Below are 81,391 nucleotides of genomic sequence, written 5' to 3'. Positions count from 1 at the left end.
CCGGTAAGGAGAGAATCATGTACGGAACCGCAAGCCAGCTGTGTAACGACCTGAAAATTCAGTTTGAGGGCGACAAGAAGATCACGCTGATTATCTGGCGTAAAGAAGACGTGATACGGGTTATGGGGGAGGAGCACGTAACGGCAGAAACCGCCGCTGAAATCGTCTGCGACCTCGCCACGTGGGACAGGGATGCGCAGCACGAAGCGGGCGTGGGAGCCGAAACTCTCCGCGTACTGGCTGATAACATCCGCCACGCCGCCGGACAGCGTAACCGGCCCGTGACCCTGTCAGCGGGCGATCTGGAAATACTGGTGCAGGCAGCGGGCAGGCTGCCGGATGCAGGCGCAGGCAGACAAACGGACGCGATTCAGGCGGCACTCAGGCGCGCATACTTCGCCATTAACCAGTAACAAGGGGGCCGGGCAGGGGCATGGAAGCCCGCCACCACCCTCCTGATGCGCAAAACCCCTTGCGCCTGCGGCGCGAAAGCGGCAGGGCACGCGCCTGACGGCGCGGTCCCTGTCCCCTCTGGTACGATGCAGCGGAAAAGAAGGCTGCAATCAACACCTGTCAGAAGCGACTTCAATTCATGACAGAAAGGGTGAGGTGAATAAAAATACGGCTTTAAAGTGTGACTTAGTGTCACTTTGTGGTATTCTATGTGTTACTTAGTCACACACAGGAGGATGTATGGCATCTACAAGACTTCGACAGCAGGGCGGAGCCGTCGTGCTGACTATTCCCAGCGATATTGCTGCAAGAGCGGGCTGGACCGTCGGCATTGAGCTGGACGTAACCGCTGAAGGCGAATCCGTGAACATCGTACCGGTTGCACGCGTACCACGTGGCAGGCGCACCGTAGCACAGCTGCTGGCCGGTATTGATCAGCAGCAAATCCAGGACTACAACGAAGAAACCGCAGACGGACAGAATGACAGACCGCAGGGCAGGGAGCTTATCTGATGGTATCAAGGAGAGTACCGCAGAAGGGTGAAATATGGCACGTGAACGGCGATCCGGTTGAAGGCCGGGAGTTTAAGGGGCCGCACTACTACCTGGTGATTTCGCAGCGCGAGCTGGTTGCAGCGCTGGGAACAGCGGTCTGCGTGCCGGTGACGAGCGGCGGGGGGGCGTCACGCTCGCAGGGCGTGACCGTGTATCTGGACGGCAACAGCACGGACACCGGCAGAGTGACAGGCGTGGCGCTGTGCTATCAGCTGCGCTCGCTTGACCTGGCGGCACGCAGAGCAAACTATGCCGCTACCGTAGAGCCGCACATCATGGATGAGATTTTATCTCTGGTTGTTGATCTTATCGATCCGCGATGAATCTGAAGAGCTGCATAGATTGCGTCTGGCATGGAGCCGGGGCATTAACACAGGGTGTGCTGATATGAAAATATTAATAATTAGTCGAGAGAAATCATGGAGATAATCCAAGCTGTAATGCACATTTTCGTATTTATATTGTGTACCTGTGGTGGCGGATTTGCAGGGGCTGCTTTGGTGAAAACACGGAAAGGATTTATCACGGGTTGTCTGATTGGCGTGCTGGCAGGAACGGCAACTGTATGGGGGAGCCATCAGGACAGAACAGCACAATGCGACAGAATGGATGATGGTCTGATTCAGTCTTCTGTATGTGTAAATTAACCTGGCGGATAGAGGTATCCCGGCCAGTCCGCTGATATTAACCGGGCAGGTATAACAGGATACTGGCCCATACACTCCGGTTCTCAGGTTACGCCTGATTCTCCTGCCAGCAGTCCTGCGGTTCACTCTTCATACATAATTTTTCAGCGAGCATGTGTTTCCTTCATCGGCTTTAAATCTGGCTGCTCACTGAATTTATGTCTTATCAAAACCCTAATAGTAGCCCATCTCAGACCCGAAATGCCTTCTGTCGCCGGCAGAATGCTGTCCCACCGGGCGTCCGGGCGCGCTGTCATGCTGCGCACAGAGCCGGCAGGCCGTCTCTGCCCTGCGGGTTTCCATCGCTGACGCAACCCCTGCAACCGGCTTGCGCCGGTGCGTTCACTGGCCACGAAAATCCGTGGCCGCTGAGGACCGGACCGGCATAGCCGTCCGGGGTGTGTTCATGCCGTTTTCGCGCGCGGCGGGCCTGTTCCGGTCAGTCCAGGCGCGGAGGGCTGGTCGTAGCACCGTCATTCGTCAGCTGCAAGGGTGAAATGCACGCCTGCGGCGCCCCTGCATCTGCCGCCTGCCGTTGCTCCTTTGCCCTCTGCCGCGACTGGATCGACCGAAACATGACAACCCACCTGAGCAGGAGAAATGCCATGAACACACAGAACGTCAACGTCAAAACCGCCACGCCAGAATCTCCCAAAACATGCGCTGAAAAGCAGGGCGGGGCGCTCAGTCCGGCGCAGTTTCGCGATCTGTACGATCACCTGCACAGGCACGGCGTGTTCACCGGCATCAGCGGGGTTAATGGTGCGCAGCTGGCTGAGCTCGATGCGCTGGAGGAGCCCACGGAGGAGCCTGAAGCGGCGATCGTTTACCTGCACAACGGCTGGCCGCTGGCGCTGTATGAGTACGACACCGGTTACCTGATATTCCGCGAAGCGCTGGCCGCTTTATAAACCGTTTTTTATTTCACTGCTGACACTCAGATTTAAGAGGTAATTAATTATGGTCCGTTTTGCTTCCCGCTATGCCGCCCCGACCGCTATCCGTAAAAACAGCCCGCTGAATAACGACGAGCTGATGCGCATTGTTCCGAGCGCGTTTTCTGCAGAAAAGCATGATTCGCGTTCTGAGCGTTATACCTATATTCCGACCATTACCCTGCTGGATAAACTGCGTGAAGAAGGATTTGAGCCCTTTTTTGCCAGCCAGTCGCGCGTGCGCGATCCGGAGCGCCGTGAATTTACCAAACACATGATCCGCCTGCGCCGTGGAAATAACAACGGCGGCGAAGAGGTGCCGGAAATTGTATTGCTTAACAGTCATGACGGCTCCAGCAGTTATAAGATGATCCCCGGTATTTTCCGGCAGGTCTGCACGAATGGCCTGGTGTGCTGGAAATCATTTGGTGAAATCAGCGTGCCGCACAAAGGTGATATTGTGTCGCCGGTTATTGAAGGCGCTTATGAGGTGCTGGGCGTGTTCGATAAGGTTGAAAATAATATCGGCATGATGAAAGGTATTCAGGTTAACAGCGAAGAACGCCGCCTGCTGGGGCAGCTGGCGCTGGAATATAAATATGACGGAAAAGAGCCGCCGGTATCCGCTGAGCGTATTATTCAGCCGCGTGCCTGGTATGACAAAAGCACCGACCTGTGGACCGCGTTTAATATCGTGCAGGAGAATCTGATTAAGGGGGGTGTGCCCGGCAGAACGGCGAAGGGAAAAAGAACCACCACCCGTCCGGTAACCGGCATCGACGGCGATATAAAGCTGAATCAGGCGCTGTGGAAAATGGCGGAGGAGTTCGCAAAACTCAAATCATGAAAATAACCCCGGCGCGCCGGGGTTATTTTTTGTCAGGTATCACGTCCGCAGCCAGAAACGTTTCCGGCGCGGGCGCATTTTTATTCCGCTGCGCCATTGCAGTATAAACCTCATCCCGTGCAATCAGCACGCGGTAAATACTTTTGATAATGGCCGCATATTCACGACGCTGTCTGATCAGCTTCGGGTTCGGGCCGGTGTTGTACATCCCGACGCTGTCCCAGTTCCTGCCGTACTGCCTGAAGTTTCTCGCCTCGATCCATGCACCGGTATAAATGCAGATGCACGGATCTTTCAGCAGCCTTTCCCGCGTAATATCGAATTTCTTCAGCTGGTTAAAGTGAGAGCTGTTTATCTGCATATTGCAGACGTCATGCGTGCCGCCGCTGCTTTTAGTATTCAGTGCGTTGTTACGCATGCGTGATTCCTGAATGGAATGCGCCATCAGCAGACGCGGATCAATACCGAAATCCTGACCAGCCTTTGTGAAACACATTTCCGGCGCGGCCTGCGCGCTGAATACAGCGGCAAGCCCGAAGATAGCTGACCATTTCATTCTGATAATCTCACGTGCGTGCGCGTAATGCGCCAGGCGGGTTCGGGTGAAAAATACGCGCTCAGATCATCACTTGCAAGATAATTCGTTACAGACGCGCACAGTGCGCTGACGGGCATGTGACGAACTTCGGCCGGGATATAAAGAATTCGGTAAGACAGGGTTAATTAACAAGCCGCTCTTCAGAGGTAAAATTTCATCACACCCCACGCAAGATGTAATCTTGCAGTTTAGTTGTTTAAAAACATAGGATTAACTTTAATTTTTTGCCGTTTTTTAGCTGTATGATAAAAATTGTGTGTTAATTAACACACTTTGCAGTGCCTGATTGTGTGTTACTGAGGTGCCTGATTGTGTGTTAATCCGGCACTGCAAACGGCACTGTGGTGTGTGCTGATTGTGGCTATTGATTAAAAACAGTGTGTTATACATGGTATGTCCGTGTGCAGTGCCGGATTAACACACATGAAAAAGGCCTGTAGTGCCGGATTGACACACATCAAAAGCCGGTACAGTGCCGGATTGACACACATCGTTCACAGACTGAAGTCGCGATTTTCGTATGAAAATTGTGCAAAGTGCCGGATTGACACACACAGAAGTGAGGTGGAGTGCCTGATTAACACACCACCCGGATTAAATGAACGGTGCCGGATTGACACACACTGAAACCGGGGTAAATAATACAGGAAGGGCAATCTTATCCGAATGCGGCAGTCACGCTGGTGCCGTGCAGGAAATATTTTTTAAATAAATCAAAAAGGCAGGGTAAAATATACCCTGTCTTACAGGGAATACGGAAATGGCGCGCAGAAACATTTACTTCAAAGAAAAAAACGAAAGAGAAGTCCAGGAGCTGGTGCAGATAGAGCTGCAGAACGGGGCAACCCACGGTGAGGTAAACTTCTCCTCCGTGGTGAATGAACTGGTGGGAATCGGTCTGATGGTCAAGAAACATCAGGGTGAAGGAAATAAGTTTGATACAGAGGAATTTAACCGCGACTTAATACGTCGCGTTGCAGGCACGCGCGAAGGAACAAGCATCATGATGGCCATGCTGACGGAAATGTATCTGCATATCCGCGGTGAGTCCGGGCCGCAGGCGCTTGAGGAGATGATTGACCAGAACCTGACGGGAATGAGTACCGCAGAGGATAAAGCGGAGAGTAAACATTTTATTAAGGAAGAACAGAATTAACTGACCCGTTACATTACCGGTAATAAATCACTACTGAGTAATTTATTGCCGGCGTCACTTCAGCCTCAGCACCAGCCCCCTGTCAGTGTCACGTCCGGTTTATTCTTTCTTGTGACGTTACTCAGTCCGCTGAATTTACACAGAGTAATATCTCATCCTGTCTGTTATTCACGCCTTAAGCTGTCGTTGTGGATGTGATATCACCAGCTGAGCAGCGCATAACAGCAGAGGCTGCACCGCGGCAGTTATATTGCAATTTGTGCGGGACCGGAGGTTCTTTTTCAGAATAACTTTCATGCGTGAACCGAACAATTCTGCTGGCTCGTTTATTTATATATATGTTTTATTCATTTTTTTTCAGGGCAGGTTTCGCCAGCGCTGTACGGGCCGGCTGACCCGTACAGCTGTAACGATACGCGAACCTTTGCTGTGAGGTGAAAAAGAAGTGCTATCTGAAACTGTTTTTATAATCGGGCGAGGGGTCTGGTAACTGACTCACGTCTCCGGTTTTTTATCTGACAATGGGTTTTCTGCCACAACAACTTTTTCCAGTGTGAACTCGTCAAATAATATCGCCAGCTCCCGCAGTCGCCTGACCTCTTCATTTTCCGGCAGCTGCTGCTCCGTTAAATAATTCAGTGAGTCCAGCAGGCGTTCCTGTATTTCCATATTCATGCTCCGGCGGTTAAACCGGGCGCTGATTTCCATATCCCGTCGCAGATTTTCAGGAAAGCTGCTGCTGAATGCGCGATTCTTTCCCGGAACGAACGGTTTCTTTTCCGCACGCACCGACTCATCCGGCTGATATTCTTCACGCATAATATCCAGCCTGGACTGAATAAACTCGTCGAACATCCTCGCCAGCGCAACCAGTCGCTGACCCTCATCCGTTTTTATAATGTGCCTGCGTGGCGAGAAGTGCATCGACGCAATAAGCCGGCTGATAATTTCATCGTTGGTGGTATATCGCCTGACGCGTGCAGCCACGCGCAGCTCCATCAGGAGATTTTCCGGCAGCCATAATTTCCTGTACTGCATTTCTCCTCTGGCATATTTCCTCGGACGGCCGCGACCGTCGCCCATATTCTCTTTCACTTTCATGCTTCAGAACCGCCTTCAGGAGTTCAACCGGACAGGCAGCAAGCGTACGCCACCGCATTTAAGGATTAATCCTAAAAAAATGCATGAGGGTCCTTAAAAATGTGACATACGTCACAGATTTTTTTTTTTTGAGAAAATGTACACTTACGGCGCGTTACGTCTGTTTACGCACACTGACATTTCTTTAACTCAAATTGAGGGTTTTACACATGAAAGTTGTCACGTCACACCCTGCACTGGTGCAGGGGTCTGCGGAAGCCTGCCCGCCGCGCAGCGGAACGGCGGCACAGGGACTTATCGGCATCGCACGACGCGCCTTTACCCTGATTCACCGTTACCGCACGAACGTTATGCTGGCCTGCCTTGCCATTGCCGTCTTTGCGCTGCCGCATTTTGCAGGAGCTACTGACCTGCTGGCCACGCAGAAGCAGGATGCCAAAGACACGTTCGGTCATGGCAGTACCGTTGAGTGGGGGTTTTACATCGGCGAAATCATCATCTCGATTGGCGCATATATTAAAACGCGCAACCCGATGCTGTTCGTCGGCGGTCTGGCTTTCCTCATCGTTATCACCCGCACCTTCTTCTCCCTGGCCGGTTAATCCCGCATGAACGGGGAATCGCTTCAGTACCAGTTCCCGGAAACCCTCAATCAGCAGAAACGCCTCGGCGGACTCCCTACAGAGGAGGCCGTGCTCATCCTTGCGTGCGCGGGCAACGTCATCGCGCGTGCGGGCGACAGAGTTAATCCGCTGGATAGAATTGCCTTCAGCGAGACGCTGTACTTCGTGGACGGTGATAATCCGCAGCAGATGGCGTGGCTGAAGCCGCAGCTCGCGGGGCAGCAGAACTTTAAGGTCATCCTGGTAAAGGGCAACGTGCACGACAGCAGCATCGCGCTGGATGAGCCGGTTTACTTCGACCAGTACGGTACGTTAACAACAAAAATCGGCTTTGAGCACACGCCGGTGCGCATCTCGCGCGCGGACAGGATGCTCCGGGTAGAGGAGGTGGCACTGAAATGAGTCACAGCACACAGGGGCAGACCGCGCCTCATAAAGTAAAGCGTCATAACGCCCAGGTGCGCCTGGACGATGACGACAAAGCCGGGCTTCGCCGCATGACCGCCGAGTTTCCGCTTTATTCAGAGTCGGTGATCCTGCGCGCCGCGCTGCAGACGCTGATGGCGTGCAGCGGAGAGGTCCGGTCGGAAATCCTGCTGGCTTCCCTGACGGATAAGGACGTGGGTGAGATTATGCGACGCCACGGCATGCAGCCGGCACCTGAAGGGGAGGGCGCACATGCAGGCTGATTCTGTAAAGCATCCGGTGAGTAACGGGGCGTTCTCTGCTGAACCGGTCGTGGCGTCGTCTGTTCAGTCTCACGCTGAGCCAGTAATGCAGACAGAATGGGCGGTGCAAGCCCCACCTTTATGTCGTGCCGAATTCTCACTGGCGCCGGAAAGCATCCGTGCGTTTACGGGACAGTTGCCAGCCGTGGGTGGTTGCATCGTTCTGATAGCGATGGCTATTGTCATCGTCAGGGCCGGAAGGCGAATGATTCCGGCGAGGCCGGATACGATGCGCGTGGCTTTTGTCTCATCATCTCCGGCACCGTTTGGCAGTCGCGAGATGGCAAAACTGGCAGCTGCTGAGGCGAACAGCCATTACTGGCAGTGCATGCTGGCAGCATTTAGCGGCGCGCTGGAGGCGGAAGGCTTTGCGCTTCGCACCGGGCCGCGGTCAAAGGTTGCGTTGCCTTATGCTGTACGGGCTCGTGTGGGTATCGCCATCGTAAAGGCGCGTTCCCGCTATCTGAACCCGCGCCAGAGTGACGACGCTGCGGAGGCAATGCTGCGGGATGCCGAACAGAATGACTACACCGGCAGCTGGACCGACTGCTGTCTGCGAGGAGCGGAGGCGGCCGGCTGGTACATTGTCAGGCGCGACCACGGTCCTGAGTCGACAGAATAACGACACGCGGGATGCAGTACCTCGGTGCCGTGGCTCACAACGGCTGGTCTATAATTCTGCGCGTGAATACTCACACAAAGGAATACAGGCAATGAAAAAATTGACATTCGGCCTTTTACTGCTGGCGGCCGGCCATGTTGCAGCCGCTTCGTCATTTACACAGGAGTGGCCGTCATGCGACATAAAGGCTCAGCATGACGTAAAGGGGGAAACTGGCGGAAGTATTAAAGACCCGCTTCAGGCGCACATATCGGTACGCGTTAACGTGCTGCAGGCCGATATCGGTAACGCCCGCAAGGCGCGTCACCTGACCGAAGCGCAGTCTGAGCAGCTGTGGCAGCAGGCCGGCCGGGTCAGAAAAGATGCTGACGGCTACGTAAAGCAGCAGGGCTTTCTCAGTGCGGCCGAGCGTGCCAGCTATGACCGTGAACTCGACGATATCGCCGGCAGGCTGTGCCGCGCGGTGAAGTAAATCCTCCCCGGGTGGCTGCGGCCACCTGAATCCTTTTTTCTGCCCGCAGTGCGCAGGCTGTTCGTTCCTCGCGCTGCTGCGGTACGCCTCAGCCTGCACCCCGCAGGCAGGCCCGTTTAACGTCTGACCCCGGCAGTTCCGCTGCCGTCTTTACGGAATCTCACCCTATGACACACCCTGCTGAAATATCGGCTCAGCCGGTCGTGCGCGATCGCTGGGGCGGCTGGACGCATCCTGAATTTTTCGTGCCCGCTGACGGCAATGAATATCCGCAGCCCGGCGAGTTTGAGGCCTGGCTTACCGCACATAACCTGGCGGCCGCCTTCACCTGGATGGAAAACGACGCTCCGGACTGGATGATGCAGGCCTTCCGGAGGACCGGTGACTGCAGCCGCTGGGAGCCGTCCGGGCCCGCGGACGACGGCTGGTTTACCGGCAGCATTCACGACACGGACGACAGCCCGGTATGCGTCTGGCTCCGCAGTAAAACAGAGGTCAGAGGCTCATGAAACGTTTCCTCCTTATAATCTGCCTGCTCACGGCAGGTGTCATGGCGAAGCCTGTCATGGCAGCGACCAGCAACGCCGGCGACGGGCGCTGGGTAAACCGGGCAGGTGGTGATGGCCAGTCAGCGGTACCTGCACGTCACCGGCGTTGACTAGGCAAACGGCAACATCACCCTGAAGGATGAAGCGGGGCGCACGCAGTTCTGGTCGCCGCAGGAACTCAACGCCACTGAAATTGAGGTTTTTGAGACCCGCTCTATTGAGCTTCGCACGGGTGACAGCGTCCGCCTGAGTAAAACCCAGAAGCAGGCCGGTCACGCTGCACACGAACAGTATCGCGTTGAAGAGCTGCGCGACAACGGTGAGATTGTGCTGCGCAATGATGGCGGGCTGAAGGTTATCGATCCGGCAGCCACGTTCGCTGACCGGCACGTTGACTACAGCTGGGCGGTCACCGGCTACGGCAAAGGGTCGGCGGACTCAAAAGTTATCGTGACCGAGTTTTTCGATTACGAATGCATCGCCTGCAGCATGATGGCGCCGGTGATGGAAAAGGTGATGTCTGCAAACGCCGGTGTTCGCTTTGCGTTCCGGGACTGGACCATTTTTGCCGCCCGCTATCCGGGATCAGAGCAGGCTTCACGCCGCGGACTGGGTATTTACCGGAAGCAGGGGGCAGATGCGTACTTGGCATTCCATAATGGCATTTACCGGACCGGGCATAACGAAGGGAAGCTGACGGCAGAAGACATTGAGAAGGTGGCTGCCGCCGCCGGTGCAGGTGCGGCTTCAGACGAAGATAAAGCCGTGTCTGACCGTGTTACGGAGAACAACGCGGCTCTGGCTGAGATGCTGGGGCTGACGGGAACGCCGGGCATTATCGTGATGCCGGCCGAGAATGCCACGGCAGACAACACAACGGCCCGGGGGTGGTCAGCGAACAGGTCATGCAGCAGGCCATAGCACGTGCAGAAAAAAGCTAAAAAAAACCCGGCTTCAGGGGATCAGGGCCGGGTACATCACTCCAGAAAGGAAAAAGACCGCCTGAAGCAATCGCAATACTACTGACGGTATGAGTGAGTATCGGCCAGTCTGTAAAAATCTTTATCGCGTGTGGCCATAGTAAATCCCGGCACTGGGCCGGGACGATGAAGCCTGTCAGTCTGCCCTTTAGCGCCAGCCAGCGGGCATTCTCCGGGGTATCGGCTATTCCGCCAGAACCTTTACCCCATGACGGCCATGCCACTCAGGCTGTTCGTTCCTCGCGGTGCTGCGGTACGCCTCAGCCTGACCGCCCTGCCCGTCGTAAGTTAAAAGCGATTGTCGACGACCCCACCACAGTCGGCTGCCTGAATATCAGTAAATACCTCTCTCAGAAATCCTCCGAAAATCACCGTCCCGCCAGGCGCGTGATTTGGATTAAGTCAGCCCGCAGATGTGAACCCGGTCACGGTAAAGTTTATCGGTGAACTTTTTTTATCCATACGATTCGTGCTATGAGCAAACTGTGCTGGATTTAAGCGGGTGAGATGGGTATTCTTTTCAGAATTCGCCGGGCGGCGATCCTTTTTAGATCCTTGTCAGATACTGTGGTGGTTGACGATGAGGGTTTGCAGTAAACCTGTGGCCGATCATGCGCGGCGCGGGAATGAACTAACCGGATAGGACGTATCCGCAAAAACGTCCAGGGTATGGAGTCCGCGTTTCATCGGGTTCTGAATGCAAAAACCCCCTGAAATCTGTCTCAACTTGGCGGAAGACGGCAGAAATCAGGGGGTCCAAAAGCAGGCGCAGCGCCTGTGAAGGATTATAACGCATGCTATTCATAAGACAACCCCTGTCCGCCATAAGTACGGGACAGGGTGAATGACCAGATTTTAATCGGGTTAAACCGCCCGACTTCAGAAAGTGACAGACGTCGCCGCGGCGATCATGATGTCACCTGCAAATGTCCTGATCCGCAGTGGTTCGCACCTGACGGCTATCGCCCGCTTCCGGGTGAATTTGGCCATGCCATGCGTCGTCTGGTCGTCAAAGAGAAGGCCAGCGGTAAGTGGAAGCTGCGTTTCCGGCCGTCACTCCATCCTTACTTCACCCAGTACCGTAAAGCTGCGGGTCGTGATCGGCACTTCCGGCCGGAACGGCGTGCGCTTATCGATGCAATATTTCCTCTGCTTGTTCAGCGTGCCGACATGGCCACCTGGGTTGTGACCGTTAACGTCAGCCGGCTGGCCAGTGAACTCAGCCCGAAAGACAGTGATGGCCATGTCATCCCCGAAACCCGGGTAGAAGCCTGCCGACTGTCGCGGCTGTTCCCGGAGCTGACCCGGTTTGGCCTGATTGAAATGCCACACCTGGAATGGGACCCGATCGAACAGTACTGGATGCCCCGGCATATTATTCTCACGGAACGTTTCTGGCAGCTGTGCGGCGTTAACATGGATAAGCTGCTGTTACAGCGAAACCAGCGCATCGAAGCTGAAGAAGAAGGGATTCTTGAACCCGGTACGCGTGATTCCGTTCGTGCTGCCCGCCGGCGCTGGTATGAAAAAGCCCGTATAGCGACATTGCTCAGCCGGCGTGAGAAGGCCGTACGGGAGAAGCGTCGTAATAAGCTGGGCAGACTTCCTCTCGACGAACGGCGCAGCACGATGGCCAGCTGGCTCATCCGCACGCGGCCGAACCACGAACTGATTAACCTCGATGCCGAAAGCTTTGATCGCCTGGTGTGGCAGCATCTTAACCAGCTGGAGCTGGGACTCGGCTACGAGCCCGCGCATCCCGACGTCGTTCACTGACGTCTCCCCGTTTGATTTTAACCGCCCTGACTGGCGGTAAAGTCGTTTGTGCCGCCTGCAGAACACCCTGGTTTTGCTCCTGCCGGCATGAACTTCTGGCACGCTGAACCACATAAATTCAGCCGTTTCGTGTGCTGATTTTTTTTATCCACATTTACCCGCAAATGGAAAGCTAGCCTTACCTGCAAGCGAGTCTGACGTTACCCGCAAGACATTCCTGACCTTTGGTCAATAAAGAAATAATCAAAAAGAAAATAAGGTTTTCAGTCAGGCTATTCTGAGGGATTAATGAAGCCTTCGCTTGCAGCGGCCGCAGGCGTCCGCGCCGCTCAGAATCTGAAGTAACTTCTGCCTGCGGCGGGCGTGGTGCCGTTAATAGTTACAACACTCAAAAGGAGTTCATAAACTGCATCAGAGCCGACCTGAAACTTCCAGCCCCTCTCAGCCAGAACCGGAGTCGACCTGAAACTCCGAGTGCCCATTGACAGGCCGCCCCGGCCCCGGCCCATCGGGCCGGAACAGGAGTGGCTTTAATGGATGGTGTAACTAATCCTCTAAGTTTTACTGTTCATAGTGAACAGTAAAACCAAGACCCCGGAAATCACGCCCTGTACGTCGCTCTGCGCCGTACAGCCCGCTCACCGGGGCTTCGGGATTAGACTGGCTTAGTCATCGCTTTGAGGCCGTCTGGCTTAGCAGGAAGGGGTTGGGTAGCGCAATATGTCAGGCAGTAACCGGCTGCGCCGGGCGTACGGCGCCGTCTGACCACTGTACACTGCTGTAAGAACATCTGGCGCCTCCATGTCGCTGACGCGGCATTCAGGAACTGCTTGTGAATTGCTTACCAACCTCGTTCGCAGCATAAAGGCCGGGAAATAACCGGGCTTAATGTCCGCTTTGTGCCAGAAGCGGAGCCTGCTTTCTTTCTCAGCATCAAGATAAGCTACCTAACCAGCGTAAATAAAGGGTCACTTGTTAGCCGAGAATGTCGTGTAATTCTCAGGCGTGATAAGATGATAAGGCACCCAGTTAAGCGTCTGAACCTTCTGTTTATTCAGCAGCGCTTTGGTGACCTCTACCGCGCCGGTGGCCTGCCCTCTGGCGTCCTGAAAGATGGTCAGCGCCATTCTGCCATTTTTAATGAACTGCTGTCCGTCCGGTGTTCCGTCGATACCGGCGACAAGAATTTTGTCGTTCTTCGCCTGGTTCAACGCCATGATGGCACCGATTGCCATCTCATCATTGTTTGCAGCGATGGCATCAATCGGGCGCTGATTCAGCAGCCAGCCTGAAACCACATCTACCGCTTCATTGCGCTGCCATTTCGCTGTCTGTTTTTCGATGACCTTCATGTTTTTATATTTGCCGATGACGGCTTCCACCGCGCGGGTACGCTCACGTGCTTCTTCGTTCGAAAGCGCGCCCATAAGAATGGCCACATTGCCTTTGTAGTTCATTTTTTTGGCCAGCGCTTCCATCTGCATTTCGCCGCCCAGCGCCGAATCAGAACCCACATACGCCATACCTTCGGCCAGTTTCACTTCCGGTTTTCGGTTTACAAAAACCAGCGGAATACCGGCTTGTTTTGCCGCATTGATCATCGGTAAAACGCCCTGGGTATCGACAGGATTAAGAATAATGGCGTCCACGCCCTGGTTGATAAAGTCATCCACCTGCTGCACCTGCAGCGCAACATCGCCCTTCGCATCAACAAACTGGCTTTTGAGCTGGCTGGCATTCAGCTCTTTTTGCATCTGAGTGCGAAGGATTGAGACAAAGTTCAGGTCGAAGTTAGCCAGCGCTACGCCAACGGTGAAGGTTTTGGCGCTGCAACCTGCGCTGAACAGCAGCAAGCAAAGCCACATAACAAGATTTCTGATATTCATGGTGTGTTCCTGTAGGGTTGAGATTGTTATTGTTTTTACTGACTTAATTTGCGTCAGGTAACAGGCAAACACCCGACGCACTGCACTTACAACGTAAAGTGTTCGCGGAACTGCTGAATAGCCGCCGTGCTATCGCCGCTGGCCCAGCCCTCCATGGCGACGGTGCCGCAGTAATCCATCTCCTGCAGCGTTCGTGCGATAGCACGGTAATTGATTTCTCCGGTGCCCGGCTGCTGGCGACCCGGTACATCGGCAACCTGAATTTCCCCGATAGCTGAACCGCAGCGCCGCAACAGCTCAATCAGATTGCCTTCACCAATTTGTGCATGATAGAGATCCAGATTCATCTTCAGGGCCGGGCTGTTGACCGCTTCAACCAGTGCCAGCGTCTCAGATGCCAGGGCAAAGGGCGTACCCGGATGATCGACCGGCAGGTTGAGGTTCTCGAGGGTGAAAACCCGTCCGGCACGTTCGCCCAGAAGCGCAATCTGCCGCAGCGTATCGGCGGCTTTCAGCCACATTGCGCCCGTTACCGTTGTCACGGGCTTTACCGGCAGGCCGCGATCGTCAAGCCCGGTGCCATGCAGATTCAGTACCGGACAGTCGAGACGTTCAGCCACCGCCAGCGACGCTTCAGCACTCTGTAGCAGCAACCGGATATCCTCCTCATCCGTCAGATTGCCACTCAGATAACCGGTCATAGAGGTAAAGCGCGCACCGGTCGCCACCAGTTCATCAATATCTTTGCTGGCCCATCCCCAGATTTCGACGCCAAAACCCAGTTCGTGAATGCGTTTTACGCGCTCAACAAACGGCAGCTCCAGAAAAACCATTTCAGCGCATACGGAAAGTTGATATCCGGCCATCAGCGAACTCCCAGCTTAACGGGCAGATTGCGTTGCACAGATTCGATACAGGCCAGCGCAATTTCCAGCGCGTTACGCGCATCCTCCCCGGTGGCGCGGGGCGTTTCACCGCTGCGGATACAACGGGCAAACTCCGTCATCTCTGCCACATAGGCCTCGCGCAGCAGATCTGAATCCAGCCGGGACGTATCGACCGCTATGCCGCTGGCGGTGTAACGTACGCAGTGATTGGCGTTGATGTGGCCCGCCTGAAGCATGCCCTTACTGCCAAAAACCTCGCCACGCACATCGTAGCCATACACCGCCTGAAAGTTCGCCTCAGCAATCGCAATGGCACCGTTGTCGAAGCGAATAGTGACAACTGAGGTATCCAGCAACCCTTTATCTTTGAAGTCTGGGCGAACCAGTGCATCAGCCAGCGCATAGACTTCAACCGGCTTTGCGCCATGGTTGAAGTGCAGTAGCGTGTCAAAATCGTGAATGAGCGTTTCAAGGAAGATTGTCCACTGCGGAATTGGAGCGGGATCGTTCAGGCCAGGGTCACGCGTCACAGATCGGCTAAGCTGCGTCGTGCCATTCTCACCGTTTTTTACCGCCGCAATCGCTGCCGCAAAGCCCGAATCAAAGCGCCGATTAAAGCCCACCTGCAATACGACGCCAGCCTGTTTTGCCGCTGCGATGGCGCGGTCAGCCTCTTCCAGCGTAACAGCCATAGGCTTTTCACAGAACACATGTTTGCCGGCATTAGCCGCGGCAATCACCCACTCAGCATGGGTCCTGGCCGGAGCAGCTATCGCAATAGCGTCGATTTCATCGTCCTGCAGCAGCGCATGCAGATCGCTGTACGCTTTGCTGACTCCAAGCCGGCTGGCGAGCTTTTCCGCCGCGCCAGGAAAGGGATCTGCCACGGCCGCCAGCGTGGCGCCAGGCACACGCCAGGCCAGATTTTCCGCATGGAAGCTGCCCATGCGACCGGCGCCAATTAAACCCACGCGCACTGTTTGATGGTTCATAAAAACTCCTTGTTATTTCGCTTTAGCCCAGGCGGGCGAGGAAGGGTTTTGATCAGGTCGCTGCGCATCAGCGGCGAAGCGACGGGATTTAGAGAGCATCAGCGGTTCAATTTGCTCAAGCGAAACGCCCCGGGTTTCCGGTAAGAATCGGCGGACAAACCAAAACGCGATAAGCGATCCCACCGCACACAACATCAGCGGGAAGGCACCATGAAAGTGTTCCATCAGCACCCGACTGCGGTTCATCATCGGGAAGCTTTGGGTAACGATAAAATTCGCCACGTACATTGAGGCAAACGCAAAGCCCATCGCCACGGCGCGAATACGATTAGGGAAGATTTCAGAGATCAGCAGCCAGGCACCCAGGCTCCATGAGAGGCCAAATATCAGCACGAAGGCCAACAGTCCTGTCACCGGCAGTATCCCGCCAGCATCGGCAATAAAAGCCCAGGCGGTGAACGCCATACAGATCGCACATCCCAGTGCTCCCCAGCGCAGCAGCGGCGTCCGGCCCAGACGATCGATAGTACTCAGACAAACAGCCACGCCAGCCAGCAGCGCAAGGCCAAGGAAAATGCTGTGGAACAGGGAAGCCTGAGTACTGGCAGTGACGTTTTGCAGCAGTGACGGCGCGTAATAGAGCAGGATGTTGATACCGGAAATCTGCTGCAAAATAGCAATGGCACAACCAATCATCAGGATATAGCGGGCCCGCGCATCCCGCAGGATGCCGCGCTGACTGGTCCGGATGCTGTCATCCTGATTTGACGTCAGAATCTCCTGTAACAGTCGCTCGGCGTGCCGGGCATTTGAAAGGCGGGTAAGCACGGCAAGGGCGCGCTCTTTTTTGCCGTTCAGCGCCAGCCAGCGCGGTGACTCTGGCATAAACGGCACAAGCAGCAGGAATAGCGCACAGGGCACCACGCCGGAGGCCAGCATCCAGCGCCAGCCTTCACTGACAATCCACTGATGCGGCATACCGCGTGCAATCAGGTAATTCACGATATACACCGTCACCTGTCCGCCGACCATCAGCATCTGCTGCAGGCCGAGCATCCGTCCGCGCCAGTCTTTCGGCGAAATCTCCGCGATATAAAGCGGCGTAATCGCAGAAGCCATTCCGACCGCCAGCCCGCCTGTCAGTCGCCAGAGAACAAAATCTGTCAGAGAACTCGCCAGCGCAGAGCCCACCGCGGAGAGCACAAACAGTATGGCGGTGACGATGAGTGTCGATTTACGGCCGATACGATCCGATATAAAGCCAACGCCCCATGCACCGACGATGCAGCCAAGAATGACATTTGACACCGCCCAGCCACTTTCCCAGGGGGTTAAGTTCAGATGTTCTGTCAGCGGATCGATGACACCTGAAATCACTGAAGCGTCATAACCCAGGATCACACCACTCAGTGAAGCAATGGCACAGATAAACAGAATCAGTCGTAAATTATGTTTGCGCATAATCACTTATTTCCCTTCGCTTGCTGGATTCACATCACTGCAACCCCTTTTGCAAAGATGATGCCAACCAAATCCCGGGAAAATTTGTGAGCGATGACACAGCCTTGCGTCACAAAATGGAAACAAAGTTTACATGTAAACTTAACATGTCAATAAAATGGACATTTATTCCTGAGGGAGTCGGCGGTGAATCAGCAATTGTTATTACGCGATGAGAGTGATGCGATTTTCAGCCTGCCGGACAGGCAAGAAGCTGATAGCTGGGACGCGCTGTTGTGGAAAAGCTGGCAGAGCTTTATACAGGGCGAACAGCCACCAGCAGTGCGGCATACCATCCTGCAGTCATGGCAGCGTTCGCAGCAGCATGGAATCAATCCGCATCGCTTTATCTACACCGCACCGCCGGCCAGTGAACTCACGGCCATTCTTGAGAGCAATGCCGAACTGATTCTGGTGGCGCGCAGCATTATGGAAAATTTGCTCGCCTATAACCCGGATGGTCACATTAACCTCACCGATGCGCAGGGCGTTACGCTGCATTTTTGCGGTGCCGACCTGACGCCCGTTGGCAGCATTCTGCGTGAAGAGGTTCTGGGAACAAACTGTACTGCACGCTGCCTGATTGAACAGCGGCTGGTGTACGTGCTGAGCGGAGAGAACTGGAAGTTTGATCTGCGTAAACGCCGCCGACAGTGCGCTGCGGCACCGGTCCGCGATGCCGGTGGCCAGTTGATTGGTGTGCTGACCCTGACCGCCACGCCGGATAGTTTTAACGCCCACACTCTCGGGACGGTTCAGGCGGCAGCGGAAGCGATCGGACAGCAACTGACGCTACGACGCCTGCTGGCTGAACAGCAGTCCATTCTGGAGACGCTGAATGAGGGCGTCATTGTCTGTGATAAACAGGGCCGCATCAAAACGCTCAACCGTTATGCGCGCCAGATTTTCAGCGGACTTGACCCAGGCGACGCCCCCATTGATGCGCTGCTGAAACCGCAGGGCGGTTCGCTGCTGTCCATGGCTTTCTGTAATGACCTTGAGCTGCAGTTCAGGCCGGAAGGCCTCGCTCCTCTTTCCTGCCTGATATCGTTAATGCCCGCACCGGATGGCGGGCGGGTTCTGTCACTGCGTGAAAATCAGCGTATCCGCGCCATTACGCGACGGGTAATGGGTGTGAACGCCAGTTACACGTTTGAGATGATTCGGGGCCATTCGCCGCGCCTGCAACAGGCGATCCACAAGGCACGCATCAGCAGCCGCACTGACAGCACAGTGCTGCTCAGCGGTGAAAGCGGCACCGGCAAAGAGTTGTTTGCTCAGGCCATTCATAATGCGAGCCCCCGTCAGCAGGAAGCGTTTATCGCCCTGAACTGTGGCGCATTACCGCGCGATCTGGTGCAAAGCGAGCTGTTTGGCTATGCCGATGGCGCCTTCACTGGTGCACGTCGAGGCGGTTCCGCAGGCAAATTTGAACTGGCTGACGGCGGAACCCTGTTTCTGGATGAGATAGGTGAGATGCCACTTGAAGCGCAAACCAGCTTATTGCGCGTTTTGCAGGAGGGCGAAGTGCTGCGTATCGGCGCAGCGCAGCCAGTGAAAGTGAATGTGCGCATTATCGTGGCAACTCACTGCAACTTAGCTGAAGCCGTGGAGAGAAACGCATTCCGGCGCGATCTCTTTTACCGACTGAATGTAATTTCACTGGAAATTCCGCCGCTGCGTGATCGTCGCGAAGACATTCCGGAACTGGTGAACAACTTCATTCAGGCACTCTGCACGCGTCTGAAGCGCATTCCGCCTGCGGTCACGCCACAGGCTATGGCGTGCTTACAGGCCTGGGCATGGCCGGGCAACGTCCGCGAGTTGGAAAATGTGATCGAGCGCGTCGTCAACCTGTGTGAAGGGCTGCAAATTAGCAATGCAGACCTTCCTGAATCAATGCAGGCGTCACAAGCTACGCATGTCCATCTGGATGAGGATGCCCCATCCTCTCTTCAACATATGGAACATGCCTTTATCATGCAGGTCATTGATGAACATAAGGGAAACCTGCGCCGGTCTGCACAACAGCTGGGGATCTCCCGCACAGCGCTTTATAACAAGCTCAATGCTTGGAATGTGGATTATCGCGTCTTAAGAAAAACGATTCGCTGACAACTGACTGCTGACAGAGCAGAATTTCAGTCTGTCCAATTCTTCTGTCGGCACACGCTCGTTTCGCTACGAGTACCGTAGATTACAGGCTCAATGCATTACTTGGGGGAAATGTCTGTTTTACGTTAGTCGCCATTCCCGTTTGTTTGAAAGAATCATCTGCCTGATACATTCAGCAGGAAGTAAAAAGCAAGGCTACCAAGCGCTCGCCATGCCTTGTTGAGGGCGGTAGCGTGATACACGCAGGCTGGTATGCTGTAAAAAAAGGCGGGTTATGCAGGAAGAAATCTTTTAGCCTTCGCTCGTGCGCATACGCTTTTCCCCTCTCAGCATCGAAAACAGGTCGGGCTCAATAGCCAGGAAAGATACATAAGTCCGTTTACGGCTTGATTAAATCGGATCGATAGTCGTCCGCTCCTCGCTCATAGCGGTCATCCGCCCCTTTCAGCAGGCAGCTTTGTGCCAGAAGCGGACCTTTTAAACGACTTCTATGTTGAATATCGGAAGCTGCCATCGATGAGATCTTATGGTAAATCGAGTGTTGTCATGTGCTTGGCGGGTTGTTTATCAAAAATGACTAAGAGAGTCTCTTTGGTAATAACAATCAGGGAGACGACTGTGAAGATAACGAAGATTGACCACATACACGTATACGTCGAGAACATTGAACTGGCAGAACGCTGGTACCAGGAGGTTTTTGGCTTTTCCCGCGACGACTCGCTGTACTTCTGGTTTGAGCAGGGAGGGCCGCTAGTTATCAGAAATAACGGCGCATCACTTTCCCTGTTTCTCAGGAAAAATAAGCATCCCCCGGCCATACGGTGGCTTTCGCTGTAGAAGCGGCTGCGTTTCTCAGTCTTGTGCCTGCTCTCAACGCTAAAGGCATCCCGTTTACCGTATGCGATCACGATATATCTATGTCTGTGTACTTTAACGATCTTAGCGATAATAAGATTGAGCTGACCAGCTATGAATATCTTCAGGCAAAGCAGCTTTTGGAGAGCGTTGTATAGCTTTCTTCCTTAACTGAAGTCGGAGCGCAACAGGGATGTTTGACCTGCCCCCAGGATTAAATACAAAACTCAGTTAGTAATGTCGGATCCTTCACTCTCAGAATTACCCTTTCTCCGGCTCGCTGCAAATTCAGACGGCGTCTGATAATTCAGCGTGGAGTGCGGGCGACATTCGTTATAATCCTGACGCCATTCGCTGATGGTTTTCCTGGCATGACTGACGTCGCTGAACCCGTGTTCATTCAGGCATTCATTGCGAAAGCGTCCATTAAAACTCTCAATAAATCCGTTCTGTGTCGGCTTGCCGGGCTGGATAAGCCGCAGCTCCACGCCATGCTCAAAGGCCCACTGATCGAGCGCGCGACAGGTAAACTCCGGGCCCTGATCAGTAATGCGCCCTGATAAATAGGCATCAGCCGCCGGACGCTGAGCGTCATAGCGGCAGGTCGACAGGGACAAACCAGTCAGCCTGCAGGCTCGACGTTGCGACAGACCGGTCGCATCACACATCAACACCACGGCTTCGCGCTTCTTGTCTGTCGTCAGTACTTTCGCCCAGGAGCCACCTGAAGCGCCTCCTTATCCAGCATGGCCCCGGCGAGCAGCTTCCTGAGTCTGACGTTCTCTTCCTCAGGCGACTTCAGGCGCTTAACCTCAGACACCTCCATGCCGCCATACTTCTTACGCCAGGTATAAAACGTGGCGTCGGAAAAATGCTTCTTCATGGGGCTTATAAAGACATTACTGACATCGCGGTGTATTAATCAACGGGTAGCAGGTCATGACTGACTGAATTTGACAATCAATAGCCTCATGAATCTCTGAATAATTTGACGGCGGAGCATATCGGCCGATGGCTAAAAACGCGGAACTCTTAAAAGAGTGTGGAACTAAAACAGGTGTGAATACAATAGCCGAGTTGCAAGACGCCATCTGAATTTTTAGCGAGCTGGAGAAGTAAAAAATCAGAAGGTAATCAAACCGACATTACTAACCGATTTGTTTATGATCCAGGGGAAGTCAACTCAGCTTTAGTGTACCTTAAGAAAAGACAAAGCAATCCGATTCGATTGAAACTTAATTAAGAATACACCGTCTGAGATGCCTGGTTTTTTTGCATATAAAGATTGATTCGTGCAACATGACTAAAATTTTTAGCTGCATGTTTGCCCGCCGCGAGCGTTTTTTTTCTAAACTAAATCATTCACCTTACAAATCTCCACATGTATCCCGGCACGCGGTCGAAGAGCTGACCTGCAGCCAGCTCTGCCTTACGGTGGTCGTATGCCTGAGTTATTAATAATTCGTGATCAGGATCAGCAGTATAAGTTAGATGCTCGTAAACCTTTTCAAGCGTATCCAGTGTTCTACAGCGACGGAACTTTAACAGCCATTGATATCGGGTCATGATTATTTCCTTCAGAACGGTAAGTAGCTTAAAATTTATTGATGAAAAGATGGCTGACTAAATTCCCAGAACACTAATTGTCAGTAATGCTGACATGTCCGAGTAACAGCAAATATAATTCCAGTAAAAAATAGATAACGCGAGGCAAATTTGTATTTGGCATCAATTGTGAAAATTTTTTCTGCAAGGTTGATATCAATACGATCTTTTTTCATAAAAGTAAAGAATACGGTGGTGCCGGGTGCCTCCCGGTAAGAATTTTTATATTTCCGTGACAGAATCATCATCCCCCTCAGAATTATAATTTTTTGTCACCCCTCCGCTGAGGAGAGATTCACCGCCGCCTTCTGACTACTCAGTTATGAAACTACTATAAGTCTGGCGCATTAACGATCATTTCATATGGATTTAAATTATCAATGGGATAGCATCTGAAAAGATTAATGTTAAAGAATTCTTTTCGGCCCGCCAGCTCAGTAATGATTCTACTGCTGTAGAACGAGCAATAAATACTCATAATTCAACATCACTTCAAATTAATAAATTTATAGCAAATTCGTCAAGCTCCCTGTAATGAAAAGCGCCATCTGCAACACTCAGGAAACGCTGCAGCTTAACGAATACTTATTGTTATCACATATCCGAAAAGCGTGCGGCCAAAAGATGTTGGGGTGTGCCTGCATCAGCAGGCGTGATTCCTGGGCCGTAATGATATTAGCCTGCAACGCTTAGACCCGCATGTAAATATCAACTTCCCGAAGGTTTTTCCTCAGGTAACCTGTTTCATCCTGACTATATGCTTCACCTCAACGTCGCTCGAAGGGTAAGCCGTTTTCTCGGCAGTTGTACCTGCCATTTACACACACTCATCAGCCACTAGCAAAGAGACTCCTGTAATGAAAGATTTCAAATATGTACGTCTTTTTTTGCAATTAATGACATTGCCTGAACTTATTATAGGTCAAATTACCAGAAAAATGGCTATGTCAGGATCTGGCATCAATTAACAGCGAGAGTGCAACTATCCAAAAAAACAACCATGAAGAGACCAACTTTTTAAGTAAATTAATCAGGAAAACATTGACTTACAATAATTATTAACTATCTGCGGAATCGGTTTTAGCACCCAATTATAAGCACTGAAGAATGCAGTCTGATACAATAATTTGTTATATATATTAATGATTTCTGAAGTAATCTCAGACATGCAGGCATGTAATTCATAATTATTATTAATCTTTTTCAAGAGGGTCTGCTCGTTATTTTTTATTTTTTATTTGAAAATAATATATTTTTCATATACATATTTGGATTGTACGGCCGGTTTTTATTGGCTTATAAAAAATATTTCTTTAATTGGTTTTTCTGAAAGATTCCCTGCCTTTGTTAGTAAATCTAATAACACTTTAGAAATTAAAAAAACTATTATTTTTGGTCCTTTAAGCCTGAAGTTTATCTACATACATGCCGTTAAAAAAGTTGATGCCAGATATTCCTATACCCTAACAATGAGAAAACATATGAAAATATCTACTCGGCTTGCGTCAGGCTTTGGCCTGATTATTCTACTTTTTATAATCTGTACTGCCGTTGCACTTAGCGCACTCCATAAGGCCAGCGACGGCATGGACGACGTTGTCAACGTCAAAATGAAAAAGTATCAGTTGATACTGGACATGCGCGGCGGCCTGAGAGATATGGGTATCGCGGTTCGTAACATTGCCCTGCTTACCACTCCTGAGACCATGAAACCTGAATGGGATCGCCTGCAGAAGCAGAAAACGCTCTATGTCGAAAATCGACAGACTCTTGGTAATTTTATGAAAATTGACTCAACGCCACAGGGTCGTAAGCTATTCAGCCAGATAGTTGAAGCTGAGGGCCCGACGCTGGCTGCGCTGGAGCAGGCTGGTCGTCTGGGGCTGGCTAACCAGAACCAGGAAGCAATCACTTACCTCATGAACATTACGCGTCCGGCGCAGAGCATCCTGCTGAAAGCCCTGAACGACATGACGCAGGTTCAGATGAAAAACTCCCAGTCCGCCGTTGAACACAACGATCAATTAGTTCAACGTGCAACACTGATACTTATGGTAATTGCGGGCATATCGGTGCTTATATCGTTTGGAACATGCTTATTTATTATAAGGATACTGATGCGTCAGCTGGGCGGAGAACCCGCGCAGGCACAGGCGCTTGCAGCTACAATCGCATCAGGAGACCTGACGACGGCGGTCATGCTGCGCCGTAACGACACGAGCAGCCTGCTGGCGTCACTTGACCGCATGCAGGCCAATCTTCGGGGGCTGGTATCGCAGATTAAAGAATCATCCACCTCAGTGGCGTTGGCCGCTGATGAAATATCTAAGGGCAATACTGAGCTTTCATCCCGCACGGAACAGCAGGCGGCTGCACTTCAGGAAACGGCGGCCAGCATGGAACAGCTTACCGCCACGGTTAAAAGCAACACGGCGGGCGCGCAGCAGACTGCAGAGTCAGCCCGTGAAGCCGCGTCACTCGCCCGCACGGGCGAAGCGGATGTACAGCGTATGTCGGAAACCATGAACGCCATCTCGCTGAGCGCGGGAAAGGTACGGGATATTACCGCCGTTATTGAAAGTATCGCTTTCCAGACCAATATTCTTGCACTTAATGCGGCGGTGGAGGCTGCGCGGGCAGGCGAAGAAGGGCGGGGTTTTGCTGTGGTAGCCGGGGAGGTAAGGACGCTTGCGCAGCGCAGCGCTACAGCCGCGCGGGATATCAAGCAGCTGATTGAGCAGGCCGTTCAACAGGTAGACGGCGGCGTGGAGGTCGCTGCAGGTACTGGGCAGAGTATTCTCAAAATCGTCGGTATGGTGGGTGAACTGGCAGAGGCCATGGACAACATTTCACTGGCCTCATCCGAGCAGATGCAGGGCATTTCCCAGATCAGCGTGGCGGTTAGTCAGATGGACGGAGTGACGCAGAATAACGCCGCGCTGGTTGAGGAATCATCTTCGGCGTCACAGTCGCTTTCAGAGCAGGCACATGCGCTGCGTGGAATGGTTGAGACTTTCAGAGTGTAAGACTACTGATAAGACGGCCACACTGAATCCAGCATCATGTCCGTCTTTTAATCTTTGTGAGTTCAACCGATGGATGTAACACACTTATTGAACCGTTCTGCGGGTGATTCATAGTCAAGCGTTTTTCTCGGTCTTTCGTTGAGCTGTCTGGCAAAGCTGTTTAGTTTTTGCTGGCTGTGAACCGATAAGTCAGTTCCCTTTGGAAAATATTGTCTGAGCAACCTGTTCGTATTTTCATTTGAGCCACGTTGCTAGGGAGATTGAGGATCACAGAAGTAAATCTGGATGTCTATTGCTACAGTAAACCGGGTGTGGCTGGTCATTTCAGCACCCCGGTCCCATGTTAATGTTTTATAAAGCTCAGCAGGTTATTCCCGTGCTTGTTTGATAAGTGCAGATATGACCGTTATGGTCTTGTTGTCCCTGATTTTGGCCAATGTAACAAAGCGGGAATGACGTTCTGCGAGGGTGACGATACAGGAGTTTTTCGAGCCCTGGATCAGGTCACCTTCCCAGTGACCCGGTATGGCTCTGTCTGCGGCTTCAGGTGGCCTTTCGCTTATCGGTATCGCATACGGGATTGATCCTAACCCTTTCCCTTTAAGCGATGATGTTCTGGATCTACGCACGACTCTTCCGCTTCTGAGGCATTGCTGCAGCTCTTTTTAATGCACCCCGGGTTTGTATAAAAAGCGTTTTATAAATCGTTTCGTATGACACATGCATTTCCTGATTATCCGGATAACAGCGTTTCAGCCAACCGGCGATTTGTTCCGGCGACCAGTCCTGATGCATCTTCTCTGCAATGATTTTACACAATGTGGGGCTTTCAATTAGCTTGCAGGGTTTTAGTCTCAGAGCTCGTTCCCAGGCAGCTGCATCGGCTTTTGCTGCACGGTATTCTTTTGCACCACCGTGCCTCCTGACCTCGCGGCTAATCGTTGAGGGTGCTCTTGATAATTTGGCAGCTATGTCCCTGATACTAAGCTTTGCTACCAGTTCTCTGGATATCTCCTCTCTTTCATCAAGCGAGTAACGCCGGAAGCTCGTGCCGCCGATGGCAATAACGTGTACGTTATCGTCCTCGGGTACCCTGCCGATGAGGCTCCGGTAGAAGGCTTCGATGAGTATGAACTCAGCATCACCCTCCACCAGAATTACCTTCTGCGACAGGGCGAACTCCAGTACGTTGTTATCCGGTGCCTTCATGAAAAAATGCGCGGTTTCAACGGACAGGTGCTCTAGCATAACGGGACGGTTATCTCCGAGCAGTATGGCGTTACGGAGATCCAGGCGCGATGAAATATGGCTGCTGTGCGTGGCCACGAAGAGCTGGGTCTGCCGCTCTGCGGCAAGCTGACTCACGAGCTTTTTCATGTTCACATGGCTGAGATGATTTTCCGGTTCTTCAAGCAGCAGCGCGTGAAGCTCGCCCCGCTTCTCCCGACGGCGTAGCGCAAATTCGGTTTTGATAAAGCACTGCCTGCCTTTTCCGCGGCTGCGGATAGAGATCCCCTCCTCTGTAATATCTAGGTTTGCTTCCAGACCCGCTTTTCCACCATACCTGACGCTGAACTGGTAAGTATCCAGCTCGCCGTTAATAGATGCGAGATGCTGCTCCCGAAAGTGGTTTTTCTGCTGGCGCCAGGTGTTTTCCAGACGGTAGCGATCGGCCAGAGAGACGCTGACGCCGAATACCGCACGGGTATATTCCTGCGCCGCATGATCACTGTCTATGCGTGCGCTGTCGAGCAGCATGTGCCGCAGATATCGCCTGTAGCCCGCGCAGGGGCCGCCTGAAAACGTGCTGAATTTTACGGCGTAATATTCATAGGGAAAATTCTGCGTGTCCTGATCCAGTGCGTAACGGATATCCTGACCGTACTCATCCAGCATTGGCGCTATGCACATTCTGAGACCATCAGCGTCCCTGTCTGCAAGATTCTGACGGCCGTTAAGGTCAGGATCCCGGCCGGGACTAAAAAATACATCAGCAATAAGTTCAGGCAAAAGCTCGGCACGGCGCTCTCCTGCCTGAAAAGCGGTCACGGCATGCTGTGAAAGAAGCGATTCAAGGCCCAGTGCTTCCACCCGATGGCGACTGTTGCTCAGCACAAGGTCCAGCGCGAGCAGAATGCTGCTTTTCCCGGACTCATTGTCGCCGATAAGCACGTTCCTGCCCGGCTGAAAGTTAAGTGTAAGGGAATCAAATTTTTTAAAGTTTCGGAGCATCAGGCTGGTGATGACAGGCATGATTTCTTCCAGAGTCAGGATCGCCGGAAGCTTGCTTCTCAGCCGATCGGTTCCATTTCCCGGGCAGCGTGACAATGCGTACACCAGAATCTGCCACCATGGATGCTCCCCGGTCGTCACGGGGTTAACTACATGCTCTCAGGATAATGTCATGTAATCAGACGCAATTACGTGAACAGGCGCATTTTCCAATCAGTTGGTTCCGTCAAAGCCCTCTACAGCTTAACTTCCGTTGGTCCTGCGTCCGAAGTAACCATATGTGCATTGCAGGGCGTGACTTTCATGCAGCCTTACGTAATACCTGCCTGAACTACCCATACTGCATGTGTGCTGGAGGGAACTGATAAAGTTAATTCTGTGTGCTGGCGGGAAGAAATGTCCTGAGAAGACATGCAGGCTGGCCGGAACGTCCGGACTGTAAACCGGTTAAGTGTGCGCTGACGGGAAACAGGGGGGTAACAAAAGCTACGGATGTGCGCTGACGGGATAACCCATATTGAAGACGAAGATACATAACGCCTGGGGGCCAAAAGGCCTGAATGGAAAGGATTTGCAGGACGAGGCAAGCTAAAGAGGTTGGATCCGTGTGCGCTTTAGGGACAGAGTTTCCCGCCAGTACACATTTTGCAAACGCCAGACACTAACACTGCAAGTTAATGCCCGTCAGCGCACATCATAAAGGCACAGGTCTCTCTTAAACCCGCCAGCACACATCATAAAGTGCAGAGCACTCTTTATCCCACCAACAAATTTATACGTCAGCAGGCTTTAGCTTTGGATTACGCTTATGAATTATAAGGTAATTTTCACGTTCCTTTCGTACAAGAGAAAATTCCAGATAACCAATTTTCTTCAGCTGCTCCAGTGCTTTTTTGATAGTGCGGTTTTGTTCACTGACGGAACTATTGAGTGAAAGACGTTCGCGAAGCCGTGAAAACCCAACGGGCACAGGGTTTGCCGGAAGACTTTCGATGAAGGTGTAAATTGCCTGCGCCGCTTCCTTCTTGGGAAGAGCTTTTATCGCATGCTGCTGCAGCAAAACACGATAATCCAGCTGGAACAGTTCCCAGAGTTTTTCATCGGCTTCAAGCTGAACAATATCTTTATCCGCGTCAAAATAGCCCGTTTTCAGAAGGCCGGTCTGATAGCTTCCACGTACATCCTTACCACGTTTGAAGGAGATAGACTTATTACGAAGCTTACCCAGTGATTCATGAATCGCATTACGTAAACGGCCGTCTATGCGCTTTGATGAAAATCCACAACCCTTAGCAAATTCTGAGAATTTCAGCTCTATGGTATTTGAATGAAGGCCATACTTGCTGAAGGCATAGATGACACCGATCCAGACCTTAAAGTCACAATCCATATCAAGCCGGGGTCCGGCTATATTAATATTGTCATACCCTTCAGCCCGGGCTATCTCCAGCTGAGAAAACAGCTCAGAGGCGTCGACGACGTTATTTTCACCCTGAGATTTCGTGGGCTTAGGAACGAACACGCCCAGCCGCATAAGTGCAACAGGCTGAACAGTATTGTTGGAATTAACTGTGAGCTGTTTTTCCTTACTGACCATATCACTATACAGCGAATCGCCTATAAATGATTCATTTTTCATGGTCTTATATGAATCTCCCTCACGTGTCAGGCTGTTGTGAATGTTTTATACTGCCATCCCGCCAGCACACACAATACATCCCTCCAGCACACATTACCACCCTACCAGCACACATCGTATTCCCGTCAGCACACATAAATATCCCGTCAGCACACATCGGTATTGCCAGTTTCGTCAGGCACAGCAGGGCCTGTGAGGATCCGGGATCTATTTGGTACTATAAGGATCTAACTGGATACTATATTGGATCGGACCTGTGTATTTGTGGATAAAACAGATTAATCCTGATCTACTGGCCTAACGCGCCTTCGGCTTTTTCAACCGGTGCGCAGTCCACAAAAAATTTGTGAACTGCGCACCGGTTAAAGTTGAACAACTGTGTTTATTCAAATGATTGTTCTGATCGCTGTGGAACATCACACCTGAGGGCTTACCGCGAGTTACCCATGCCATTTTCAGCGCTTTTATGGTAAATCTGCTGGCTGAATAAGGCTGCCAGTACGGCCTCAGCGCAAAGCAAGTCTGCCTCTGGCACTCCTGCACCGGCTTGCTCTCTGAGCAGAACGACCTGTTCCGGCTGACTTACGTCTTGTAGGCCGCTAAAAACGCGTATAGGACTTTCTGGCTGCTCGCCGACTGGGAGTGGACCAGGCAATATGCTTTCACGCTCAACCCGATCGTGAACAGCACTACCTCTCCCGAACCTGTCTGGACGGCGCGCCTGTCCGGGCGAATTTGAGCTGAGGCTGAGGATGTTATTAAATGTGCAGGCCGACCTGTTCATTACGGAGCGGTGGGGCAGTGAGGCTCTGGTCGGCTGTGCCTGGCAGTTCCGAACGTAACCCGGAATCGTAGAAGATCAATCAGTGACAAATTAGTGCTAGGTCATCTTCAGTCAGTCAGATCATCTGGATGACAGTGCTACGATCGATACCATTCTGCAGCATGTGGGCAATTTTCAGGGTCGCTTCGCGCCCACCTTCAGAACGTCCTGTCTCTATGCCGCGCTGTTCACCCCGTTGTTCACCAAGCTGAATACCCTTCTCGAGACCTTTCTGTTCCAGCTTTTGTGCGATACTCATAAAAACTGCCTCATGTTGCGGTGACCGTCGGGCCAGTTCTTCCAGAAATGCTTCGGGTCTGACCCTGTCTCGCGTTTATTAGGGTGTACTAATCAACAAGGAGCAGGTCACAGATGGTAAGGACCTGCATCAATTCTTCTATTGAAGAGCCAACATTCACATATCTATTTGACAAACCTCCATACATACCCAGTTATACGATCAAAAATTTTGCCTGCGGCAAACTCAGCTTGACCTGCTCCCCTTTGCCTAGTTAATCGACTGTATACACCCATGAGTTATGGATAAGAAACATGGGTTGTCACACCTAAGGTCGAATACATCTGATCAGGATCTGCCAATCTGCCATCAGAGATTTCTCTCCTGTTTCATCTAAAACTCTTGCCTTAACAGGTTTACAGAGCATATATTTCGATTGTCCATATAAATACGAACTATTGAACAGTGGGAAGGTTACTATGACATTGCATCAAAACAGCAGTCAGCATCGGCTGGGCTGGAGTCTGGCTCTGCTGGCGTTTGCCCAGCTCATCATTTCTCTGGATATCAACATCGTATTCGTTGCATTACCGGAAATCGGAAGCGGCCTCGGATTTTCTGAACAAACCCTGCAGTGGGTCGTCAGTGCATATACGGTATTCTGCGGAGGCTTTCTGCTTTTTGGTGGCAGGGCGGCCGATCTGCTTGGTCAGCGCCGCATGTTTATCGGCGCACTCTGGCTTTATGCGATTTCATCGCTGGTAGGAGGCCTGGCATGGCGTCCGGAAGTCATTATTGCTGCACGGGCAGTACAGGGGATTGGCGGAGCCTTCCTCTTCCCGGCGACGCTTTCCCTGATCAATCGTCTTTTCCGTGAAGGACCCGAACGAAACCGCGCTCTGGCTGCATGGGGCGGAGCAGGCGCCAGCGGACTGACAATCGGTTCACTGGCTGGCGGATTTCTCACGAGTTACTTTGGCTGGTCTTCGGTCTTCTACGTCAACGTTCTGCTGGCAGGCATAGCTATTATTGCAGCATTTCTGGTGATCCCTGCCGATCCGGCGCGTCATGAGAAACGCAGTTTCGACCTGCCGGGCGCGCTGACCGTGACTGCAGCTTCAACGCTGTTTGTTTTTGCTCTGGTGCAGGGCCCCGAATACGGCTGGGACACCCCGCTTATCCGTAACTCGCTTATTCTGGCTGTCGTCAGCCTGGTGCTGTTTGTGCTCATTGAGTCAAAAAGCAAAGACCCGCTCATGCCTATGCAGCTGTTCCGCAATAAAAATCTGGTCGCTGCCGTTTCAGTGACGTTTCTCTATATGGGAACGTTCGGCGCACTGCCTTATTTTGAGACCGTGCTCTTCCAGAACGTTATGCATTACAGCGCGCTGGAAACCGGCCTTGCCTTTATCGTTCCTTCTGTCTCCATCTTTATCGGTACTCAGGCCGGTGCGCGTCTTGCAAACGCCATGGGTACCCGCAACGCCCTGATTGGAGGTTGTATTGTGGGTATTGCTGGCACGCTGTTGATGATGAACGGTGCAGATGTATCCGCGACCTATAAAGATATCCTGCCGGGGCTGATTGTCTCAGGCCTGGGCCAGGGGATCGTCTGGACGGCAATGTGGATCGCAGCGGCAACCGGTGTTGCCCACAATGAGCAGGGTATTGCATCAGGCATGGCATCCACAACGCTGAACGTGGGCAATGCTATTGGTCTGGCTGTGCTGATTGCCGTTTCCTCGTCCATGACCGCCACCACGGGGCCTGTTGCAGATAATATCGCTGCACTGACTTCAGAGGCGTTTCACGCGTTCCTTTTCGCTTCCGCTGGTATGGCGATTGCCCTGTTAATTTCCTTCAGCCTGCCAGGTAAAAAGCGCCTCGTTGCTTCTGCGCAGGAAACCGTTTAAGGGATATGTCTCCGGCCGGAAACGGCCGGAATGGAGCATCTTGATGTCTGACCTGTTAGCTTTACCTTACCCTGTTCTGCCGCATGAACTGTCCAGATACGCTTTCCTTTTCGATATCGACGGCACGCTTGCTGAGCTCAGGCCAACGCCTGGTGAGGTTCAGATAAATGAAACCGTAACTAGTTTCCTGGATTTTCTTTCACAGCATCGGATCCCCTGTGCCCTGATATCCGGACGCAGCATACTGGACATTGATACCCTGTTTTTATCAAACAACGTTCCCTGCGCAGGCGTCCACGGAGCAGAAATCCGCTATGCAGACGGAAAGTACGAGCGGCTTTCAATATGCGGCAGTGATGTTGCTCACGTCTGGGAGCGTCTCAAACTGGCCTGTATGCGTTATCCGGCATTACGCCTTGAAAATAAGCTCATTTCATTTGCCATTCATTTCCGCGACGCGCCGGAGCTGGCAGCCGTCGCTATGTGGACAGCCGCCTCGCTGGCCGAACTGTATCCGGGCACCTTTGCTGTTCAGCATGGTAAATTTGTCTGCGAGCTCCGGCCCGTGAAAGCCAGTAAAGGGGCAGCCGTTGAAAAGATGATGATGTCACCGGCATTTTGCGGCAGAACGCCTGTCTATGTCGGCGATGATATTACCGATGAGACGGCATTCAGGACGGTCAATGAAATGGAAGGTTTCTCAGTAAAGGTCGGCGATGAGGAAACGTCAGCAACATACAGGCTTAAAGACGTTGTCGGTGTTCATCGCTGGCTTGCCCGCTTAATGTCCCGTGCCGCGGCAGGCGGCGGTGTGCACGCGCAGGGCGCTGATAAATGCCCTTCTTGATATAATCAGCAGTACCGAAATGAACAGTCCGGCAGTCAGCGTCCAGCCCGGGCTTAAAAACGTAGCCGCAGAGCCTGTATAGATCCCGGAGCACAGCCCCCCGAAAGTCAGCATAACGAGTGCAATCGTTGAAAGTATCGGTGCATGTGATGGTCTGGAAGCCATGGCTGAGGCCATCACAGCGGGTAATACTCCGCCAAGCGCAAAACCCGTTGCAAAACTGCCTGCGCCCATTACCGCTGTCCCTGTCCCTGCCAGAATTACACTAATGCCTCCCAGCAGGATGATGTCATCCAGCAGAACCAGCCTGAAATCAGGGCAGCTTTTACCGGCAACCATGCTGCCTGCCCTTCTCAAGATCATCCCTAAAGAAAACAACAACATAACATGATTGGCTGAAACCTGAGGAATGCCTTTGCTCATTGCATATGTTACCAGCCAGACATTCTGCTGCCACTCAACAAAACCAATTGAAAAACAGATGATTGCGTAATTAATAAGAGTTTTCTTCGAACCTGTAGTGTCGCACTCCAGCGAAAAAGAAGTCTTTTCTTCCGCGGACAGAGAGACGTTCCTTTCCGCAGAATACGGACGGAAAAACGCCAAAGCGAGAGGAATCATTAAAAATGCTAAAGTGATGTTCGCAAAAGACAGGGCTTTAAAGAATATCTGCCAGGGATAATTGCTGCTCATTATTAAGTTGATCAGCAAAGGGGCGACAAGGGTTCCTGCACTGAATGAAAAATCAGCAAAACTGAGCGCGGCCTGCCGTTTTTCCGGGAAAAACCAGCTGACTGAAGTATGGCAGGAAGTAAAAATTATGCCACCTGCAGTACCAGTCATACCGTAGAAAAAACAGAACAAAAAAAATGATGGCGTAACGGAAAGGCCAAAAATAGCTATCGCGGCCGCGAGGCATGCAGAAAGGAAAAGTGAAGAAAGCTGAAGTCTTTTAAGCAGATGTGATGTGATATAAGACCCCAGGCAAAAGCCCGAGGACCATAGAAGAAACACCTGACCAGCAAGAGGTAATGGCAGGTCAAATGCAATGCTGATTTGCGGGAGCAGTGGTCCGATTCCCGCCCCCAGCAATCCCCAGCTTAACAGCAAAAAACCAATAAAAAATAATAAGCTACTTCTGCGGTCAGACATCCGGATTAAAATGCCTGACGGTCTCACCTGTTAATTTATCTTTTTCAGTAGCAGCCAAGAAAGAGGTCAGAAGCCCCGGAAAACGCGCCTCAAGATCTTCTTTGCGTAATGAGAGTAAGTTTTCGCGCCCCGACGGCGTTTGCCAGATCACTCCGCTATCCCTCAGCACGCGCCAGTGATGTGTCAGCGTGGATTTTGATACGCCTTTAAGCACAGATCCGCAGGTGTGCTCACTTCCATCAGCAAGAACACGTACAACGGTCATACGCATTGGATTGCCCAGAGCCGCAAGCACGTGCTCCAGTCTGATTTGGTCCCGGTCCGGATGGTGTCTAATCATTAGTGCCTTCTTAACGTACGTAGGTACGTAAATTATCAAACATATTCCCGGTTTTGTACATGTTTTCAGCACGTCAGCTTCATGTTTTGTGATGTGTTTCTCTTTGTCGGGACCGCAAATCGGTTAATACGCAATCAAAATATGCACTCTTAACCATTAGGGATATTAATATGCGTAATTATCACCCATGGGGTAACCACACGAAAAAAAACATAAAATTAACAATTTATTTTCAGCTGGCAACCAAGTAAATCTTTCTGATCTTTTATTTTTATTGAATTAATCAATGGCTTGATTTCGTTTTGTTTTGCGGTGCGCTTTGTTGACACAAAATTACATTCTGGTTATTTCTATATGCGACTGTACTAGTGAATATGAACAGTAGTCTGTTCTGGCGTTACACTGTTCATCCTGGTTGCTGATGACCTTATTCACTTTCATTTTCTTATAGGGAGATAACAGTGAGTTATATACAGCGCCCGCTGAAGCCTGAAGTTCAGGATCAGTTGATCAACGTTGAGCCGTTGCATCAGATTATTAATGAGTATCGCGATAAGGGAGATAAAGATCGGCGAACCCCCGGTGCAGTAATGGACGCGCTGATGGAAGCCGGCGTTCACCGGATCTGGGTTTCAAAAGCTTTTGGGGGCGCTCATCTGAGCCTTCCTTCAGGTATGGCACTCATTGAATCTATTGCCCGGCAGGACGCCTCTGTCGCCTGGCAGATGGGGGTGCAGGGAGCACTCAGCCGGCTTTCCGACTACTTACCGGAATCTTCTGCCCGGCATATTTTCCAGGATCACTCCAGACTCATCGTGGGTGTGGTTGCGCCGAGTGGAAAAGCAGAGCGGGTCGGAGGCGGATTTCTGCTGAAGGGCCGCTGGTCATTTGCAAGTGGTTCAGCCCATGCGGACTGGCTGGCCTGTGCTGCCGTTGTGACTGAGAAGGGCCAGCCGGTTATGACGGATGCCGGTCCGCTGACACAGATGCTTTTTGTTCCTAAAAAAGATTACCGGCTTATGGATGACTGGTATACAACGGGGCTTCGGGGTACCGGCAGTAATTCTTTTGAAGTGAACGATGTGTTTGTACCCGACGAATTCACTATCCCTGGTCCGGATTTACTGGCACCGCCACCGGAACGCCCGTCCCGCGCATTTGGCATTGGCTATTATGACTTCGGGCCTTTTACGTCCGCTCCGACCACGTTAGGCATTGCGCAGGACGCACTGGAGTCTTTCCGGGAAATGGCGGTTTCGAAAGTGCCTCTCGGTGGCAAAACTCCATTGAGGCAGAGTCATACCGTACATGAAAAAATCGGCTATGCCTGGTCTCTGCTGCTGTCGTCCCGGTTACTGATTGAAAATGCAGCGTCACACGCGATTCAGGATGGCTACTCAGGGCAGCGACTCAGCGCGCTGATCCGTTTATCTGCGTCAACAACAGCCCGTAACGCGAAAAAAATTGTTGATATCGTCCACACATTGTCCGGAGCAACCTCAGTATATGAGGGTGACCGGCTTGAAAAATGTTTTCGCGATATTAATACAGCCGTAAAACATATCACTTTAGCTCCTGCAAGTATTGAAATGGTTGGCCAGTTTATTATGGAAGAAGAACTGCTAATCAGACGGTAGTAAATAAAATAGAAAGTTAACAGTTGGCATTTTAAATAATGAGGATTCACCATGAAAACCATGAAAGCAATCAATCTTGTCTCTCCTAAAGAAACCGCACTGGTTAATATCCCGATTCCGGAAACGCCAAAGGATGGCTTGTTGCTGAAAACAAAGTGCGTTTCAATCTGCTCAACAGATATCTCTTATTTCGAAGGTCATCTTTACCCTTCTGAGTATCCGATTATTATGGGGCATGAGTTCCTGGGCGAAGTTGTTGAAATTGGCGAAGACTATAAAGATAACAATGTAAAAATCGGTGACCGCATTGTTTACTGGGGGCAGACGGATTTTGGCGGCTTTGCTGAATATCGCACGCTTCGCCCCATTTTTTCAGGTCAGATTAAAAAAGATGAGTTCTGGACAGACCGCTACTTCTGGGATGACCATCATGCATCAGCAGTTAAAATCCCGGATGACATGGATGACCTTGTTGCACCATTAATTGAGCCGACAACGGCTGCAATGCGCGCAATTTTAAGCCATCCGCCAAAACCTGGCGATAAAGTTCTGGTTCTGGGAACGGGTCCTATCGGTATTATTGCCGGACAGATCATCAAGAAAGTTTTTGCTCCACACAGCATCGTTTCCATGGATAACAACCCTATGAGAAATGAGCATGCTGAGAAGTTCTTCTCAGAGAAGGCATACCTTCCTGAAGAAATCACGGAGATGGTTGAAAATAATACCTTTGATTATGTTTTTGATGGGCTGCCGACTATCAAGAACGTGGATGAAGAATGCGATCCACGCCGCATTGCCATGAGAAAAATCGTGCCGCGCGGTCAGTATCTGTTATACGGTGCTTCTCAGACCATGCAGAAATTTGACAACTGGCTGATGCTTTCTAAAGGGATCAACATCAGTTCTGCTCCCTTCGATGTGCAGAGTTTCCCGATGCACAAAACAGCCAACGTCATCCAGTCTGCATTTCAGATGATCCACTCAGGCATTGTGGATGCCAAAGGCCTGATTTCAACAGTATGTCCTTTTGAAGACTACGATCGCCTTGTGAAAATCTTCGAAACGTACCGTTCCACCACACAGCTTAAAACGGTTGTTGATTTCCGTTAATGTTCAGTGGCGCAGGGAAACCCTGCGCCAGTCCGCATTAGCCGTCATTAAGGTGAACCATATGTCCCAGCCTGAAACCCCGGATGCTTTTATTGAACATCGTTTGAGATCTGCAATGAGTAATACGTGCAGCTCAGTATACATTGTTTCTTCTGGCTCAGAAAGTGAGAGTAAAAATGCTATAACCATTACCTCATTTACATCTGTTTCTGTGTCGCCACCATTGATTTTATTCTGTGTTAACAAACGCTCGCGTTTCGCCAGTTTAATTGAGAGGAGTGAGACTTTTGCGATTAATTTCATCCACAATGATCAAGTAAAAATTGCTCAGATATGTAGCCAGTCTGATGTGGAAGAAAAATTCAGGCAGGAAGGATGGATTTATAAAGGTGATATCCCTTACCTGAAAGATTCAAATCATGTGCTGTTCTGCGAAAAAATGTGCATTGAGGAACAGGGAACGCACCTTGTCGTTTATGGAAGCGTTAAAGAAGTAGAAACCGAAAACACTAAAGATTCACTGCTCTACTATAAGCGGGAATATGCCGTTATTCCGGATATAACTACTGCCCTATAAGGATATAAGAATGTCAAAACTTGTGGTGATTTCAAACAGAACTGCGGACCCTGATGAATCCCGTTCCGGGGGGCTGGCTGTCGCTCTCTGGAGCACACTCAAACAGTCAGGTGGTACGTGGATCGGATGGGATGGCCGTGTGTGTACACATGATAATCCGGAAATGACGTGTCGCCGGGCAGAAGGCGTGGATTTCTTTACGACTGAGCTGACCGGCCAGGAATATAAAAATTTCTACATTGGCTATGCAAACTCTGTTCTCTGGCCGGTTTTTCATAATCGTACAGATCTGGCTGAACACGACCCGGAGTTTAAACTTTTCTATGAAAGAACCATTCGTCGTGTTGTGTCCTCCTGCTTCAGACAGATTGCCGCCGGCGATGTGGTGTGGGTTCATGACTACCAGATGATCACCTGTGGAGCAGAACTCCGAAAAAAGGGAATTAAAAACAGCATCGGTTTCTTTCTTCATATTCCTTTCCCACCACCTGAGCTAATCAGGTGCATACCCGATCACGCCTGGCTTATCACCTCTTTACTGAGCTATGACCTGGTGGGCTTTCAGACAGAGAAAGATCTCCAGAATTTTCAGAAATACCTCCTGAATCATACGGATGCAGAGTTAATCGGAGAAAAGACTTTTTTCTGGAAGGGCCGTAAAATCAGGGCAGGTGTATTTCCCATTGGCATAGATAACGGGGAGATTTTACAGGCTCTCGAATCCGAACGCAGCCGGGATCTGAACGAGAGATTCCGTCAGGAGAGCACCGGTCAGCTGATAGTTGGTGTTGATCGTCTGGATTACTCTAAGGGACTTCCGCAGCGTATCCACTCTATCCGGGAGTTCTTTGCGCGGTACCCGGATAAGAAGAAAGCTGTTTCGCTTCTGCAGATTGCAGCCCCGAGTCGTGAAAAGGTAACTGCGTATGAAAAGCTGAGCGAAGAAATGGACTATCTCAGCGGGAAAATTAATGGCGATTTAGGGGACATTCACTGGTCACCGGTGAGTTATGTCCATCGAAACGTCGAACGGGATGATTTACCTGTCATATACCGAAACAGCAGAGTAGGCCTTGTGACGCCTTTATGTGATGGGATGAATCTCGTTGCAAAAGAGTATGTTGCCTCTCAGGATCCTGACAATCCTGGTGTACTGGTTCTCTCTGAATTTGCCGGCGCAGCACATCAGCTTGCCGATGCGCTACTGGTGAACCCCTTTGATGCCGGTGCGACTGCCCGTGCAATCGAAAAAGCGCTGAATATGTCTCTTGAGGAAAGGAAAAGTCGCCATACATCACTTATGCGATCGATCCTTGCTCATGATGTTCACTGGTGGTGTGGTGAGTTTCTTAACAGCCTTAAAGAGCAGGAAATATGGATGGTTGCCTGATGAGAGTAATGCTCTGACGGGCGGATACAGGGATTGTTTTCCGGGAAGGATGAACCTCTGGTCCGAGTGTCACTGAATCCGGCCCTGAAAACAGCTGGCACGCTGTAATAACCAGCCGGAAGTTTTATGCAGTGAGCCATGAAGCTGTCCGGATCCTCCAGAGTCTTATCCGTAACCCGCTCAGACTCCTGTATATCGGTATCATTATCGCAAAAATCTGGCTGAGAGGGAGGTCGAACCCGGCGATGGCTGATAACCGGTAATCCCTCTCATCAAATATGCCTGTTACTCGGAAAGCCGGATGACCCGTCCCTGAGTAAAGGGCTGACACCGGGCTGAAGCCTTTTTCAGTTCGGCCGCTTTTTCTTTATCATAATCCCTGTCCCAGGGAACAAAGCGGAGCATATTTCTGTAAGGTTCCCTTACCGACTCGGGGCACAGGAGTTTAACGTTGTTGAGTGAATAAACCATAATCCCCTTCGCGCTGAAGCTTTTTTCCCCCACGGTCGAGGCTCTTTGCCATTCCTCATTACTGAAATGCGAGGCCGGTATAGTGGCGTTATCAATCTGAAAACGCCGCGTTTTCCAGTCTGAAATACCTGCCAGCGCCATTGTTTTATCAGCCAGCATCGGGAAAAAAGACGGCACGTACATGCTGGTGAGAAGGGACCAGAGTACAACGGTAATGCTCCCGAACTTTATGAACCAGCCACTGTTTCTGACAGCCGGATCGGTCATCACATATACCGTACCCGGAAACAGCATCAGCATTCCCAGACCTGATATCAGCACGGATACTTTCAGCATCATTGCAATACTTTCCCCGGCCGCTTTCTGGTCTATCCAGCCGACGACAGTGGGGAGACCGAAGGTGAAAAAGAGGGTGATAGCCAGAAGCTGCAGTGCGGGACTGCCAGCGTACAGCGTGAGGCCTGTCCTGATACGGACACTGGCAGGCTGATATTGCTGGGCAATTCTCACGGCTTTTCTGAGAAACAGATAGTTGATCATAAATACAGACGTGATCCCCCCCAGCAGGCATGCCCGGTCTGTGAGCTTTTCGTGATCCGGATACCTGTCCGAAACAATGGCCCAGCCAAAAAAGCAGAAAACCGCAACAGGAACCGAAAACAATACGGACAGCGCTATTCTGCCTTTTATATCCGTGTAGTTGGGAAGACTTAACGCACTTCGGGGCACAGAAAGGCTGAAAATAAACGAAGGTACAAGAAATATAGCGGCAAAAGCAGCCAGGGTCAGCATCATAAAGATGAACACGAAATTAAAAAGGCCTGAAACCGAGAGGTTTTCAGTAAACAGAGAGGCATTATCAAAAGCGCCAAGGTAGGTTCTGATGATGACAACAGACATTAATGGCGGCATCAGGCTTATTAGCCAGGCTGGTTTATTCATTGAGGCTCCTGAGTAAGGAAATCCGTCAGGGTAAATTATCCTGTCCCGGTAAAATGGTTATGCAGAACAGGATGTGGCTTAACTACAGATCTCCGTACAGGGCGCGCAGTTCGGCAAGCACCGGCGTGGTGTCAGGCGCGCTTACTGCCGCCAGCAGCGCCGCCTCCAGCTGCAGGTACTCCTCCGGTGTCATGGCGATGTGGGTGCCGTCCAGCCCCAGGATCACCTTTTCTCCTTCACCGCGCGGGATGTACAGCGACACCAGACTGTCGCGGGCGCTCCATTCGTGCGTGGCCCCCAGCCAGGCGCGTGCCTGCATATAGCGGACCAGCGCGCTGAACACGTCCCATCCCAGCGCCAGCGAGACCCGGCCGGCGGTGACAAACAGGCTGAACTGCGGCGGCAGCCAGGCCTGCCCCGGCAGCTGCGGCTGCCGGTTTCCGCGCACCTCCGCACGCAGGATGACGTCAGCCACCTCAGCGATCAGGCAGACATCGTCCGTGACCAGCCCGGTCACCGCCGCCCATCCTTTCATGCTCTCCGGCTGCTGCGCCCGGATGACCAGCGGAAAAATGACCTTCAGGCGCGCCGGCGTACAGATGCGGGCAATAGCCTCGTCGGGAAAGGCCTTCAGGTCCAGGGCGCCGGAGTAAAGCGGCCGCAGCAGAAACTCGGCCCAGGTGGTGTCCACGCCGTGCGGCATGGCCGCCATGAACGCGTCCGTTTCGGCGCGGTAGTTTTCGCCCCTCAGGTCAAAGGCCCGGTTTATGTAGTAGGTGTCCACCGGGATGCCGTTTTCGTCTGCGTACACCAGGGCGTCAAAGGTGATGCCCAGCAGCGCCTCCATCACCGGCCAGCTCATGAAGGCACTGCCGGTCTGGCAGGCCGCGTGCGCCTGCGCAAACAGCCAGCGCAGCTCGGCGGGCTTCACCGTCTGGCGGCCGAACGTTTCCCCGCGGACCACCTTGCGGTAAAGCGCCTCCCGGGTCCCGGCGGGATCGGCCTGCAGGGCAAAAAAGGCATCGTCCGGTGAGGTGGACTTCAGCGCGCCGTCGAGAAGCCGTTCGGTCAGCGCGTTGACCGAGGTGTCCTCGACCGACGCACGGGACTTCAGGCTTTCAATGAGTTTTTTCGGGAACCGTAATGTCAGCTGGCTCAGCATGAGGCTTTTTCCTGTACCGTGATAAAGTCAGATTCCAGCATGCACGAATATCTGTCAGAAATCACGCTTTATGAAATAGTGACATGATGTCATAAACGTGCAGCCACATTACCGTTATCGGGTTTTCCGGGTACAGATCCGGAAAAAGGTAGAACCGGATCTTTTGCACGTGCGGGCGGTTTTCTGCGCAGGTGACTACATATAGTGGTTCGGTCAGCTGAAAAGCATACAAGATATGGGATAAAGGCGGCTGCGGGACCCGGCGCTGCCGGGCTTTGCCCCGCCCCGCCGCCGTGCTACGCTTCCGGTTACTGCCGTATCGGGAAAAAGTCGGATCAGGCTGATGTGTGCGTGCGGTAATTGCAGAAAGTAAAAATAAGCAGGCTTACAGATAAGTGCGTTATTAAAAGCAATCATACTATCCTGCTAGTTTTAAGTTTTTAAGGTGATAATTAATTTATCAATGGTTACTTTGATGACATAAAGGATATCTATGGCTCGTGGGAAGAGTGTGACGATAGGAGACCTGACGTTCTCCTCAAAAAAAGCCGCAGTCGATCATTTCATGGATCAGCGTGAACAAGTCAGGGCCTCTGGTCCGGTTACCGAAGGAGCGCTTTTTGAACAGCTCACTGACCTTTATACGCGCTACTGCAACTGTTCACCCGGTTACGCGCTCAACGGGCGTCACATAACGGGCTTTGAGGTGGATTACGAACTCCGGGATAATGGACGCTTCGTGCAGCGCCTCTGCTACAAGGTAAGATTCAGCAATCAGGAGCTGCGTCCTTTTTCCGTGAATAAGGCGGTCAGCGCGATTATCGAAGCAGAGCGAGTCTGATTATGGGCAGCCTGAGTTCATCAGCCAGCGTGGCGGCGGATGCCGTCACCCATCCTGTTACGGTTCAGGTGATAAATCAGGGACCCGGGATCTGGGGGAACGTGGCCACGGGGCTTATCACTGCCGGCGCGGCGATTGCGGCGGTGATGCTGACGCACCGGTTTACGCTGAAGCGTGAAAAGCTATTGGCTCAGAATAAACAGCAGCAGGAACTTCATTATCTGGCGACTGAGCTGGCCTTCCTTCTGGAGCGCTATGCCTCAGGATGGGTATCCCTCATGTGGTTCCATATGCATCAGTATCGGGAAGGGACTGCTCCGATACCCAATCTGGATTTATCCCCGGCAGCAGGCGACTGGCGGGCACTGCCCTCTGCAGTTGTTTTCCGCCTCCGCTCTCTCGAGGAAGAGCACAGGGAATTGGCCCGCGTTCTGTTGAACAAGCCGGACCCGGAATTTTTACCTGAGCCGGGATATCTTCGCCTCCGCTGTTATAAGCTCGGAATAAAGGCTTTTCTCCTGGGGGGAAGAATGCGCCGTCTGGCGGACCTGCCTGACTCACCACAGATGAAAGGTAATACGGGAACATTAATGATGCTAAAAAGAGGACGCGGCTCATGGCTCCGGTTTCGGAATCGTGAACGAGCTGAGAGCAAAATGGCACTGGATAAACTATTAAAAACAGAAGTACAAAGTGTCATTAATTAAGGCGCTAACCTTCATGGCAAATTTTCCCAGATTCACAAAGACCTCAAATTATGACTGACCTGATACAGTACACACAGTCTCCAATTACCGCTCAACTACCAGTAGCCATCGACTATCCAGCCGCACTGGCACTACGTCAAATGGCCGCGCAGCATAATGAATACCCCCAGTATCTGCTGGCTCCGGAGGTCAGCGCCCTTCTCCATTATGTACCGGATCTGCACCGCAAGATGCTGTTTACCACTCTCTGGAATACCGGTGCGCGTATTAATGAAGCGCTGGCGTTAACGCGTGGGGATTTCAGTCTGGCGCTGCCCTACCCTTACGTGCAGCTGGCCACGCTGAAGCAGCGTGGTGAGAAAGCGGCACGAGGGCCCGGACGCGCGCCGTCAGGCGTGGTCCCTCACCGGCTGGTTCCGCTGTCCGATCCGCAGTACGTGGCACAGCTCGAGATGATGGTTGCCACGCTGAAAATTCCGCTTGAGCGACGCAATCCTGATACCGGCCGGGCTGAAAAGGTCAGGCTCTGGACGGTAACTGACAGAACGGTGCGCACCTGGCTGAACGAAGCTGTCACCGCTGCCGCCGGTGACGGAGTCACGTTCTCCGTGCCGGTAACGCCACACACGTTCCGGCACAGTTACGCCATGCACATGCTCTATGCGGGCATTCCGCTGAAGGCGCTGCAGAGCCTGATGGGCCATAAGAGTATGAAGTCAACTGAAGTGTACACGAAAGTGTTTGCGCTGGACGTGGCTGCCCGGCATCGGGTGCAGTTTCATATGCCCGGGACAGATGCAGTTGCCATGCTCAAAAATAATACCTGATCTGTTTCCAATCTAACACTTCCTGAAGCCTACCTGTTACTTTTCAATATGTTATCAGCATGCTTTAATCATATAATTTAATGATTACATAATTAATAAATCATTTGTTTTTTTAATCATATGATTACTTAATCTTTTCATTGAGTTTTAGATTAACATACGTATAGTTACAGGATTACAGGATTACAGGATTACAGGATTACAGGATTACAGGATTACAGGATTAACAGGATTACAGGATTACAGGATTACAGGATTGCAGGATTACGATTTTTGAGGCGCAATTTCACTTTCTGAAGGGGTGTTTATGGCTAAGGTCATTTCGTTTTTGAACGGTAAGGGCGGGGTCGGTAAAACGACTACTTCGATAAATGTAGCTACAGCAATCGCAAAAAGAGGTTCCAAAGTAATAGTGGTTGATACTGATCCCCAGAGTAGTATCGGAAACTGGTATAACGAGGATAAATGCTTATTTGACGTAGCCGATGCAGGATCAGAAAAAGAAGTCTACTCGGTAAGAAAAACCTTGAAATCATATGATTACATAATCATAGATGGTGCGGCTGCGATATCTGCAATTTCAGCTGCTGCAGTCATGGTTTCCGACGTAGTGTTAATCCCTGTGACACCTTCCCCCCTGGATTTTGCCGCCTGTGGCGCCATCATTGCTGTGATTGAAGCTCGGCAGGAACTGCAACCAATTAAGGCCAGGTTTGTGATTACCAAAAAGGTTAATACTGCCAAAATGCTGGGCGTTCTTAAGGCCTCAATTGAAGATACGGGCATTCCCGCTCTACGGACAGGAACGACTCAAAGGCAGAGTTACATTAAAACAATGCTTGATGGCGGCACTGTTTTTGACACGGACGATTCAAATGCTAAAGGTGAAATCGACGTACTTACAAATGACATTCTGGAATTATGCCAATGAAAATGAAACTCGGTGCTAGCAAAAGTACAGTGCATGCGGTTGACGCTATCCACAAACCGGGATTACCGACAAAGAAACTCCAGATGAACATTCCTGAAGATCTGCACAAGTCTTTCAAGCTGGCATGCTTGAAGCAGGACAGAGACATGACGGATGTAACAATCGAACTTATTAACGAATGGATGGAAAAAAATCGGTAATCACATAATCACATAATCACATAATCACATAGTCACATAACTACAATATTATATGATTGCGCGTTTAGGTCATGCTTTCCGGGTTTAGGTGGGCTACTTTATGAACAGATTAAGAATAATGCTTTTAGGGTTTCTGGGTTTTAAGTCGATGAACTCGATGAGCGATAAAAATAGAAAAAGCGCTGCTGAGTGGGGATTTCTGCTGAGCACGCTGTTTATTGTGCCACTTTTCTTCATGCATGATGCCAGTGAACTGATTAAAATCAGCATGCAATTGCTGTGGGGCGCATGCGTGTCACGCGCGGCATTCCTGGCTAACGGCGGCTGGAAGAAAAAAAGTTCTGATTAATGAATGATTGATACAGAGTCTCTATGGAAATGCAGGAAATGCTGACGCAGATGCGGGGGCAGGGGATGATCCTCCGAACGGTGACCCAGTCAGCCGGTATGTTTAAGGGGCCCGTCCGCAGGCGCCGCCCGGCTTTTGATGACTGGCTTCATCAGCTTTCGCGTAAGGACAGGGTTCCGCGCGGACGATACTTCCGCGGAAAGCGCCCGGGCAAGCCCCTGATCATCATGGATGAGTTCTGGCCGCACTTTTCATGACAAGGCAGGGCAGCAGACCTACGTTATGTCTGCTATGCCCTGCAGTTACGGGTTACATCACGCGCGCCACCGGGATGTCACTCCAGCGCGTGGTCCACGCCGGTGAGAGCATGTCCCGCCTCATTTTCCATTCCGTATTCACGCCCTGACCGGCAAACCACACGCTGCCCAGTCCGGACTGATTGATGCCGTCCAGCACCTTCATCAGCTGCGCGCTGTTGGCCCGCGGCTGCGTATCGTCAAAGAGGTTCAGCTGACTGACGCCATGCGGGGTAAAGTCATCGAGCATCACGCCGGCCTTCATGTATCTGCGGCCGTCCAGCCAGATGCGGTCAAGCGAGCGCATGGCCGCCCCGATGATATCGCGCGTGTCCTGGGTTGGCAGGCTGAGCTTTTCACCGGCGCTGTTGCCGTAAAACACCTCGTTCTCTGCATGCGGTGACGTCCGGATAAACACGCTGATGCGCCGGCAGAACTGCCGCTCTCCCCGGAGCTTTTCTGCGGTGCGGGTCGCGTACTGGCACAGGGCCTGCTGCATGGCCACCTTAGAGGTGATGCGCTCGCCAAAAGAGCGCGAACAGCAAATCTGCTGCTTGGCCGGCGGAAGTTCCTCCAGCGGAATACAGGACTCCCCGTTGAGCTCACGCACGGTCCGCTCCAGCACCACGCTGAAGTTTTTGCGGATGAGCGCGGGATGCGCACGGGACAGCTGCAGGGCATTTTCGATGCCCATCAGACTCAGTCTTCTGGCGATGCGCCTGCCCACGCCCCAGACTTCCTCAACCGGCTGGTTCTGGAGCAGGGTGGCCGTACGCTTCGGGTTACCGGGCGTCAGGGCCAGTACCCCGCGGAACTGCTTCCACTCCTTGCCGGCCCACTGGGCACTCTTTGCCAGCGTCTTTGTCGGCCCCATGCCTACCCCGACGGTCAGGCCGGTTATGGCCAGCACGTGCGCCCGCAGGCGCCGGCCGAAGTGCTCAAAATCCTCACACCCGTCAATACCGGTCAGATCCAGGAACATCTCGTCAATCGAGTACTGCTCGACCTTTGGCGTCAGTTCCTCGAGGGCCGTCATGACCCTCTGCGATAATGAATGATAAAGCCCGTAGTTAGAGCTAAACACATGAATCTTATCAGGATATCCTTCATTTTTTATCTGAAACCACGGAGCGCCCATTTTGATGCCCAGCGCTTTGGCGCCCGCTGAACGGGCGATGACGCAGCCGTCGTTATTGCTGAGCACCACCACCGGTTTACCGCGCAGGTCAGGGCGGAACAGGGACTCGCAGCTCGCATAAAACGAGTTAACGTCCGCCAGTCCGAACATAGGCAGCGCCATAGCTACCTCCTGCGCGCTTTTGTACTGTTGAAGAACCAGGTGACGACGCCGAGCAGCTGCAGCTCCTCCGGATAAATGACGGAGTAGGCCGGGTTCATCGGCAGGAGAGCCAGACGGGGATGAAGCTGCAGGCGCTTGACCGTAAATTCACCGTTAACCTCAGCGATTACGATGTCTCCGTGCGAGGCCTCTTCTGCGCGATCGACGACCATGACGTCGCCATCACACAGCCCCAGTTCCTGCATACTGCTGCCGCTGGCACGCACAAAAAACGTGGAGGCGCGCCGGCGGATGCAGAGCTCGTTAAGGTCAAGTTCAGCCTCAACATAATCTGCGGCGGGCGAAGGAAAGCCTGCCGCACAGGGATCTGCATAGAGGGGCACGCGTACACGGGGGGTGAAGACCGGGGGCCAGAGCAGCATCAGGCCTGAACCGTACACGGCGGGTTTCACAGGACGCTCCGGGATGAAAATACCGGTGACGGGATATGTGCTGTATGTAAGTGGTGCATAAATTCCTCCTCTGTAATTAACTGGTTTTATATACAGTATTATTGGCGAAATTTATCTGGCAAGAAAAAGCAGCAGGGGATTACTCAGATGCGGTTTTATCCGGCTGATAATTAATGGAAAATTTTTGAAATGATGTGTTTTCAGCAGCATCACGTCAGACATTGGGCAGAATATCGGTGCCACCGGGCTCCCGGGAGGGGATTCAGTCACCCGGTAATCTGTCTGCGGATTTCCTGATCCACGCACTTTTTTTGAGAAAGGCGCGTAAGCAGTTTCTGCCGGCAAAGGTGAAATGACGCTTCCTCGCCACGGCTGTTCGTTCCTCGCGCTGCTGCGGTACGCCTCAGCCGTGACTGCGGCGAGCGTTGCGTGCTCACGTTTTAAGGGCAGGCTTTTTTCCTGTTCCTCGTTTGCTCCGGGGCCGGACCGTTTTATGCTGCATGCAGACGTTAAACTGACGTTTTACCCTGAGAGGCAACGTATAGACGGTCTGACTTCTCCCGCCCGCTTTCTGGCATACCTTATGGCAGAGCACGATATCTCCATCACGCAGCTGTGCAGGCGCAGCGGGATGGACAGCGCCGTTGCCTGGGAATCTCTGGCGGGACTGCTGCCGGTGACCCCGGCGCTGGCGGAGCAACCGGGTCGGGTATTTCATTCGTCCGGGTTCTGGCTAAGCCAGCAGGCCGTGTACAGAACAGCTAAAGAGCTATCTTTTTCAGTTAAAATAAGGTGCAGAAGATAATGGTGAGAAGATCTGTCAGGTGGAGCGCCTGCGATGGAAACGGGATGGAGCATTGTGATATCACTATTTCCGGTAACGGCATAATTATTGAAGGTATTGTTGCAGGCAATCGAAAAAGCAGTTACGGGGCCTGGTACCGTGTAGATACAGATGAGAGCTTCAGAACGCGAAATGTACAGGTCAGATATGTTGGCGGCCCGTCACTCCATATCATATCTGATGAAAATGGCATCTGGCATGATGTTGAAAATAATAAGCAACTCATACATCTGCAGGGCTGTCATGACGTCGATATCGGCTTTACGCCCGCGACGAATATGTTGCCATTGAGGCGTCTGAAACTTGCTGAAAAAGAAAGCCAGTCTATAAAAGTGGCCTATATTCCCTTGCCTGAAGAAATCAGTGAAAACTTCGAGCCCGTCGCAGCCAGCCAGCGTTACACATGTCTTGCGCCAGATCGGGTGTACAGATATGAAGGGATTTTTCGTGATTTCACAGCTGATTTGAGTATAGATGACGCGGGGATCATCGAAGACTATCCAGACCTGTTCCGAAGGCAAAGTAAGTAAACATATATAAGTCATTCCAGGAGAGGACGGCCCCGAAGTGGTTTTTATTAATGCAGTGCTCTCCTCTCTGTTTCAAATCCTGCTATCCGGATGCTTGCCAATATGCACCAGTTGACGTTGTCGCATCTCTGAAATTACCTGTCAGCTGAGATCATCCGGAAGCAGCGCTGCCTGACTAAGGCGATTGTCAAAAGCGGACGTTTTGCTCATAACGACTGAGGTTAATATTACATTAAACATAACACGCCGATCACGAGCCGTGTCAGACAGACATCGCTGTACGAAATCAGGCCGGTTCAGATATGTTATTCCTCACAGCCGCCCTGTTCACGGAGTACACCGTGCCGGCGTTCTGCTTATTTAAGAAGGGCCAGCATATTGCTGTCTGGAAAGATATGATGCGAAAAAATCAGCCCAGCTGATCGGAGACGGCAGGGAATAGCAGTCTGAAGAGGTTCGCGCCGCCGATGTTGAAAGTGCCCTCGCCAGGCTGGCGGACATGCGGATAGAGGAAGTCATGACAGAGCGCACTTTCATCACGGGTTTCATATTCAGCAATCTCCTCACAGCTATTCTCAGATAACGGACGGCTGACAACGTTTAATAACCCAGCCAGCCTTCTGCTTTTAAAAAAGTTCGATTATGAATCACATGTGAGGAAACGGCTGTGGGCCTGCTCACTTTCTGCGCATTCATGAAAAAGGCGTGATACAGTGGGCGGCGGTTTTTCTTAACGCGAATTTCACTGATTCACTTCCTTCCCGGTCCGCAGGCCTGGTTTCGGGATTTTTTTCAGCCATCCGGGTTATCAGTCCCGGATGGCTGCCCCGCAACGCTCCATCTGCATTATGATCACGCCCCTGTGCTTCAGCCATCAGGCAGCGCCGCGTCTGTTTTCAGGGCAAAAAAAACCGCCATCACGGCGGTACAAAGAGGAATACTGTGACGCTTGCTTTTATTGTGGCGGGCCGGAGCCGCCGGCCGGTCTTAATCATAAAAAAGATCGCCACGATAACAAGCGTAAGCGGGAAAAAAACGTTATTTATACCTGGTCACCTCAGCCGGCACGGCTGAACATGAGTACCGGCTTTCCGGAATTTTTCCCGAAAAAACCTGCCATCTTTAAGCGGGCTGAACAAAAATGTTCACAATTTACGGCAAATGCGCCGGCTCCGGCCGGGGAACGGCACCCCTTCAGCATGGAAAAATAAGTGCGGTTGCGCAGGCCGGCACATGCCACAGGCGAAAAAAATGGCTCCTCCGGGGCAGGAGAAGCCAGAAGCCTGTCAGATACGGTCATCTGTCGTTTTATGTCGCCCGGGGGAGGCGCATAGTGATTATCGGCATACCCGGCCCGGACATGAGCGCGTCCTGTGCTATTTTCTTCATACCCGCCATACATCATGCTTTTAACATAACGGTGCTTCAGAGCTTCATGCCTGTGACCCGTCGCCTGCCGGTCATCCGGGCAGTGGACACCGGCAGGCCTGCAGGTATCTGCATTGCGTCAGACCGGCTGATTCTGCTTTCTGTGAGGCCCCGGACGGCCAAACAGAAAGCCCTGCAGCAGCGCGCAACCTGACGTCCGCAGCCATTCCGCCTGCTCTTCTTTTTCAACGCCTTCTGCCACCACCTCCAGCCCGAGCTCGCGACACAGCGTCAGCACGGCACCCACAATCGCCGCCGCGCCCGCATCCGTGTGCAGGTCGCTGATAAAGGACTGGTCAATTTTGATTTTGCTGAACAGACGGGTTCGCAGATAGCTCAGTGACGAGTAGCCCGTGCCGAAGTCGTCCAGTACGATATGTACCCCCATCTCCTTTAACTCATGAATGACGCGATGGCTGTCTTCCGGGTTTTCAAGCAGGGCCGACTCGGTAATTTCCAGCTCAAGCCGGTGTGGCGCAAGACCGCTCTGCTGCAGAGCAAGACTGACGATGCCGGCAAGCCCGGGCTCACGAAACTGACGGGGAGAAAGGTTGACGGCTATGCGTTCGTTATCGGGCCAGTTGGCCACCTCTGCACACGCCCGCCTCAGGGCAAAAGCCCCCATCTCATGAATAAGCCCGGTCTGCTCTGCCAGAGGAATAAACACGGACGGCGGTACGCTGCCCCTGACGGGGTGGTACCAGCGCATCAGCGCTTCGTAAGACACGATGACACCCGAGCGGCTCTCAACAACGGGCTGGTAAAAAAGCTGTAACTCCCCGTTCACCAGCGCGCTGCGCAGGTCGTTCTCCAGGCTGAAGCGCTCTGCCGCCGCACTGGCCAGCCGGGAGGAGAAAATCACGTGGCCGTTACGCCCGGCAGCTTTCGCCTCATACAGTGCAATGTCGGCGGCGGCCAGCATATCTTCCGCCTGCCGCAAATCGCCATCGCAAAGACAGATGCCGATGCTGCATCCGGAGATGACTTTACGGTCCTCGATGGTAAACGGCTCCGACAGCACGCCGGTAAACCGGCGTGCCGCTTCGTCCGCCGCCTCTGCGGTAGCAAGGCCGGGAAGCAGGATAACAAACTCGTCCCCCCCCGTGCGGGCCAGCACATCGTCAGCGCGCAGCGCGGCCTGCAGCCGGCCGGAAATTTCCGTAAGCAGGGCGTCACCGGCAGCGTGCCCCAGCGCGTCATTGACGCTTTTGAAGCGGTCAACATCCAGTATCATGAGCGTAAATGGCATACTCTTTTTCACACATCCGCCAAGCGCCGGCATGAGGCCCCGGCGGTTCAGCAGGCCCGTCAGCGGATCGTGCAGCGCTTCATGATTTGCCCTGACAATTGCCTGCTGCTCCGCGGTGATATCCAGTACGGAGAAAAGAATAAACTCGCCGTTCCCGCCGGTTGTCAGCCTTTCCGCCGCGACCCTCAGGGCAGTCTCCGGTACCGTCTCTCCGGACGTCAGGGTTTCGGCCAGGCCGTCACCCGGCGACAGGTGCAGGCCGCGCCTGAACAGCGTGTCCAGGCCCACCGGGTGCGTTGCGGACTGACGGGTAAGGATGTTACCACTCAGCACAGTCGCTCTGAGCCAGGCGGAATGGATGGCGGGCTGATTTGTGCGGACAATATCCCCCGACCCTGCGTCACACAGAATCAGGGCGCAGGGAATGTGGCTGAATATCTCATCCAGCAGCCGGCCGGCATCCGACAGTTCTGCCTCACGCCGGGTAACCACCCGATGCGCAATACTGAGCGCCATTCGCTCTTCATACTGACGCGATACGTCACGCACGATTTTGATAAAGGCAGCCTCTTCACCCTCGGCCGGGTGAAGGAACTCTATTTCTACGAGCGCCCTGAAGACGCTGCCGTCCCGGCGCAGGCGCCAGCCTTCGGCAGAACAGCGTCCGTGCTCACGGGCAGCGGCAAGGTTTTCTTCCGGCACGCCCCTGGCCTGCTCGCTTTCATCGTAGAAGACCGAAAAGTGCAGTCCGGTAATCTCCGGCCTTTCCCATCCCTTTATATTCCGGGCCCCCCGGTTCCAGCTCAGGACCTCCCCGGATGAGGACAGCAGGTAGACGGCGCACAGTGACGTCTCAGAGACCGCTGTCCCGAGCCGGTCATGGGTGTCAGATTTCATGTATCGGCTCCTGAACGGTTCATAATGTATGCCGGAAAAGTTCCGGTCCGCAGAGTGGTTACCGGCACATGCACGGTACTGCTGAGGGTCTTTATTCAGCCTGACAGCGTCTCTCCTCGCGCAACAGCAGCGCCGGAGGGTAACCGGACCTCAGAGCAGGCAGCCACAGGCTGCGAAAGGCTGCCTGAAGCCGGTCACCGGCAGCATCATCGGGGCTTTGCTGATACCACCATGAAAAAGTTCTGCAGGGCCATCAGCGCCCGGCCGGTCATGGCGATTTCCGATACCATGACGGCATCGTGCTGATTCATCCAGGCCAGAAAAAGGGGGTCCGTCATGTAGGGGGTGAATGAATCAAAGGCAATCTTCAGGTGAACCAGATTGTTAGCCCAGGTATCCAGTGACCGGTATTCACCCTCGCTCAGCTGCGTGAACAGCGCATCCGTCCGTGACTTGATTTCTGTAACGCGCATATATTTTTCATGCATCGGATTTCAATCTTCCTGTTAGCTGGCTGCAGTCATCTGCAGGATTCAGGCGAAGCCCGTCGTTCAGTATTACCTGGCAGCACGTGACGGCCAGGTAAATAAGATGAGCAGAGGGCCGTGGTACCGGATTCAGCGCGGCCGCCCTGCAGACCGGCTTATACCCTGAAGGTCTCCACCATCCCGCGCAGCGCGTGCGCCTGCTCAGACAGTGACTGCGATGCCGAAGAGGATTCCTCAACCAGCGCGGCGTTGTTCTGCGTGACCCCGTCCATCTGGCTGACGGCAACGCTGACCTGTGAGATGCCCTGCATCTGCTCGGATGAGGCCAGCGAAATGTTATCCATGGCCTCCGCCAGCTCACCCACCATGCCGACAATTTTGAGGATGCTGTGACCCGTGCCTGCCGCCACCTCCACGCCACTTTCCACCTGCTCCACGGCCTGCTCAATCAGCTGCTTGATATCACGCGCAGCGGTGGCGCTGCGCTGGGCCAGCGTCCTGACCTCGCCGGCCACCACGGCAAAACCGCGCCCCTCTTCGCCAGCCCTTGCGGCTTCCACCGCCGCGTTGAGGGCGAGAATGTTGGTCTGAAAGGCGATGCTCTCAATCACGGCGGTGATGTCCCGTACCTTTGCCGCGCTCAGCGAGATGGCATTCATGGTTTCCGACATGCGCTGCACGTCCGCTTCACCCGTGCGCGCAAGCGACGCGGTTTCACGGGCCGAATCGGCGGTCTGCTGCGCGCCGGCCGTGTTACTTTTCACCGTGGCGGTGAGCTGCTCCATGCTGGCGGCCGTTTCCTGCAGGGCGGCCGCCTGCTGCTCGGTGCGCGAGGACAATTCAGTATTGCCCTGAGAAATTTCATCCGCGGCCAGGGCCACTGAGGCGGAGGCGTCTTTAATCTGCGAGACCAGTCCCCGGAGATTGGCCTGCATGCCGTCCAGCGATGCCAGCAGGCTGTCCGTGTCGTTACGGCGCAGCGTGACCGGCGTGGTCAGGTCGCCGGATGCGATTGTTGCCGCGAGCGCCTGCGCCTGTGCAGGCTCTCCGCCCAGCTGACGCATCAGCACCCGGATGGTGAGTAAACCCGTGCCCGCCGCCAGCAGAACAGAAAGCGCTGCCAGCACTGTCAATATACCTGCGGTTCGCGACGTGCTGGCGCTGTTTTCGGCAACGGTATCGCGGCTGAGCTGCATCTCAACGCCAGTCAGCACGTTCAGGGCATCCAGCAGGGTCGTCTGGGCGGGACGCGCGGTGTTCATCAGAAACATCGTGGCAGCCTGCTGCCGGTTATCCATGCCCAGCTTTCCGGCCTCCATCAATGTGGAGAGGGCCGTACTCTCGGCAGACAGGACCTGCGCCAGCGCGGCCTTTCCCTGTTCAGAGACGTTGCCGGACATGCTTTTTTCCAGCTGCTCACGCTTGCGGACATAGGCCTCCCGCTGAGCAACCAGCCGCTGCCATTCAGGCTGCATCTGCGCAGGGTCGCTCAGCAGCGCAAGATTGCGTACAGCAATAGCCATATCGCGCAGGCCTCCGCGCATGTCCAGTACCAGCGTATAACGCTTCATCTTATTGTTTACGGTATCGTTCATTCCGTCACGCGCCTGCCACAGGGCATGAAGTGAGATGCCGGTACAGAGTATAAAAAGCAGAATAAGCAGACCGAAGCCTGACGCAAGCCGGGTAGATATTTTCATAGGTGCTCTCACTGTCCGGGGAAGAGGAGTGTCTGGTGTGATCTGTGTTATCGGCACGAAGGGGGAAATGTACAGCGACCAGAATAAATCCCCGACTACCAGCCAGGCCGGAGTGGTCAGCACCTAAACCAGAATAAACAGCTCCTGGCTGTCAAAACGGTCTGTATGTGACGCATACGTTCGATATAACCCTCAGATCAAAGACTTCTATACATCCCTCATTTCACGTGGAAAAGTAAAAAAGTCGCGATCACAGCCTGTATCAGTAAATTCATAACGATACTCAATGCTATGTTCAGGCACCAAAAGGATTGGATATACAGCTGAAGAGACAATTTACGACTCTGGATGAATCAGACGATACGTAACTCTGTTCAATCCGAACGAATAGAGGGTCCGCTTTGTGCCAATAGCGGACGTTCTTAGCATCTGCGAGCACTAATCTGTAGAGAGTAAATTTCACCGCATAATAATTCAGTTGCGCCGCAATCTTCATAGCCTTTTTTCAAAATCCTAGCCGGAGGTAGGTGCCGGAAACGGCCCGGACGTCGCAGAAACGCGCTGAGGGCGTCTCAGGGGGTGCGGCAAGTAGTCCTATAGTAAATCAGGCTGACTGCAAGGTCAGCCTGATCCTGCAGCAGAGCATGTTACCGGATGGCGGCGACTTGGTTTTTTATAATCAGGCGCCATGGAACCATGTACATGGCACCACCGGGAGCCTGAAGCTGCGCGGTGTCTTGTGGTCCGTTCGGGCGCTGCTGGATAACCACAAATGATATCCCCTGAAGATTTTCGGCACTGTAAACCTGGTTTTCAGTGGTTGAAATATTCTGTGAGGGATTGCCGGAAAGGTCTATAGCTACGGATGTCCCCGGTGGACAGTTGGCACTGTTGCAACGAAGAGTCTCAGGAGTGGCAGGGGCCAGCTCGGTGTCAGTACTGATGTCGCTTCCCGGTCCTTTATCGTAAATAAACGGGATCAGCAAAAATAGGGCGAGCACTATCCACATCCATCCTTTCAAAGCGCGTATTTCCTTAAAAATTTTAATGCGGTCCGTATTTTACACGTTCATGTGGCGATATAGAAAGCCCTTTGTCCGGTTCGGAAATGGATTGTTATGTTTAATTTGGCAGAATTTTGCTGCTGCCATCACTTTGACGTCCGCTTCTCGCTCAAAGCAGACCTTCACTTTTCCTTTCCCTCGAAAATGGCCCTCTAAATCCTGATCTCCACTTGCAAGCTAAGAGGGTATCTTATTCCATTCTGTCCACAACCCGGGTGCACAGCCTGGCGATAACCCTGTGGACAAAAGCGCAGCGGCGGCGTTCTCCGCGCACAGACAGCAGGCGGTCATAAAATGACCGCCCCGTCCGTTACTTCAGGTGCCCGCGCATTTCGGCAGCGCGCCGGTACAGCGCCACCAGTTCGGTATCAATCTGCTCGATCAGCATCCCGGCCATTTTCTGGGCCGGTGCCGCGCCGCGGAAAAGATGGCGTTTTGTCATGTCCCGCAGCCGCAGGTGAAACTCGTAAAGCGATTCCTCGAGGTCGTTAATATCGTCGGTAAGCAGGTCGTTGCCGGTCGTCAGTGTCTGGTCTGTCATGGTGCTGTGCTCCTGGTCTGGTCAAGAAAAAAGTTATGCGGCACGGGCAGAACGGGCGGCGCGCAGTTCGCCCAGGCGACGCAGGCCGGCGGCGTGGTACTGCTCCAGCAGTTCGATCCCGATCCAGCGGCGGCCGCACTGGTCCGCGGCGACGCAGGTCGAGCCGGAACCAGCGAAAGGGTCCAGAATTAAATCACCGGGCTTCGTGAAGGTTTCGATAAGCGGCTGCAACACGCTAACCGGCTTTTCGGTGGGGTGGTGCCGGTTGCCCGTGTACTGCCAGGGCATCGCGTCGGGTAAAGGCTTCGCCGGCAGCGGCGGGCGCCCTTTAGCCAGCAGGTAGGCGCTTTCATGCTGATATCCGACAAATGCCGATTTCGAGGCGTACGTCTTGGTAAACACAAGGTGCCCGACGACGCGAAAGCCCGCCGCTTTCCATGCCTGCATAAAGACGTCTACGCGGTTCCAGCCGTAGAAGCTCACCGCCAGGCTGTTGTTTTTGAGCACGCGGTACATTTCACGGCTGGCCGGCAGCACCCACTCGTCGCTCACGTCGTTGGCGATTGAACGGCCGGATCGGTCCTTAAAGCCGACGAGGTACGGGGGATCGGTCAGAATGAAGTCGATGCTGTTATCCGGAAAGCCGGCCATGATCTCTACGCTGTCGCCGCGCATGAATCGGGACATAGTTATGCTCCTGAGTGTCGGGGGGCACCCCTGTGGTGCCGTGACCACCACAAAGACGGGCGTAAAGCGGAGCAGGCAGGGGCGATGCGCAAGCCGCACGCGCCGCCGGAGCGGACTGAATGTCCCGCGCACGGCGGGGAACGGGTGAGCAGTTGTGTTTGATGTCAACCTGGGAAGGGGTTTAGAAGTCGCGCAGTGGTTGCAGGTGATGAACGTCCGCTATGAGCGAGGAGCGGACCTTGGCACATGTCATCGATTTTCACAGCGATTAATTTGAGAGATAGCAACCGAAGTTGTGGAGATTCAGCGAGTTCAATAAATTGACTTGGCCACCACATTTAAAATGTGCTATCACGACTTGAGTTCAACATTTCAATCAGTCATCGTAAGATAATTTCTAAGCTGGTTATTTTTATTAGTACGGGTACAATAATATTTTACTATAAGAATTAATACACACTTCAAAAGGATTAGATATGCGTTTGAGTAAAGTCCGAGTGCAAAACTATCGGAGTATCATAGATACCGGTGAGTTTGAAGTTGAAAAGCTTAAAACGATTTTAGTTGGCCCAAACGAAGCAGGCAAAACTGCCATTCTTCAAGCAATTCAACAAATTAACCCCCCAGCAGGCACTAAGAATTTTAAACCATTACGTGACTACCCGAGAGCTAAATATACCCAAATTAGCCGAGGGGACTTAGATCCGAATAAAGTGGAAGTAGTTACCGCAGTTTTCGAACTTGAAGCCTCTGATTTGGAACATGCGCCAGAGCAAATCAAAGGTGAACCAATCAGTTACACCTTCACTCGGTATTTAAACAATAACGCGTCTCATGGTTTAACTGGTTTCACATCGCCAACTTACAATGACGTCAAAAATGACCTAATCAGACTGACTGCTCATTTAGATCGCTCGTCTGCGGAAGGTGAAGTAAAACCACATTCAGAAAGCCTTACTAAAATAACGAATGGTTGGGTACAGAATAAATATTTATATAATTACTCTGATATTTTAAAGAAGTGGCTGGAGGAAAAACTTCCATTTATTGATGAAGAAAATGAGAAAGAACTTAAACGTTGGGAAATGATTGAGTCAAAACTGAATTTATCAATTAGCATCCGCAATTTTCTTGAATATTTAGATCAAAACAAACCTATATTTGTACTTTACAGTAATTACTTCCGAGTAAAGCCTATTATCCATTTAGGAAATCTCGCTAAACGGCTCGAATCTAATAGTCTTGATGATGATGCATATGATTACGGCAACAGTTGTCTGCTTAGATTACTTGGTTTTACTGCACAGGAACTTTCTGAACTCGGTAAAGCAACCGATCCAAACCACACTTCGACAGATCTTGAAGTTTTTAGAGAGAAGCTCGACCAACGTAGCTATGAACTCAATGCAGCCAGTGTTGAATTAACCCAGCAAATAATCAAAGTATGGAATCCTGAAGATAATAAAGCAGAAGCAAGTAGGCTCAAGCTGACTGCCGACGGACAATATCTAAAAGTAGTTGTCGAAGACAATATAGGCGTTGAGGTTGAGCTCGACCAGCGCTCCGAAGGTTTTCAGTGGATAGTATCGTTCTTCATAGTTTTCTTTGCTGAAGCAAAAGGTAAACATAAGAACACGATACTCCTATTAGATGAGCCAGGAGTCAGCCTCCATGCTCTGAAGCAAAGAGAATTTAGAAAAACCATCTCATTACTTGCCGATGAAAACCAGACCTTGTATTCAACTCACTCACCATTTCTAGTTGGCCCGGATGAACTCGATATTGTTAGAGTTGTTGAACTGACTGATAGGACTGTTGGTACTAAAGTACACACAACTGTGTCCTCCAGTGATCCTGCAGCACTTTTACCGTTACAGGAAGCGCTTGGGTATGATTTAGCTCAGAGTCTATTTGCGAACCAGCGTAATTTGATTTTAGAAGGCTTGACAGATTATTGGTATGTCGAAGCCATATCAGGCCTTTTTAAGGATGGAGGAAAAACATTCCTGCACGAAAAGATCGCGCTTGTACCAGCCAACACAGCAAGCAAAGTCGTTTACTTTGCGACAATTCTTACTTCACACAACTTAAAGGTCGCAGCGTTACTTGATTCGGATAATGCTGGTGATCAAGCAGCAAATCAGGAAATTCTAGTCCATCGCCTTAGTAATAAGAGAATCCTTAGAACATCAGATTTTACAGTTCCTAAAATTGAAAAGGCTGAAATCGAAGATCTCCTCAGAGATACATTAATAAATATAGCAAAGTCGGAGCTAAACTGGGACTTAACCACAGCAGTGGAAAGTGCTGAGGGTAAGCCTGTTATTAATTTGTTTCAAAATGAAATTGGAAAGGATTTCTCCAAATATAAATTAGCTAAGGCGTTCTTGAGATGGTCTCGAGATCATTCATTCACTGACCTGTCTGCTAATGAGATTCAAGGCTGCACGAATCTCATAAACGCTATAAACGCTGCATTGAAGTAATTATCTCAACTGGCTCATCTCTTGGTATGAGCCAGTTTTTTAGATCCCTTTGTCAGGGTATGAACTGCAGATCTTAATTAACATAGTACGACGTCAGCAACGTCCGCTTCTGGCACAAAGCGGACGGATATGGAGGCTATGTCTGCTATGAGCAAAGAGCGGACATTAAAATGATGGCGATCGGGAAATTTTGTCACACTAGACATAACACACCTTCTAAGCGAAAAGAGGCTACCCTTTGTAGGTATCATAAGACTCGCTAACAGAGGGTAAGCATGGGAAATAAAAGGGAACGCACCCTTACCAGGGGCATAAACCATGTAGGGCTAACCGTTCCGGACCTGCAGCAGGCAACTGAATTTTTTCAAAAGGCGCTGGACGCCAGGTTTGTTTATAATGGCCTCACAGAAAATGATCCCCCAAGAAAAGGGACTGATACTGAGAGACAGCTGGGTTTAAGCTCGGGCTCAATGATTATCAAACAAAGGCTACTAAGGATTGGTAATGGTCCAAACCTGGAGCTTTTTGAGATAGTAAGCCGGGAGCAGGAACAGCCAGTAAGACTGCAGGATATTGGCTGGAACCACATTTCACTCTACGTGGACGATATAGATTACGCGGTGGAAAGGGTAAAGGCAGCAGGAGGCAGATTTCTTTCAGAAATACACGGAAACTCGCGTCATGAAGATACTGAAGATAATGCCAGCGTATACTTCCATGCCCCATGGGGGAGCCTAGTAGAGCTGCAATCGATACCGAATGGTTATTATTACCCTGACGATAGCGAAGCAGATACATGGATACCTGAACCGTAAATGACATCGCAGGGTAGTGACACTTGAAAAAATCTCTAAAAAAGGTCGCTTAAGAGGCGGTTTTTTTTGCGTCAATGCTGCCCGATTTAACATAAGACTACTTGCAAGCAGGCTCTCCAACTGTCTGAGGCACATAAGCCGTGCCTGAACGTAAAACACCAAAAATAATGTGTATGAGTTTGCGCATTGCCGCACCGACGATAAGCATTCCGGGCTTTCCTGCAAGCCGGAGACGATGGCCGAATGCCCGGATATCTGGATTATGCCTCAGTGCAACAAGGGCGGGCATGTACATTGCGCTTCGCAGATATGCATTTCCTGTTTTTGACATTCTTGATCTGCCCCTCACCGAGCTGCCGGACTGATGGTGTCGTGGATTAAGTCCCAGAAAAGCCGCAACTTCCTTCGCCTTACTGAATTGTTTGTCTGCCATAAAAGATAAAATCACGGCACCTGTAACGCTTCCTATGCCCGGTATTGAATTTATCAATGCCTCCTGCTTTCTCAGCTCATCATTACTGCTGATATGTTTTTTAATTTCCTGCCGGATCATTTCGATTTCTTCTTTCAGATTACTGGAAATCCTCTAGAGCGAAGCCTGAATACTGGCATCGGCTTTATCAGCACGGTTAGATTCCATTCGCAGCATGCCTTTCAGCGCATGCATCCGGCGTACCAGAGCCTGTAAAATCCTGACCGGCTGCGGTACAGGCTGCCACTGCGCCGGAACAGTTGCCCTGCAGAAGCGTGCAATCAGCTTTGAATCACTCTTATCTGTTTTTGTACGGGATAGCTCAGCCAGACCGAAACCCTTTATGCGTAAGGGATTTACCACACTGACTTTTATTTTTTCCTCATACAGAAACGTAGCGAGAGCTGTCCCGTAATCACCGGTGGCTTCCATGCATGCGTGGATCTCTGAAAAGTCATCTTCACCGGACCATTTCAGAAGTGCTGTAAAACCCGCCACTGAATTGGCAAATGCCTTACACCGGTAGCTACCATTGCAAAGCAAAGCAGCATCAAACTTCTTACTGGCAATATCAATTCCGAGATAAACAGTCATGTCATATCCTCGTGTGGTCAGTACTGACCAACCTTGCAAAATTCAGGCTCACCGCATTGCGGGGCCGAAGATACCCTTCGGTCTGGACTGGGATAAGGACAGAGCGGCATCTATCTTATTTACGGGCCTGATAGCCTGAGGAAGTTGCCGGCCTGCTCTGCCCCGGGATAATGCACAGACAGACTCAAGTTACTCTGCCAGAAACACGATACAAGGAAGTTGCTGCGCGTCGCTATATTCCGCCATGCGGCGGGACAGGGCAGAAAACCCGGTCCGTGCGGACTGCGGCCGGTGCCGTGACTTCACTTTAGCCCGGCCGCTGCGTGTTCAAGAGATCGCTCCGCTCGCCATCCTTGTATGTTTAAAGCAGAACCGGGATGGGACTAAACTTATCCTGTGTTTTTACTGATGCTGCAGCACGATCAACATCCAGGGATTAACAAGCCCGCGGGTGAGCACTATGCGCAGCATCATTTTCAGCTATAGCCCGAACAATTGCCTGGTGCATCAAAAGCCCGTATCTGCAAGGCAGGGAGAACTGAAATGAGCGATAAGACAACTGTTGGTATTGATGTATCAAAGTTCGCTTTAGATGTCTTTATTGATATCAGCGAGCGACTGATATATCTGGAGAATTCCACCTCAGGCATCATGCAGCTGCTGAAGGAGCTGGAAGGTCTTCATATATCGGGGATTATCATGGAGGCTACAAGCCGGTATCACTCTCTTGCTGAATCAATGCTGATTTCAGCGGGTCTGCCTGTTGCTGTCATTAATCCGCGACAGATAAAGAATTTTGCCCGGGCAATCGGAAAGGTGGCAAAAAGCGATTCTATCGATGCCAGGATAATCTGCGAATATGGTCGTCGGATGAAACCGGAATTCAGACCTGCCAGGGACAAAGAGCTTCAGGATCTGGCACTGCTCCTTACGCGGCGGCGTCAGCTGGTACAGAATCGTGTCATGGAAGCTAACAGGCTGCAGGAAAAAAACGGGGTATATATTGAGACGGGGATTGCAGAGCACATCGCCTGGTTTAACTCACAGATTGATACTCTGGACCAGGAAATAAAATACCGGCTTAATCAGAATACTGCGCTAACTCCAAAACGAAAAATGCTTGAAAAGGTTAAGGGCATCGGGCCGGTAACTCAGGCTGCTATCCTCAGCCAGTTACCGGAACTGGGACATCTGAATCGCCGGCAGATTTCGGCGCTGGTTGGCGTATGCCCCTATGACAGAGACAGCGGGCAGCTTCGGGGTAAAAGGGCTATCTGGGGCGGCAGATCCGGTCTACGCGCAACACTGTATATGGCAATGCTTTCAGCGGTGCGGTATAACCCTCAAATTAAAGAATTCTATACATCACTCATTGCACGCGGGAAAGTAAAAAAAGTCGCAATTACAGCCTGTATCAGAAAATTCATAACGATACTCAATGCTATGTTCAGGGACCAAAAAGACTGGATATACAGCTGAAGGGATAATTTACGACTCTGGATGAAGCAGACGATATGTAACTCTGTTCAATCTGAACGAATAGAGGGTCGCTTTGTGCCAAAAACAGACTTAGCTCATATCGCGTTATGGTTAAATACCAGGTACTGATAGCATAAGTTTATGCATTCTGTGACTTCTGTCGACTAAATAACAATAGGTTGTGGTTTAAATCTGGATAGACTTACTAACGATAAAGTTACATTTTATCCAGTCTGCATATAAGTTGGCTTCGGCATAAGCGAGAGACCAGGATATCACCTGCTTTCGTGTGACTTTTTTAAAGTCTGCATGACAGTGGTTGTAGCCACTTTTAGTTTTCTTGCGGTATCTCTGACTCCTGCTCCGTTGATGGCCATGTCGACGATCTGCTCTTTAACGCCGGGTTTTCTGGCCTCGTAAGTATATGACATCTGGAAAACGCGTCCACATATCCTGCAGCGAAATCGTTCGTGTTCAGAAGAACTGTGACCATGCCGATAGACTTTATATGAATAACAACGAGGGCATTGAACCGAAACGTTAGTCAAACAAACCTCAATCATCTGAGTTTCAATAGAGAATTGTATCGATTGAAATAATGCCCTTTAACCAGATAGGGCCCGTATTTGTCCGCATTATAAAACTGCGTTTGCCATAAATATGACAGTGAAAAAAATATGTATTGCAGAAAAAATTTCAGATCAGATTCCTTCATAATTATCCTTATGGTTCATCACAAAGTCCTAAAGTGTCATGGGGGGCTGTCAGTACCAAAATTTTGTGCAGACACGTCTAAGTATCCGGGTCCCTGCTAGTCAACTCGCCCGTTTTTAGGGCGCAGCAAAAACAACACCAGCGAGCCCAGGCATGCAGTTGTCTGGATAACGCCAAGTGCGATAACTGCCGGTATAGATAAAACAGAACTAAGCCAGGTGGTGATGGCAGCGGTCGCCATTGTCAAAAATCCCAGCAATGAGGATGCGAGGCCTGCTTCTTTTCCTACAGGACCCATTGCGATAGCTGTGCCGAGCGGGTTACCCAGACCCATACCCCATAAAAAAGTGATCATAGAAAGGGTATACCATCCCAGCCCCGGATCCTGCGGGCCAATAAGCAGCAAAATGCTGCCAATAAGGGAAGTGAATATGCCAGCTGCAGCAATTTTCCCACCGCCGAAGCGATGTGCCAGTCGCGGGCCAGATATGCCTGCGGCAAAAACCACAAAGACTGTCGCGAAAAAGAACATCCCGGCCTGCATAGGCGACATTCCCATTCCATTCATGAGAATGGCGGGAGCCGCAGCAAAAGATGCAAATAAGCCACTCATCAGCAGGCTCACTGCGAGTGCAGGAAAGATAAAAGTTCCGCTCAGGGTGAGACTGATGTAGGCCTTAAGGACATCAGTGAAAGAACGACTGACTCTCCGGCTGGCAGGATGAGTTTCACCAAGCGTTCTGATATAGAAAATTCCTACTGTGAGTGCCATCAGGCTGACCAGAATAAAAATTGACCGCCAGCCCAGCGTGACAGTGATCAGGCTGCCCACAAGAGGAGAGAAACCCGGGGCTGTTGCCGTTGCAATCATTGTCAGAGAAAGCGCACGTGCCAGTTTTTCACCATCAAAAAGATCTCGGGATATCGCCCGGGCCAGAACGGAAGCGGCGCATACACCGGATGCCTGGACAATACGCCCGACCAGCATCATCTCAAGGGAATCTGAAAGGCCGCTGATAATGGTTCCGGTCAGGAAGATCGTGAGGCCGCCTGCGACAATTTTTACCCGTCCATAGCGATCGGATAACGGTCCGACAACAAGCTGCGCCAGCGCAAACGTTATAAAGAAGCATGACAGCGTCAGTCCAAGCTGACGTGCGGATACCCCAAACTGCATCCCGATAGCCGGAAAAGCGGGAAGAATAATATTTGTGGACAATGTGCTGATTGCGGACAGACCGGCAAGGATCCCGATTATTTTTCCGGTCAGTTTCCTGGATTCCGGTAGGCTTTCGTTAGGTTCAGTGACTGACCTTAACTTTTCTGGGTTCATATCGTTCTCTGTGGCGATAATTTAAAAATCTGCTGACTATCTGATGGCCTGACATTAACGCAGGAACTGCACCCGATATCGGGCACAGGACCTTAAGCTGAATATTAAATTGTGAACAAATTAATATGCTGACGTTAACTGAAGCCTGTATTCTTATTTTACTGGCTACCCGACACTCATTATTCAACATCAGAGCGTCGCAACACCTGAATAAATTTCTTACAGGCAGTCCTGATATTCATATTAAATGGCTTCCCAACGACGAAAAAGAACACTGGCATTCACGCCGCCAAATCCAAATCCGTTTGATAACGCATGCCGGATGGCAGAGTAACGTGCCTTTAATGCAACCAGGTCCAGACCATCACCCGCTTCATCGGGATTATGTAAATTCAGCGTCGGCGGAATCATCTGGTCCCGAAGAGCAAGTACGGTAAAAATGGCCTCAATACCGCCCGCCGCGCCCAGCAAATGCCCGGTAGCCGACTTGGTCGAACTGATGGCGACTTTACTGCCTTTACCAAACACAGCTCGGATCGCAGAAAGTTCACCTTTATCACCGACCATGGTTGAGGTGGCATGAGCATTAATGTGCTGTACATCATCAGCCCCCACTCCTGCCTGGGCTAACGCAAGCTCAATCGCTCTGCGGGCTCCGCTACCGTCTTCAGGTCCGGCCGTAAGATGCCATGCATCAGCGCTGGTGCCATATCCAACCAGTTCAGCCAGTGGCTTTGCGCCCCGGTTCAGAGCGTGCTCTAAAGACTCGATAACCAATATGCCAGCACCTTCGGCCATCACAAATCCGTCCCGCTGGGTGTCAAAGGGTTTCGACGCTTCGTCAGGTTTATCACCATTATTAGTGGAGAGAGCACGTGCTGCCGCAAAACATCCCAGAGTAACGCGATCTATTGCAGCTTCTGTACCTCCACAAACCGCAATATCGGCTTCGCCCGTTTTAATCAGCCTGGCCGCATCGCCGATGGCCTGCACACCTGCAGCACATGCCGTTATCGGCGCACCGATCGGTCCTCTGAAGCCATGCTTTATTGAGACATGCCCTGCTGCCATATTTGCAAGAAAAGAAGGTGCGGTGAAGGGTGATAAACGGCGTGGTCCGCGTGTATCGGACGTTCTGACTGCGTCGGCAATAGCACCGAATCCACCTACGCCGGAGGCAATCACTGTTGCCGTCCGCTCTTTCTCGTGTTCATTATCTGGTTGCCAGTCCGCCTGAGTGAGGGCTTCCTGAGCCGCAATGAGAGCAAACTCAATGAAGCGATCCATTTTTTTTCGCTCTTTGGCAGTAATATACCGCTCCGGCTCATAACCTGCGTCAGGGTCCTCTGTGAGTGAAGGCACCTGTCCGGCAACGGTGACGCCAGTACCCTCTCTGATATCAGGAGGAAGTACTGTTATTCCCGACCGGCCCTCAATAAGCCTGCGCCAGACGGTTTCCGTACCACACCCTAAGGGGCTGACAATACCGCAGCCGGTTATGACTATTCGTACGGAATTATTCTCATTCATTTTAAAAACCTCATGTTCTTTTTTGCATAGCGTCATGCCATTAACCGCAGGGGAACGTGTTCCCCTGCGGTTAATGGTTATTCTTCAGCTTTACCATCCGCGTATTTCTGATCTTCAGGACGTATCCTGAACCATATGGCATACATTGCAGGCAGGAAAACCAGGGTAACGATGGTGCCGGCAAATGTTCCACCTATCAGCGTATAAGCCAGTGTTCCCCAGAAAACAGAATGCGTAAGAGGGATAAAGGCCAGGATGGCGGCCATTGCCGTCAGTAATACGGGGCGGGCACGCTGAATTGTTGCTTCAACGACGGACTCAAAAGGTGTCAGCCCTTCATGCTCATTGTGATGGATCTGCCCTATCAGGATTAATGTGTTGCGCATCAGAATCCCCGACAGTGCGATGAGTCCGACAAGCGCATTTATCCCGAACGGCTGACTGAACAGCAGCAGCGTCGGTACAACGCCAATCAGCCCCAGTGGCGCAGTCAGAAACACCATCACCATCGCTGACATTGACCGAACCTGCAGAATGATGATCAGAAGCGTAATGGCAATCATGATCGGGAACAGCGGAGCCATTGCTTTAGTGGCTTTACCCGACTCCTCAATCGGTCCCCCCTGCTCAATGCGGTATCCGGCCGGAAGCTTAGCGATAACAGGCTGTAACTGTTTCAGGATTGCCGTGGAAACATCGGGCGGCTGCATGGTGTCTGAAATATCGCCACGTACGGTAATCGTCGGGGTACGGTCGCGGCGTCGCAGCACGGGATCTTCCATTCTGACTTCAACATCGCCAATCTGTGACAGTGGAACGCGCTGGCCTGACGACCCCACCAGTGTAAATCCGGCTATTCTTGCAGGATCGAGTCTGATATCGCCTGCTGCACGACCCATCACCTGTACGGAGCGGATGTCTTCACGAACGGACGTAACAGGTACGCCAGAGAGCAGGAACTGGAGTTGCTGCGCAACGGCATTAGAAGTCAGACCTACTGCCTGAAGACGATCCTGATTCAGCGAGAAGTGCAGCGTAGGCACGCGCTGTCCCCAGTCCGTGTTCACGGTCCTCATGTCTGGACTGGCCAGCATGACCGCCTCAACTTCGCCTGCAATCTCACGCAGTTTATCCGGATCAGGTCCCATTACCCGGTAAGCCACCGGATAAGGAGAATAAGGACCGAAGACCAGCTGCGTTGCGCGGATACGCGCTTCAGGAGCCAGTCCGCTGGCTGCGGCTTCACGTAGCCGTTGCTTGAGAATATCGCGGGCATCCTGACTATCGGTCAGAACCACAATCTTCGCAAATGACGGGTCGGGAAGCTCCGGTGCCATCGCCAGATAGAAGCGGGGTGAGCCCTGCCCGATGTAAGAGGTGACAATTTTTGCCTCTTTCTGCTTTTTCAGCCAGTCCTCAATTTTCGCCGTGGTCGCACTGGTCTGCTCAATTGAGGTGCCGTAAGGCATCTGAACCTCAATTAATACCTCGGGTCGATCTGATGTCGGGAAGAACTGCTTCTTAACCAGCCCCATGCCGAGAATGGCCATGGTAAAAACAATGATGACCGTTCCTGCGACAATCCATTTTCGTGCGACAACGCGGGCCAGTACCCGGCGAAAACGGTTGTAGCGCGGCGTATCGTAGATTGCGGCGTGTCCGCCGGACACCGTTTTGATCTCAGGCAGCATTTTCACACCCAGATAAGGTGTGAACACAACGGCCACAACCCATGAAGCGATCAGGGCGATACCCACAATCCAGAACATGTTACTGGTGTACTCACCAGCGGTAGACTGCGCAAAGCCATTTGGCATAAAGCCCACTACCGTTACCAGTGTTCCTGCCAGCATCGGGGCAGCAGTATGGCTCCACGCATAGGCTGAGGCTTTAATGCGGTCGTAGCCCTCCTCCATTTTTACGACCATCATCTCAATTGCAATGATGGCATCATCCACCAGAAGTCCCAGTGCCAGGATCAGTGACCCCAGGGTTATGCGATCGAAATTTTTACCTGATGCCTCCATGATGATGAAAACGACTGCCAGCGTCAGAGGAACGGCAGCGGCCACCACCACGCCCACACGCCAGCCCATGCTGACAAAGCAGACCACCATGACCACAAGCAGCGCAACGAAGAATTTGATCATAAATTCATCGACAGCAGAGCTGATGTTGACTGACTGGTCGGTGACTTTCGTCAGCGTCATGCCGAGCGGCATGGATGCGTTGATACTGGCCGCTTCCGCATCCAGTGATTTGCCCAGTTCAAGGCCATTCCACCCCTCCCGCATGATAATGCCCAGCAGAAGAGCCGGTTCACCCTGATTGCGTATCAGAAACGTGGCGGGATCCTCATATCCGCGTTCAACAGTGGCAATGTCCGACAGCAGGAGCGTTCTGCCATTAACAACGATGGGCGTTTTACGAATCTGCTCCAGTTTGTTAAAAGCGCCGTCAAGACGAATAAATACCTGGGGGCCCTGGGTATCAATTGAGCCCGCGGGCGTGAGGACATTCTGGCTATTCAGGGCTGAAAATATGTCCTGAGGCGAAACCCCCAGCGTGGCCAGCCTGTCATGGGAAAAGGAGATAAAGATGCGTTCGGTCTGCTCACCGATAATGTTGACCTTTTTTACGCCCGGCACGTGAAGAAGCCGCTGTCGCAGTGATTCTGCATCGCGCACCAGTAAACGCTGAGGCTCACCTTTAGCTTTCAGAGCAAAGAGGGAAAATGTGACGTCCGAAAACTCGTCATTGACCATAGGTCCGATGACACCTGCAGGCAGGCTTTTGGCCTCATCTCCCAGCTTTTTACGGGCCTGATAAAACTCCTCCTGCACCTGTGAGGGTGGCGTACTATCCTGCAGCGACAGCATAGTGAACGCCATTCCCGGGCGGGTATACGTCTCGCTGCGGTCATACCACTTGAGTTCCTGCATACGCTTTTCAAGCGGTTCAGCAACCTGATCCTGCATTTCCTGCGCCGTTGCTCCCGGCCACGCGGTGATGATTGTCATCTGTTTCACAGTAAAGGGCGGATCTTCTGCCCGGCCCAGTTCAAAAAAAGACAGGATGCCCGCAACCGTGATAAGGATGATCAGGAATAAGGTAATCGAACGCTCCCGAACAGCGAGCGCAGAGAGATTGAAACGGGCATTACTCATGCGGCTGGCCTCCGGCAATGCTGCCATCACCCTGCAGCGCAACGCGTACAGTTTCGCCGTCATGCAGCAGGTGAGCGCCAAGCGCAACCACTTCTTCACCGGCACTGATCCCACTTGAAACTTTTGCCATATCGTCACTCAGGCCCTCTACACGCACCGCCCGCCAGGAAACCCGGGCTGGCTGACCGGTAATAACCCAGACTCCCGGACCTTTTCCCTGGTCAGAGAGTGCGGCTATGGGTATCTGCATTACCTTACGTGAAGCCCTTCCATCAGCAATATGCAGCGTGACTGTGGCGCCCAGCGGTGCGTCAGCCAGCGCTCCCTCAAGCACATATCGGGCTTCAAAAGTGCGGGTCAGAGGATCGGCTGCATCGGAAAGTACGCGAAGTCGCGCACTGACGGACTGTTCATTATCGCCGTACAGCGTCGCTTCAGCCTGGCTTTCCGGTGCCGGCCTGAGCGTTTCAGGTAGCTGTACCATGGCTTCACGCTGGCCGGCCCTGGCTAACCTGATCACCGGCTGACCTGCGCTGACCACCTGACCCGGCTCAGCAAGCGTATCCATAACCACGCCATCAGCATCAGCGAGTAAGACAGCATAACTTTTTGCATTCTGTGCAACGTCAGCCTGCGCCTGCGCAGCGCTGAGGTCGGCTTTCGCCGTATCTGCAGCGGCCTTTATCTGATCATAAGCTGATGCTGAAACTGCGCCTGCAGAGACCAGGCCCCTGTAGCGTGCTTCGTCCTGAGAAGCCTGCCTGGCGCGGGCACGTGCAGCAGTAACAGCCTGCTGCTGAGCCTGTACCTGCAGGCTGAGATCAACAGGATCGAGACGCATCAGCGGCTGTCCTCGCCTGACCGTTTGCCCTGTATCAACAAGGCGTTCAAGAATTTTGCCCTGTACACGGAAACCAAGGTCACTCTGCGTACGTGCAACCACCACGCCGGTGAAGGAACGGTATGCATCGTCAGCCCCCGCCACGTTTACAGCCCTTACCAGAGGGGGCTGCGTACGCGGGTCATCAGTACCGGAATTATCGCCGCAGGCTACCAGGGCTAATGGGAAAAGGCAGACAGCTAAGTTGACAGGCTTGATCCTGAGCATGGGTTACCTGAATAAAAGAATAGGAAGGTAACCGCATTCTTATGCCTGTGACCACATTTGTCAATGGTCACAAAATCAGGGAGAAAGACTTCTTAGTATGAGGGCAGAAAGGAGAACGGCGGCTGAAGCAGCTGTCTCAAGGTTGTACTGCAACTGGACAGGACTGATGTAAGGTTTCATGAGGAGAAAAATAGCCTGCGTCGCTTCGTCAAGAGGGGTTTTTCGCTCAAACTCTCCCGCCTGTCGTCCTTCGACAATAATATTTTCAATGAGTTGTCGAATCCGCTCTTCATGTATTGCGGCGGATGGCCACTTATCCCTGGCAGCTACGGCGGCAATGTCATAAAGCCTGCGGTCGTGAAAGAACAGGTCGCTTCCGGACTCCGTCAGCGTTCTCAGCAGTTGCCTCATCTTTTCCGATGCCGTCGGCGCTTCTGCAACCGCAGAGTTAACAATCTTCATAATCATATCCAGACGATTGGCGCAGATGACTTCACCGATAGCCTGTTTTGAACCGAAGAATTTATATATATAGGCTTTTGAAAAACCTATTGATTTTGCCAGGTCTGAAACAGTGGTTTTCTCATAGCCAAAATGCCCAAAGTGCTCTGTCGCAGCTATGACCACCTGATCACGAATGGCGTGTTCAGAAGGTCCCCTTGCGGGGTGAGGAGTCGTGTGTGTATTCATATTTTCAGCTTAGCCTAAGAGCGGTTGATTGACAACGGGTGACCGTTTGGTAATGTAGTCACAATTCACATTTGTCTCAAGGACTGTTCATGTTCTCCTTACGTCCCTTTGCATTGATGTTAAGTGCTGGTTTACTGGCGGGCTGCGCCGTAGGACCGGATTATCATCGTCCGGATGCACCGCTTGCAGAACGCTACATGAATGAGTCAGCCGTTCTGCAGAGAAGCACTTCACATTCCGCCAGTTTTGCTGAGTGGTGGGAAGGATTTAATGATCCACTTTTAAGTCAGTTCGTGACAGAAGCACTGGCACAAAACCTCGATATTGCGCAGGCAGCCGCCCGAATGACGCAGTCAGGCGCCGGACTTGGAGCCGCTACAGCAGCGCTTTTGCCATCAGCAAATGTCAATGGTCAGGCGGGCAGGGCATATCAGTCAACCGAAACCCCGCTGGGCCAGGTCCTGAGTTCAACGCCGGACTTCAGTCGTTATGGCAATAGCTATGAAACCGATCTCAATGCCAGCTGGGAGATTGACCTTTTTGGTGGCCTGCGTCGCGGTCGCGAGGCTGCCCTGGCTGATTACCAGGCTTCTGAAGCGGGAGTGATCGCCACACGCCTCGCTGTTGCCGCTCAGACTGCTGATATCTATATCACCCTGCGTGGATTACAGACCCGGCTGGACATCGCTGAGAAACAGGTAAGAACGCAGCAGGATTTACTGGAAAAGGTGAAACTCCTTCAGATAAAAGGGCTGGCTCCCGGCTATCAGGTTCGTCAGACCGAAGGGGCTCTCGCACAGGTACAGGCAACCGTGCCGGTTCTTCGCACAGGTCTTGATAACGCAATGAATGCGTTAGACGTCATGCTCGGCACTCCCCCGGGTACTCATCGTAAAGCGTTATCCCTGCCGGGAGCCATTCCGCAGGCTCCGCAGATAACCGATACAGGAACGCCAGCTGATCTCTTACGCCGCAGACCGGACATTATCGTGGCAGAGCGTAATCTTGCGGCCTCAAATGCGCGTATCGGTGTCGCTGTGAGCGAGTATTATCCGAAGTTTTCCCTCGGCGCATTACTCGGCAGCGCAACATCGGTATCAAGCGGTAATCTTTTCTCAGGCGGTGCCAGCCAGGCTGCCGGTGTAGTGGGGCTGCGCTGGCGGCTCTTCGATTTTGGACGTATTAATGCTCAGATAAATCAGGCTAAAGGCCAGGAAGCTGAGGCCCTGGCAGCGTATCGGCTGTCGGTTTTGCGTGCGAGTGAGGACGTTGAAAATGCGTTCTCGTCACTGATTAACCGTGAAATGCAGACCGCCATTCTGACCAGCGGAGTAACCGCACTGTCCGGGGCGCGCCAGTCTTCTTTTATCGCATGGAAACAGGGTACGGCAAGCCTGATCGACGTCTTACACGATGATCAAAATCTTCTGCAGGCTTCAGACGCCAGAGCACAGGCTCAGACCGAGAGCGCGCGCGCAGCTGTCGCAGCTTTTCGGGCACTGGGCGGCGGCTGGCAGCCACCTGCGATTAACGCTGATGCCCGATAAGTTACTGGAAAATTAATCCGGCACTGTCCGCCTCGAATTATCACTAATAAGCACTGTTGTTTGTGGCCTGCGGCCCGGAGAGTGTATGAGCAGAGTAGGATTTATCGGCCTCGATGAGATGTCCGAAGGCATAATAATGGCGATTTTTAGTACCGTAACTGATACACAGGTTTTTCTGTATCCCTCCAGCTGCAGTCTCGTTCAAAAAGTAGCAAGAGTTTATCCCTGCTGGACGCTGGATGACTTTCAGTCAGTTTCAGAGGAATCAGAGATAATTTTTCTCAGCACGGCTTTCAACGATCTGACTCATGTATCTCAAAGCCTGAATCTTCATGGTATCCATACTGTAGTTTCGCTGAACCCGAACCTGTCCGTTCAGCAATTACGTCTTCTTTTTCCCCGCAGCAATTGCGTCAGGATGACGACAATTGCCCTCGAGGACAGCAGCAAAACTGTGACTGTTTATACTGACAACAACCAGCGGCTTCAGCAATTTCTTTGCAAGGCAGGATTGCCATTTATTGCAGTCAGCGAAAATCAATTTAATATCATACTTATGTTAGCCGTTCAGAATCGTGCGATATTTTAAGCAGTTACATCATTCGATAAACCCTCAGATAGCTGACTCTGCCATCACACAGATGAGGCTAACCGCTGTTATTAAAAATCAATTCTGGAGATATTCATATGAAAAATACAGATGCTGAGTGGGTACTCATTACCGGTGCCTCCGGAGGGTTTGGTGAAGAATTTGCACGCCAGTTTGCCGCTCAGGGAAGGTCGCTGATTCTTGTAGCAAGAAGACGCAACAAAATGGAATCACTGGCGCAGGAGGTACGTGATAAGTACAAAACTGACGTTATTGTAGAGCAGGTTGATCTTGCCAACATTGACGCAGTCAGTGATCTTCACCTGCGTCTCAAGGCGCAGAATATTCATGTTGAAACACTGATAAATAATGCAGGTTACGGGCTACAGGGGCGTTTTCTCGACCATTCTCTGTCTGATTCGCTGAATATGATAAATCTTGATGTCGCCAGTCTGACTGCGGTTACCCGACTTTTTGCAGAAGATATGAAGAGAGCAGGAAAAGGGCGAATTCTCATGGTTGCAAGCCTGCTGTCTTATCAGGGTGTTAAGAATTTCGCCGTCTATTCAGCAGCAAAAGCTTACGTGCTGAGATTTTCGGATGCTCTTCACCGCGAACTCAAATCTGATGGTATTACCGTTACAGCTCTGTGTCCGGGCATGTCTGACACAGGTTTTGCTGAAGCAGCACAGCAAAAGCTGACCCCCATGTTGAAAAGCGTCATGATGAAGCCGGCACCTGTTGTTAAAGCCGGAATTCATGCTTTGCAGGCCGGAAAGATCAGCATTGTTCCGGGGATAGGTAATAAGGCAATTACCTTTTTTACCTGGGCGACCCCCCGACGACTCCATCAGGCAGTTATGTCATATGTAATGGGTGTGTAGAATGTCTAAATCAGGAATGCATTCCTGATCCCCCATGTAAATTAATTAATTCTTTCAGTATATTAGCAGGAAATTTAAGAGATTCAGGAATGTGTTATACGTTTAATCTGAATGTCCGCTTTTTGCTCAAAGCGGACGTTTAGCTCATTCAGCTTGTCCGCTTTGTGCCAGAAGCGGACATTAACTACTGGCTTACATATTTAAAATTTAAACTGCGCGGGTGTAGTGCCAAACCCCCTGCGAAACAACGCAATAAAGGCACTCACATTGTCATACCCAAGCTCCAGTGCAACTGTCGTCACTTGCTTACCCGTACCAGGAGTTCAAGAGCCTTGAGTAACCATATGCGCTGTCGCCATTCATCAAAGCTAAAACCGGTTTCAGAACTGAATCCCTGGGAAGCCAGGTGAAAACCGGCTGGCTTTATGTATCATTCTGACCATGAAAGTCACTATATCAGAAGGGAATTCAGTCGGTTACTGTTGAGTTATCGTATAAAGCTAAGCATGAGTCGACGTGGGAAATGCCGGGACAACGGCCCAATGGAACGATTTTTCACAGCCTGAAATCAGAATGGGTACCGAACTGTGGATACGGAAATTTAGCAAAGCAAATAGATCCATAACGAATTACATCATTGGTTATTACAGCCAGCTCAGACCCCACCAATATAACGGTGGCTTAACACCCAATGAATCAGAACGATTGTTCTGGAAAACTCTAAAATTGTGGCCAGTTTTTTGTTGACCACTTCATAGTAACCCTCAGCCGGAATTAATATGCTCCTTGCAGTAACGTTTTTTCCAGGCGGCAGGTGTCAATCCTGTATGTTTACGGAAGATTTTCCGGAAGTAGCTTGTATCACTGAAACCACACTGCACAGCCACCTCATTCAGTGAACGGGCGTCGCTGATAAGCAGCTTCTCCGCCGCCATCACGCGCTGCCGGTGCAGGGCTTTCGTCAGCGTCAGGTTAAAGACCCGTCGATAGACACGCCCCAGATAATCTGCGTTACAGTGCAGCTCGCGTGCAAGCAGAGACGTAGAAAGCGGCAAATGGTACTGCGTTCGGATAATCTGCTGCGCCTTGTACGCCAGGGCCACACCGGCGCTGTCATCATCTTGATCCTGAAAGCCTGCGGCACTAACTTGCTGCAAAATAAGCAGTAAAATACATTCCAGGGCGATACTGCGATGATTGTTCTCCTGCTCGCTGAGAAACTGCCGAAACAGTGAAATGATGTACTGTGGATCGCTCATTCGGGTGTGCTGGCGAAGCGTTAGCAGCGTCTGGCGCAACGCAGAGACATTCAGCGTTTCCAGCCACTCAAAATGCAGCCAGTAAAATTTCAGATCGGCGGGAAATTTTCCTTCGCCAACATGACGACGACCCGGTTTTAGCAACAAACTTTCTCCTGCTGATACGGTAAACAGCTCATCCTCCTCACGGATTTGCAACTGACCGCGTTCGATAAAAATCAGCTCCCAGGAGGTCAGTTTACGTGCCGGATGACTCCCCACGCCACGTGAAATGAATAACCCTCCATTCTGGACCCGAATCGGAAATGCTATGGATAATTCGAGCATGAACATTCACTTTTCGCTTTTTCTTTCATTATAACTCCCATTTCACATTGATTATTAACCAGAATTCATCATTTCCCGCTCGCGATCACATTTTGGCAATAAGGTCGGAATTGTCATCTTTTTATACTTTTCCCTTCTCTTGCTGCCCCGGCGGTTCCGGGCAGAATGAATCATGTAGTCTGCAATCCCAACAAAAAGCCCGGCACGCTGCGGGTCTTGCACTCTGACCGACGTAAGGAGTTCTCGATGACTTCTGCCCCAATTACACAAACCGATATTATCCGTCAGACTGCCAGCAAAAAGCTGCCGCTGCGGGAGAAAATCGGCTACGGCTTAGGTGATGCTGGCGGTACGGTAATCACCTGCCTGATCATGAATTTTTTGACTTTTTTCTATACTGATGTTTTTGGCCTGACGCCCGCGCTGGTCGGCACGATGTTTATCGTCCTGCGCGTGTTTGACGCTGTTTCCGATCCGGTGATGGGCGTTATAGCCGACCGCACTCAAAGCCGCTGGGGGCGCTTTCGCCCCTGGCAGCTGTGGATTGCAGTGCCGATTGGCGTGATTGGCTTCCTGACCTTCACTGTGCCTGACGTCAGCATGAATATGAAAATCGTATGGGCATTCGCCACCTATCTTCTGCTGTCCGTCAGCTACACCGCCATCAACGTACCGTACTGCGCGCTGATCAACACCATGACGACGCGCCACTCAGAAGTGCTCGGCTGTCAGTCCTGGCGTTTTGTCCTGTGCGGTGTGGCGGGTTTTTTAGTTTCCGTCGGGCTGCCGTGGCTGGTTTCAACGCTTGGGAAAGGCGATACGGCATATGGTTATCAGATGGGCGTCGGCATTCTGTGTGGCATCGCAGTGGCGATGTTCCTGTGTTGCTTCTTCTGGGTGCGCGAGCGGGTACCGCTGGATGCGATGGGCAGGTTTAGCCTGCGCGAACACCTGACAGGGTTGCGCCAGAATGATCAGATGTTGCTGATGCTGTTGATGTCTTTCCTGCTGATTAACGTGTTTAATATTCGTGGCGGCGGCTACATGTACTTCATCACCTATGTGTTAAAAGGCAGTAACGCGTACATCTCGCTATTTTTTACCATGGTGACCCTGGCCTCCATTCTCGGCTCCGTACTGGTTAACCCGCTGTCGAAACGCGTCGATACTGTCAAACTATACTATGCCACCAATATTGTGCTGGCGGCCATGGCTGTAATGATGTGGTTCCTGCCGACGGGGCCGGCATGGCAAACACTCTGGCTGGCCGTGATCTTCGGCAACGGTGTGATTCTGGGTTTCACCCTGCCGCTGCATTTTGGCTTGATGGCCTTTGCGGATGACTACGGCGAATGGAAAACCGGTGTGCGCTCTTCCGGCATGAACTTCGCCTTCAATCTGTTCTGCATCAAGCTCGCGTGGGCCTCCAGTGCCGGCATTATCAGCCTCGTATTTATTTTTGTCGCCTACCAGCCAGGTGCAGGCAATCAAACTGCGGCATCGCTGAGCGGTATGACCTCCATGGAGACCCTCTTCCCTGCCCTGTTCCACCTGCTGCTGGCCTTCACTATTCGCGCCTGCAAGCTCAATAATCCGATGATGTCGCGCATCAGTACTGACCTGCGCGCTCGCCATGTTCAGTCTTAAGGAGAACACCATGTCTGTGATGGAAGTCGATCTGCATAAGCTCAAAATCAGCGATCCGTTCCTGAGCAAGTATCAGCAACTCGTTCGCGATGTCGTGATACCGTATCAGTGGGACGCGCTTAATGATCGCATTGCGGAAGCGGAGCCCAGTCATGCCATCGAAAACTTCCGTATTGCCGCCGGATTACAGCAGGGCGAGTTTTACGGTATGGTTTTCCAGGACAGCGATGTGGCGAAATGGCTGGAGGCCGTGGCGTGGTCGCTTTGCCAGAAGCCAGATGCCGGGCTTGAGAAAACCGCAGACGAAGTGATTGAACTGGTCGCCGCCGCGCAGTGTGATGACGGTTATCTCAACACCTATTTCACCGTAAAAGCACCGCTGGATCGCTGGACCAATCTTGCCGAATGCCACGAACTTTACTGCGCCGGGCATATGATTGAAGCGGGTGTGGCGTTCTTTCAGGCCACAAATAAACGCCGACTGCTCGACGTGGTGTGCAAGCTTGCCGATCACATCGACACGGTTTTCGGTCCCGGCCAAAACCAGCTGCACGGCTACCCGGGGCACCCGGAAATCGAGCTGGCGTTAATGCGTCTCTACGACGTTACACAGGAACCCCGTTATCAGGCACTGGTAAAATACTTCGTTGAGCAACGGGGAACGCAGCCACATTTCTACGACATTGAATACGAAAAGCGCGGAAAAACGTCATACTGGAATACTTACGGCCCGGCGTGGATGGTAAAAGACAAACCTTACAGCCAGGCACATCAACCTATTGCCGAACAGCAAACGGCGACTGGCCATGCAGTGCGTTTTGTCTATCTGATGACGGGCGTAGCGCATCTGGCGCGCCTGAACCGGGATGAAGGTAAACGTCAGGACTGTCTGCGTCTGTGGAATAATATGACCCAGCGCCAGCTCTATATCACTGGCGGCATCGGTTCCCAGAGCAGTGGAGAAGCATTCAGCAGCGACTACGATTTGCCAAACGACAGCGTGTATGCAGAAAGCTGCGCTTCGATTGGCCTAATGATGTTCGCCCGCCGAATGCTGGAAATGGAAGCCGACAGTCAGTATGCCGACGTGATGGAGCGTGCACTGTATAACACAGTGTTAGGCGGTATGGCGCTGGACGGCAAACATTTCTTCTACGTGAACCCGCTGGAAGTCCACCCAAAAACTCTGCCATTCAACCACATTTACGATCATGTAAAACCTGTGCGTCAGCGCTGGTTTGGCTGTGCCTGCTGCCCACCTAATATCGCGCGCGTGCTGACGTCTTTAGGTCATTACATCTACACGCCACGCGAAGATGCGCTTTACGTCAATTTGTACGTCGGCAACAGCGTTGAAGTGACGGTAGGTGAGGACACGCTGCGTTTGCGCATCAGCGGCAACTTCCCGTGGCAGGAGAAAATCACCTTAGCCATTGATTCACTGATACCAGTACAACACACGCTGGCGCTACGTCTGCCCGACTGGTGTGACGCACCACAGATCAGTATTAATGGTATAGAAGTGAAGAAAGATATCCGCAAAGGCTATCTGCATATTAAACGCACATGGCAAGAAGGCGATATCATAGAGCTCACTCTGCCCATGCCTGTACGCCGCGTTTATGGTAACCCGCTGGTGCGCCACGTTTCAGGCAAAGTAGCACTGCAACGTGGACCACTGGTCTATTGTCTGGAGCAGGCCGATAACGGTGAAGATCTCCATAACCTTTGGCTGCCAGAAAATGCTACGTTCAATGCTTTCGAAGGCAAGGGCCCGTTTGCTCATAAGATACTGATTCAGGCCGAAGGCATCCGCCAAAGCGCAGAAAAGCCCGAACAACAATCGTTATGGCATTACGACCGCTCGCCTTCATCCGCACAATCGCAAACACTGACCTTTATTCCATGGTTTAGCTGGGCTAATCGTGGCGAAGGGGAAATGCGTATTTGGGTGAATGAAAAGTAATTCTTTTATTTTTAATTAATAGGTGTCTTATATCAAGAAAATTTGTTCTGCTCCCCATTCATTAATCTGTGACTATATTATCAAAATCTTCGTCTACTGCAGAACAATTACGAACGTCTGCTTTTCGCTCATAGCGGACGTTCATCACCTGCAGCCACTGCGCGACTTCTAAATTCCTTTCCAAGTTGACATCAAACACAACTGCTCACCCGTTCCCCGCCGTGCGCGGGACATTCAGTCCGCTCCGGCGGCGCCCCTGCGGGCTTCTCTTTGCGCCCGGCTGCTGTGTCGGCACGGCGCAGGTGAGGCCGTGCAACCATTGACTGAGGAGAGAATCATGCCGAACTAGTGTGCAAACAGACTGCGGGTGACCGGCCTGGCAGAGAACGTAAGCCATATGCGGGCGCTTATGAAGGGCAATGTGCGGCCACTGTATACGCAGGCAGAAGCGGAGGGGATTCAATTGTTCCTGGCGGGCTGCGCCGGTCTGCTGCGTTCGGTGACGGACGAAACGTATGCACCTTTTCCGGCACTGACGGCGGTGGGAAAGGGTGAAGACACGCCGGAGAACCGTGCCTTTACACAGTGGCTCGCGCAGCTGCGTGATGGTGCAGAACTGACGGACAAAACCTGTGACCGGCTGCACGAACTCTGGCTGGCCACCGGACTCCGCAGCCGCACGTGGGATGCGCTGGGTGAGGAGGCAAAGGCGGTGATAGTTAGCTTGTGGAAGCGGAAGCATTTTGACTGGTCAGGCGTGAGCGGGGGCAGTGTGATCGAATTCTGGAGCCGCACGTGCGATAGCGATGTCACTGCAGAGGATTCGGCTGAGTTTGACATGCGCCTCCCGCTCGCTTGCGCTGCGGCCTGCGGTGTCGCTCCTGAACACTCCGCTTTCCGCCGGGCTGTCATTCAGTCACGGCACAGGCCGGAACTTTAACCCCCTCTGACTGCGGAGATGTCTGATGAACACACAACCCCACGTTTTACAGCCGGCGTCTGTTCTGGCCGATTTTGTCAGCCTGCGTTTTCTGCCTTCCCTGTTTGGTCACGATTATGCGCAGGCCGAAAACAACGTGTACCTCTATGCCAGCCGCTACCTGGCGAACTATGACGGCACGGTCTGGGACTTCGTACAGCTGCCGGGCGGCGGCGGTTACATGAAGCAGGAAGGTGAAGAACGCTACATGTACTCCAATCCGTACCACTGGATAGAGCTGGAAATCAGCGCCGACGCAGCGGGGATCATTATCACGGCGCTGGTTCTTAACCATCGCAGCTGGCTGTACGACCGCCACGACGACGAAGAACTGAGTGCGCATTTCTGCCAGCGCCACCGCCAGCTGATGGAGTGTGTGAAAACACATCCCGAAGCCACCGCCATTTTTTGTGCCCTGAACTCATAAATCACGGGGCGGCATGGCCGCCCCTCTCAAGAGGAAAAAACCATGTACGGAACCGTTAATGAACTCTGCGTCCGATTATTACAGCGTTACAAATCTGACGAGCTTATGTCGCTGATTATCTGGACAAAAGAGGACGTGCTGGCCGTTCTCGACGACGAAAGCGTAACGGAAGAAACCGCCGCTAATATCGTGCAGCAAATCAGCGGGCTGGACGCATAGCACGATTATGGCGTGAGTCTGGAAACACTCCAGGCCGTGCTGGAAAACATCCGCGAGGAGGAAAAGCAGGCCCGCGTGGTGACCGTGCCCACCGCCGCGCTTGAGACGGCGATCAGGGTGGCGTGGGACTTCATGCGGCTTGAGGATGCGCAGAACGGAGAAGGGGCATCTGCCCGCCGCTTCCCGGCGGAAACGGCGGCGCTCTTTCGGATCAGCGCGCTGCTGAGAGAGCAGAGCGGCAAATAAACATATATCTGACAGCATGGGGCGGCAGGGCCGCCCCGGTAAGGAGAGAATCATGTACGGAACCGCAAGCCAGCTGTGTAACGACCTGAAAATTCAGTTTGAGGGCGACAAGAAGATCACGCTGATTATCTGGCGTAAAGAAGACGTGATACGGGTTATG

At 52.0% G+C, this 81,391-nt stretch carries 69 protein-coding genes and 9 pseudogenes; 44 read left to right on the top strand and 34 right to left on the bottom strand.

All coding sequences use genetic code 11. The annotated features are described in order from the left end of the window. Positions 1–17 precede the first annotated feature (17 nt). From AC1V0D_RS21440 to AC1V0D_RS21420, 5 genes are all read left to right on the top strand, one after another. On the top strand, positions 18–413 hold the full coding sequence (locus tag AC1V0D_RS21440) for a DUF1380 family protein (protein ID WP_482908069.1): 396 nt from the start codon (positions 18–20) through the stop codon (positions 411–413). Between the two features lie 280 nt (positions 414–693). Continuing rightward, positions 694–966: an AbrB/MazE/SpoVT family DNA-binding domain-containing protein gene (locus AC1V0D_RS21435; RefSeq protein WP_482908068.1), complete on the top strand. Its 273-nt coding sequence runs from the start codon at positions 694–696 to the stop codon at positions 964–966. Beyond that, positions 966–1,331: a type II toxin-antitoxin system PemK/MazF family toxin gene (locus AC1V0D_RS21430; RefSeq protein WP_482908067.1), complete on the top strand. Its 366-nt coding sequence runs from the start codon at positions 966–968 to the stop codon at positions 1,329–1,331. Before AC1V0D_RS21435 ends, AC1V0D_RS21430 begins: the two co-directional genes overlap by 1 nt. 968 nt (positions 1,332–2,299) lie before the next feature. Then, positions 2,300–2,605, top strand: a complete 306-nt coding sequence (locus tag AC1V0D_RS21425; protein WP_167434914.1) for a hypothetical protein — start codon at positions 2,300–2,302, stop codon at positions 2,603–2,605. 49 nt (positions 2,606–2,654) lie between these two features. Then, positions 2,655–3,476, top strand: a complete 822-nt coding sequence (locus AC1V0D_RS21420; RefSeq protein ID WP_482908066.1) for a DUF932 domain-containing protein — start codon at positions 2,655–2,657, stop codon at positions 3,474–3,476. Between the two features lie 22 nt (positions 3,477–3,498). Here AC1V0D_RS21420 and AC1V0D_RS21415 read toward each other — a convergent pair whose 3' ends face one another. Beyond that, entirely contained in the window at positions 3,499–4,032 is a 534-nt protein-coding gene (locus AC1V0D_RS21415) for a lytic transglycosylase domain-containing protein (RefSeq protein WP_482908065.1), read from the bottom strand. A gap of 802 nt (positions 4,033–4,834) precedes the next feature. Between AC1V0D_RS21415 and AC1V0D_RS21410 the strand changes: the two genes are divergently transcribed. Beyond that, entirely contained in the window at positions 4,835–5,230 is a 396-nt protein-coding gene (locus AC1V0D_RS21410) for a relaxosome protein TraM (protein WP_482908064.1), read from the top strand. A 495-nt stretch (positions 5,231–5,725) separates the two neighbouring features. Here AC1V0D_RS21410 and AC1V0D_RS21405 read toward each other — a convergent pair whose 3' ends face one another. Continuing rightward, positions 5,726–6,331 (bottom strand): hypothetical protein, encoded by a 606-nt coding sequence (locus AC1V0D_RS21405; protein ID WP_482908063.1) that lies wholly within the window; start codon positions 6,329–6,331, stop codon positions 5,726–5,728. A 209-nt stretch (positions 6,332–6,540) separates the two neighbouring features. On the opposite strand from AC1V0D_RS21405, the gene AC1V0D_RS21400 reads away from it, so the two are divergent. From AC1V0D_RS21400 to repA, 8 genes and pseudogenes are all read left to right on the top strand, one after another. Then, positions 6,541–6,933: a type IV conjugative transfer system pilin TraA gene (locus AC1V0D_RS21400; RefSeq protein ID WP_482908062.1), complete on the top strand. Its 393-nt coding sequence runs from the start codon at positions 6,541–6,543 to the stop codon at positions 6,931–6,933. A gap of 111 nt (positions 6,934–7,044) precedes the next feature. Further along, positions 7,045–7,356: pseudogene (locus AC1V0D_RS21395) on the top strand (type-F conjugative transfer system protein TraW); the annotation flags it as partial. After that, a complete protein-coding gene (locus AC1V0D_RS21390; RefSeq protein WP_482908061.1) occupies positions 7,353–7,643 on the top strand; it encodes a hypothetical protein in 291 nt (96 codons plus the stop codon). The pseudogene AC1V0D_RS21395 and the gene AC1V0D_RS21390, both read left to right, overlap by 4 nt. A 244-nt stretch (positions 7,644–7,887) precedes the next feature. Next, entirely contained in the window at positions 7,888–8,304 is a 417-nt protein-coding gene (locus tag AC1V0D_RS21385) for a hypothetical protein (RefSeq protein ID WP_482908060.1), read from the top strand. A gap of 91 nt (positions 8,305–8,395) precedes the next feature. After that, positions 8,396–8,776, top strand: coding sequence for a hypothetical protein (locus tag AC1V0D_RS21380; protein ID WP_482908059.1), 381 nt, complete (start codon positions 8,396–8,398; stop codon positions 8,774–8,776). A gap of 167 nt (positions 8,777–8,943) precedes the next feature. Further along, positions 8,944–9,285 (top strand): hypothetical protein, encoded by a 342-nt coding sequence (locus AC1V0D_RS21375; RefSeq protein ID WP_482908058.1) that lies wholly within the window; start codon positions 8,944–8,946, stop codon positions 9,283–9,285. 366 nt (positions 9,286–9,651) lie between these two features. Next, complete coding sequence (locus tag AC1V0D_RS21370) at positions 9,652–10,245, top strand: thioredoxin domain-containing protein (protein ID WP_482908057.1); 594 nt, start codon at positions 9,652–9,654, stop codon at positions 10,243–10,245. Between the two features lie 899 nt (positions 10,246–11,144). Then, positions 11,145–12,080, top strand: coding sequence for a plasmid replication initiator RepA (gene repA, locus AC1V0D_RS21365; protein WP_482908056.1), 936 nt, complete (start codon positions 11,145–11,147; stop codon positions 12,078–12,080). 968 nt (positions 12,081–13,048) lie between these two features. On the opposite strand, the gene AC1V0D_RS21360 is transcribed toward repA, so the two are convergent. From AC1V0D_RS21360 to AC1V0D_RS21345, 4 genes are all read right to left on the bottom strand, one after another. Then, on the bottom strand, positions 13,049–13,966 hold the full coding sequence (locus tag AC1V0D_RS21360) for a substrate-binding domain-containing protein (protein WP_482908055.1): 918 nt from the start codon (positions 13,964–13,966) through the stop codon (positions 13,049–13,051). An 86-nt stretch (positions 13,967–14,052) separates the two neighbouring features. Beyond that, on the bottom strand, positions 14,053–14,832 hold the full coding sequence (locus tag AC1V0D_RS21355) for a TIM barrel protein (RefSeq protein WP_482908054.1): 780 nt from the start codon (positions 14,830–14,832) through the stop codon (positions 14,053–14,055). Then, entirely contained in the window at positions 14,832–15,845 is a 1,014-nt protein-coding gene (locus AC1V0D_RS21350; protein WP_434149094.1) for a Gfo/Idh/MocA family oxidoreductase, read from the bottom strand. Before AC1V0D_RS21350 ends, AC1V0D_RS21355 begins: the two co-directional genes overlap by 1 nt. Positions 15,846–15,857: 12 nt before the next feature. After that, positions 15,858–17,306, bottom strand: a complete 1,449-nt coding sequence (locus AC1V0D_RS21345; protein ID WP_482908053.1) for a sugar porter family MFS transporter — start codon at positions 17,304–17,306, stop codon at positions 15,858–15,860. A 186-nt stretch (positions 17,307–17,492) separates the two neighbouring features. Here AC1V0D_RS21345 and AC1V0D_RS21340 point away from each other — a divergent pair, with 186 nt between their 5' ends. Next, positions 17,493–19,460 carry a sigma-54-dependent Fis family transcriptional regulator gene (locus AC1V0D_RS21340; RefSeq protein ID WP_482908052.1) on the top strand — a complete coding sequence of 656 codons (1,968 nt, stop codon included), beginning with the start codon at positions 17,493–17,495 and terminating at the stop codon, positions 19,458–19,460. A gap of 516 nt (positions 19,461–19,976) precedes the next feature. Then, a complete protein-coding gene (locus AC1V0D_RS21335) occupies positions 19,977–20,297 on the top strand; it encodes a VOC family protein (protein ID WP_482908072.1) in 321 nt (106 codons plus the stop codon). A 245-nt stretch (positions 20,298–20,542) separates the two neighbouring features. Here AC1V0D_RS21335 and AC1V0D_RS21330 read toward each other — a convergent pair. Both AC1V0D_RS21330 and AC1V0D_RS21325 read right to left on the bottom strand, forming a co-directional pair. Continuing rightward, a pseudogene (locus AC1V0D_RS21330) lies at positions 20,543–21,195 on the bottom strand (integrase core domain-containing protein); the annotation flags it as partial. Positions 21,196–21,677: 482 nt separating this feature from the next. Continuing rightward, complete coding sequence (locus tag AC1V0D_RS21325) at positions 21,678–21,881, bottom strand: Hha/YmoA family nucleoid-associated regulatory protein (protein ID WP_482908051.1); 204 nt, start codon at positions 21,879–21,881, stop codon at positions 21,678–21,680. Positions 21,882–23,401: 1,520 nt separating this feature from the next. Here AC1V0D_RS21325 and AC1V0D_RS21320 point away from each other — a divergent pair. Continuing rightward, positions 23,402–24,946, top strand: coding sequence for a methyl-accepting chemotaxis protein (locus AC1V0D_RS21320; protein WP_482908071.1), 1,545 nt, complete (start codon positions 23,402–23,404; stop codon positions 24,944–24,946). Positions 24,947–25,008: 62 nt separating this feature from the next. Here AC1V0D_RS21320 and AC1V0D_RS21315 read toward each other — a convergent pair. The 4 genes and pseudogenes from AC1V0D_RS21315 to AC1V0D_RS21300 all read right to left on the bottom strand — a co-directional run. Further along, positions 25,009–25,978: pseudogene (locus tag AC1V0D_RS21315) on the bottom strand (IS30 family transposase); the annotation flags it as partial. After that, positions 25,979–27,199: pseudogene (locus AC1V0D_RS21310) on the bottom strand (ATP-dependent nuclease); the annotation flags it as partial. It abuts the pseudogene before it with no gap. Positions 27,200–27,950: 751 nt separating this feature from the next. Continuing rightward, positions 27,951–28,817, bottom strand: a complete 867-nt coding sequence (locus tag AC1V0D_RS21305) for a RepB family plasmid replication initiator protein (RefSeq protein WP_482908050.1) — start codon at positions 28,815–28,817, stop codon at positions 27,951–27,953. An 899-nt stretch (positions 28,818–29,716) separates the two neighbouring features. After that, a pseudogene (locus tag AC1V0D_RS21300) lies at positions 29,717–29,953 on the bottom strand (ISNCY family transposase); the annotation flags it as partial. 404 nt (positions 29,954–30,357) lie between these two features. On the opposite strand from AC1V0D_RS21300, the gene AC1V0D_RS21295 reads away from it, so the two are divergent. Together AC1V0D_RS21295 and otsB are read left to right on the top strand one after the other, a co-directional pair. Next, entirely contained in the window at positions 30,358–31,791 is a 1,434-nt protein-coding gene (locus AC1V0D_RS21295) for an MFS transporter (protein ID WP_482908049.1), read from the top strand. Positions 31,792–31,834: 43 nt separating this feature from the next. After that, a complete protein-coding gene (otsB, locus tag AC1V0D_RS21290) occupies positions 31,835–32,638 on the top strand; it encodes a trehalose-phosphatase (protein ID WP_482908048.1) in 804 nt (267 codons plus the stop codon). On the opposite strand, the gene AC1V0D_RS21285 is transcribed toward otsB, so the two are convergent. Together AC1V0D_RS21285 and AC1V0D_RS21280 are read right to left on the bottom strand one after the other, a co-directional pair. Beyond that, the gene (locus AC1V0D_RS21285; RefSeq protein ID WP_482908047.1) at positions 32,573–33,790 is read right to left on the bottom strand and encodes an MFS transporter; all 1,218 of its coding nucleotides are present in this window, start codon (positions 33,788–33,790) and stop codon (positions 32,573–32,575) included. The genes otsB and AC1V0D_RS21285 overlap by 66 nt on opposite strands. Then, positions 33,783–34,130: an ArsR/SmtB family transcription factor gene (locus AC1V0D_RS21280; protein ID WP_033781278.1), complete on the bottom strand. Its 348-nt coding sequence runs from the start codon at positions 34,128–34,130 to the stop codon at positions 33,783–33,785. The genes AC1V0D_RS21285 and AC1V0D_RS21280 overlap by 8 nt, the downstream gene beginning before the upstream one ends. Positions 34,131–34,591: 461 nt before the next feature. Between AC1V0D_RS21280 and AC1V0D_RS21275 the strand changes: the two genes are divergently transcribed. The 4 genes from AC1V0D_RS21275 (at position 34,592) to AC1V0D_RS21260 (ending at position 38,847) form a co-directional block, all read left to right on the top strand. Then, positions 34,592–35,767, top strand: coding sequence for an acyl-CoA dehydrogenase family protein (locus tag AC1V0D_RS21275; protein ID WP_482908046.1), 1,176 nt, complete (start codon positions 34,592–34,594; stop codon positions 35,765–35,767). Positions 35,768–35,818: 51 nt separating this feature from the next. Continuing rightward, positions 35,819–36,880, top strand: a complete 1,062-nt coding sequence (locus AC1V0D_RS21270) for a zinc-dependent alcohol dehydrogenase (protein ID WP_482908045.1) — start codon at positions 35,819–35,821, stop codon at positions 36,878–36,880. Positions 36,881–36,941: 61 nt separating this feature from the next. After that, positions 36,942–37,457: a flavin reductase family protein gene (locus tag AC1V0D_RS21265; RefSeq protein WP_482908044.1), complete on the top strand. Its 516-nt coding sequence runs from the start codon at positions 36,942–36,944 to the stop codon at positions 37,455–37,457. A gap of 10 nt (positions 37,458–37,467) precedes the next feature. After that, positions 37,468–38,847: an alpha,alpha-trehalose-phosphate synthase (UDP-forming) gene (locus AC1V0D_RS21260; RefSeq protein WP_482908043.1), complete on the top strand. Its 1,380-nt coding sequence runs from the start codon at positions 37,468–37,470 to the stop codon at positions 38,845–38,847. Between the two features lie 285 nt (positions 38,848–39,132). Here the strand turns inward: AC1V0D_RS21260 and AC1V0D_RS21255 are convergent, their stop codons facing one another. Continuing rightward, positions 39,133–40,260 carry a hypothetical protein gene (locus AC1V0D_RS21255; RefSeq protein WP_482908042.1) on the bottom strand — a complete coding sequence of 376 codons (1,128 nt, stop codon included), beginning with the start codon at positions 40,258–40,260 and terminating at the stop codon, positions 39,133–39,135. Between the two features lie 82 nt (positions 40,261–40,342). Then, entirely contained in the window at positions 40,343–41,422 is a 1,080-nt protein-coding gene (locus tag AC1V0D_RS21250; protein WP_482908041.1) for a hypothetical protein, read from the bottom strand. Positions 41,423–41,915: 493 nt separating this feature from the next. On the opposite strand from AC1V0D_RS21250, the gene AC1V0D_RS21245 reads away from it, so the two are divergent. The 6 genes from AC1V0D_RS21245 (at position 41,916) to AC1V0D_RS21220 (ending at position 45,277) form a co-directional block, all read left to right on the top strand. Then, complete coding sequence (locus AC1V0D_RS21245) at positions 41,916–42,263, top strand: hypothetical protein (RefSeq protein WP_482908040.1); 348 nt, start codon at positions 41,916–41,918, stop codon at positions 42,261–42,263. 2 nt (positions 42,264–42,265) lie between these two features. Beyond that, positions 42,266–42,970: a hypothetical protein gene (locus tag AC1V0D_RS21240; protein WP_482908039.1), complete on the top strand. Its 705-nt coding sequence runs from the start codon at positions 42,266–42,268 to the stop codon at positions 42,968–42,970. A gap of 50 nt (positions 42,971–43,020) precedes the next feature. Beyond that, on the top strand, positions 43,021–43,797 hold the full coding sequence (locus AC1V0D_RS21235; RefSeq protein ID WP_482908038.1) for a site-specific integrase: 777 nt from the start codon (positions 43,021–43,023) through the stop codon (positions 43,795–43,797). A gap of 307 nt (positions 43,798–44,104) precedes the next feature. Next, positions 44,105–44,728, top strand: a complete 624-nt coding sequence (parA, locus tag AC1V0D_RS21230; protein ID WP_167431572.1) for a ParA family partition ATPase — start codon at positions 44,105–44,107, stop codon at positions 44,726–44,728. Beyond that, a complete protein-coding gene (locus AC1V0D_RS21225) occupies positions 44,725–44,928 on the top strand; it encodes a plasmid partition protein ParG (protein ID WP_482908037.1) in 204 nt (67 codons plus the stop codon). The genes parA and AC1V0D_RS21225 overlap by 4 nt, the downstream gene beginning before the upstream one ends. A gap of 100 nt (positions 44,929–45,028) precedes the next feature. Beyond that, complete coding sequence (locus AC1V0D_RS21220; protein ID WP_482908036.1) at positions 45,029–45,277, top strand: hypothetical protein; 249 nt, start codon at positions 45,029–45,031, stop codon at positions 45,275–45,277. A gap of 309 nt (positions 45,278–45,586) precedes the next feature. On the opposite strand, the gene umuC is transcribed toward AC1V0D_RS21220, so the two are convergent. Together umuC and umuD are read right to left on the bottom strand one after the other, a co-directional pair. After that, complete coding sequence (gene umuC, locus AC1V0D_RS21215; RefSeq protein WP_482908070.1) at positions 45,587–46,861, bottom strand: translesion error-prone DNA polymerase V subunit UmuC; 1,275 nt, start codon at positions 46,859–46,861, stop codon at positions 45,587–45,589. Between the two features lie 14 nt (positions 46,862–46,875). Beyond that, a complete protein-coding gene (umuD, locus tag AC1V0D_RS21210; RefSeq protein ID WP_371316156.1) occupies positions 46,876–47,325 on the bottom strand; it encodes a translesion error-prone DNA polymerase V autoproteolytic subunit in 450 nt (149 codons plus the stop codon). 804 nt (positions 47,326–48,129) lie between these two features. Between umuD and AC1V0D_RS21205 the strand changes: the two genes are divergently transcribed. Both AC1V0D_RS21205 and AC1V0D_RS21200 read left to right on the top strand, forming a co-directional pair. After that, positions 48,130–48,699, top strand: a complete 570-nt coding sequence (locus AC1V0D_RS21205; RefSeq protein WP_482908035.1) for a putative glycolipid-binding domain-containing protein — start codon at positions 48,130–48,132, stop codon at positions 48,697–48,699. Between the two features lie 818 nt (positions 48,700–49,517). After that, on the top strand, positions 49,518–49,910 hold the full coding sequence (locus AC1V0D_RS21200) for a hypothetical protein (protein WP_482908034.1): 393 nt from the start codon (positions 49,518–49,520) through the stop codon (positions 49,908–49,910). Positions 49,911–50,206: 296 nt separating this feature from the next. On the opposite strand, the gene AC1V0D_RS21195 is transcribed toward AC1V0D_RS21200, so the two are convergent. From AC1V0D_RS21195 to AC1V0D_RS21170, 6 genes are all read right to left on the bottom strand, one after another. After that, a complete protein-coding gene (locus AC1V0D_RS21195; protein ID WP_482908033.1) occupies positions 50,207–52,273 on the bottom strand; it encodes a putative bifunctional diguanylate cyclase/phosphodiesterase in 2,067 nt (688 codons plus the stop codon). A 206-nt stretch (positions 52,274–52,479) separates the two neighbouring features. After that, positions 52,480–52,746, bottom strand: a complete 267-nt coding sequence (locus AC1V0D_RS21190) for a hypothetical protein (protein WP_482908032.1) — start codon at positions 52,744–52,746, stop codon at positions 52,480–52,482. Between the two features lie 170 nt (positions 52,747–52,916). Beyond that, positions 52,917–54,461: a methyl-accepting chemotaxis protein gene (locus AC1V0D_RS21185; RefSeq protein ID WP_482908031.1), complete on the bottom strand. Its 1,545-nt coding sequence runs from the start codon at positions 54,459–54,461 to the stop codon at positions 52,917–52,919. A gap of 647 nt (positions 54,462–55,108) precedes the next feature. Next, the gene (locus tag AC1V0D_RS21180; RefSeq protein WP_482908030.1) at positions 55,109–55,483 is read right to left on the bottom strand and encodes a hypothetical protein; all 375 of its coding nucleotides are present in this window, start codon (positions 55,481–55,483) and stop codon (positions 55,109–55,111) included. Between the two features lie 352 nt (positions 55,484–55,835). Further along, on the bottom strand, positions 55,836–56,066 hold the full coding sequence (locus AC1V0D_RS21175) for a hypothetical protein (RefSeq protein ID WP_482908029.1): 231 nt from the start codon (positions 56,064–56,066) through the stop codon (positions 55,836–55,838). 33 nt (positions 56,067–56,099) lie between these two features. Next, positions 56,100–56,753: a DNA methyltransferase gene (locus tag AC1V0D_RS21170; protein ID WP_482908028.1), complete on the bottom strand. Its 654-nt coding sequence runs from the start codon at positions 56,751–56,753 to the stop codon at positions 56,100–56,102. A 476-nt stretch (positions 56,754–57,229) separates the two neighbouring features. Here AC1V0D_RS21170 and AC1V0D_RS21165 point away from each other — a divergent pair, with 476 nt between their 5' ends. Continuing rightward, positions 57,230–59,239 carry an AAA family ATPase gene (locus AC1V0D_RS21165; RefSeq protein ID WP_482908027.1) on the top strand — a complete coding sequence of 670 codons (2,010 nt, stop codon included), beginning with the start codon at positions 57,230–57,232 and terminating at the stop codon, positions 59,237–59,239. Between the two features lie 275 nt (positions 59,240–59,514). Continuing rightward, positions 59,515–60,054, top strand: a complete 540-nt coding sequence (locus AC1V0D_RS21160; RefSeq protein WP_482908026.1) for a VOC family protein — start codon at positions 59,515–59,517, stop codon at positions 60,052–60,054. 97 nt (positions 60,055–60,151) lie between these two features. On the opposite strand, the gene AC1V0D_RS21155 is transcribed toward AC1V0D_RS21160, so the two are convergent. Beyond that, positions 60,152–60,607, bottom strand: coding sequence for a transposase (locus AC1V0D_RS21155; protein WP_482908025.1), 456 nt, complete (start codon positions 60,605–60,607; stop codon positions 60,152–60,154). A 33-nt stretch (positions 60,608–60,640) separates the two neighbouring features. Continuing rightward, positions 60,641–61,120 carry an IS110 family transposase gene (locus AC1V0D_RS21150; RefSeq protein WP_482908024.1) on the bottom strand — a complete coding sequence of 160 codons (480 nt, stop codon included), beginning with the start codon at positions 61,118–61,120 and terminating at the stop codon, positions 60,641–60,643. Between the two features lie 543 nt (positions 61,121–61,663). Between AC1V0D_RS21150 and AC1V0D_RS21145 the strand changes: the two genes are divergently transcribed. After that, positions 61,664–62,599 carry an IS110 family RNA-guided transposase gene (locus AC1V0D_RS21145; protein WP_482908023.1) on the top strand — a complete coding sequence of 312 codons (936 nt, stop codon included), beginning with the start codon at positions 61,664–61,666 and terminating at the stop codon, positions 62,597–62,599. Positions 62,600–62,892: 293 nt separating this feature from the next. Here the strand turns inward: AC1V0D_RS21145 and AC1V0D_RS21140 are convergent. The 6 genes and pseudogenes from AC1V0D_RS21140 to AC1V0D_RS21115 form a co-directional block, all read right to left on the bottom strand. Next, positions 62,893–63,147, bottom strand: a pseudogene (locus tag AC1V0D_RS21140) (IS1-like element transposase); the annotation flags it as partial. Between the two features lie 263 nt (positions 63,148–63,410). Beyond that, a complete protein-coding gene (locus AC1V0D_RS21135) occupies positions 63,411–64,646 on the bottom strand; it encodes a multidrug effflux MFS transporter (protein WP_482908022.1) in 1,236 nt (411 codons plus the stop codon). Between the two features lie 243 nt (positions 64,647–64,889). Next, complete coding sequence (gene fabF, locus AC1V0D_RS21130; RefSeq protein ID WP_482908021.1) at positions 64,890–66,212, bottom strand: beta-ketoacyl-ACP synthase II; 1,323 nt, start codon at positions 66,210–66,212, stop codon at positions 64,890–64,892. A gap of 41 nt (positions 66,213–66,253) precedes the next feature. Beyond that, a complete protein-coding gene (locus AC1V0D_RS21125; RefSeq protein ID WP_482908020.1) occupies positions 66,254–69,343 on the bottom strand; it encodes an efflux RND transporter permease subunit in 3,090 nt (1,029 codons plus the stop codon). Next, on the bottom strand, positions 69,336–70,451 hold the full coding sequence (locus AC1V0D_RS21120; protein ID WP_482908019.1) for an efflux RND transporter periplasmic adaptor subunit: 1,116 nt from the start codon (positions 70,449–70,451) through the stop codon (positions 69,336–69,338). Before AC1V0D_RS21120 ends, AC1V0D_RS21125 begins: the two co-directional genes overlap by 8 nt. 75 nt (positions 70,452–70,526) lie before the next feature. Then, the gene (locus AC1V0D_RS21115) at positions 70,527–71,141 is read right to left on the bottom strand and encodes a TetR/AcrR family transcriptional regulator (protein WP_482908018.1); all 615 of its coding nucleotides are present in this window, start codon (positions 71,139–71,141) and stop codon (positions 70,527–70,529) included. Between the two features lie 89 nt (positions 71,142–71,230). Between AC1V0D_RS21115 and AC1V0D_RS21110 the strand changes: the two genes are divergently transcribed. From AC1V0D_RS21110 to AC1V0D_RS21100, 3 genes are all read left to right on the top strand, one after another. Next, positions 71,231–72,688, top strand: coding sequence for an efflux transporter outer membrane subunit (locus tag AC1V0D_RS21110; protein WP_482908017.1), 1,458 nt, complete (start codon positions 71,231–71,233; stop codon positions 72,686–72,688). A gap of 85 nt (positions 72,689–72,773) precedes the next feature. Continuing rightward, a complete protein-coding gene (locus AC1V0D_RS21105; protein ID WP_482908016.1) occupies positions 72,774–73,277 on the top strand; it encodes a hypothetical protein in 504 nt (167 codons plus the stop codon). Positions 73,278–73,375: 98 nt separating this feature from the next. Further along, positions 73,376–74,161: an SDR family NAD(P)-dependent oxidoreductase gene (locus AC1V0D_RS21100; protein WP_482908015.1), complete on the top strand. Its 786-nt coding sequence runs from the start codon at positions 73,376–73,378 to the stop codon at positions 74,159–74,161. 200 nt (positions 74,162–74,361) lie between these two features. On the opposite strand, the pseudogene AC1V0D_RS21095 reads toward AC1V0D_RS21100, so the two are convergent. After that, positions 74,362–74,552: pseudogene (locus AC1V0D_RS21095) on the bottom strand (helix-turn-helix domain-containing protein); the annotation flags it as partial. A 19-nt stretch (positions 74,553–74,571) separates the two neighbouring features. Here AC1V0D_RS21095 and AC1V0D_RS21090 point away from each other — a divergent pair. Beyond that, a pseudogene (locus AC1V0D_RS21090) lies at positions 74,572–74,919 on the top strand (integrase core domain-containing protein); the annotation flags it as partial. A gap of 6 nt (positions 74,920–74,925) precedes the next feature. Here AC1V0D_RS21090 and AC1V0D_RS21085 read toward each other — a convergent pair. Next, positions 74,926–75,747, bottom strand: a complete 822-nt coding sequence (locus AC1V0D_RS21085; protein ID WP_482908014.1) for a helix-turn-helix domain-containing protein — start codon at positions 75,745–75,747, stop codon at positions 74,926–74,928. Positions 75,748–75,993: 246 nt separating this feature from the next. Between AC1V0D_RS21085 and AC1V0D_RS21080 the strand changes: the two genes are divergently transcribed. From AC1V0D_RS21080 to AC1V0D_RS21055, 6 genes and pseudogenes are all read left to right on the top strand, one after another. Beyond that, positions 75,994–77,394, top strand: a complete 1,401-nt coding sequence (locus AC1V0D_RS21080; RefSeq protein WP_482908013.1) for an MFS transporter — start codon at positions 75,994–75,996, stop codon at positions 77,392–77,394. 10 nt (positions 77,395–77,404) lie between these two features. Then, positions 77,405–79,360 (top strand): glycoside hydrolase family 127 protein, encoded by a 1,956-nt coding sequence (locus AC1V0D_RS21075; RefSeq protein WP_482908012.1) that lies wholly within the window; start codon positions 77,405–77,407, stop codon positions 79,358–79,360. Positions 79,361–79,757: 397 nt separating this feature from the next. Beyond that, a pseudogene (locus tag AC1V0D_RS21070) lies at positions 79,758–80,213 on the top strand (DUF1281 domain-containing protein); the annotation flags it as partial. 112 nt (positions 80,214–80,325) lie between these two features. Next, the gene (locus AC1V0D_RS21065; RefSeq protein WP_482908011.1) at positions 80,326–80,766 is read left to right on the top strand and encodes an antirestriction protein; all 441 of its coding nucleotides are present in this window, start codon (positions 80,326–80,328) and stop codon (positions 80,764–80,766) included. A 42-nt stretch (positions 80,767–80,808) separates the two neighbouring features. Further along, complete coding sequence (locus tag AC1V0D_RS21060) at positions 80,809–80,985, top strand: hypothetical protein (RefSeq protein ID WP_482908010.1); 177 nt, start codon at positions 80,809–80,811, stop codon at positions 80,983–80,985. Between the two features lie 12 nt (positions 80,986–80,997). Next, entirely contained in the window at positions 80,998–81,231 is a 234-nt protein-coding gene (locus AC1V0D_RS21055; RefSeq protein WP_482908009.1) for a hypothetical protein, read from the top strand. Positions 81,232–81,391: the final 160 nt, after the last annotated feature.

This window comes from Pantoea sp. PA1 (genome assembly GCF_056856975.1).
The sequence above is the reverse complement of the archived record's forward strand: the minus strand, read 5'-3'. Positions and strand labels throughout refer to the sequence as shown.

What these genes read in the sequence shown, in the direction of transcription:
- AC1V0D_RS21355 (WP_482908054.1), bottom strand. Translation starts at nt 14,832, where the DNA reads ATGGCCGGATATCAACTTTCCGTATGCGCTGAAATGGTTTTTCTGGAG.
- AC1V0D_RS21075 (WP_482908012.1), top strand. Translation starts at nt 77,405, where the DNA reads ATGTCTGTGATGGAAGTCGATCTGCATAAGCTCAAAATCAGCGATCCG.
- AC1V0D_RS21305 (WP_482908050.1), bottom strand. Translation starts at nt 28,817, where the DNA reads ATGAAAAATGAATCATTTATAGGCGATTCGCTGTATAGTGATATGGTC.
- AC1V0D_RS21105 (WP_482908016.1), top strand. Translation starts at nt 72,774, where the DNA reads ATGAGCAGAGTAGGATTTATCGGCCTCGATGAGATGTCCGAAGGCATA.
- AC1V0D_RS21385 (WP_482908060.1), top strand. Translation starts at nt 7,888, where the DNA reads ATGATTCCGGCGAGGCCGGATACGATGCGCGTGGCTTTTGTCTCATCA.
- AC1V0D_RS21175 (WP_482908029.1), bottom strand. Translation starts at nt 56,066, where the DNA reads ATGACAGACCAGACACTGACGACCGGCAACGACCTGCTTACCGACGAT.
- AC1V0D_RS21335 (WP_482908072.1), top strand. Translation starts at nt 19,977, where the DNA reads ATGAGATCTTATGGTAAATCGAGTGTTGTCATGTGCTTGGCGGGTTGT.
- AC1V0D_RS21120 (WP_482908019.1), bottom strand. Translation starts at nt 70,451, where the DNA reads ATGCTCAGGATCAAGCCTGTCAACTTAGCTGTCTGCCTTTTCCCATTA.
- AC1V0D_RS21295 (WP_482908049.1), top strand. Translation starts at nt 30,358, where the DNA reads ATGACATTGCATCAAAACAGCAGTCAGCATCGGCTGGGCTGGAGTCTG.
- AC1V0D_RS21200 (WP_482908034.1), top strand. Translation starts at nt 49,518, where the DNA reads ATGGCTGCCCCGCAACGCTCCATCTGCATTATGATCACGCCCCTGTGC.
- AC1V0D_RS21400 (WP_482908062.1), top strand. Translation starts at nt 6,541, where the DNA reads ATGAAAGTTGTCACGTCACACCCTGCACTGGTGCAGGGGTCTGCGGAA.
- AC1V0D_RS21440 (WP_482908069.1), top strand. Translation starts at nt 18, where the DNA reads ATGTACGGAACCGCAAGCCAGCTGTGTAACGACCTGAAAATTCAGTTT.
- AC1V0D_RS21270 (WP_482908045.1), top strand. Translation starts at nt 35,819, where the DNA reads ATGAAAACCATGAAAGCAATCAATCTTGTCTCTCCTAAAGAAACCGCA.
- AC1V0D_RS21110 (WP_482908017.1), top strand. Translation starts at nt 71,231, where the DNA reads ATGTTCTCCTTACGTCCCTTTGCATTGATGTTAAGTGCTGGTTTACTG.
- AC1V0D_RS21240 (WP_482908039.1), top strand. Translation starts at nt 42,266, where the DNA reads ATGGGCAGCCTGAGTTCATCAGCCAGCGTGGCGGCGGATGCCGTCACC.
- AC1V0D_RS21080 (WP_482908013.1), top strand. Translation starts at nt 75,994, where the DNA reads ATGACTTCTGCCCCAATTACACAAACCGATATTATCCGTCAGACTGCC.
- AC1V0D_RS21265 (WP_482908044.1), top strand. Translation starts at nt 36,942, where the DNA reads ATGTCCCAGCCTGAAACCCCGGATGCTTTTATTGAACATCGTTTGAGA.
- AC1V0D_RS21195 (WP_482908033.1), bottom strand. Translation starts at nt 52,273, where the DNA reads ATGAAATCTGACACCCATGACCGGCTCGGGACAGCGGTCTCTGAGACG.
- fabF (WP_482908021.1), bottom strand. Translation starts at nt 66,212, where the DNA reads ATGACGCTATGCAAAAAAGAACATGAGGTTTTTAAAATGAATGAGAAT.
- AC1V0D_RS21410 (WP_482908064.1), top strand. Translation starts at nt 4,835, where the DNA reads ATGGCGCGCAGAAACATTTACTTCAAAGAAAAAAACGAAAGAGAAGTC.
- AC1V0D_RS21345 (WP_482908053.1), bottom strand. Translation starts at nt 17,306, where the DNA reads ATGCGCAAACATAATTTACGACTGATTCTGTTTATCTGTGCCATTGCT.
- AC1V0D_RS21225 (WP_482908037.1), top strand. Translation starts at nt 44,725, where the DNA reads ATGAAAATGAAACTCGGTGCTAGCAAAAGTACAGTGCATGCGGTTGAC.
- AC1V0D_RS21430 (WP_482908067.1), top strand. Translation starts at nt 966, where the DNA reads ATGGTATCAAGGAGAGTACCGCAGAAGGGTGAAATATGGCACGTGAAC.
- AC1V0D_RS21135 (WP_482908022.1), bottom strand. Translation starts at nt 64,646, where the DNA reads ATGAACCCAGAAAAGTTAAGGTCAGTCACTGAACCTAACGAAAGCCTA.
- otsB (WP_482908048.1), top strand. Translation starts at nt 31,835, where the DNA reads ATGTCTGACCTGTTAGCTTTACCTTACCCTGTTCTGCCGCATGAACTG.
- AC1V0D_RS21220 (WP_482908036.1), top strand. Translation starts at nt 45,029, where the DNA reads ATGAACAGATTAAGAATAATGCTTTTAGGGTTTCTGGGTTTTAAGTCG.
- AC1V0D_RS21380 (WP_482908059.1), top strand. Translation starts at nt 8,396, where the DNA reads ATGAAAAAATTGACATTCGGCCTTTTACTGCTGGCGGCCGGCCATGTT.
- AC1V0D_RS21170 (WP_482908028.1), bottom strand. Translation starts at nt 56,753, where the DNA reads ATGTCCCGATTCATGCGCGGCGACAGCGTAGAGATCATGGCCGGCTTT.
- AC1V0D_RS21260 (WP_482908043.1), top strand. Translation starts at nt 37,468, where the DNA reads ATGTCAAAACTTGTGGTGATTTCAAACAGAACTGCGGACCCTGATGAA.
- AC1V0D_RS21375 (WP_482908058.1), top strand. Translation starts at nt 8,944, where the DNA reads ATGACACACCCTGCTGAAATATCGGCTCAGCCGGTCGTGCGCGATCGC.
- AC1V0D_RS21325 (WP_482908051.1), bottom strand. Translation starts at nt 21,881, where the DNA reads ATGACCCGATATCAATGGCTGTTAAAGTTCCGTCGCTGTAGAACACTG.
- AC1V0D_RS21245 (WP_482908040.1), top strand. Translation starts at nt 41,916, where the DNA reads ATGGCTCGTGGGAAGAGTGTGACGATAGGAGACCTGACGTTCTCCTCA.
- AC1V0D_RS21115 (WP_482908018.1), bottom strand. Translation starts at nt 71,141, where the DNA reads ATGAATACACACACGACTCCTCACCCCGCAAGGGGACCTTCTGAACAC.
- umuC (WP_482908070.1), bottom strand. Translation starts at nt 46,861, where the DNA reads ATGTTCGGACTGGCGGACGTTAACTCGTTTTATGCGAGCTGCGAGTCC.
- AC1V0D_RS21390 (WP_482908061.1), top strand. Translation starts at nt 7,353, where the DNA reads ATGAGTCACAGCACACAGGGGCAGACCGCGCCTCATAAAGTAAAGCGT.
- AC1V0D_RS21065 (WP_482908011.1), top strand. Translation starts at nt 80,326, where the DNA reads ATGAACACACAACCCCACGTTTTACAGCCGGCGTCTGTTCTGGCCGAT.
- AC1V0D_RS21360 (WP_482908055.1), bottom strand. Translation starts at nt 13,966, where the DNA reads ATGAATATCAGAAATCTTGTTATGTGGCTTTGCTTGCTGCTGTTCAGC.
- AC1V0D_RS21350 (WP_434149094.1), bottom strand. Translation starts at nt 15,845, where the DNA reads ATGAACCATCAAACAGTGCGCGTGGGTTTAATTGGCGCCGGTCGCATG.
- AC1V0D_RS21280 (WP_033781278.1), bottom strand. Translation starts at nt 34,130, where the DNA reads ATGATTAGACACCATCCGGACCGGGACCAAATCAGACTGGAGCACGTG.
- AC1V0D_RS21415 (WP_482908065.1), bottom strand. Translation starts at nt 4,032, where the DNA reads ATGAAATGGTCAGCTATCTTCGGGCTTGCCGCTGTATTCAGCGCGCAG.
- AC1V0D_RS21320 (WP_482908071.1), top strand. Translation starts at nt 23,402, where the DNA reads ATGAAAATATCTACTCGGCTTGCGTCAGGCTTTGGCCTGATTATTCTA.
- AC1V0D_RS21160 (WP_482908026.1), top strand. Translation starts at nt 59,515, where the DNA reads ATGGGAAATAAAAGGGAACGCACCCTTACCAGGGGCATAAACCATGTA.
- AC1V0D_RS21100 (WP_482908015.1), top strand. Translation starts at nt 73,376, where the DNA reads ATGAAAAATACAGATGCTGAGTGGGTACTCATTACCGGTGCCTCCGGA.
- AC1V0D_RS21060 (WP_482908010.1), top strand. Translation starts at nt 80,809, where the DNA reads ATGTACGGAACCGTTAATGAACTCTGCGTCCGATTATTACAGCGTTAC.
- AC1V0D_RS21425 (WP_167434914.1), top strand. Translation starts at nt 2,300, where the DNA reads ATGAACACACAGAACGTCAACGTCAAAACCGCCACGCCAGAATCTCCC.
- AC1V0D_RS21125 (WP_482908020.1), bottom strand. Translation starts at nt 69,343, where the DNA reads ATGAGTAATGCCCGTTTCAATCTCTCTGCGCTCGCTGTTCGGGAGCGT.
- AC1V0D_RS21420 (WP_482908066.1), top strand. Translation starts at nt 2,655, where the DNA reads ATGGTCCGTTTTGCTTCCCGCTATGCCGCCCCGACCGCTATCCGTAAA.
- AC1V0D_RS21405 (WP_482908063.1), bottom strand. Translation starts at nt 6,331, where the DNA reads ATGAAAGTGAAAGAGAATATGGGCGACGGTCGCGGCCGTCCGAGGAAA.
- AC1V0D_RS21435 (WP_482908068.1), top strand. Translation starts at nt 694, where the DNA reads ATGGCATCTACAAGACTTCGACAGCAGGGCGGAGCCGTCGTGCTGACT.
- AC1V0D_RS21235 (WP_482908038.1), top strand. Translation starts at nt 43,021, where the DNA reads ATGACTGACCTGATACAGTACACACAGTCTCCAATTACCGCTCAACTA.
- AC1V0D_RS21250 (WP_482908041.1), bottom strand. Translation starts at nt 41,422, where the DNA reads ATGCTGAGCCAGCTGACATTACGGTTCCCGAAAAAACTCATTGAAAGC.
- AC1V0D_RS21255 (WP_482908042.1), bottom strand. Translation starts at nt 40,260, where the DNA reads ATGAATAAACCAGCCTGGCTAATAAGCCTGATGCCGCCATTAATGTCT.
- parA (WP_167431572.1), top strand. Translation starts at nt 44,105, where the DNA reads ATGGCTAAGGTCATTTCGTTTTTGAACGGTAAGGGCGGGGTCGGTAAA.
- AC1V0D_RS21285 (WP_482908047.1), bottom strand. Translation starts at nt 33,790, where the DNA reads ATGTCTGACCGCAGAAGTAGCTTATTATTTTTTATTGGTTTTTTGCTG.
- AC1V0D_RS21165 (WP_482908027.1), top strand. Translation starts at nt 57,230, where the DNA reads ATGCGTTTGAGTAAAGTCCGAGTGCAAAACTATCGGAGTATCATAGAT.
- AC1V0D_RS21205 (WP_482908035.1), top strand. Translation starts at nt 48,130, where the DNA reads ATGGTGAGAAGATCTGTCAGGTGGAGCGCCTGCGATGGAAACGGGATG.
- AC1V0D_RS21145 (WP_482908023.1), top strand. Translation starts at nt 61,664, where the DNA reads ATGAGCGATAAGACAACTGTTGGTATTGATGTATCAAAGTTCGCTTTA.
- AC1V0D_RS21190 (WP_482908032.1), bottom strand. Translation starts at nt 52,746, where the DNA reads ATGCGCGTTACAGAAATCAAGTCACGGACGGATGCGCTGTTCACGCAG.
- AC1V0D_RS21150 (WP_482908024.1), bottom strand. Translation starts at nt 61,120, where the DNA reads ATGACTGTTTATCTCGGAATTGATATTGCCAGTAAGAAGTTTGATGCT.
- AC1V0D_RS21155 (WP_482908025.1), bottom strand. Translation starts at nt 60,607, where the DNA reads ATGATCCGGCAGGAAATTAAAAAACATATCAGCAGTAATGATGAGCTG.
- AC1V0D_RS21085 (WP_482908014.1), bottom strand. Translation starts at nt 75,747, where the DNA reads ATGCTCGAATTATCCATAGCATTTCCGATTCGGGTCCAGAATGGAGGG.
- AC1V0D_RS21185 (WP_482908031.1), bottom strand. Translation starts at nt 54,461, where the DNA reads ATGAAAATATCTACCCGGCTTGCGTCAGGCTTCGGTCTGCTTATTCTG.